The organism is Pantoea sp. IMH, from assembly GCF_000599885.1.
Lineage (GTDB): Bacteria > Pseudomonadota > Gammaproteobacteria > Enterobacterales > Enterobacteriaceae > Erwinia.
The window spans coordinates 691426-806768 of record NZ_JFGT01000002.1 but is presented as its reverse complement, the minus strand read 5'-3'; the positions used below and the strand labels follow the sequence as shown (position 1 = coordinate 806768).

102 protein-coding genes, 7 tRNA genes, 3 rRNA genes and 1 other annotated feature (2 of these 113 only partly in view) are annotated in these 115343 nt (G+C 55.2%); of the genes, 76 read left to right on the top strand and 36 right to left on the bottom strand.

Annotated elements, in window-relative coordinates; genetic code table 11:
- The 3 genes from cysJ to EA20_RS0103705 form a co-directional block, all read left to right on the top strand.
- Positions 1-1509, top strand: the 3' portion of a protein-coding gene (gene cysJ, locus EA20_RS0103715) for an NADPH-dependent assimilatory sulfite reductase flavoprotein subunit (protein WP_024965553.1). Its footprint begins 297 nt before the window's first position; the window shows 1509 of its 1806 coding nt (coding positions 298-1806); its start codon lies off the left edge, out of view; it ends in the stop codon at positions 1507-1509.
- An 84-nt stretch (positions 1510-1593) separates the two neighbouring features.
- Complete coding sequence (gene cysI, locus EA20_RS0103710) at positions 1594-3309, top strand: assimilatory sulfite reductase (NADPH) hemoprotein subunit (protein ID WP_024965552.1); 1716 nt, start codon at positions 1594-1596, stop codon at positions 3307-3309.
- 12 nt (positions 3310-3321) lie between these two features.
- Positions 3322-4053 (top strand): phosphoadenylyl-sulfate reductase, encoded by a 732-nt coding sequence (locus EA20_RS0103705; RefSeq protein WP_024965551.1) that lies wholly within the window; start codon positions 3322-3324, stop codon positions 4051-4053.
- Positions 4054-4192: 139 nt separating this feature from the next.
- On the opposite strand, the gene EA20_RS0103700 is transcribed toward EA20_RS0103705, so the two are convergent.
- Entirely contained in the window at positions 4193-4477 is a 285-nt protein-coding gene (locus EA20_RS0103700) for a YciI family protein (RefSeq protein ID WP_024965550.1), read from the bottom strand.
- A 288-nt stretch (positions 4478-4765) separates the two neighbouring features.
- Here EA20_RS0103700 and cysG point away from each other — a divergent pair, with 288 nt between their 5' ends.
- From cysG to rpoS, 13 genes are all read left to right on the top strand, one after another.
- Positions 4766-6181, top strand: a complete 1416-nt coding sequence (gene cysG / locus EA20_RS0103695; RefSeq protein WP_024965549.1) for a siroheme synthase CysG — start codon at positions 4766-4768, stop codon at positions 6179-6181.
- A gap of 9 nt (positions 6182-6190) precedes the next feature.
- Complete coding sequence (gene cysD / locus EA20_RS0103690; RefSeq protein ID WP_024965548.1) at positions 6191-7099, top strand: sulfate adenylyltransferase subunit CysD; 909 nt, start codon at positions 6191-6193, stop codon at positions 7097-7099.
- A gap of 9 nt (positions 7100-7108) precedes the next feature.
- Positions 7109-8548: a sulfate adenylyltransferase subunit CysN gene (cysN, locus tag EA20_RS0103685; RefSeq protein ID WP_024965547.1), complete on the top strand. Its 1440-nt coding sequence runs from the start codon at positions 7109-7111 to the stop codon at positions 8546-8548.
- Entirely contained in the window at positions 8538-9146 is a 609-nt protein-coding gene (gene cysC / locus EA20_RS0103680; RefSeq protein WP_024965546.1) for an adenylyl-sulfate kinase, read from the top strand. Before cysN ends, cysC begins: the two co-directional genes overlap by 11 nt.
- 573 nt (positions 9147-9719) lie before the next feature.
- On the top strand, positions 9720-10040 hold the full coding sequence (locus EA20_RS0103675) for a DUF3561 family protein (RefSeq protein WP_024965545.1): 321 nt from the start codon (positions 9720-9722) through the stop codon (positions 10038-10040).
- 127 nt (positions 10041-10167) lie between these two features.
- On the top strand, positions 10168-10488 hold the full coding sequence (ftsB, locus tag EA20_RS0103670) for a cell division protein FtsB (protein ID WP_024965544.1): 321 nt from the start codon (positions 10168-10170) through the stop codon (positions 10486-10488).
- Positions 10489-10491: 3 nt separating this feature from the next.
- Entirely contained in the window at positions 10492-11208 is a 717-nt protein-coding gene (gene ispD / locus EA20_RS0103665) for a 2-C-methyl-D-erythritol 4-phosphate cytidylyltransferase (protein WP_200868304.1), read from the top strand.
- Positions 11208-11687, top strand: coding sequence for a 2-C-methyl-D-erythritol 2,4-cyclodiphosphate synthase (ispF, locus tag EA20_RS0103660; RefSeq protein WP_024965542.1), 480 nt, complete (start codon positions 11208-11210; stop codon positions 11685-11687). The genes ispD and ispF overlap by 1 nt, the downstream gene beginning before the upstream one ends.
- Positions 11687-12736, top strand: a complete 1050-nt coding sequence (gene truD / locus EA20_RS0103655; protein WP_024965541.1) for a tRNA pseudouridine(13) synthase TruD — start codon at positions 11687-11689, stop codon at positions 12734-12736. Before ispF ends, truD begins: the two co-directional genes overlap by 1 nt.
- The gene (surE, locus tag EA20_RS0103650) at positions 12717-13475 is read left to right on the top strand and encodes a 5'/3'-nucleotidase SurE (protein ID WP_024965540.1); all 759 of its coding nucleotides are present in this window, start codon (positions 12717-12719) and stop codon (positions 13473-13475) included. Before truD ends, surE begins: the two co-directional genes overlap by 20 nt.
- Positions 13472-14098, top strand: coding sequence for a protein-L-isoaspartate(D-aspartate) O-methyltransferase (locus tag EA20_RS0103645; protein WP_024965539.1), 627 nt, complete (start codon positions 13472-13474; stop codon positions 14096-14098). The genes surE and EA20_RS0103645 overlap by 4 nt, the downstream gene beginning before the upstream one ends.
- Positions 14099-14259: 161 nt before the next feature.
- The gene (gene nlpD, locus EA20_RS0103640) at positions 14260-15321 is read left to right on the top strand and encodes a murein hydrolase activator NlpD (RefSeq protein WP_024965538.1); all 1062 of its coding nucleotides are present in this window, start codon (positions 14260-14262) and stop codon (positions 15319-15321) included.
- A gap of 50 nt (positions 15322-15371) precedes the next feature.
- A complete protein-coding gene (gene rpoS / locus EA20_RS0103635) occupies positions 15372-16364 on the top strand; it encodes an RNA polymerase sigma factor RpoS (protein WP_024965537.1) in 993 nt (330 codons plus the stop codon).
- A gap of 185 nt (positions 16365-16549) precedes the next feature.
- Here the strand turns inward: rpoS and mutS are convergent, their stop codons facing one another.
- Positions 16550-19105, bottom strand: coding sequence for a DNA mismatch repair protein MutS (mutS, locus tag EA20_RS0103630; protein ID WP_024965536.1), 2556 nt, complete (start codon positions 19103-19105; stop codon positions 16550-16552).
- A 296-nt stretch (positions 19106-19401) separates the two neighbouring features.
- Positions 19402-20064, bottom strand: coding sequence for a two-component system response regulator NarL (gene narL / locus EA20_RS0103625; RefSeq protein WP_038381478.1), 663 nt, complete (start codon positions 20062-20064; stop codon positions 19402-19404).
- A 315-nt stretch (positions 20065-20379) separates the two neighbouring features.
- Here narL and EA20_RS0103620 point away from each other — a divergent pair, with 315 nt between their 5' ends.
- The 5 genes from EA20_RS0103620 to narI all read left to right on the top strand — a co-directional run bounded on the left by EA20_RS0103620 (position 20380) and on the right by narI (position 28786).
- Positions 20380-21774: a NarK family nitrate/nitrite MFS transporter gene (locus tag EA20_RS0103620; protein ID WP_024965534.1), complete on the top strand. Its 1395-nt coding sequence runs from the start codon at positions 20380-20382 to the stop codon at positions 21772-21774.
- Between the two features lie 310 nt (positions 21775-22084).
- The gene (locus EA20_RS0103615) at positions 22085-25846 is read left to right on the top strand and encodes a nitrate reductase subunit alpha (protein WP_024965533.1); all 3762 of its coding nucleotides are present in this window, start codon (positions 22085-22087) and stop codon (positions 25844-25846) included.
- On the top strand, positions 25843-27387 hold the full coding sequence (gene narH / locus EA20_RS0103610) for a nitrate reductase subunit beta (protein ID WP_024965532.1): 1545 nt from the start codon (positions 25843-25845) through the stop codon (positions 27385-27387). The genes EA20_RS0103615 and narH overlap by 4 nt, the downstream gene beginning before the upstream one ends.
- Positions 27384-28106 carry a nitrate reductase molybdenum cofactor assembly chaperone gene (gene narJ, locus EA20_RS0103605; protein ID WP_024965531.1) on the top strand — a complete coding sequence of 241 codons (723 nt, stop codon included), beginning with the start codon at positions 27384-27386 and terminating at the stop codon, positions 28104-28106. The genes narH and narJ overlap by 4 nt, the downstream gene beginning before the upstream one ends.
- A 2-nt stretch (positions 28107-28108) precedes the next feature.
- Entirely contained in the window at positions 28109-28786 is a 678-nt protein-coding gene (narI, locus tag EA20_RS0103600) for a respiratory nitrate reductase subunit gamma (RefSeq protein ID WP_024965530.1), read from the top strand.
- Between the two features lie 288 nt (positions 28787-29074).
- Here the strand turns inward: narI and EA20_RS0103595 are convergent, their stop codons facing one another.
- Positions 29075-29830 carry a FadR/GntR family transcriptional regulator gene (locus tag EA20_RS0103595; RefSeq protein WP_024965529.1) on the bottom strand — a complete coding sequence of 252 codons (756 nt, stop codon included), beginning with the start codon at positions 29828-29830 and terminating at the stop codon, positions 29075-29077.
- 211 nt (positions 29831-30041) lie between these two features.
- On the opposite strand from EA20_RS0103595, the gene EA20_RS0103590 reads away from it, so the two are divergent.
- The 8 genes from EA20_RS0103590 to lldD all read left to right on the top strand — a co-directional run bounded on the left by EA20_RS0103590 (position 30042) and on the right by lldD (position 37421).
- Positions 30042-30782 carry an SDR family oxidoreductase gene (locus EA20_RS0103590; protein WP_024965528.1) on the top strand — a complete coding sequence of 247 codons (741 nt, stop codon included), beginning with the start codon at positions 30042-30044 and terminating at the stop codon, positions 30780-30782.
- 37 nt (positions 30783-30819) lie between these two features.
- Positions 30820-31662, top strand: a complete 843-nt coding sequence (locus EA20_RS0103585; RefSeq protein ID WP_024965527.1) for an ureidoglycolate lyase — start codon at positions 30820-30822, stop codon at positions 31660-31662.
- A 25-nt stretch (positions 31663-31687) separates the two neighbouring features.
- Positions 31688-32977 (top strand): L-fuconate dehydratase, encoded by a 1290-nt coding sequence (locus EA20_RS0103580; protein ID WP_024965526.1) that lies wholly within the window; start codon positions 31688-31690, stop codon positions 32975-32977.
- Complete coding sequence (locus EA20_RS0103575) at positions 32977-33825, top strand: amidohydrolase (RefSeq protein WP_024965525.1); 849 nt, start codon at positions 32977-32979, stop codon at positions 33823-33825. Before EA20_RS0103580 ends, EA20_RS0103575 begins: the two co-directional genes overlap by 1 nt.
- On the top strand, positions 33822-34598 hold the full coding sequence (locus EA20_RS0103570) for an SDR family oxidoreductase (protein WP_024965524.1): 777 nt from the start codon (positions 33822-33824) through the stop codon (positions 34596-34598). Before EA20_RS0103575 ends, EA20_RS0103570 begins: the two co-directional genes overlap by 4 nt.
- Positions 34595-34954 carry an L-rhamnose mutarotase gene (locus EA20_RS0103565; protein WP_024965523.1) on the top strand — a complete coding sequence of 120 codons (360 nt, stop codon included), beginning with the start codon at positions 34595-34597 and terminating at the stop codon, positions 34952-34954. Before EA20_RS0103570 ends, EA20_RS0103565 begins: the two co-directional genes overlap by 4 nt.
- 82 nt (positions 34955-35036) lie before the next feature.
- Positions 35037-36269 (top strand): L-fucose:H+ symporter permease, encoded by a 1233-nt coding sequence (gene fucP / locus EA20_RS0103560; protein ID WP_024965522.1) that lies wholly within the window; start codon positions 35037-35039, stop codon positions 36267-36269.
- 15 nt (positions 36270-36284) lie between these two features.
- On the top strand, positions 36285-37421 hold the full coding sequence (gene lldD / locus EA20_RS0103555) for an FMN-dependent L-lactate dehydrogenase LldD (RefSeq protein ID WP_024965521.1): 1137 nt from the start codon (positions 36285-36287) through the stop codon (positions 37419-37421).
- A gap of 38 nt (positions 37422-37459) precedes the next feature.
- Here the strand turns inward: lldD and EA20_RS0103550 are convergent, their stop codons facing one another.
- Positions 37460-38047 (bottom strand): DJ-1/PfpI family protein, encoded by a 588-nt coding sequence (locus EA20_RS0103550; RefSeq protein ID WP_024965520.1) that lies wholly within the window; start codon positions 38045-38047, stop codon positions 37460-37462.
- Positions 38048-38245: 198 nt separating this feature from the next.
- On the opposite strand from EA20_RS0103550, the gene mltB reads away from it, so the two are divergent.
- A complete protein-coding gene (gene mltB / locus EA20_RS0103545; protein WP_024965519.1) occupies positions 38246-39322 on the top strand; it encodes a lytic murein transglycosylase B in 1077 nt (358 codons plus the stop codon).
- 116 nt (positions 39323-39438) lie between these two features.
- Here mltB and EA20_RS0103540 read toward each other — a convergent pair whose 3' ends face one another.
- Complete coding sequence (locus EA20_RS0103540) at positions 39439-40611, bottom strand: carboxylesterase (protein WP_024965518.1); 1173 nt, start codon at positions 40609-40611, stop codon at positions 39439-39441.
- Between the two features lie 178 nt (positions 40612-40789).
- Between EA20_RS0103540 and tam the strand changes: the two genes are divergently transcribed.
- The 16 genes from tam (at position 40790) to luxS (ending at position 52112) form a co-directional block, all read left to right on the top strand.
- A complete protein-coding gene (tam, locus tag EA20_RS0103535) occupies positions 40790-41563 on the top strand; it encodes a trans-aconitate 2-methyltransferase (protein ID WP_024965517.1) in 774 nt (257 codons plus the stop codon).
- Positions 41564-41692: 129 nt separating this feature from the next.
- Positions 41693-42187 (top strand): nicotinamide-nucleotide amidase, encoded by a 495-nt coding sequence (pncC, locus tag EA20_RS0103530; protein WP_038381520.1) that lies wholly within the window; start codon positions 41693-41695, stop codon positions 42185-42187.
- 96 nt (positions 42188-42283) lie between these two features.
- Complete coding sequence (recA, locus tag EA20_RS0103525) at positions 42284-43351, top strand: recombinase RecA (RefSeq protein WP_024965515.1); 1068 nt, start codon at positions 42284-42286, stop codon at positions 43349-43351.
- Between the two features lie 173 nt (positions 43352-43524).
- The gene (locus EA20_RS0103520; protein WP_024965514.1) at positions 43525-44040 is read left to right on the top strand and encodes a regulatory protein RecX; all 516 of its coding nucleotides are present in this window, start codon (positions 43525-43527) and stop codon (positions 44038-44040) included.
- A gap of 137 nt (positions 44041-44177) precedes the next feature.
- On the top strand, positions 44178-46805 hold the full coding sequence (gene alaS, locus EA20_RS0103515) for an alanine--tRNA ligase (RefSeq protein ID WP_024965513.1): 2628 nt from the start codon (positions 44178-44180) through the stop codon (positions 46803-46805).
- Positions 46806-47044: 239 nt separating this feature from the next.
- Complete coding sequence (csrA, locus tag EA20_RS0103510) at positions 47045-47230, top strand: carbon storage regulator CsrA (RefSeq protein ID WP_004155916.1); 186 nt, start codon at positions 47045-47047, stop codon at positions 47228-47230.
- A gap of 320 nt (positions 47231-47550) precedes the next feature.
- Positions 47551-47643, top strand: a tRNA-Ser gene (locus EA20_RS0103505).
- Between the two features lie 3 nt (positions 47644-47646).
- Positions 47647-47723: transfer RNA gene (locus EA20_RS0103500), tRNA-Arg, on the top strand.
- 177 nt (positions 47724-47900) lie between these two features.
- Positions 47901-47977, top strand: a tRNA-Arg gene (locus EA20_RS0103495).
- A 103-nt stretch (positions 47978-48080) separates the two neighbouring features.
- Positions 48081-48157, top strand: a tRNA-Arg gene (locus EA20_RS0103490).
- 59 nt (positions 48158-48216) lie between these two features.
- Positions 48217-48293, top strand: a tRNA-Arg gene (locus EA20_RS0103485).
- A gap of 65 nt (positions 48294-48358) precedes the next feature.
- A tRNA-Arg gene (locus EA20_RS0103480) sits at positions 48359-48435 on the top strand.
- Positions 48436-48818: 383 nt separating this feature from the next.
- A complete protein-coding gene (gene yqaB, locus EA20_RS0103475; RefSeq protein WP_024965512.1) occupies positions 48819-49385 on the top strand; it encodes a fructose-1-phosphate/6-phosphogluconate phosphatase in 567 nt (188 codons plus the stop codon).
- A complete protein-coding gene (locus tag EA20_RS0103470) occupies positions 49382-49810 on the top strand; it encodes a YqaA family protein (RefSeq protein WP_024965511.1) in 429 nt (142 codons plus the stop codon). The genes yqaB and EA20_RS0103470 overlap by 4 nt, the downstream gene beginning before the upstream one ends.
- A 72-nt stretch (positions 49811-49882) precedes the next feature.
- Complete coding sequence (gshA, locus tag EA20_RS0103465) at positions 49883-51442, top strand: glutamate--cysteine ligase (protein ID WP_024965510.1); 1560 nt, start codon at positions 49883-49885, stop codon at positions 51440-51442.
- A gap of 154 nt (positions 51443-51596) precedes the next feature.
- Positions 51597-52112: an S-ribosylhomocysteine lyase gene (luxS, locus tag EA20_RS0103460; protein WP_024965509.1), complete on the top strand. Its 516-nt coding sequence runs from the start codon at positions 51597-51599 to the stop codon at positions 52110-52112.
- A 71-nt stretch (positions 52113-52183) separates the two neighbouring features.
- On the opposite strand, the gene EA20_RS0103455 is transcribed toward luxS, so the two are convergent.
- Complete coding sequence (locus EA20_RS0103455) at positions 52184-53470, bottom strand: HlyC/CorC family transporter (RefSeq protein WP_024965508.1); 1287 nt, start codon at positions 53468-53470, stop codon at positions 52184-52186.
- A gap of 25 nt (positions 53471-53495) precedes the next feature.
- Positions 53496-54287: an inner membrane protein YpjD gene (locus EA20_RS0103450; RefSeq protein WP_024965507.1), complete on the bottom strand. Its 792-nt coding sequence runs from the start codon at positions 54285-54287 to the stop codon at positions 53496-53498.
- Between the two features lie 163 nt (positions 54288-54450).
- Here EA20_RS0103450 and ffh point away from each other — a divergent pair, with 163 nt between their 5' ends.
- The 5 genes from ffh to rplS all read left to right on the top strand — a co-directional run bounded on the left by ffh (position 54451) and on the right by rplS (position 57977).
- Positions 54451-55812: a signal recognition particle protein gene (gene ffh / locus EA20_RS0103445; protein WP_024965506.1), complete on the top strand. Its 1362-nt coding sequence runs from the start codon at positions 54451-54453 to the stop codon at positions 55810-55812.
- A 136-nt stretch (positions 55813-55948) separates the two neighbouring features.
- The gene (gene rpsP / locus EA20_RS0103440; RefSeq protein WP_024965505.1) at positions 55949-56197 is read left to right on the top strand and encodes a 30S ribosomal protein S16; all 249 of its coding nucleotides are present in this window, start codon (positions 55949-55951) and stop codon (positions 56195-56197) included.
- Between the two features lie 18 nt (positions 56198-56215).
- The gene (gene rimM / locus EA20_RS0103435; RefSeq protein WP_024965504.1) at positions 56216-56764 is read left to right on the top strand and encodes a ribosome maturation factor RimM; all 549 of its coding nucleotides are present in this window, start codon (positions 56216-56218) and stop codon (positions 56762-56764) included.
- 35 nt (positions 56765-56799) lie between these two features.
- Entirely contained in the window at positions 56800-57582 is a 783-nt protein-coding gene (gene trmD / locus EA20_RS0103430; RefSeq protein ID WP_024965503.1) for a tRNA (guanosine(37)-N1)-methyltransferase TrmD, read from the top strand.
- Between the two features lie 32 nt (positions 57583-57614).
- The gene (gene rplS / locus EA20_RS0103425) at positions 57615-57977 is read left to right on the top strand and encodes a 50S ribosomal protein L19 (protein WP_024965502.1); all 363 of its coding nucleotides are present in this window, start codon (positions 57615-57617) and stop codon (positions 57975-57977) included.
- Positions 57978-58032: 55 nt separating this feature from the next.
- Here rplS and EA20_RS0103420 read toward each other — a convergent pair whose 3' ends face one another.
- Entirely contained in the window at positions 58033-58725 is a 693-nt protein-coding gene (locus EA20_RS0103420; protein WP_024965501.1) for a CTP synthase, read from the bottom strand.
- A 295-nt stretch (positions 58726-59020) separates the two neighbouring features.
- Complete coding sequence (locus EA20_RS0103415; RefSeq protein WP_024965500.1) at positions 59021-59533, bottom strand: GNAT family N-acetyltransferase; 513 nt, start codon at positions 59531-59533, stop codon at positions 59021-59023.
- A 485-nt stretch (positions 59534-60018) separates the two neighbouring features.
- On the opposite strand from EA20_RS0103415, the gene EA20_RS0103410 reads away from it, so the two are divergent.
- Positions 60019-61098, top strand: a complete 1080-nt coding sequence (locus EA20_RS0103410; RefSeq protein WP_024965499.1) for a 3-deoxy-7-phosphoheptulonate synthase — start codon at positions 60019-60021, stop codon at positions 61096-61098.
- Positions 61099-61100: 2 nt separating this feature from the next.
- Complete coding sequence (gene tyrA / locus EA20_RS0103405; RefSeq protein WP_024965498.1) at positions 61101-62222, top strand: bifunctional chorismate mutase/prephenate dehydrogenase; 1122 nt, start codon at positions 61101-61103, stop codon at positions 62220-62222.
- Here the strand turns inward: tyrA and EA20_RS0103400 are convergent.
- The 6 genes from EA20_RS0103400 to bamD all read right to left on the bottom strand — a co-directional run bounded on the left by EA20_RS0103400 (position 62217) and on the right by bamD (position 66889).
- Positions 62217-62975 (bottom strand): substrate-binding domain-containing protein, encoded by a 759-nt coding sequence (locus EA20_RS0103400; protein WP_038381519.1) that lies wholly within the window; start codon positions 62973-62975, stop codon positions 62217-62219. The two genes, tyrA and EA20_RS0103400, sit on opposite strands and share 6 nt — an antisense overlap.
- A gap of 16 nt (positions 62976-62991) precedes the next feature.
- Positions 62992-64047, bottom strand: a complete 1056-nt coding sequence (locus EA20_RS0103395; protein ID WP_024965496.1) for an ABC transporter substrate-binding protein — start codon at positions 64045-64047, stop codon at positions 62992-62994.
- Between the two features lie 119 nt (positions 64048-64166).
- On the bottom strand, positions 64167-65327 hold the full coding sequence (gene pheA, locus EA20_RS0103390) for a bifunctional chorismate mutase/prephenate dehydratase (RefSeq protein ID WP_024965495.1): 1161 nt from the start codon (positions 65325-65327) through the stop codon (positions 64167-64169).
- 22 nt (positions 65328-65349) lie between these two features.
- Positions 65350-65474, bottom strand: a sequence feature (Phe leader region).
- On the bottom strand, positions 65426-65473 hold the full coding sequence (locus tag EA20_RS20960; protein WP_200868308.1) for a hypothetical protein: 48 nt from the start codon (positions 65471-65473) through the stop codon (positions 65426-65428). Its footprint overlaps the feature before it by 48 nt.
- Before the next feature lie 87 nt (positions 65475-65561).
- A complete protein-coding gene (gene raiA, locus EA20_RS0103385; RefSeq protein ID WP_024965494.1) occupies positions 65562-65897 on the bottom strand; it encodes a ribosome-associated translation inhibitor RaiA in 336 nt (111 codons plus the stop codon).
- Positions 65898-66157: 260 nt separating this feature from the next.
- Entirely contained in the window at positions 66158-66889 is a 732-nt protein-coding gene (gene bamD, locus EA20_RS0103380; protein WP_024965493.1) for an outer membrane protein assembly factor BamD, read from the bottom strand.
- A 130-nt stretch (positions 66890-67019) separates the two neighbouring features.
- On the opposite strand from bamD, the gene rluD reads away from it, so the two are divergent.
- The 8 genes from rluD to EA20_RS0103340 all read left to right on the top strand — a co-directional run bounded on the left by rluD (position 67020) and on the right by EA20_RS0103340 (position 79087).
- Positions 67020-67997, top strand: a complete 978-nt coding sequence (gene rluD / locus EA20_RS0103375; RefSeq protein ID WP_024965492.1) for a 23S rRNA pseudouridine(1911/1915/1917) synthase RluD — start codon at positions 67020-67022, stop codon at positions 67995-67997.
- Positions 67997-68725 (top strand): purine nucleoside phosphorylase YfiH, encoded by a 729-nt coding sequence (gene yfiH / locus EA20_RS0103370; RefSeq protein WP_024965491.1) that lies wholly within the window; start codon positions 67997-67999, stop codon positions 68723-68725. The genes rluD and yfiH overlap by 1 nt, the downstream gene beginning before the upstream one ends.
- A 125-nt stretch (positions 68726-68850) precedes the next feature.
- Positions 68851-71424 (top strand): ATP-dependent chaperone ClpB, encoded by a 2574-nt coding sequence (clpB, locus tag EA20_RS0103365; RefSeq protein ID WP_024965490.1) that lies wholly within the window; start codon positions 68851-68853, stop codon positions 71422-71424.
- A gap of 477 nt (positions 71425-71901) precedes the next feature.
- A 16S ribosomal RNA gene (locus EA20_RS0103360) occupies positions 71902-73443 on the top strand.
- Positions 73444-73532: 89 nt separating this feature from the next.
- Positions 73533-73607 (top strand) — tRNA-Glu (locus EA20_RS0103355).
- 218 nt (positions 73608-73825) lie between these two features.
- Positions 73826-76728 (top strand): 23S ribosomal RNA (locus EA20_RS0103350).
- Between the two features lie 166 nt (positions 76729-76894).
- Positions 76895-77010, top strand: a 5S ribosomal RNA gene (rrf, locus tag EA20_RS0103345).
- The 16S, 23S and 5S rRNA genes sit together here with 1 tRNA gene alongside, the layout of an rRNA operon.
- 772 nt (positions 77011-77782) lie before the next feature.
- Entirely contained in the window at positions 77783-79087 is a 1305-nt protein-coding gene (locus tag EA20_RS0103340; protein ID WP_024965489.1) for an MFS transporter, read from the top strand.
- Here the strand turns inward: EA20_RS0103340 and EA20_RS0103335 are convergent, their stop codons facing one another.
- From EA20_RS0103335 to trxC, 5 genes are all read right to left on the bottom strand, one after another.
- Positions 79088-79408, bottom strand: a complete 321-nt coding sequence (locus tag EA20_RS0103335; RefSeq protein WP_024965488.1) for a YfiM family lipoprotein — start codon at positions 79406-79408, stop codon at positions 79088-79090.
- Positions 79409-79467: 59 nt separating this feature from the next.
- Positions 79468-80823, bottom strand: coding sequence for a CDP-diacylglycerol--serine O-phosphatidyltransferase (gene pssA, locus EA20_RS0103330; RefSeq protein WP_024965487.1), 1356 nt, complete (start codon positions 80821-80823; stop codon positions 79468-79470).
- 114 nt (positions 80824-80937) lie between these two features.
- Positions 80938-83595 carry a protein lysine acetyltransferase gene (pat, locus tag EA20_RS0103325; protein WP_024965486.1) on the bottom strand — a complete coding sequence of 886 codons (2658 nt, stop codon included), beginning with the start codon at positions 83593-83595 and terminating at the stop codon, positions 80938-80940.
- 186 nt (positions 83596-83781) lie between these two features.
- Positions 83782-84480 carry a tRNA-uridine aminocarboxypropyltransferase gene (locus EA20_RS0103320; protein ID WP_024965485.1) on the bottom strand — a complete coding sequence of 233 codons (699 nt, stop codon included), beginning with the start codon at positions 84478-84480 and terminating at the stop codon, positions 83782-83784.
- Between the two features lie 81 nt (positions 84481-84561).
- Positions 84562-84981, bottom strand: coding sequence for a thioredoxin TrxC (gene trxC, locus EA20_RS0103315; protein WP_024965484.1), 420 nt, complete (start codon positions 84979-84981; stop codon positions 84562-84564).
- A gap of 250 nt (positions 84982-85231) precedes the next feature.
- On the opposite strand from trxC, the gene EA20_RS0103310 reads away from it, so the two are divergent.
- Positions 85232-86263 carry a tRNA/rRNA methyltransferase gene (locus EA20_RS0103310; protein WP_024965483.1) on the top strand — a complete coding sequence of 344 codons (1032 nt, stop codon included), beginning with the start codon at positions 85232-85234 and terminating at the stop codon, positions 86261-86263.
- 63 nt (positions 86264-86326) lie between these two features.
- Here EA20_RS0103310 and emrB read toward each other — a convergent pair whose 3' ends face one another.
- From emrB to EA20_RS0103250, 12 genes are all read right to left on the bottom strand, one after another.
- Positions 86327-87862 carry a multidrug efflux MFS transporter permease subunit EmrB gene (emrB, locus tag EA20_RS0103305; RefSeq protein ID WP_024965482.1) on the bottom strand — a complete coding sequence of 512 codons (1536 nt, stop codon included), beginning with the start codon at positions 87860-87862 and terminating at the stop codon, positions 86327-86329.
- 17 nt (positions 87863-87879) lie between these two features.
- Entirely contained in the window at positions 87880-89052 is a 1173-nt protein-coding gene (gene emrA / locus EA20_RS0103300; RefSeq protein WP_024965481.1) for a multidrug efflux MFS transporter periplasmic adaptor subunit EmrA, read from the bottom strand.
- A gap of 151 nt (positions 89053-89203) precedes the next feature.
- Positions 89204-89749 carry a transcriptional repressor MprA gene (gene mprA, locus EA20_RS0103295; protein ID WP_024965480.1) on the bottom strand — a complete coding sequence of 182 codons (546 nt, stop codon included), beginning with the start codon at positions 89747-89749 and terminating at the stop codon, positions 89204-89206.
- A 571-nt stretch (positions 89750-90320) separates the two neighbouring features.
- Positions 90321-91505: an MFS transporter gene (locus EA20_RS0103290; RefSeq protein ID WP_024965479.1), complete on the bottom strand. Its 1185-nt coding sequence runs from the start codon at positions 91503-91505 to the stop codon at positions 90321-90323.
- 282 nt (positions 91506-91787) lie between these two features.
- Positions 91788-92783, bottom strand: a complete 996-nt coding sequence (gene proX, locus EA20_RS0103285; RefSeq protein ID WP_024965478.1) for a glycine betaine/L-proline ABC transporter substrate-binding protein ProX — start codon at positions 92781-92783, stop codon at positions 91788-91790.
- A 72-nt stretch (positions 92784-92855) separates the two neighbouring features.
- Positions 92856-94040 (bottom strand): glycine betaine/L-proline ABC transporter permease ProW, encoded by a 1185-nt coding sequence (gene proW / locus EA20_RS0103280; protein WP_024965477.1) that lies wholly within the window; start codon positions 94038-94040, stop codon positions 92856-92858.
- The gene (proV, locus tag EA20_RS0103275; RefSeq protein ID WP_024965476.1) at positions 94033-95232 is read right to left on the bottom strand and encodes a glycine betaine/L-proline ABC transporter ATP-binding protein ProV; all 1200 of its coding nucleotides are present in this window, start codon (positions 95230-95232) and stop codon (positions 94033-94035) included. The genes proW and proV overlap by 8 nt, the downstream gene beginning before the upstream one ends.
- 390 nt (positions 95233-95622) lie before the next feature.
- Positions 95623-96582: a class 1b ribonucleoside-diphosphate reductase subunit beta gene (gene nrdF / locus EA20_RS0103270; RefSeq protein ID WP_024965475.1), complete on the bottom strand. Its 960-nt coding sequence runs from the start codon at positions 96580-96582 to the stop codon at positions 95623-95625.
- 45 nt (positions 96583-96627) lie between these two features.
- Positions 96628-98733: a class 1b ribonucleoside-diphosphate reductase subunit alpha gene (gene nrdE / locus EA20_RS0103265; protein WP_024965474.1), complete on the bottom strand. Its 2106-nt coding sequence runs from the start codon at positions 98731-98733 to the stop codon at positions 96628-96630.
- Between the two features lie 17 nt (positions 98734-98750).
- On the bottom strand, positions 98751-99158 hold the full coding sequence (gene nrdI, locus EA20_RS0103260; RefSeq protein WP_024965473.1) for a class Ib ribonucleoside-diphosphate reductase assembly flavoprotein NrdI: 408 nt from the start codon (positions 99156-99158) through the stop codon (positions 98751-98753).
- A gap of 4 nt (positions 99159-99162) precedes the next feature.
- Complete coding sequence (nrdH, locus tag EA20_RS0103255; protein ID WP_024965472.1) at positions 99163-99405, bottom strand: glutaredoxin-like protein NrdH; 243 nt, start codon at positions 99403-99405, stop codon at positions 99163-99165.
- Between the two features lie 266 nt (positions 99406-99671).
- Complete coding sequence (locus EA20_RS0103250; protein WP_024965471.1) at positions 99672-99998, bottom strand: DUF883 family protein; 327 nt, start codon at positions 99996-99998, stop codon at positions 99672-99674.
- Positions 99999-100159: 161 nt separating this feature from the next.
- Between EA20_RS0103250 and EA20_RS0103245 the strand changes: the two genes are divergently transcribed.
- The 4 genes from EA20_RS0103245 to EA20_RS0103230 all read left to right on the top strand — a co-directional run bounded on the left by EA20_RS0103245 (position 100160) and on the right by EA20_RS0103230 (position 103534).
- Positions 100160-100495 carry a DUF2002 family protein gene (locus EA20_RS0103245; RefSeq protein WP_024965470.1) on the top strand — a complete coding sequence of 112 codons (336 nt, stop codon included), beginning with the start codon at positions 100160-100162 and terminating at the stop codon, positions 100493-100495.
- 167 nt (positions 100496-100662) lie between these two features.
- Complete coding sequence (gene mmuP, locus EA20_RS0103240) at positions 100663-102081, top strand: S-methylmethionine permease (protein ID WP_024965469.1); 1419 nt, start codon at positions 100663-100665, stop codon at positions 102079-102081.
- Positions 102068-103003 (top strand): homocysteine S-methyltransferase, encoded by a 936-nt coding sequence (gene mmuM, locus EA20_RS0103235; protein ID WP_024965468.1) that lies wholly within the window; start codon positions 102068-102070, stop codon positions 103001-103003. Before mmuP ends, mmuM begins: the two co-directional genes overlap by 14 nt.
- Positions 103004-103111: 108 nt before the next feature.
- Positions 103112-103534: a hypothetical protein gene (locus EA20_RS0103230; RefSeq protein WP_024965467.1), complete on the top strand. Its 423-nt coding sequence runs from the start codon at positions 103112-103114 to the stop codon at positions 103532-103534.
- Positions 103535-103576: 42 nt separating this feature from the next.
- On the opposite strand, the gene speG is transcribed toward EA20_RS0103230, so the two are convergent.
- From speG to EA20_RS0103215, 3 genes are all read right to left on the bottom strand, one after another.
- Positions 103577-104134, bottom strand: coding sequence for a spermidine N1-acetyltransferase (gene speG, locus EA20_RS0103225; RefSeq protein WP_152540209.1), 558 nt, complete (start codon positions 104132-104134; stop codon positions 103577-103579).
- A 141-nt stretch (positions 104135-104275) separates the two neighbouring features.
- Complete coding sequence (locus EA20_RS0103220; RefSeq protein WP_024965465.1) at positions 104276-105142, bottom strand: nucleoside-specific channel-forming protein Tsx; 867 nt, start codon at positions 105140-105142, stop codon at positions 104276-104278.
- A gap of 468 nt (positions 105143-105610) precedes the next feature.
- On the bottom strand, positions 105611-107605 hold the full coding sequence (locus tag EA20_RS0103215) for a choline BCCT transporter BetT (RefSeq protein WP_024965464.1): 1995 nt from the start codon (positions 107603-107605) through the stop codon (positions 105611-105613).
- A 708-nt stretch (positions 107606-108313) separates the two neighbouring features.
- Here EA20_RS0103215 and phnF point away from each other — a divergent pair.
- The 10 genes in view from phnF to phnP are tightly spaced (at most 14 nt apart) and all read left to right on the top strand, a layout consistent with a single transcriptional unit that may run on beyond the window.
- The gene (gene phnF, locus EA20_RS0103210; RefSeq protein ID WP_024965463.1) at positions 108314-109027 is read left to right on the top strand and encodes a phosphonate metabolism transcriptional regulator PhnF; all 714 of its coding nucleotides are present in this window, start codon (positions 108314-108316) and stop codon (positions 109025-109027) included.
- Positions 109027-109476: a phosphonate C-P lyase system protein PhnG gene (gene phnG, locus EA20_RS0103205; RefSeq protein ID WP_024965462.1), complete on the top strand. Its 450-nt coding sequence runs from the start codon at positions 109027-109029 to the stop codon at positions 109474-109476. The genes phnF and phnG overlap by 1 nt, the downstream gene beginning before the upstream one ends.
- The gene (gene phnH / locus EA20_RS0103200) at positions 109473-110048 is read left to right on the top strand and encodes a phosphonate C-P lyase system protein PhnH (protein WP_024965461.1); all 576 of its coding nucleotides are present in this window, start codon (positions 109473-109475) and stop codon (positions 110046-110048) included. Before phnG ends, phnH begins: the two co-directional genes overlap by 4 nt.
- Positions 110048-111124 carry a carbon-phosphorus lyase complex subunit PhnI gene (locus EA20_RS0103195; RefSeq protein ID WP_024965460.1) on the top strand — a complete coding sequence of 359 codons (1077 nt, stop codon included), beginning with the start codon at positions 110048-110050 and terminating at the stop codon, positions 111122-111124. Before phnH ends, EA20_RS0103195 begins: the two co-directional genes overlap by 1 nt.
- Positions 111117-111965 (top strand): alpha-D-ribose 1-methylphosphonate 5-phosphate C-P-lyase PhnJ, encoded by an 849-nt coding sequence (locus EA20_RS0103190; protein ID WP_024965459.1) that lies wholly within the window; start codon positions 111117-111119, stop codon positions 111963-111965. The genes EA20_RS0103195 and EA20_RS0103190 overlap by 8 nt, the downstream gene beginning before the upstream one ends.
- Complete coding sequence (gene phnK, locus EA20_RS0103185) at positions 111955-112716, top strand: phosphonate C-P lyase system protein PhnK (RefSeq protein WP_024965458.1); 762 nt, start codon at positions 111955-111957, stop codon at positions 112714-112716. Before EA20_RS0103190 ends, phnK begins: the two co-directional genes overlap by 11 nt.
- A 14-nt stretch (positions 112717-112730) precedes the next feature.
- A complete protein-coding gene (phnL, locus tag EA20_RS0103180; protein WP_235192624.1) occupies positions 112731-113435 on the top strand; it encodes a phosphonate C-P lyase system protein PhnL in 705 nt (234 codons plus the stop codon).
- Positions 113432-114568 carry an alpha-D-ribose 1-methylphosphonate 5-triphosphate diphosphatase gene (phnM, locus tag EA20_RS0103175; protein ID WP_024965456.1) on the top strand — a complete coding sequence of 379 codons (1137 nt, stop codon included), beginning with the start codon at positions 113432-113434 and terminating at the stop codon, positions 114566-114568. Before phnL ends, phnM begins: the two co-directional genes overlap by 4 nt.
- On the top strand, positions 114568-115104 hold the full coding sequence (phnN, locus tag EA20_RS0103170; protein ID WP_024965455.1) for a ribose 1,5-bisphosphokinase: 537 nt from the start codon (positions 114568-114570) through the stop codon (positions 115102-115104). Before phnM ends, phnN begins: the two co-directional genes overlap by 1 nt.
- Positions 115101-115343: the 5' end (the start) of a phosphonate metabolism protein PhnP gene (phnP, locus tag EA20_RS0103165; RefSeq protein WP_024965454.1), read on the top strand. The gene runs 528 nt beyond the window's last position; only the first 243 of its 771 coding nucleotides appear in the window; its start codon is at positions 115101-115103; the stop codon falls past the right edge of the window. The genes phnN and phnP overlap by 4 nt, the downstream gene beginning before the upstream one ends.

Genomic DNA, 115343 nt, shown 5'->3' with positions numbered 1-115343 from the left:
GATTATAAATTTAAGCAGATCGCACAGGAAAAACTGCTGATCGTTGTCACTTCCACACAGGGAGAAGGCGATCCGCCGGAAGAAGCGGTGGCGCTGCATAAGTTTCTGATGTCGAAGAAGGCGCCTAAACTCGACGCTACTGCTTTTGCGGTCTTTGGCCTTGGCGATACCTCTTACGAATTTTTCAGCCAGGCGGGCAAAGACTTTGATAACAAGCTGGGCGAGCTGGGCGGTGAACGTCTGCTGGCCCGCGTGGATGCCGACGTCGAATATGCAGCAGAAGCGGAAGCGTGGCGCAAACAGATTGTTGAAATCCTGAAAGCTCGCGTGCCCGATGCGGCACCGGCGCAGACGCTGAGTAACGCGGCGGGCAGCGTCAACGAAGTGTTCAGCACGCCCTACACCAAAGAAGCGCCGCTGACCGCCAGCCTGGCGGTGAACCAGAAAATCACCGGACGCGGTTCCGACAAGGACGTGCGCCATATCGAAATTGATCTTGGCGATGCCGTTCTGCGCTATCGTCCCGGTGACGCACTGGGCGTCTGGTATGAAAACGATCCGGCGCTGGTGGAGGAACTGGTCGGGCTGGTCTGGCTGAAAGGCGATGAAAGCGTACAGGTGAACGAGCTGACGCTGCCGCTCGCCGAAGCGCTGCAAAAGCATTTTGAACTGACGGTCAACACGCCGCAGATCGTTGAGCAATATGGCCGGCTTTGCCGCGATGAAAGGCTGCTGGCGCTGCTGAGTGAAAAAACGAAACTCCAGTACTATGCGCAAAATACGCCCATCGTCGATATGATTCGCCAGGCACCGGTCGAACTGAGTGCGGAGCAGCTGATCGCGCTGCTGCGTCCACTGACGCCGCGTCTCTACTCCATCGCCTCTTCGCAGGCGGAAAGTGAAACCGAGGTACATATCACGGTAGGCGCAGTACGCTATGAAATTGATGGCCGCGCCCGTGCGGGCGGTGCCTCCAGCTATCTGGCCGATCGTCTGGAAGAAGATGGCGAGATCCGTGTGTTTATCGAGCATAACGACAACTTCCGTCTGCCCGCGAATCCGGACACGCCGGTGATTATGATTGGTCCCGGCACCGGCATCGCGCCTTTCCGCGCCTTTATGCAGCAGCGTGATAACGACGGCGCCACCGGCAAAAACTGGCTATTTTTCGGCAACCCGCACTTCACGGAAGATTTCCTCTACCAGGTGGAATGGCAGCGCTATGTGAAAGATGGCTTGCTGACCAACATCGATCTGGCCTGGTCGCGCGATCAGCTTCACAAAGTTTATGTGCAGGACAAAATCCGCGCACGGGGTGCAGAAGTATGGCGCTGGATTGAAGAGGGCGCGCATATCTACGTTTGCGGCGACGCCAACAGAATGGCGAAAGATGTTGAGCAGGCGCTGCTGGACGTGGTGGCGGAATATGGTGGCATGGATGCGGAAACCGCCGACGAATTCCTGAGCGAGCTGCGCATTGAGCGCCGTTATCAGCGGGACGTGTACTAGGTTTATCGCCGAACGGCATAACCGGCCCGGCTGGCGCGGACTTTCCGCCAGCGGCACAGACGAACAATTGAGAGACATTGCCTCATGACGAACGAAAAACATCCCGGCCCGCTGGTGGTTGAAGGCAAACTGAGCGATGCCGAACGCCTGAAAAAGCAGAGCAACTATCTGCGCGGCACCATTACTGAAGATCTGGACGACGGCCTGACCGGCGGCTTTAACGGCGACAACTTTCTGCTGATCCGCTTTCACGGCATGTATCAGCAGGATGACCGTGACATCCGTGCCGAGCGCGCGGAACAGAAGCTGGAGCCACGCCATGCCATGATGCTGCGCTGCCGTCTGCCGGGCGGCATTATGACGCCTGAGCAGTGGCTGAGCGTGGATAAGTTTGCGCAGGAGCATACGATTTACGGCAGCATCCGCCTGACCAACCGCCAGACATTTCAGTATCACGGCCTGCTGAAGGGTGACGTTAAGCCCGCGCACCAGATGCTGCATGCGGTGGGACTGGACGCGCTGGCGACCGCGAACGACGTAAACCGTAACGTGCTGTGCAGCTCCAATCCGGTGGAATCTGAACTGCATCAGGAAGCCTACGATTGGGCGAAAAAGCTCTCCGAGCATTTGCTGCCGAAAACCCGCGCCTACGCGGAAATCTGGCTGGATCAGGAGAAGGTCGCCACCACTGACGAAGAGCCGATTCTGGGCGAAACCTATCTGCCGCGCAAATTCAAAACTACCGTTGTCGTACCGCCGCATAATGACGTTGATTTACATGCGAACGACATGAATTTCATCGCCATTGCCGAGAACGGCAAGCTGATCGGCTTTAACCTGCTGGTGGGCGGTGGGCTCTCCATTGAGCATGGCAATAAAGCGACCTACGCCCGTACCGCCAGCGAGTTCGGTTATCTGTCGCTGGACAAAACCCTGGCAGTGGCCGAAGCGGTGGTGACCACCCAGCGGGACTGGGGTAACCGTACCGATCGTAAAAATGCCAAAACCAAATACACGCTGGAGCGCGTGGGCGTTGAAACGTTCAAAGAAGAGGTTGAACGCCGTGCGGGCATCAAGTTTGAACCCATCCGCCCTTATGAATTTACCACCCGAGGCGATCGCTTCGGCTGGGTAAAAGGCATCGATGAGAAATGGCATCTGACGCTGTTTATTGAGAACGGACGTCTGCTCGATTATCCGGGACGACCGCTGAAAACCGGCCTGGCGGAAATCGCCAAAATCCACCAGGGCGACTTCCGTCTGACCGCCAATCAGAACCTGATCGTGGCGGGCGTGCCGGAGGCGGAGAAACCGCGTATTGAAGCGCTGGCCCGTGAGCATGGACTGATGGAAAGTGTGACCGCCCAGCGTGAAAACTCTATGGCCTGTGTCGCCTTCCCAACCTGTCCACTGGCGATGGCGGAAGCAGAACGTTTCCTGCCGGCTTTCGTGACCCGCGTGGAAGAAACTATGCACCGTCACGGCGTGGGCGATGAACACATTGTACTGCGCGTGACCGGATGCCCCAACGGTTGTGGCCGTGCGCTGCTGGCGGAAGTTGGCCTGGTCGGTAAAGCGCCGGGACGTTACAACCTCTATCTCGGCGGTAACCGCATCGGCACACGTATTCCACGCATGTACCGTGAAAATATCACCGAAGACGAAATACTTTCTCACCTTGATGAACTGCTGGGGCGCTGGGCGTTGGAGCGCGAGGCGGATGAAGGGTTTGGTGACTTTACTGTCCGGGCAGGCGTAGTTGAGCCGGTGCGCGATCCGGCCCGCGATTTTTGGCAATAACGGAGGCTTAACATGGCGCTACCCGATCTCGCCGTACTCAATGCGTTACCGAAAGTCGAGCGCATCATGGCGCTGGCCGAAGTGAACAATCAGCTGGATAAACTTTCAGCCCAGGATCGCGTGATCTGGGCGCTCGAGAACCTGCCGGGCGAGGCGGTGCTCTCTTCCAGTTTCGGCATTCAGGCCGCCGTCAGCCTGCATCTGGTGAATAAGGCCAGGCCGGGAATTCCGGTCATTCTGACCGATACCGGCTACCTGTTTCCGGAAACCTACCAGTTTATTGATGCGCTGACGGAAAAGCTGGATTTGAATCTGAACGTTTTCCGGGCAACGGAGAGCGCGGCCTGGCAGGAAGCGCGTTACGGTAAGCTTTGGGAGCAGGGCGTGGAAGGGATTGAGCGCTACAACCAGATCAATAAAGTGGAGCCGATGAACCGTGCATTGCAAACGCTGAACGGCCAGACCTGGTTTGCCGGTTTACGGCGCGATCAGTCCAGCAGTCGGGCGCATTTGCCGGTGCTGGCCGTGCAGCGCGGCGTCTTCAAGGTGTTACCGATTATCGACTGGGATAACCGGCAGGTGCATCAGTACCTCAAGGATAACGGTCTGGATTACCATCCGCTGTGGGAGAAAGGCTATCTTTCGGTAGGTGACACGCACACCACGCGGAAATGGGAACCGGGCATGGCGGAGGAAGAGACCCGCTTCTTCGGTCTGAAGCGTGAATGCGGGCTGCACGAATAAGCGTGGTTATCTGCGGACAGCAAATCCCGGCAACGCCTTGTCGGTAATCAAACGGGAAAACAGACACACTGTTTTCCCTTTTCATCATTCCGAAGGTCTGATAGCCGCTTTTATCCGCAGGGTTAGCGCCACAGGCCTGTTAAATTCCCATCAGCGAAGTGAACCCATCAGCGGTGCGGGTTATGTTCACTTTTGTCACTTCATAGTCCGCCACGGCCTGGAATGGATCTTCGTCCAGAATAGCGTTGAGACGATCGCGATCGATATCTTTCACCATGATCGCGCCCCCGGTGCGGGGATCTTTTCGTCCGGCGCTGATAAAAACACCACTATCGAAGTATTTATTCAACCAGGCAATATGCGCATCCAGCACGGCTTCCACTTCCTCAAGCGGGCGGGTGTAGTTCAGGAAAACAATGTACATAAGCACTCCTGTCAGGGGAGTGGCCTGCCGGTTTGATAAAATGTCTGGCTGTTAACACCGGCGGACCAGCGGGTTTATTTGCCTCATCATTATGCGATCCCGCCAGGCCTGGCACAATCACGGCCGGAGTGAAATGCCCGCAATATCATCCGTTAAGCGTGACTTGTGTCGTCTTTTGCAGTCACGTTATTCCATTCGGTAACTACTCATTCCAATTAGTAATTTCATAAGCCTCCGGCGCGGGCCGTATAGTCGCGTTAACTATTTGTTATTAACGACAAGGCTGACGTGGACTATCTCCCAATATTTGCTGATATCCGTAACAAACCGGTGCTGGTTGTCGGCGGCGGCGACGTGGCCGCGCGTAAGATTGAGCTGCTGCGGCGCGCAGGCGCGCGGGTGCAGATTGCCTCAAAGGCACTGTGTGAGGAACTGGCTGCGCTGCATCATGAAGGGCTGGTCGAGTGGCGGGCTAAAGCCTATCAACGCGAGCTGCTGACGGGCGTTTTTCTGGTGATTGCCGCCACGGACGATGCGGAACTGAATGCCCGCGTTTTTGATGACGCCAGCGCCCGTCACCTGCTGGCGAACGTGGTGGACGATCAGCCGAAATGCTCCTTTATTTTCCCCTCTATTGTGGATCGCTCCCCGCTGGTGGTGGCGATCTCTTCCAGCGGTACCGCGCCGGTACTTGCCCGCCTGCTACGCGAGAAGTTAGAGGCGCTGCTGCCCGCGAATCTGGGGCAGATGGCGGCCATTGCCGGTCAGTGGCGCGGCAAGGTGAAAGAACGCTTCAGCAAGATGTCCGATCGCCGCCGCTTCTGGGAAGCTGCCTTTAACGGCCTTTTTGCCAGCCAGGTCGCCTCCGGCAATGTGGAAGGCGCAAAACGCACGCTGGATGAACAGCTGGACGCGCCGCAGGAGAACCAGGGTGAAATTATTCTGGTGGGCGCCGGGCCTGGCGATCCCGGACTGCTGACCCTGCGCGGGTTGCAGGTAATGCAGCAGGCGGATGTGGTGCTGTATGACCATCTGGTCAGCGATGAAATTCTCGATTTAGTCCGGCGCGATGCCGATCGCATCTGCGTCGGTAAACGCGCTCATGCGCATACCGTCCCGCAGGAAGAGACGAACCAGCTGCTGGTGGCGCTGGCGAAGAAAGGGAAATGCGTCGTGCGCCTGAAGGGCGGCGATCCCTTTATTTTTGGCCGCGGTGGCGAAGAGCTTCAGGCGGCTGTCGAGGCGGGCATTCCCTTTCAGGTCGTGCCGGGCGTTACGGCTGCCGCTGGCGCAACGGCTTACGCCGGTATTCCGCTGACTCACCGCGACTACGCGCAGAGCGTGTTGTTTATTACCGGCCACTGCCGCGCCGACGGCGACGGGCTTGACTGGCCCTCACTGGCCCGCGCCCGTCAGACGCTGGCGATCTACATGGGCACGGTCAAGGCGGCGGATATCTCCGCGCAGCTTATTGCCCACGGACGTGATGCACAGACGCCGGTCGCGGTCATCGGTCGCGGTACGCGTCAGGATCAGCAGGTTCTGACCGGTACGCTCGACCAGCTCGACGCTCTGGCGCAACACGCACCCAGCCCCGCTCTGCTGGTGATTGGCGAAGTGGTCAATCTGCATCAGCAGCTGGCGTGGTTTCAACATTCAGCGCAGCAGGCCGGACGTGAGTCCGCCGTTGTGAATTTGGCTTGAGGAAAAGTTATGGATCAGAAAAGACTCACTCACCTGCGTCAACTGGAAGCGGAAAGTATCCATATCATCCGCGAAGTGGCGGCAGAATTTGGTAATCCGGTCATGATGTATTCGATCGGTAAAGACTCTTCCGTGATGCTGCATCTGGCGCGCAAGGCATTTTATCCCGGCACCCTGCCTTTTCCCCTGCTGCATGTGGATACAGGCTGGAAGTTCCGTGAAATGTATGAATTTCGCGACCGTACCGTGAAGGCGATTGGTGCCGAACTGCTGGTGCACCGCAATCCGGAAGGCGTGGCGATGGGCATCAACCCCTTTGTGCACGGTAGCGCCAAACATACGGATATTATGAAGACCGAAGGGTTGAAGCAGGCGCTGAACAAGTATGGTTTTGATGCGGCATTTGGCGGTGCCCGCCGCGACGAGGAGAAATCCCGCGCGAAAGAGCGCATCTACTCCTTCCGCGATCGTTTTCACCGCTGGGATCCGAAAAACCAGCGTCCTGAGCTGTGGCATAACTACAACGGCCAGATTAACAAAGGCGAAAGCATCCGCGTTTTCCCGCTCTCCAACTGGACCGAACTTGATATCTGGCAGTACATCTTCCTGGAAAATATCGAGATTGTGCCGCTCTACCTGGCGGCGCCGCGACCGGTACTGGAGCGCGACGGCATGATGATGATGGTGGATGACGACCGTATCGACCTCCAGCCTGGCGAAATGATTCAGCAGCGCATGGTGCGCTTCCGCACGCTGGGCTGCTGGCCGCTGACCGGCGCGGTAGAATCTGAAGCGAAGACGCTGCCTGAAATCATTGAAGAGATGCTGGTTTCCACTACCAGCGAACGTCAGGGGCGCGTCATTGACCGCGATCAGTCCGGCTCGATGGAGCTGAAGAAACGCCAGGGTTATTTCTGAGGAGCCGAGATGAATACCGTCATTGCACAACAAATTGCCGACCAGGGCGGCGTGGAAGCCTGGTTACACGCGCAGCAACATAAAAGCCTGCTGCGTTTCCTGACCTGTGGCAGCGTCGACGATGGCAAGAGCACGCTGATTGGCCGCCTGCTGCACGATACCCGTCAGATTTATGAAGATCAGCTCTCGTCACTCCATAACGACAGCAAGCGTCACGGCACTCAGGGCGAGAAGCTCGATCTGGCGCTGCTGGTCGATGGTCTTCAGGCCGAGCGTGAGCAGGGCATCACTATCGATGTGGCCTATCGTTACTTCTCCACCGAGAAGCGTAAGTTTATTATCGCGGACACGCCGGGCCACGAGCAGTACACGCGTAATATGGCCACCGGCGCTTCCACCTGCGACCTGGCGATCCTGCTGATTGATGCCCGTAAAGGGGTGCTGGATCAGACACGCCGCCATAGCTTTATTTCCACCTTACTGGGCATCAAGCATCTGGTTGTGGCGATCAACAAAATGGATCTGGTGGAGTACAGCGAAGCGACTTTTGAGCAGATCAAACAGGATTACCTGGATTTCGCCGGACAGTTACCAACCGATCTGGATATTCGTTTTGTTCCGCTTTCTGCGCTGGAAGGCGAGAATGTCGCCTCACCCAGTGAAGCGATGAGCTGGTACAGCGGCCCGACGCTGCTGGATGTGCTGGAAACCGTCGAGATTAAGCGCATCGTGGAACAGCAGCCAATGCGCTTCCCGGTGCAGTACGTGAACCGCCCTAATCTGGATTTCCGCGGCTATGCCGGCACGCTCGCCTCCGGAACGGTGCAGGTGGGACAGCGCGTCAGGGTTCTGCCTTCTGGCGTGGAATCCAGTATTGCGCGTATCGTGACATTTGACGGCGATCTGCAGGAAGCCCAGGCGGGTGAAGCGATTACGCTGGTGCTGAAGGATGAAATTGATATCAGCCGTGGCGATCTGCTGGTGGACGCCAGCGCGACGCTGAAACCGGTGCAGGCCGCCAGCGTCGATGTGGTATGGATGGCTGAGCAGCCGCTCTCACCCGGCCAGAGCTTCGACGTCAAAATCGCCGGTAAGAAAACCCGTGCGCGTGTTGAGCGCATCGAGCATCAGGTGGAGATCAACAACCTGACCCGCCACAGCGTGGAAAATCTGCCGCTGAACGGGATCGGCCTGGTCGAACTGACGTTTGATGAGCCGATGGTACTGGATAGCTACCAACAGAATCCGGTGACCGGCGGCATGATATTTGTCGATCGCTTAAGTAATGTCACCGTTGGTGCGGGCATGATCCGTGAGCCGCTGGCGCAGCAAGCGCAGTTACAAGGTGATTTCAGCCAGTTTGAACTGGAGCTGAATGCGCTGGTTCGTCGCCACTTCCCGCACTGGGGCGCACGCGATCTGCTGGGCGGGGAGTCAAATGGGCGCTGAACATGATGAAAATGTCATCTGGCACTCGCATGCGGTAACCCGTGACGAACGCGAGGCGCAGCATGGTCATCGGGGCGTCCTTCTGTGGTTTACCGGACTTTCCGGTTCGGGAAAATCGACGGTTGCGGGCGCGCTGGAGCAGGGGCTGCATAAGGCGGGCATCAGTACCTATCTGCTGGATGGTGATAACGTACGCCATGGCCTCTGTCGCGACCTCGGTTTCAGCGATGAGGATCGTAAGGAGAATATCCGTCGCGTGGGTGAAACGGCTAAGCTGATGGTGGATGCGGGACTGGTGGTACTGAGCGCCTTTATCTCGCCTCATCGCGCTGAGCGGCAGATGGTCCGCGATTTGCTGGGAGAAGGGCGCTTTATCGAAATTTTCGTCGACACGCCGTTGGCGATTTGCGAAGCGCGCGATCCGAAAGGGCTTTATAAAAAAGCCCGTGCGGGCGAACTGCGCAACTTCACCGGCATTGATGCGGTTTATGAAGCACCAGAGCGGGCGGAGATGGTGCTCAACGGCGAAGAGAAAGTTGAGGTGCTGTGTGAGCAAATTGCGGCTCTACTGCGCAGCCGGCAGATTATCCCTTGCTAAGAAAACGTCAAGCCTGCAGGGAAGCGGGCGCTCAGCGGCGGCTGTCATCATTTCAGTGAAGGTTATTATCCCACTCGCAAATTGCGGCTGGCACCATTATCGATATGAGAAAAGAAGACAGTGCGCCGCTTTGCCATACTTATCCTCATAACATACCGGTTTGCGTTTCTGCGAAGGCGCGCCGTTATTGCTCAATCCTTACCGCCTTTATGGCTTTCTTTCAACGCATGTCAGATCGCTTCCAGCAGTTTCTGATAATAGTAATATGAGCGACACCGTCGGTTTTTTGCGGATGCGGAAAGCGCCGCGAGCCCATTGCACGCGAGCCCGACGGTCATCGACGTAACCGGGAGATGTAACGATTTTTGCTTAAAGAAACGTCTGGCAAATGATGCTTATCTGAGCGAGACGAGGCTTTTTCCGTCGTCACTGCGCAGATCGGTGACCAACAATTGGTAACAAAATCACCCCGGCAAAGCATCGATCTGCCGCCTGAGCGCGATATTATCTTTTATTGAGAAGTCACGGCGAAATGCCTCAGAGCAGGTCGTGTCACGCATCAACAGGATACTTATGCATAACGTTACGCCGTTGCTGGCCCGCAAAGAAGATCGAGAACGGGAAGAGAGCGCCGGGCCCTTTCCCGGAGGCATGGTGGGCTTCGCCTCCTGGTGGATTGCCCTGGCGATCCCTTTTATGCTTTACGGTTCGAATACCCTGTTCTTCTTTCTCTATACCTGGCCTTTCTTCCTGGCCCTCCTGCCGGTTTCAGTTCTGATTGGTATCGCCACCAGCGTGCTGCTGCGCGGTCATCTGCTGCTGACCCTGTTACTGACCGCCATCAGCGTTATCTGTCTGTTCTGGCTGATTTTCAGCCTGCTTACCGGCTGGTAAGCAGCCGTTGCCCTCCTGTTTTGCCCCCTTGTGTATAACCTGAACGGCAATCCATGGCTATTTCACCGCCAGGGTGGAGTCAGAGGGAAAGTTGTGGGATGATTGAGCCGTTTTTCAGGGGGCGGGGATGGGTAAACTGACGCTGCTGTTACTTGCTTTACTGGCCTGGCTGCAATATTCGCTCTGGCTGGGCAAGAACGGCATACATGACTATACGCGCGTTAATGACGATGTTGCGGTGCAACAGGCCAGTAACGGCAAGCTTAAAGCACGAAACGATCGGCTGTTTGCGGAAATCGATGACCTTAATGGCGGTTCTGAAGCGATCGAGGAGCGCGCACGCAATGAACTCGGGATGATTAAGCCCGGTGAGACCTTCTATCGCCTTGTGCCGGATCAGAATAAACGAAACGCACAGCAGGGCGCTGCCAACAGCCAGCTACGATAAGCCATGAACATCGCAACATCCTTTCCGGACGTGATTGCTGTCGTACCCGCAGCGGGTATCGGCAGCCGGATGCAGTCTGAATGTCCGAAGCAGTATCTCACTATCGGCGACAAAACTATTCTGGAGCATACGCTCGCCAGGCTGCTGGCACATCCGGTGATTGGCCGGGTGATCGTGGCCATCAGTCCTGACGATGCGCTGTTTGCGCGCCTGCCTGTTGCGCGCGATCCGCGTATTACGGTGATCAAGGGCGGGAAAGAACGGGCGGACTCGGTACTTGCCGGGCTGCAGGCGGCCCCCTCCGCAAGCTGGGCGCTGGTCCACGATGCGGCGCGTCCCTGCCTCCATCCCGACGATCTGACGCGCCTGCTGGCGATCACCGCGACCAGCAGCGTTGGTGGCATCCTTGCCGCGCCGGTACGGGATACGATGAAGCGGGGCGGAGCGGGCAGCGATGCCATTGTGCATACCGTCGATCGTGAAGATCTCTGGCATGCGCTGACGCCTCAGCTGTTTCCGCTTGATCTGCTGCGCAACTGCCTGCAGCGGGCGCTGGAAGAAGGCGCCACCATTACCGATGAAGCTTCAGCGCTGGAGTACTGTGGCTATCATCCTGAACTGATCGTCGGACGCAGCGATAATATCAAGGTTACGCGGCCGGAAGATCTGGCGCTGGCCGCTTTCTACCTCACTCAATTAAAAAATAAGGAGAGCGCATAATGCGTATCGGCCACGGTTTTGACGTACACGCGTTTGGCGGCGAAGGCCCGTTGATTATTGGCGGCGTGCGTATTCCTTATGAAAAAGGACTGCTGGCGCACTCCGATGGTGACGTGGCGTTGCATGCGCTGACCGATGCGCTGCTGGGCGCGGCCGCGCTGGGTGATATCGGCAAGCTGTTTCCGGACACCGACGCGGCGTATAAAGGGGCGGACAGCCGTGAACTGCTGCGTGAAGCCTGGCGGCAGATTGCCAGCAAGGGCTACGCGATTGGCAACGTTGATGTCACCATCATCGCCCAGGCGCCTAAAATGCTGCCGCATGTGCCGCAAATGCGCATCAATATCGCCGAAGATCTCGGCATCCATATGGATGATGTTAACGTGAAAGCCACCACGACGGAGAAGCTCGGCTTTACCGGACGTGGCGAGGGGATCGCCTGTGAAGCCGTGGCGCTGCTTATCCGGGCGAACGCCTGATGGAACTGCAGGCACTGAGCTGGCTGCACGGTAAACCTGTCGTTACTGGCGTCCTTAAGGCCAGCCCGGAAGACTTTGTCGTTATCGAAGATCTGGGCTACCGGCCAGACGGTGACGGCGAGCAGGTGCTGGTTCGCGTACGAAAAAAGGGCTGTAACACCCGCTTTGTGGCCGAAGCGCTGGCGAAATTTGCCGGCGTTCCTGCACGAGACGTCAGTTTTGCCGGCATGAAGGATCGTCATGCGGTGACCGAGCAGTGGTTTTGTCTGCGGGTGCCAGGGAAATCGACGCCAGACTTTTCTGCATTTTCGCTGGAAGGCTGCGAGGTGCTGGAAAGTGCCCGCCATCGTCGTAAACTGCGTACTGGCGCGCTGCAGGGCAACGCCTTTACGCTGATCCTGCGGCAGATTACCGATCGTGCGGCGGCGGAAGCGCGACTGCAGCAGATCGTCGTTGCTGGCGTACCCAATTATTTTGGCGAGCAGCGCTTTGGCCATCAGGGCAATAACCTGACGCTGGCCCGGCGCTGGGCGGCAGGAACACTCCGCGTAAAAGAGCGTAACAAGCGCAGCTTTCTGCTTTCCGCTGCCCGCAGCGCGCTGTTTAACCAGGTCGTGAGCGATCGCCTGGCGGCGCAGGGCGGCCTGCACAGGGTAATGTCAGGCGATGCGTTACAGCTGACCGGACGAGGGAGCTGGTTTGTGGCCGACGCCACGGAAATCGAAATCCTGCAAAGCCGCGTTAATAATAATGAACTGCGGATAACGGCGCCGCTACCCGGAAGCGGCGAGTGGGGCACCAAAGAGGCCGCACTGGATTTTGAACAACATAGCCTGGCGGCGGAAGCAGAGTTAATTGCCCTGCTGGAACGCGAGCGGGTGGAAGCGGCGCGCCGCGCGATGCTGGTGATCCCCCGCGATTTGCGCTGGGATTGGTCAGACGATCGTACTCTCAGGCTGAACTTCTGGCTTCCGGCGGGCAGTTTTGCCACCAGCGTGGTGCGTGAAATTCTTGAACAAGAAGGTGAAGATGCGGATATTGCTGAGTAACGATGACGGTATTCATGCGCCGGGCATTCAGACGCTGGCGGCGGCGCTGCGGGAGTTTGCCGAGGTGCAGGTTGTTGCGCCCGATCGCAACCGCAGCGGCGCATCAAATTCCCTGACGCTTGAGACGCCTCTGCGTACCTTTTGTTATCCTGGCGGCGATATCGCCGTTCAGATGGGAACGCCGACCGACTGCGTCTATCTGGGTGTGAATTCGCTGATGCGGCCCGGACCGGATATCGTGGTCTCCGGCATCAACGCCGGCCCTAATCTCGGCGATGATGTCATCTACTCCGGCACGGTTGCCGCCGCGATGGAAGGGCGTCATCTTGGCCTGCCCGCGCTCGCCGTCTCGCTTGACGGCCACAAGCATTACGATACCGCTGCGGCGGTAACCTGTTCTATCCTGCGTGGCCTGCAGCGCGAGCCGTTACGCACGGGGCGCATCCTGAATATCAATGTGCCCGATCTGCCGCTCTCAGAGATTAAAGGGATTCGTGTCACCCGCTGTGGCAGCCGCCATCCCAGCGATCAGGTGATCCCTCAGCAGGATCCGCGTGGCAATATGATGTACTGGATTGGCCCACCGGGAGAGAAGCTCGATGCCGGCCCGGATACCGACTTTGCTGCCGTTGATGAAGGCTATGTCTCGGTAACGGCGCTGCATGTGGATCTGACGGCCCACGCGGCGCAACAGGTGGTCGCAGACTGGCTCACCAGCGCCGGAGTCCTCTGCGAATGATAGCTCGACGTATTGATACGCTTCTGGCGCAGCTTCGCCAGCAGGGCATTAATGACGAAAGGTTGCTGCAAGCCATGGAAGAGGTGCCGCGCGAGCGTTTCGTTGATGAAGCGTTCGAGCATAAAGCCTGGGAAAATATGGCGCTGCCGATCGGCTCGGGGCAGACCATTTCCCAGCCTTATATGGTGGCAAAAATGACGGCGCTGCTGGAGCTGACGCCCACCTCTCGCGTGCTGGAAATTGGCACCGGTTCCGGCTATCAAACCGCGATACTGGCGCACCTGGTAGAGCACGTCTATTCTGTTGAGCGCATAAAGGGATTGCAGTGGCAGGCAAAACGCCGCCTGAAGCAGTTGGATCTGCATAATGTCTCTACGCGTCACGGCGACGGCTGGCAGGGCTGGCCGTCACGCGGTCCTTTTGATGCGATTATCGTCACCGCCGCGCCGCCAGAGATCCCGGTTGAGCTGATGTCGCAACTGGACGAAGGAGGCATTCTGGTGCTGCCGGTGGGCGAAGAGCAGCAGCAGCTTAAACGGATACACCGTCGGGCCGGGGAATTTTCCGTTGAAACGGTGGAGCCGGTGCGCTTTGTCCCTCTGGTCAAAGGCGACCTGGCCTGATTTACCGCCCCCGACACCATACGCATTTACATACATCTGTTAATGGCACCGGGTCGGCGATATTGTTACCATCGCATTCATTTTTTACGAGTTATCATCGGTGACCGATCGAAAGCACATCGCGGTTAGCCACCAACGTTTTGCCGTAGCGGGGGATATAAATGAGCACGGGAAGCCCAGTATTCACATTGAGCCGTATTGCGGCCGTTTCACTTGTTAGTTTTTGGCTGGCTGGCTGTTCCAGCTCAGACAATACGCAGGCACCCATCAGCGCCGTGGGCAGTCGCAGCGACGCCGCTTCGGCAAACAGCGGCCTGGTTACCCGCCCTTCCATTTCCAGTAACGCTTCCTCCGGCAACACTGCAGGTAATAATAGTAATGTTGTTACGCAAAATGGGCGTATCGTTTACAACCGCTCTTATGGGAATATTCCTAAAGGTAGCTACAGCGGTCAATCTTATACCGTCAAACGCGGCGATACTTTGTTCTATATCGCCTGGATTACCGGCAACGATTTCCGCGATTTAGCCCAACGAAATAACATTCCCGCGCCCTATGAACTGAATGTGGGCCAGCAGTTGCAGGTTAGTAACAGCTCAGGTGGCACGCTTACCGGCGGCAATGCTATTACCGCGGCGGATGACTCCGCAGGCGGCGTTCCGGCGACCCCGGGCAGTGCACAAATTAAAGGCGGAACGGTTGCACCGCCGCCGGTTATTACGTATTCTGGGAATTCAGGTAAATCAAATGAAGGCAAGATGTTGCCATCATCCGGTACAAATACTGTTGCAACGACAACAGCGCCGGTTACCGCTCCGACCGTTAGCAGCACAACGAGCAGTTCAACCCCAGTGGGGAGCTGGCTCTGGCCGACAAACGGTAAGATTATCGATAACTTTTCTGCTTCTGAAGGAGGCAATAAAGGGGTTGATATCGCGGGGTCGCGGGGTCAGGCCGTCATTTCAACCGCTTCCGGGCGGGTGGTTTATGCCGGTAATGCGCTTCGCGGTTACGGTAATTTGATTATCATCAAACATAATGATGACTACCTGAGTGCCTATGCTCACAACGATACGATGCTGGTCCGCGAACAGCAGGAAGTCAAAGCGGGTCAGAAAATCGCCACGATGGGGAGCACAGGGACAAGTTCTGTTAGATTGCACTTTGAAATTCGTTACAAGGGGAAATCCGTAAACCCGTTGCGTTATTTACCGCAGCGATAAACCGGCAGAACCCTGGTGTTCTGCCCTGGGATCACGGGTAGGAGCCGCTTATGAGCCAGAATACGCTGAAAGTGAACGAGTTACATGAAGACGCGGAATTCGACGAAAACGGAGCTGAGATTTTTGATGAGAAGGCTCTTGTCGGAAATGAACCTGCTGATAATGAATTAGCTGAAGAAGAGCTGCTGTCACAAGGCGCAACGCAACGCGTGCTGGATGCGACACAGCTCTACCTGGGAGAGATTGGTTATTCTCCCCTGTTAACGGCAGAGGAAGAAGTGTTCTTCGCTCGTCGTGCACTCCGTGGTGATGTGCCATCACGCCGCCGCATGATTGAAAGTAACTTGCGTTTGGTAGTGAAGATTGCCCGTCGTTACAGCAATCGTGGTCTGGCTTTGCTGGATCTGATTGAAGAAGGTAACCTGGGGTTAATCCGTGCGGTAGAAAAGTTTGACCCGGAAAGAGGGTTCCGCTTCTCCACCTACGCTACCTGGTGGATTCGCCAGACGATTGAACGGGCTATTATGAACCAAACCCGTACCATTCGCCTGCCGATTCACATTGTGAAAGAACTGAACGTTTATCTGCGCACCGCGCGTGAACTGGCGCACAAGCTGGATCACGAACCCAGCGCGGAAGAAATTGCAGAGCAGCTGGATAAACCTGTTGATGACGTCAGCCGTATGCTGCGCCTCAACGAACGCATCACCTCAGTCGATACGCCACTGGGCGGAGACTCTGAGAAAGCGCTGCTGGATATTCTGGCCGATGAGAAAGACAACGGTCCGGAAGATACCACGCAGGACGATGACATGAAGCAGAGCATCGTCAAATGGCTGTTCGAACTGAACGCCAAGCAGCGTGAAGTGCTGGCTCGTCGCTTTGGCCTGTTGGGCTACGAAGCGGCAACGCTGGAAGATGTGGGTCGCGAAATTGGTCTGACGCGCGAGCGCGTTCGTCAGATTCAGGTTGAAGGTCTGCGTCGCCTGCGTGAAATTCTTCAGGCGCAGGGTCTGAATATTGAAGCTTTGTTCCGTGAATAAGCGTCAGTGACTTCAGTTGTGAATGCGAAAAGCGGTGGCGCAAACCACCGCTTTTTTATTGCCTCTATTCTGTCAGTGCTCTTCCTTTCTGTGGTTGCGGCCTGCCCATTCCTTTGATTATCCGCTGGTATCCGCAATGCTATCCGGAAAAGCCATGCCCGCGCCTGGACGCGGGAAGGCATAATTTACACCAGTGACTTGAGCCGGTAGATCCATTCCAGTGCCTGACGCGGTGAAAGGGCGTCGGGATCCAGCGCTTCCAGCGCCTCCACGGCTGGCGAGGTCTCTTCTACCAGCAGCGGAAGCTGCGGGCCATCGGCCTGCGTGGCTGCCGCACTGCCCGACATCGCTTCCAGTTCTTTCAGTTTTTGACGGGCCCGCTTAATCACCTCTTTCGGAACGCCCGCCAGCGCGGCGACGGCCAGGCCGTAACTTTTGCTTGCCGCGCCGTCCTGCACGCTGTGCATAAACGCGATGGTATCACCATGCTCTATCGCGTCCAGATGCACGTTCGCCACGCCCTCCATTTTCTCCGGCAGGGTGGTCAGTTCGAAATAGTGAGTGGCAAAAAGCGTCATCGCTTTGATGCGGTTTGCCAGGTTTTCGGCACAGGCCCAGGCGAGCGAGAGGCCGTCATAGGTAGAGGTGCCGCGTCCGATCTCATCCATCAGCACCAGACTGTACTCGGTGGCATTGTGCAAAATGTTGGCGGTTTCGGTCATCTCAACCATAAAGGTTGAACGCCCGGATGCGAGATCGTCTGCGGCACCAACGCGGGTAAAGATGCGATCGATCGGCCCGATAACAGCCTGTTCAGCGGGGACATAGCTACCGGTATAGGCCATCAGCGCAATCAGCGCCGCCTGGCGCATATAGGTGCTTTTCCCACCCATGTTTGGCCCGGTAATCACCAGCATACGCCGCTGAGGTGAGAGCGAGAGCGGATTGGCGATAAAGGGCTCTTTCAGCACCTGCTCGACCACCGGATGGCGCCCCCCGGTAAGCTTAATGCCCGGCTTGTCGGTCAGCGTCGGACAGGTGTAGTTCAGTGTCCAGGCGCGCTCGGCCAGGTTTGCCAGCACGTCCAGTTCGGCCAGCGCGGCAGCACTGAGCTGCAGCGCCTCCAGATGCGGCAGCAGAAGATCAAAGAGCTCTTCATACAGCGCTTTCTCCAGCGACAGCGCCTTGCCTTTGGAAGTCAGCACTTTATCTTCATATTCTTTCAGTTCAGGGATGATGTAACGCTCGGCGTTTTTCAGCGTCTGACGCCGTACGTAGTTAATGGGCACCAGATGACTCTGCCCGCGGCTGACCTGAATGTAATAGCCGTGAACGCCATTGAAGCCTACCTTCAGCGTATCCAGTCCCAGCTTTTCACGTTCGCGTATCTCAAGTTTATCGAGATAATCCGTTGCGCCATCGGCCAGCGCGCGCCACTCATCCAGCTCCGCATTGTAGCCAGGCGCGATCACGCCGCCGTCACGCACCAACACCGGTGGTGCTTCAATAATGGCCCTTTCCAGCAGATCCCGCAGTTCATCAAATTGCCCCATCTGCCTGCGCAGCGTTTGCAGATGCGGCGTTTCGGCATCGGCCAGCAGGCTGTCGATCTGTGGCAGCTGCTGAAAAGCATGGCGCATGCGGGCCAGATCCCGTGGCCTGGCAGTCCGCAGCGCCAGTCTGGCGAGGATACGTTCAAGATCGCCAACCTGACGCAGCAGAGGCGCAAGCTCGGCAGAAAAATCCTGCAGCGCGCCGATACTTTGCTGACGATTGATCAGCGTCTCCTGATGGCGAACCGGCATATGCAGCCAGCGCTTCAGCATCCGGCTGCCCATTGGCGTCACGGTTTTATCCAGCACCGATGCCAGCGTATTCTCAATGCCGCCCGCCAGATTCTGGGTGATTTCGAGGTTACGCCGGGTGGCGGCATCCATAATGATGCTGTCCTGCTGGCGCTCCATCATCAGTGAACGGATATGGGGCAGTGAGGTGCGCTGCGTATCCTTGGCATATTGCAGCAGGCAACCAGCGGCCCGCAGCGCCAGCTCCGCTTTCTCAACGCCGAAACCGCGTAAATCACGGGTGCCGAACTGCAGATTGAGCTGCTGACGGGCGGTATCGATTTCAAACTCCCAGAGCGGACGCCGGCGCAGGCCGCGACGATGCTCAATCAGGGAGAAAGCGGGGAAATCTTCTGCATAAAGTAGCTCAGCCGGATTGGTACGCTGTAGCTCGGCGGCCATGGTTTCGGCGTCTGCGGGCTCGGCCAGACGAAAGCGGCCAGAGCTGATATCCAGCGTCGCGTAGCCGAAGCCGCGTGAGTCCTGCCAGATCGCCGCAAGAAGGTTGTCCTGACGCTCCTGTAACAGTGCTTCGTCACTGATGGTTCCCGGTGTGACAATACGGACTACCTTACGTTCTACGGGACCTTTGCTCAGCGCGGGGTCGCCGATCTGCTCACAGATCGCGACGGACTCGCCCATGTTAACCAGTCTGGCAAGGTAATTTTCCACGGCGTGATAGGGCACGCCCGCCATCGGAATAGGCTCGCCCGCGGACGCGCCGCGTTTGGTCAGTGAAATCTCCAGCAGCTGAGAAGCCCGTTTAGCATCATCATAAAACAGCTCATAGAAATCCCCCATCCGATAGAACAGCAGAATTTCCGGATGCTCGGCCTTGAGACGCAGGTACTGCTGCATCATTGGCGTGTGGGCGGGGGTTTTAGTGATATCGTTCATACGATTACTTTGCCTAATCCATTGAATGTAAAGTGAAATCCCTGCTGGTTTTTTGCGTTTTATTCGTCACAGGATCTGGCCTTAGAGGGTGATGCTAGTTTAACGCAGCCCAGGCGCGAACGACACCCGTAAAACGGGAAGGTGGTTCGCAATCCTAAGAAATTATCGACCAATGAGCGTGCAGAATGTCAGGTGAAGAATGGCAGACAGAGTGGTGAAAAAGGCGTGGCGGTAAGTTAATGACCGCCAGGTGAAAGGGAAAACGACAAGCGTGAAGACGCATCCTTTTAATGTGCCTAGGCCTGACCACTCTGCAGTGCCCAGACGGCAGCCTCAACGCGTGACTTCAGCTTCATCTTCTTCAGCAAATGTTTGACGTGAACCTTCACGGTGCTTTCCGTAATCGACAGCTTGCGGGCGATCGCCTTATTGGTCATTCCCTGGGTGATAAGCTTGAGTATGTCGCGCTCGCGGCGGGTCAGCTGCTCAATATCCCGCTCTTCGGCAGGGCGGTTTTCCCGGAGGCTGGCCACCAGCACGTTCGTCAGCGTCTCGCTCAGCACCATCTGGCCGGCAGCGGCTTGGTGCAGCGATTTAAGCAGCTCTTCCGGTTCCATATCCTTCAGAAGGTAACCATCCGCGCCGCGTTTAAGGGCATTCACTACATCATCTTCATGATTGGAAACGCTGAATACCACAATGCGGCCGGAAAGGTCGATAGTGCGCAGTTGTACCAGCGTATCCAGACCATTCATGCCCGGCATATTCAAATCAAGCAGGATCAGATCGGGGTCGTGCAGTCCGGCCAGCTCAACGCCCTGGACGCCGTTACTGGCCTCAGCCACGACTTGCAGCCGATCGTCCAGCGCGATGAGCTGCTTTACGCCGTTGCGCAGCATCGGATGGTCGTCAATCAGTAATATGGAGGCGGCTTCTTCTCTCACGCAGGTCTTTCCCATGGTCGGTGCCGCGGTTTACCGGGCAGGAATTACTCAGATTGTCGCTATTTTACCTGTTGCACTCACTAACCCCATACCACTAAAGAGGTAATCATTAATTTCCGGTAGGGTGATTATATTCAACGGGCATATCTGAATCTGTATTCAATTGCCTGATTCTTAATGCCTTAATATTGGTGTGGTCACTACTCATTAAGGATGGTGCATGGTTTTTCGACGGGAATTTACCCGCTCTCTCATTGATGTACATCAACCTGCAGGAGGGGCGTGGTGCGCAGGATGTGACGCGATATTACTCTTTTTGTGAGAAAAACTATGTCGCAAATTTCATCATCCTCTCCAAAGCCCAGCGGTTCGGTGATCGAGGACTGGCAACCTGATAACCCGGAATTCTGGCAACAGAGCGGTAAACGCATTGCCAACCGTAACCTCTGGATTTCCGTTTACTGCCTGCTGCTTTCCTTCTGTGTCTGGATGTTGTTCAGCGCGGTGGCAGTGAACCTTAATAAGGTCGGTTTTAATTTTACGACAGACCAGCTCTTTTTGCTGACCGCGCTGCCTGCGGTTTCCGGTGCGCTGCTGCGTGTGCCTTACTCCTTTGTGATCCCGCTGTTTGGCGGCCGCCGCTGGACGGCGTTCAGTACCGGCATTCTGCTGCTCCCCTGCCTGTGGCTCGGTTTTGCCGTCCAGAATCCTGATACCTCCTATTTTACCTTCATCCTGATTGCACTGCTCTGCGGCTTCGCCGGGGCGAACTTCGCCTCGAGTATGGGTAACATCAGTTTCTTCTTTCCGAAAGAACGTCAGGGCGGCGCGCTTGGTATTAATGGCGGCCTGGGGAATCTCGGCGTCAGCGTAATGCAGTTCTTCGCGCCGCTGGCGATTTCATTTGGCATTTTCAGCTTCTTTGGCGGCGGCGTGCAGCATGCGGATAGCGGCGAGATGATCTGGCTGGAAAATGCCGCCTGGATGTGGGTGCCTTTCCTGACGGTAGCTACCCTGGCAGCCTGGTTCGGTATGAACGATCTGACGGCGGCGAAATCCTCGCTGAAAGAGCAGCTACCGGTCCTGAAACGTCCCCATCTCTGGGTGATGGCGTTGCTCTATCTGGCGACGTTCGGCTCCTTTATCGGTTTTTCTGCCGGTTTTGCCATGCTCTCGAAAACCCAGTTTCCTGACATTGTTATTCTGCGCTATGCCTTCTTCGGGCCGCTGCTGGGCGCACTGGCCCGTTCGGCAGGAGGGATGCTTTCTGACCGGTTCGGCGGTATTCGCGTCACGCTGCTTAATTTTATCGTGATGGCCATTTTTACCGCGCTGCTCTTCTTAACCTTGCCTGGTGAAGGTCAGCCTGGCTCTTTTATCGCGTTCTATGCCGTCTTTATGGTGCTGTTTATTAATGCCGGTCTGGGTAGCGGCTCGACCTTCCAGATGATTGCGGTGATCTTTCGTAAGCAAACGCTCGCCCGCGTGAAAGCCGAAGGCGGCAGCGATGAGAAAGCACAGCATGAAGCGGTCACGGAAACCTCCGCGGCGCTGGGATTCATCTCTGCCATTGGCGCACTGGGTGGATTCTTTATTCCACAGACCTTTGGCATGTCACTGGCGATGACCGGCTCTCCGGCCAATGCCATGAAGGTGTTCCTGGTTTTCTACGTCGTCTGCGTGGCCATTACCTGGCTGGTTTACGGGCGTAAAAAAAGCGCCTGAGTGTGATAACCGGCGTGCTGCTTTCAGATTAAGCCGCACGCCGGATGCCTGCTACCCCTAAATAGCCGCAGGAAGTAAACAGGCAGTGAACAGGCGTGGCGGCGTCATTTTTGCATTGATATATCAACAAGTTATACATGAAAGTTACGTTACCACTTTAGTGGTATCCTGACTAAAACCCCTGGTTTCTCCCCGGATTTCTGTTGATCCCTGTCAATCTGCAGCTACTACCCGACCAGTACGCTTGCCCACAGATTAAGCAATGTCATTAAGTACCCCTATAACTACAGAGCCTTCAGGAGAATTCCGGATGAGCAAGTTTCTCGATCGGTTTCGCTATTTCAAACAGTTAGCGGAACCCTTTTCTGGCAATCATGGCCAGACCCTCAATGCTAATCGTGACTGGGAAGATGGCTACCGCAGCCGCTGGCAGCACGATAAGATTGTCCGCTCGACGCATGGCGTTAACTGCACAGGGTCGTGCAGCTGGAAGATTTATGTGAAAAACGGCCTGGTCACCTGGGAAACCCAGCAGACCGACTATCCGCGCACCCGTCCCGATCTGCCTAACCACGAACCACGCGGCTGTCCACGTGGCGCCAGCTACTCTTGGTATCTTTACAGCGCTAACCGCCTGAAATATCCCCTGATGCGTAAACGCCTGATTAAACTCTGGCGTGAAGCAAAGGCGCAGCATAGCGATCCTGTAGATGCGTGGGGTTCTATCGTCAGCGATCCTGAAAAAGCCAAAAGCTATAAAATCGCACGCGGTCGCGGCGGCTTCGTGCGCTCAAGCTGGCAGGAAGTGAATGAACTGATTGCTGCTTCCAACGTCTATACGGCAAAAACCTTCGGCCCGGACCGCATTATGGGCTTCTCTCCCATCCCGGCGATGTCGATGGTTTCCTACGCGGCTGGTGCGCGCTACCTGTCGCTGATTGGCGGAACCTGCCTCAGCTTTTATGACTGGTACTGTGACCTGCCGCCTGCTTCACCAATGACCTGGGGCGAGCAGACTGACGTACCGGAATCGGCCGACTGGTATAACTCCTCTTATATTATGGCCTGGGGCTCTAACGTGCCGCAGACCCGTACGCCAGATGCCCACTTCTTTACGGAAGTGCGTTACAAAGGCACCAAAACCGTGGCGGTTACGCCAGACTATGCGGAAGTGGCCAAGCTGTGTGACCAGTGGCTGAACCCTAAACAGGGGACGGACAGCGCAATGGCGCTGGCGATGGGCCACGTCATGCTGAAAGAGTTCCACCTCGATCGTGAAGTGAGCTATTTCCGTGACTACGTCCGCCGCTATACCGATATGCCAATGCTGGTGCTGCTGGAACCGCGTGAAGGCGGTCACTACGCCGCAGGCCGTATGCTGCGCGCCAGCGATCTGGTCGATAACCTCGGCCAGGACAATAACCCGGAATGGAAAACCATCGCCATTAATCAGGCTGATGGTGAACTGGTTGCGCCGCAGGGCTCTATCGGCTATCGCTGGGGCGAAAAAGGGAAATGGAACCTGGAGCAGCGTGATGGTAAGTCACAGCAGGAAGTGGAGCTTCAGCTCAGCCTGCTTGGCAGCCATGACGAGGTGGCCGAGGTGGGCTTCCCTTACTTTGGCGGCACGGAAAGTGAAAACTTCAACAGCGTGGCCTTAGACGAGATCCTGCTGCATAAGCTGCCGGTAAAACGTCTCCAGCTTGCTGACGGTAGCGACGCGCTGGTGGCCAGCATCTACGATCTGACGCTGGCAAACTATGGTCTCGATCGCGGTCTGGATGATGCGAATTGCGCCGCCAGCTATGACGACGTGAAGGCATACAGCCCAGCCTGGGCAGAGCAGATCACGGGCGTATCGCGCCAGAATATTATCCGCATCGCCCGCGAATTTGCGGAAAATGCGGAGAAGACCCGCGGCCGTTCAATGATCATCGTCGGTGCCGGGATGAACCACTGGTATCACATGGATATGAACTACCGTGGTCTGATCAATATGCTGATCTTCTGCGGCTGCGTCGGCCAGAGCGGCGGTGGCTGGGCGCACTATGTGGGCCAGGAAAAACTGCGTCCGCAGACCGGCTGGACACCGCTGGCGTTTGCGCTTGACTGGCAGCGTCCGCCGCGTCATATGAACAGCACCTCGTTCTTCTATAACCACTCCAGCCAGTGGCGTTATGAAACCGTCGCCACCCGCGATCTGCTTTCGCCGCTGGCGGATAAAACCCGCTTTACCGGTAGCCTGATCGATTTCAACGTGCGTTCTGAACGCATGGGCTGGCTGCCATCAGCGCCTCAGCTCAACACCAATCCGCTGCATCTGGCCGCGCAGGCGAAAGCGGCAGGTCAGTCGCCGGTGGACTTTACCGTTGAAAGCCTGAAGCAGGGCACGCTGCGTTTTGCGGCTGAACAGCCCGATAACCCGCAGAACTTCCCGCGTAACCTCTTTGTCTGGCGCTCAAACCTGCTGGGCTCATCCGGTAAAGGGCATGAGTACATGCTGAAATATTTACTGGGCACCGAGCATGGTATTCAGGGGAAAGACCTGGGCGTGCAGGGCGGCGTGATGCCGGAAGAAGTGGAGTGGCTGGATAACGGCGGCGAAGGCAAGCTGGATCTGGTGGTGACGCTCGATTTCCGCATGTCCAGCACCTGCCTCTACTCCGATATCGTGCTGCCAACGGCGACCTGGTACGAGAAAGACGATATGAATACCTCGGATATGCATCCGTTTATTCATCCGCTTTCCGCAGCCGTTGATCCGGCCTGGGAATCTAAAAGCGACTGGGAAATCTATAAAGGCATTGCCAAAGCGTTCTCTGAGGTTTGCATCGGCCACCTTGGTCAGGAGACGGATATTGTTACGCTACCGGTGCAGCATGACTCCCCGGCAGAGCTGGCGCAGCCGTTCGACGTAAAAGACTGGAAAAAAGGCGAATGCGACCTGATTCCGGGCAAAACCGCGCCGCATATCATTGCGGTCGAGCGTGATTACCCGGCGACCTGGGAGCGGTTTACCTCTGTCGGCCCGCTGCTGGACAAGCTCGGTAACGGCGGTAAAGGCATCAGCTGGAACACTCAGACCGAAGTCGATTTCCTTAAGAAACTGAATTACGTCAAGGCTGATGGCCCGGCGGCGGGTCGTCCGAACATTGATACCGCCATTGATGCGGCAGAAATGATTCTCGCGCTGGCGCCTGAAACTAACGGCCAGGTGGCGGTGAAAGCCTGGCAGGCGCTGAGCGATATTACCGGCCGCGATCACTCTCATCTGGCGCTGAATAAAGAAGACGAGAAGATCCGCTTCCGCGACATCCAGGCGCAGCCGCGTAAGATCATCTCCAGCCCGACATGGTCCGGTCTGGAAGATGAACACGTCTCCTACAACGCCTGCTACACCAACGTGCATGAGCTGATCCCGTGGCGCACCCTCAGCGGCCGCCAACAGATCTATCAGGATCACGAATGGATGCGCGCTTTTGGGGAGAGCCTGCTGGTTTACCGTCCGCCTATTGATACCCGCGCGGCCAAACCGCTGCTGAACAAAAAGCCGAACGGCAATCCGGAGAAGGCGCTCAACTTCCTGACGCCGCACCAGAAATGGGGCATCCACTCCACCTACAGCGACAACCTGCTGATGCTGACGCTGTCACGCGGCGGCCCGATCGTCTGGATGAGTGAAGATGACGCGAAGGAGCTGGGCATCGTGGATAACGACTGGATCGAGGTGTTTAACGCCAACGGCGCGCTGACCGCCCGTGCGGTCGTCAGCCAGCGTATTCCCGCCGGTATGACCATGATGTATCACGCCCAGGAGCGCATTGTGAATATCCCGGGTTCGGAGATCACCAGCCAGCGTGGCGGCATACACAACTCGGTGACGAGAGCCTGTCCGAAACCGACCCATATGATCGGCGGTTACGCGCAGCTTTCCTACGGCTTTAACTATTACGGCACCGTCGGCTCCAACCGTGATGAGTTCGTGGTAGTCAGAAAGATGAACAACATTAACTGGTTAGACGGCGAAGGTAACGATGATTACCAGGGCAGCCAGCAGGAGAAAACGCTATGAAAATTCGTTCGCAAGTCGGCATGGTGCTGAACCTGGACAAATGCATCGGATGCCATACCTGTTCGGTTACCTGTAAAAACGTCTGGACCAGCCGCGAAGGGATGGAGTACGCCTGGTTTAACAATGTGGAAAGCAAACCGGGCGTGGGCTATCCCCATGCCTGGGAAGATCAGGAAAAGTGGAAGGGCGGCTGGATCCGTAAAATCAGCGGCAAGCTGGAGCCGCGCATGGGAAGCCGCGTGGGTCTGCTGTCGAAAATTTTTGCCAACCCGGACGTACCGGCGCTGGATGATTATTACGAACCGTTTGATTTTGATTATCAGCATCTGCACAACGCACCCGCCGGTAAGCATCAGCCTATCGCCCGTCCACGCTCGCTGATCACCGGTCAGCGGATGAAGAAGATCGAAAATGGCCCGAACTGGGAAGAGATCTTGGGCGGCGAGTTTGAAAAGCGCAGCAAGGATAAAAACTTCGATCACATCCAGAAAGAGATGTACGGCCAGTTTGAAAATACTTTCATGATGTATCTGCCGCGCCTGTGCGAGCACTGCCTGAACCCGGCCTGTGTGGCTACCTGTCCGAGCGGTGCCATCTATAAGCGTGGCGAGGACGGCATCGTCCTGATCGACCAGGACAAATGTCGCGGCTGGCGCATGTGTCTGACCGGCTGCCCCTACAAAAAAATCTATTTCAACTGGAAGAGCGGCAAGTCAGAGAAGTGCATTTTCTGCTATCCGCGCATCGAAGCGGGTCAGCCAACCGTCTGCTCTGAAACCTGCGTGGGCCGCATCCGCTATCTGGGCGTGATGCTTTACGACGCCGATCGCATTGAAGAAGCGGCATCAACGGAACATGAAAAAGATCTCTATCAGCGTCAGATGGACATCTTCCTCGATCCGAACGATCCGGTGGTGATCGAAGAGGCGCTGAAAGCGGGTATCCCACATAGCGTGATCGACGCCGCGCAGCGTTCGCCGGTCTACAAAATGGCGATGGAATGGAAGCTGGCGCTGCCGCTGCATCCGGAATACCGCACCCTGCCAATGGTGTGGTATGTGCCGCCGTTGTCGCCAATCCAGTCCGCCGCTGATGCGGGTGCGCTGGCGCACACCGGCGTACTGCCAGATGTTGAAAGTCTGCGTATTCCTGTGCAGTACCTGGCGAACCTGCTGACCGCAGGCGATACCGCTCCGGTCCTGCTGGCGCTGAAGCGTATGCTGGCCATGCGCCACTACAAACGCGCCGAAACGGTGGAAGGGGAAGTGGATACCCGTGCGCTGGAGCAGGTAGGGCTGACCGAAGCGCAGGCGCAGGAGATGTATCGCTATCTGGCTATCGCAAACTACGAAGATCGTTTTGTGGTGCCATCAAGCCATCGCGAACTGGCTCGGGAAGCGTTCCCGGAAAGTAAGGGCTGCGGCTTCAGCTTCGGGGATGGCTGCCACGGCAGTAACGGCAAATTCAACCTGTTTAACAGCCGCCGTATCGATGCGATCGATGTATCGCCGAAAACGGTTCGCCAGGAGGATGCCTCATGATTGCCCTTCGAGTTATCGCGCGTCTGCTGGACTACCCGGATGAAGCGCTGTTTCACCATCAGGCTGAGCTGATCGAAGCGCTGGAGTCCGCCAGCGAAGTAAACCTTCGTCACAGCGCCCGGCTGGTGAATTTTATTCAGACACTCTTTGCACGTCCGCTGCTGGATGTGCAGGCAGAGTACTGTGAGCTGTTTGACCGGGGCAGAGCTACCTCTCTGCTGCTGTTTGAACACGTGCACGGCGAATCACGCGATCGCGGCCAGGCGATGGTCGATCTTCTGGAGCAGTACCGGGCCGATGGCCTGGAGCTGGACTCCAGAGAATTGCCGGACTTCCTGCCGCTCTACCTGGAATATCTGGCGAACGGCAGCGCTGAGCGTGCCCGGGAAGGATTAGGGGATATCGTGCCGATTCTGGCGCTGCTGGCGGCCAGACTGCAACAGCGTGAAAGCCCTTACGCCGTGCTGTTTGATGCGTTGCTCTCAGTATCAGGCACCGATGTGGCGGCGGAGAGCCTGCAAACGCAGGTAGAGAAAGAGGCCCGCGATGATACTCCGGCGGCGCTTGATGCCGTCTGGGAAGAGGAGCAGATTAAGTTCCTCGGAGAACAGGGCTGCGCGTCGGCGCAGCAGGCCGCGCACCAGCGTCGCTTTGCCGGAGCGGTTGCGCCTCAGTATCTGGACGTGGCCCAGGCCACAACGCGATCCACAGGAAGCTAATCATGCAATTCTTAACTCGGTTCTTTTTTGATATTTATCCCTATATCGCCGGTACAGTATTCCTGGTGGGCAGCTGGCTGCGCTATGACTACGGGCAGTACAGCTGGCGTGCAGGATCGAGCCAGATGCTTGATAAAAAGGGCATGCGTCTGGCCTCTAACCTGTTCCATATCGGTATTATCGGCATCTTTTTCGGGCATATCGTCGGTATGCTGACGCCGCACTGGATGTACGAATCCTTTCTGCCCATCGATGTTAAGCAGAAACTGGCGATGATTGCCGGTGGGATTTTCGGCCTGATGACGCTGGTAGGCGGCGGATTGCTGCTTAAGCGGCGTCTGACCAATCCCCGCGTGCGGGCGACCAGCAGCTTTGGTGACATCATGATCATTACGCTGCTGGTGGTACAGGTATGTCTGGGTCTGCTGACGATACCGTTCTCCGCCCAGCATATGGACGGCAGCGAGATGATGAAGCTGGTAGGCTGGGCGCAGGCCGTGGTCACTTTCCAGGGGAATGCTTCACAGCATCTTGAGGGCGTGGCGCTGATTTTCCGCCTGCATATGGTGCTGGGTATGACGCTGTTCCTGCTCTTTCCGTTCTGTCGCCTGGTGCATATCTGGAGTGCGCCAGTGGAGTATCTGACCCGCCGCTATCAGTTAGTGCGCAACCGCCACTAACCGTTCAGCCACCACGGGACGATGCTGTCTGCAACAGCGATGCCATGACTGTAGAAGGCCGGAAACTCCGGCCTTTTTTTGGTCAAAAAAGCATTTGACGTCTTTTTTAAGTAAACGGGGCTGGCGAAAAAGCAGAGGCGACTCACTGTTACTTATGCTGTCAGTTTGCTGCTTAACTGCTTCCAGGAACGACCTGGTTCAGCCCGCTTAACGGGCTAATCTGGACATCCCACGCTTTGCGCACACTTAACCTGTCTCGTACAGATATCGCAAACCGCACACACCGCCTCAGCCTCTGCCAAATATGGCGATCACCGAATCCAGGTGCGTCTTCATCGCTTTTTTCGCCGCGCGCGGATCGCGGGCTTTCAGCGCTGTGAGAATGGCAAGGTGTTCCGTTTCTGAACGGTGAGGCATATCCTGCGGCGTGTAATGCTGTTGCAGGCTGCGAAACATGGTGCCGTAACGATGGCCCAGCAAGTGCGCGATGATAAAGGCATAAGCAGGGTTGCCGCTCGCCTGCGCGATGCGGATATGAAACAGGCGATCGCCGGGGTGGGTGGCGGAACCTTGCCGGTTATCGCGGCAGTTCTGCTCAAATGCCTGCGTAATCAGCGTAAGTTCATCATCAGAGGCATGTCTTGCCGCCAGCGCTGCGGTTTCAGGCTCGATCAGTCGCCGCGTTTGCAGCAGGGAGAAAGGCGGCAGTTCAGCGCTGAAGTCAAGCTGGATATCGAGTTCATCATCCACATCCGCCCACTGATTTCGCCCGGCCTGCGCCATTACCGGCTCTTCGGTAGCCGGTCTGACGGAGGGCGATCTGACGATCACCCCGTTGCCTACCCGTACATCAACCAGCCCGATAACTTCCAGCGCGATCAGCGCTTCCCGTACCGAGGCGCGACTCACCTGTAGCTGGCTGGCCAGATCGCGCTCGGCGGGAAGCCGGCTGCCCGGCGGAAATTCGCCGCTGTCGATAAGCCGCTTAAGCTGATCGGCAATCTGACGGTAGATCCTTGGATTCTCTAATTTTTTTATTGGCATAGTCCACCAGGGAAAAGTGACGTTAAGCGATTCAGCCTGCATTTATCGGAAATTGTGCTTGCCGCTTTGTTTTTAAAATGTGAAAAATTGGTTAACAAAAGCGCGTTTTAAGGCTGAATATGCCCCCGATAGTAGCAAAAGGGCAATGCTTAAAACGCTTTTTTTCACCCTTAATGGCCTGACCATTAGTCCTTTATCTTAAGGAAACGCGATGGATCTTCACGGCAAGAAAGTGCTAATTACCGCCGCCGGGCAGGGAATCGGCTTAAACACGGCGATTTTATTCGCCCGCTGCGGTGCCGAGGTCGTGGCAACAGACATTAACATTTCCCGTCTTACCGATATTCAGGGCGTCACCGGCAAAGTCCTCGATGTCACCGATCCTCTGGCTATCCGTGCGCTGGCTGAAGAGGTCGGTAGTGTGGATGTCCTGTTTAACTGTGCCGGCGTGGTACACAGCGGCGACATTCTCAGCTGCAAAGAAGAAGAGTGGCAGTTTGCGCTCGATCTTAACGTAACGGCGATGTTTCACACTATACGCGCGTTTCTTCCCGGCATGCTGGCTCAGCAGAGCGGCTCCATCATCAATATGTCTTCGGTTGCCTCCAGCGTAAAAGGCGTGCCTAACCGCTTCGCTTACAGCACCTCGAAAGCCGCCGTGATTGGCCTGACGCGCTCGGTTGCCGCTGACTATGTTTCCAGAGGCATCCGCTGTAACGCCATCTGTCCCGGTACGGTGGAGTCGCCCTCGCTTCAGCAGCGCATTGCCGCCCAGGCGGCGGCAGAAGGGCGCAGCGAAGAGGAGGTTTATCAGGCCTTCGTGGCAAGACAGCCCATTGGCCGCATCGGCAGAACCGAAGAGATTGCCGAGCTTGCCCGTTATCTTGCTTCGGATGCCAGTGCTTATACCACAGGTGCGGTACATATTATTGATGGCGGCTGGAGCAACTAATCCGCCTGTTAACCTTTTAGCGATCTGAGGAAACGTTATGAAATTAGTACGCTACGGCCAGCCTGGCCAGGAACGTCCGGCCATGCTCGATCAGCAGGGCAAATTGCGGGATTTATCACAAACGATCGACGATCTGGCCGGAAGCGCACTGCTGCCCGCCTCACTGGCTAAGCTTCGCCAGATTTCGCCCGATACGCTGCCGCTGGTGGAAGGCTCGCCGCGTATCGGCCCCTGCGTGGGGCAGGTCGGGAAATTTATCTGTATCGGCCTGAACTACGCCGATCACGCTGCGGAAACCGGGGCGGAAATCCCGAAAGAGCCGGTCGTTTTCAGCAAGTGGACCAGCGCCATCGTTGGGCCGAATGATGCGGTTGAGATCCCGCGAGACTCGGTGAAAACCGACTGGGAAGTGGAGCTTGGCGTGGTGATCGGCACCGGCGGACGCTATATCAGCGAGGCGGATGCGCTTTCACACGTTGCCGGCTACTGCGTCATCAACGATGTTTCGGAGCGCGAATTTCAGATTGAGCGCGGCGGCACCTGGGACAAGGGCAAAGGCTGCGATACCTTCGGCCCGCTCGGCCCCTGGCTGGTTACTACCGATGAAATCCCCGATCCGCACAATCTGAGCCTGTGGCTGGAAGTGGATGGCAAACGCTATCAGAACGGCAACACCAGCACCATGGTCTTTAAGGTGCCGGAGGTTATCAGCTATCTCAGCCGCTTTATGAGCCTTCAGCCGGGCGATGTGATCTCAACCGGTACGCCGCCAGGCGTCGGTATGGGGCAAAAGCCACCGGTCTATCTGCGTGCCGGACAGGAGATGCGCCTCGGTATCGAAGGGCTGGGCGAACAGCTCCAGTTAACAAAACAGGCCTGAAATCCGTTCAGTTAAGGAAGCATTCATGACAACGATCACGGCATTACGCGTCGAAGACGTGCGTTTTCCTACCTCTCTTTCGCTGGATGGTTCCGACGCCATGAACCCCGATCCCGACTATTCAGCGGCCTACGTGATACTGGAAACCGATAATCCGGCGCTGAGCGGTCATGGCCTGACCTTTACCATCGGACGCGGCAATGATATCTGCTGTGCGGCGATCCGGGCGCTGACGCACCAGATTGTCGGTCGCAACCTGGCAGATATCGCAGCGGATATGGGCGCGTTCTGGCGTGATTTTACCAGCGACAGCCAGCTGCGCTGGATTGGCCCGGACAAAGGCGCGATTCATCTTGCGACGGGCGCGGTGATCAATGCCGTCTGGGATTTATGGAGTAAGGCGGAAGGCAAACCGCTGTGGCGACTGGTGGCGGAGATGTCTCCCGAAGAGCTGGTGCGCTGCATCGATTTCCGCTACATCACCGACTGCATCACGCCGGAAGAAGCGCTGACGATGCTGCAACAGCGGGCGGATAATAAAGCCCGGCGCCTCACCTCTCTGCTGGAGGAGGGCTATCCCTGTTACACCACCTCGGCAGGCTGGCTCGGCTATCCGGACGATAAACTCCGTCGCCTTTGTCAGCAGGCGGTGGATGCCGGTTTCGATTATCTGAAGCTGAAAGTTGGCCGGGATCTGGAAGATGATATCCGCCGGGTCACGATTGCCCGCGACGTAATCGGGCCGGATCGTAAACTGATGATCGACGCCAATCAGGTCTGGGAAACCGGTGAGGCAATAGAGTGGGTGAATAAGCTGGCTTTTGCCAGACCCTGGTTTATCGAAGAGCCCACCAGCCCGGACGACATCGAAGGTCACCGGCGCATACGCGAAAGCATCGCGCCGGTAAAAGTTGCCACGGGGGAAATGTGCCAGAACCGCATCATGTTCAAACAGTTCATTATGCGGGAAGCGATTGACGTGGTGCAGATCGACGCCTGCCGCATGGGAGGAGTCAATGAGATCCTGGCGGTGATGCTGATGGCGGCAAAATATGATTTGCCGGTCTGCCCGCATGCTGGCGGAGTGGGACTGTGCGAATACGTTCAGCATCTGTCGATGATTGACTATCTCTGCATCGCCGGGACACATGAAGGCCGGGTGATTGAATATGTTGACCATCTGCATGAGCACTTTGTCCATCCCTGCGTGATTAAAGGCGCGGCTTATATGCCGCCTGAGCATCCTGGTTTCTCCATCGAAATGTTTCCGGCGTCGATTGAAGCCTACCGTTTTGTTGCTCAGGCGCCGAACTGATGACGCTGAGAATCGACGCGCACCAGCACTTCTGGCGCTACAGCCCGACAGAATATGGCTGGATAAACGGCGAGATGAAGGTGCTCAGGCAGGACTTTGTACCTCAGCAGCTGGCCGGAGGGCTGGCGGCGCAGCGGGTTGACGGAACGGTGCTGGTGCAGGCGAGGCAAACGGCTGAGGAAACGGCATGGCTGCTCAGTCAGGCAAAAGGCAGCGATCGGGTGCGTGCCGTTGTGGGCTGGGTGGCGCTGACGGCGCGTGACCTGCCGCAGCAGCTTGAGCAGTATCGGCGTGAGCCGCTGCTGCGCGGCTTTCGCCATCTGATTCAGGATGAGGCCGATCCCGACGGCTGGATGAAGCTGGATGCCGTCAATGCCGGGCTGCGCCAGGTGCAGCAGCAGGGTTACGTTTACGATCTGCTGGTCACACACCGCAATCTGGAGGAAGCCACGCGTTTCGCCGCGCGCCACGACAGAGGGCCGGTGGTACTCGATCATCTGGGTAAACCCGATATTGCCGCAGGCGCAAAGGCCTGGGCTGCGCAAATTGCGCCGCTGGCCGCGCTGCCCCACGTCAGCTGTAAAATATCGGGCCTGCTGACCGAACCCCGACCACCCGGCTGTGCGCCTGGCGATCTGTTGCCTTTTATCGACGCGGCGTTGGCGCTTTTTGGCAGCGATCGTCTGCTGATGGGCTCAGACTGGCCGGTTTGTCTGCTGGCGGCCAGCTATGAGGAGGCCTGGCAGTTTGGTGAACGGGCCATTTCGCCGCTGTCGGCCAGCGAACAGGCCGATATTCTGGGCGGCAACGCCTGCCGTATTTACCGGATCGACGGAGTAGCAGCATGAACCTGCACCTAGAAAATAAAGTCTTTATCGTGACCGGCGGCGGTTCCGGCATCGGTGCCGCTATTTCACTGACGCTGGCGGAAGAGGGGGCGATTCCGGTCATCGTCAGCAACAGCGAACCCGCGGCGGATCTGATGGCGCAACTGCGTGAAATGCAGCCTGCCACGCTGTTCCAGCTTGCGGAATTACAGGATGAAAGCAGCTGTATCAATGCGGTGAATGCCGTAATAACAGCCTTTGGCCGCATCGACGGCCTGGTCAATAACGCCGGCGTCAATGATGGCGTCGGGCTTGAGGCCGGACGCGAGGCTTTCGTGCGATCGCTCGAGAAAAATCTGGTTCATTACTATCTGATGGCGCATCTCTGTCTTGATGCCCTGCGCGCCAGCAAAGGGGCCATCGTGAATATCAGTTCCAAAACGGCGCTGACCGGACAGGGTAATACCAGCGGCTACGCCTCTGCTAAAGGAGGCGTACTGGCGCTAACCCGGGAATGGGCCGCCTCGCTGCTTCAGGACGGGATACGCGTGAACGCGGTGATCCCGGCAGAGGTGATGACGCCGCTTTATGATCGCTGGATTAAAAGCTTCGACCAGCCAGAGGAGAAGTTGCAGCAGATCACGCGCCACATTCCGCTGGGCAAAAGAATGACCACGGCGCGGGAAATTGCCGATACAGCCGTCTTTCTGCTTTCAGCCCGCGCGTCACATACGACAGGTCAATGGCTGATGGTTGATGGCGGCTATACCCATCTCGACAGGGCGTTAACGTGAAGGGGGCTCGGCGCTACTGCCAGGCGCTGGATCTGGCCGATGATGCGCAGCTGATTGAAGAATACCGTCAGCATCATCATCGTATCTGGCCCGAAATTACCCGCCATCTGCGGCGCTATGGCATCGTCAATATGGAGATTTATCTGCTGGGTAACCGGCTGGTGATGATGATGGAAACCGCTGCGGATTTTGACAGCGAACGCTTTGCTCTTGAAAGCGGACGCGATGCGAAAGTTTGCGAGTGGGAAGCGCTGATGTGGAAGTATCAGCGGCCCACCCCCTGGACGCCGCCGGGGGAAAAATGGGTGGCGATGGAGAAGATATTCAGCCTCAGGGAGCAGGACACGTCCGACTAACGAATCGCTGCGTTATGCAGGAAACCTAATCTCTCTGCCGGTGTTTTTCGCTGTACTGGCAACAGCTACCGAGGAACGAAATATGCTCGTCAATAAAACGACTGCACCGGCCTGGCGCGGGCAGAACGCCGTATCAAACTACCGGCTCGCTTTTACGCTGGTTACCGTCCTGTTTTTTCTGTGGGGCCTCTCCTACGGGCTGCTGGATGTGCTGAATAAACACTTTCAGGATGTGCTTCACGTTACCAAAGCGCAGTCAGGACTGCTGCAGGCGGCTTACTTTGGTGCCTATTTTGTTATCGCGCTGCCGGCGGGCTTCTTTATGGATCGCTACGGCTATAAAGCCGGTGTACTGGTAGGACTCTGCCTCTATGCGCTGGGCGCGCTGCTCTTTGTGCCCGCGGCGGCGGCGGCGAGTTTTAACCTGTTTTTACTGGCGCTGTTTGTCATCGCGCTGGGGCTGGGATGTCTTGAAACGGCGGCAAATCCTTACGCCACCGTGCTGGGCGATCCTTCCGGTGCCGAACGACGCTTGAATCTGTCGCAATCCTTTAACGGATTAGGCCAGTTTATCGGCCCGGTTATTGGCGGCTCGCTCTTCTTCTCAGCCACCCAGGGAACGACCACGGAAGGGCTGGCCTCGGTGAAAACTACTTACGTGGTTATCGCGGTGCTGGTGCTGGCGATCGCTTTTGTTTTTGGCCGCACGCGTCTGCCGGATATCCGTGCGCAGGAGGCCGAAGAGAGCAGCGGCGACAGAAAAAGTCTCTGGCAGCATGGGCATTTTACCGGTGGCGTGATTGCACAATTTTTTTATGTTGCGGCCCAGGTCGGCGTAGGCGCCTTTTTTATCAACTACACTACCGAGCACTGGCAAAACCTCTCAAACCAGAATGCCTCCTATCTGCTTTCGGTAGGGATGATTAGCTTTATGGTTGGACGCTTTTTCAGTACCTGGCTGATGGGACGTGTGCGTCCGGCTACGCTGCTGGTGGTATACGCCGCGATCAATATCCTGCTCTGCGCCGTGGTGGTTTCGGGCGTGGAGACTCTGTCGGTCATTGCCCTGGTAGCAATATTTTTCTTTATGTCGATTATGTTCCCCACGCTGTTTGCTATGGGCGTCAAAAACATGGGCAAACAGACTAAACGCGCCAGTTCGCTGATGATCATGGCGATTGTGGGGGGCGCGATCATGCCTTACCTGATGGGCGCTGTCGCGGACCGCTACAGTACCGCAGTCGCCTATGCTTTACCTTTACTTTGTTTCGCTGTGGTACTGGCTTACGGACTCCGCCAGCGAGCGCATCACTAACAGGCAGGAGAGTAGATGATCATATCTGCATCAACGGACTATCGGGCGGCAGCGCAGCGCAGGCTGCCCCCTTTCTTGTTTCACTATATTGATGGTGGAGCTTATGGAGAGCATACCCTGCGGCGCAACACAGAGGATCTGGCTGATATTGCGCTTCGTCAGCGCATACTGAAAAATATGTCTGAACTCAGTCTGAACACCACGCTGTTTGGTGAAGACCTGGCGATGCCGGTGATCCTGGCGCCGGTGGGCCTGACCGGGATGTACGCCCGGCGCGGTGAAGTCCAGGCGGCCCGCGCCGCCGCCAGTAAAGGCATTCCCTTTACGCTCTCGACCGTCTCTGTGTGTCCTATTGAAGAAGTTGCGCCCGCTATCGACCGGCCGATGTGGTTTCAGCTCTATGTGCTGAAAGATCGTGGTTTTATGCGAAATGCGCTGGAGAGAGCGCAGGCCGCCGGGGTGAAAACCCTGATCTTTACGGTCGATATGCCGGTTCCCGGCGCCCGCTACCGTGATGCGCACTCCGGTATGAGCGGCGCTAACGCGGCTTCACGGCGTATTGTGCAGGCGATGATGCATCCGCAGTGGGCCTGGGACGTTGGGCTGAACGGCAAACCTCACGATTTGGGCAACGTTTCCGCCTATCGCGGGAAGCCGACTACGCTGGAAGATTATATCGGCTGGCTGGGCGCCAACTTCGACCCTTCGATCTCCTGGAAGGATCTTGAGTGGATCCGGGAGTTCTGGAAAGGGCCGATGATCATCAAAGGTATTCTCGATCCGCAGGATGCGAAGGATGCCGTCAGCTTTGGCGCAGACGGTATTGTGGTCTCTAACCATGGCGGACGCCAGCTGGACGGCGTGCTTTCCACTGCCCGGGCGTTACCGGCCATTGCGGATGCGGTGAAAGGAGAGATCAAGATTCTGGCCGACTCCGGCATTCGCACCGGACTGGATGTGGTCAGAATGATCGCGCTGGGGGCAGATAGCGTGCTGCTGGGCAGGGCATTTGTTTACGCGCTGGCCGCGGCGGGCGAAGCGGGCGTGGTGAATTTACTGACGCTGATGGAGAAAGAGATGCGCGTGGCCATGACCCTGACCGGTGCGAAATCGGTGGCCGATATCAGCCGGGATTCGCTGGTGGCGCTGTAATAAAACCGTCGGCGGAGCAGGTCTGCCGACGGCACAGATTACCGGGCGTTGACACCACGGTCGGAACGCCAGTTATCGTAATAAATGTGATCGGCCTGAAAATCGGCGGTGGCCGTATCGCCAGTCAGTCGCCAGGCGAGCTGGAAAGCAAAGTCAAAGGTCACGCCCAGGCCTTTTCCGCTGATCAGATTGCCATCCTCGGTCACGTTTTCGCCGGTATAGACGCCATCGCTGATGCCTTTATAGAGATCCCCGGAACAGGTATAGCGGCGTCCCTTCAGCAGATGATGGCCACCGAGCACGCGTGCTGCCGCCGAACAGATGGGGGCAATCCATTTTCCCGCCTCGTCGTGACGACGTATAAAGTCCGTAACCAGCGGGTTTGCCGCCAGATTAACCGTTCCCTCCGGGCCACCGGGGATGACCACAGCATCAAACTCCTGATCCAGCTGCGTTAGCAGCACATCAGCGATCACAGGCACTGCATGATAGCTGATGACTTCACGGGAATCGTGGCAGGCCACGGTCGTTACCTTCACGTGCAGACGATTTAACACATCGATCAGAATAAAGGCTTCCGCCTCTTCAAATCCCGGGGCCAGCAGTACCGCAGCCTGTTTGCTCATCACGCCTCCTGATTAAACACAAATTCCTGATAAATGAAATAGCGTTTTATTTTCACAGTGTCAACGGCTTTCTGGTCAGGGAAACGAGCCGGAAAAAAATCAAAAATTGCGGGGGAATTTACCGGCCATCTATTTTCATGTTCAGGAGCGATGCTCTACCATAAGGGCTACTGTTCCGCTTTTCACTCTGGATATTGAATGCGTTATCTGGTCACCGTTTTACCTGCGTTGCTCCTGTTGTCCGCCTGCAGCAGTAAAGCCCCGCCGCCTGAACCGCACGGCAACCCTTTTAAGGGAGGCGATCGTTTCCTGTTACAGCCTTCGCACAACGTGGCCCCGCTGGGCGGCGATTTTGCCACCAATCCGGCAGCGGAAGCATTTATCGATAAAATGGTGCGTGAACATAACTTTGACCGCCAGCAGTTGCATAACATTCTGGCGCAGACAAAAAACCTGGACTGGGTGATCCGGCTGATGGATCGCCAGGCGCCGACAACTCAGGGGCCAACCGGGCCTAACGGTGCCTGGCTCCGCTACCGCGCCAAGTTTATTACCCCCTCAAACGTGCAGAACGGCGTGGCATTCTGGAATCAGTATCAGGACGCCTTGCAGCGTGCTTATCAGACTTACGGCGTGCCGCCGGAAATCATCGTGGGCATTATCGGTGTGGAAACCCGCTGGGGACGCGTGATGGGCAAAACGCGAATCATTGATGCGCTTGCCACTCTGGCGTTCAACTATCCGCGACGGGCAAAATTTTTCAGCGGCGAGCTGGAAACCTTCCTGCTGATGGCACGTGATGAAGGGGATGACCCGCTGGATCTGCGGGGCTCTTATGCCGGTGCCATGGGTTACGGCCAGTTTATGCCTTCCTCATTCAAAAGCTACGCGGTGGATTTTAACGGCGATGGTCATATTAATCTCTGGGATCCGGTCGATGCCATCGGCAGCGTTGCGCACTACTTCAGCGCCCACGGCTGGCTGAAAGATGGCACGGTAGCGCTACAGGTCAGCGGCGGCGAGAGCGGATTAAAGACCGGCTTCAGTACCCGCTATTCTGTCTCATCGCTGGCGGCGGCGGGCTACCGGGCGGATGTCAGGCTGGATGAGAATCAGCAGGTCAGCCTGCTGCGGTTTGATATGGGGAAAAGCTATCAATACTGGTTCGGCCTGCCGAACTTCTACACCATCACCCGCTACAATCACAGCAACCACTACGCCATGGCCGTATGGCAACTGGGCCTGGCAGTACGGGATGCCAGAGGGGGGCAGTAACCGCTTCGCTGGCATGATCACCAAACCGGCCTCACGGGCCGGTTTTTTTACCCGCAGGGAATGCTCAGTCAGGCAGCGGCGGCGTAAAATTTCAGCCCTAAGTCAGGTCTTTTGACTTATCCGCGATCGGGGCTGCTATTTTCTTCAGTCACAACCTGCGTCATTATTTCGTTTTGCCAACTGAACCACGGATTCCAGGTCAGCCGGGCGTGGATTTTCCCAACTTCGCGATAACCCCAGGCTGAGAACCAGACCTCTGCGCCCTGCCGGCAGGCGCGATAATTCTCTTCACGCTGACCATTCTCACACATCCGGTCGCTTCCCCTGACGCCGTAAACCGGGTTTTGCGGCGAAAACAGCACTGACATATGCGAAAACTGGCTGATACGTTGCCGGGGAAGGGCGTCAGGGCGTACGAGTACCCTACGGGACAGCACCCGTTCTCGCTGAGGAGCGCCATACCAGATCAGACGACTTCGCGGCGAGGTAAACTGCTGATCAAACGCTTTCAGCATTGCTGGTGTATCGAGCACCGAATCATGTTCAGTCAGGACCATCAGTACCGGTTTATCGTAAGGATGGCGGTGCAAAGCGGCTTGCGCCGCGCTGCTGGAGTACCAGAACTGGGCAAATCCGTTGGTGGGGACAATCATATAGCGCGTCGGGCGCTGTAGGGGATAACCCGTGCGGGGAGCTTTTAACCACTGCCGGAAAGGGGCGATGAAAGGCGTCAATGCGACCAGCGGTTCATTGGATTTTATGGCAGGGGAAAATAGCAGCATCCCTGCCACTTCAGGATGCTTAACGGCATATTCAATCGCCAGATTCGCGCCGGTAGAAAACCCACCCAGCCAGACTTCATCCACCTCTTTTTGCAGGAGCGTCGCCTGTTCACTGACCACGCGGCGCCAGTCATTAACCGAGACGGCGTTTAAGTCTTCCGGTCGTGTACCGTGCCCTGGTAGCAGCACGCTGCGCACCAGAAAGCCCTGCCTGGCCAGTTCGGGCGCAATATCCGTAAAGGAGCCAGGAGCGTCGCCCAGACCGTGGATTAACAGGATGCCTTTTTGCGCGCGACCTTCCGGACGCCACTCCTGTGGCGTATTCCAGCGTAGCTCCATCTTTCTGTCGGGGCTCTGAAAATCACGGTGCTGCTGCACCCAATGCGTGGTTTCCCGCTGATACTGCGCAAAAGTAGATTGCCCGGAAGGCGGATGCTGCTGTGACGAATGCCCGCAGCCAGCCAGCAGCATGATAACTACACCAGCAAAGAGTGAGGCTATGCGCATTCTTCTGCGTATCCCTGTTAAAAATGAGTGCAACCGGATTTCGTTGTTGAAGTCTGAACATCCATCCCGGATCTGCATAAGAGCACAGGAAAATGTTCTGCGGCAATTGAATCTTTGCCCTGCCGCCAGGAGCTTCTAAAGTTAATCAGGTGAAGCCGATCTTACATAAGAGAAAAAGATGACAGACTGGAACCCCGATCTTTACCGGCAGTTTGAAGCTGAGCGGACCCGACCGGCAAAAGAGTTACTTTCCCGGATCCCGCTTCGTCAGGTTCAGCATATCACCGATCTGGGCTGTGGCCCCGGTAACAGCACCGCACTGCTCTGTCAGGCGTGGCCGGAGGCCTACATCACCGGTGTCGACAGCTCGCAGGCGATGCTGGAACAGGCGCTTCAGCGTCTTCCCGGCTGTCGGTTCGAACAGGCGGACATTCAGGGCTGGCGCGCCAGTTCACCTCAGGATCTCCTTTATGCCAATGCTTCGCTACAATGGCTGAGCGATCACGCCACGCTGCTGCCAACGCTGGTTGCTCAACTAGCCAAAGGAGGCGTGCTGGCGGTGCAGATGCCGGATAATCTTGATCAGCCGACTCATCGTCTGATGCGGAAAGTGGCTGAAAGCGGCGTGTGGCGGGCTAAGATTCATCACGACCCCTCGCACCGGCAATCCCTGCTTACCACGGAAGCTTACTATGACCTGCTAAGTGCCGTAGGGTGTTCGGTGGACATCTGGCGAACCACTTACTATCACGTCATGCCTTCCCATTCGGCAATGATTGACTGGCTGAGATCGACCGGACTGCGGCCGTTTTTGGCATCGCTGGATCAGGCTGAACAAGCGGCTTATCTCACACGCTATCTCGCTGAGTTGGTTTCCGCTTATCAGCCAAGGCAGGATGGCAGTGTGCTGATGCCCTATCCACGCCTGTTTATCGTCGCCAGGAGAGGTTGAGTGCGGTGGCAAATCTCACCGCAATACCATGGCTGGAAAGGCGGCCGCATAGCGGGGCATTTCTCAGCGTGAGACGCATAAACAGTGGTAATCTGACGTTTATTTTGCTGAGGGAGCTTTTGAATGATGATGACGGATAAGGAACTGGCGCAGCTAAGCGCAGATGTGGGGGAGCGCCTGCTTAAGCTCGGCGCGACGATGACTACCGCAGAATCCTGTACTGGCGGCTGGATAGCGAAAGTGTTGACGGATATCCCGGGCAGCTCGCAGTGGTTTGAGCGTGGTTTTGTCACCTATAGTAATGAGGCTAAACAGGAGCTGGTGGGCGTGACGGCGGCGTCGCTTGAGCAGGCTGGTGCCGTCAGTGAGCCGGTCGTCAAAGAGATGGCGGAGGGCGCGAGAGCCAAAGCAAAAGCGCAATTCGCCGTTTCCGTCAGTGGGATTGCCGGACCAGATGGTGGTTCGGCAGAAAAACCGGTTGGCACCGTCTGGTTTGCCTTCGCGGCTCAGGGGCAGCCGACGCTCGCCCTGCGTGAAATTTTTAGCGGCGACCGGGAGGCCGTTCGCCGCCAGGCCACGGCCTGCGCGCTGCTGAAGCTGCGTGACTATTTTCTCAAAAAATAAACTTGATACTGTATGACTATACAGTATAATTGTCCCCGTATTGACTATGAGCAAAGCCGCCGAGCGCGTCTTTACCCCGCATGATGAGGAGTTGAAATGGCTATTGACGAAAACAAGCAAAAAGCACTGGCAGCAGCGCTGGGCCAGATTGAAAAGCAATTTGGTAAAGGCTCCATCATGCGCCTGGGTGAAGACCGTACCATGGACGTGGAAACCATCTCTACCGGTTCCCTGTCGCTGGATATCGCGCTGGGCGCGGGCGGTCTGCCAATGGGCCGTATTGTTGAAATCTACGGGCCGGAATCCTCAGGTAAAACCACGCTGACGCTGCAGGTTATCGCCGCCGCGCAGCGCAAAGGCAAAACCTGCGCATTTATCGATGCCGAACACGCCCTTGACCCGGTTTATGCGAAGAAGCTGGGCGTGGATATCGATAACCTGCTCTGCTCGCAGCCGGATACCGGTGAGCAGGCGCTGGAAATCTGTGATGCGCTGGCACGTTCCGGTGCGGTTGACGTGATCATCGTTGACTCCGTGGCGGCCCTGACGCCGAAAGCGGAAATTGAAGGTGAAATCGGCGACTCTCACATGGGCCTGGCGGCGCGTATGATGAGTCAGGCGATGCGTAAGCTGGCGGGTAACCTGAAGAACTCCAGTACGCTGCTGATCTTTATCAACCAGATCCGTATGAAAATCGGTGTGATGTTCGGTAACCCGGAAACCACGACCGGGGGTAACGCGCTGAAGTTTTATGCCTCCGTTCGCCTCGATATCCGCCGTATCGGCGCCATCAAAGAGGGCGACGAAGTGGTGGGAAGCGAAACCCGCGTGAAGGTGGTGAAGAACAAGATTGCCGCCCCGTTCAAGCAGGCTGAATTCCAGATTATGTATGGTGAAGGCATTAACATTTATGGCGAGCTGGTCGATCTGGGCGTGAAGCATAAGCTGATTGAAAAAGCGGGCGCCTGGTACAGCTACAACGGCGATAAAATTGGCCAGGGCAAGGCCAATGCGGGTAACTTCCTTAAGGAAAACCCGGCCGTAGCCAACGAGATTGAAGCGAAGCTGCGCGAGATGCTGCTGAGCAACCCGGATAGCAAGCCTGATTTTACGCCAACGGCAGCGGAAGCTGACGAAACGGGCGAAGCAAACGAGAACTTCTGATCCAGCGGTGTTCTCTCCGCTGAGGTCAGTTCAGAGATGAAAGAGCGGCGTAACAGCCGCTCTTTTTTTATGTCTGCCTTTTTTCGACGCCCCCGCCAAACACCTTTTGTTTCTTATAGCGTTCCCCGCTAACCTTAGATTCTGTTTATCACCTGATAATCCCGTGGAGTAAGATGTCTGACGCCACTGAACGTAGCCAGTTTACGCGCCTGCTTGATCGGGCGATGCGCATTCTGGCGATGCGCGACCACAGCGAGGCGGAATTCCGCCGTAAGCTGTCGCTGTCGGCCGAGCGCGCTGCCATGTTTGCGAAAAATAAGTTACAGGAGCCGGAGATGGTTACGCCTGAGCAGATCGACCGCGTGGTGGCCTGGTGTTATGAAAACCGCTATCTGGATGATGCCCATTTCGCCGGACGTTTTGTGGCGAGCCGCAGCAGAAAAGGCTACGGTCCCCAGCGTATCCGGATGGAGCTGGGACAGAAGGGCGTGGATAAATTGCTGACGGATGAGGCGCTGGCTGAGGCCGATATTGACTGGCAGAAGCAGGCTTATGAAGTGGCCGTACGCAAGTTCGGCCTGCCGCTGCCGACAGACTGGAAGGAAAAAGCCAAAGTACAACGCTATCTGATGACTAAAGGCTTCTTTTCAGAAGATATTCGCGGGGTTTTCTCCCATTTTGACGAATGAGCTGCGATGGGATTTTACTTCCCCCCGAAGAAAATTTATCTTATTCACCACTTTTTGATCGTGCGTTGCCGGGAAAAGGGCCATCCTGCCGGTAAAACAACCCACGAAATGTTCGCTAGCGTGATTCCAGGATAATTATGAGCAAGAGCACTGCGGAGATTCGCCAGGCGTTTCTCGACTTTTTTCAGAGCAAGGGACATCAGGTTGTAGCCAGCAGCTCCCTTGTTCCGACCAACGACCCGACGCTGCTTTTTACCAACGCCGGAATGAACCAGTTCAAAGACGTTTTCCTCGGCGGGGATAAGCGAAACTATTCACGCGCCACAACCTCCCAGCGCTGCGTCCGCGCGGGCGGCAAACATAACGATCTGGAGAACGTCGGCTACACGGCGCGTCACCACACCTTTTTTGAAATGCTTGGCAACTTCAGCTTTGGCGATTACTTCAAACGGGAAGCGATCGGCTTTGCCTGGGAACTGTTGACCGCCGAGCAGTGGTTTAACCTGCCGAAAGAGAAGCTGTGGGTCACCGTTTATGAAACCGACGACGAAGCTTTTGATATCTGGGAGAAGGAAGTGGGTGTACCGCGTGAGCGCATCATCCGCATCGGCGATAACAAAGGCAGCGCTTATGCCTCTGATAACTTCTGGCAGATGGGCGATACCGGCCCGTGCGGTCCTTGCTCTGAGATCTTCTTTGACCATGGTGACCATATCTGGGGCGGCCCACCGGGTAGCGCAGAAGAAGATGGCGACCGTTTTATCGAGATCTGGAACATCGTCTTTATGCAGTTCAACCGCCAGTCTGACGGTACCATGCTGCCGCTGCCGAAACCTTCTGTCGATACCGGTATGGGGCTGGAGCGTATCGCGGCCGTCCTGCAACATGTGAATTCCAACTACGAAATCGATCTGTTCCAGAAGCTGATTAAATCCGTTGCCGAAGTGACCGGTGCAACCGACCTTTCCAGTAAGTCGCTGCGTGTGATTGCTGACCATATCCGTTCATGCGCTTTCCTCGTTTCTGATGGCGTAACGCCATCTAATGAAAACCGGGGATATGTGCTGCGCCGCATTATCCGTCGCGCTGTCCGTCATGGCAATATGCTGGGCGCGCAGGGCACGTTCTTCTGGAAGCTGGTAGGTCCGCTGATTGAAGTGATGGGCGCGGCAGGTGAAGCACTGGCGGCGCAGCAGGCGCAGGTCGAACAGATACTGCGAACCGAAGAAGAGCAGTTTGCCAAAACGCTGGAGCGCGGACTGGCTCTGCTTGATGAAGAGCTGGAAAAAGTGCAGGGCGATACGCTGGATGGCGAAACGGTTTTCCGCCTTTACGACACCTTCGGCTTCCCGGTCGATCTGACCGCAGACGTCTGCCGTGAGCGTAATCTGAAAATTGATGAAGCGGGTTTCGAGCGGGCGATGGAGCAGCAGCGCCAGCGCGCACGTGAAGCCAGTGGTTTCGGCACAGATTACAATAATGTGATCCGCATTGATGAAGCCTCAAGCTTCAAAGGGTATGAGCAGCTGGCACTGAGCGCAGCCGTTAAGGCCATTTTCGTTGAAGGTGAGCCCGCCACTGAAATCACTGCCGGGCAGGAAGGCGTTATCGTTCTGGACGAGACGCCGTTCTACGGTGAGTCTGGCGGCCAGGTGGGCGATACCGGCGAGCTGAAAAGCGATAGCGCGCTGTTTGCCGTGACCGATACGCAAAAATATGGTCAGGCCATCGGCCATATTGGCAAGCTGGCATCAGGTCATGTGCGTCTGGGCGATCGTCTGGCTGCTCATGTGGATGAAGCGCGTCGTGCCCGCATTCGTCTGAATCACTCAGCAACGCACCTGCTTCATGCTGCACTGCGCCAGGTTCTGGGGCATCATGTGGCGCAGAAAGGCTCGCTGGTTAATGATAAATACCTGCGCTTCGACTTCTCGCATTTTGAAGCGATGAAGCCGCAGGAAGTCCGTCAGGTTGAAGAGATCGTCAATGCCCAGATTCGCCGCAATCTTGCCATTGAGACGAACATCATGGATCTGGAGGATGCCAAAGCGCATGGCGCAATGGCGCTGTTCGGCGAGAAATATGACGATCGCGTGCGCGTCCTGTCGATGGGCGACTTCTCTACCGAACTCTGTGGTGGGACACATGCCAGCCGTACGGGCGACATCGGGTTGTTCCGCATCATTGCTGAATCGGGAACAGCTGCCGGTATCCGTCGTATTGAGGCCGTTACCGGCGAGCGTGCGTTGATGCAGGTCTATGCGCAGAGCGAACAGTTACAGGATATCGCGCAGCTGCTGAAGGCAAATAACAGCAATCTGGGTGAGAAAGTGCGAGCGATGATCGATCATGCGCGCGGGCTTGAACGGGAATTACAGCAGCTTAAAGATCAGCAGGCGGCTCAGGAGAGCGCCTCACTGAGCAGTAAGGCTGTTGAAATTAAAGGGGCGAAGCTGCTGGTTAGCGAACTGGCTAACGTGGAACCCAAAATGCTGCGTACGATGGTGGACGAGCTGAAAAACCAGCTTAAATCCGCAGTCATCGTGCTGGCAACGGTTTCTGACGGCAAAGTCTCTCTGATTGCCGGGGTGACAAAAGATCTGACTGACCGCGTTAAAGCCGGCGAGCTGGTGGGTGCACTGGCCCAGCAGGTTGGCGGTAAAGGTGGTGGACGACCGGATATGGCTCAGGCGGGAGGCACAGATGCTGCCGCACTACCCGCTGCGCTGGCTGGTGTCGAATCATGGGTGACAGAAAAACTGTAACCAAAAATGCATCTCAGAAAACGCTGTGGCAGGTTGTGGCAGCGTTTTTTGTCCGGTGCGCCCATAAAATCATAAAGTCGGGTTGATAGTGTGTATTTCGGCTAAACTTAGTATCAGCAGAATGTAATGGTATGACGATGTGCTTGTGATGTATTTGTCATGGTCTACATTTAGCGTAATACGATGGATATGCCGGGAGACAGTTGACCCGACTCTTTTAATCTTTCAAGGAGCAAAGAATGCTTATTCTAACTCGACGAGTTGGTGAAACCCTCATGATTGGCGATGAGGTGACTGTAACGGTGCTGGGTGTGAAAGGTAACCAGGTTCGCATCGGTGTGAACGCCCCGAAAGAAGTATCGGTCCATCGTGAAGAGATCTATCAGCGTATCCAGGCCGAAAAAACTCAGCAAACGAGTTACTAACGGATCCTGCGCCTCGCTGTCTGAAGCGAGGCGCTACCGGTTTTTTCACGCATTCTTCCCTTCGTTTCTTCTTTTTCTGATTATCTCTTCTTCCATTTATCTCTTCTGAGCCCTCATGATTTTTACGCGCGCAGGCGTCCTTTCATTGTTGATAATTCACTCTTTTTGCCGCCAAAACGCCCGGATTGCGTGGGAAGTGTGCAATTAAACACGGAAGGGGAAAAATTGTTTGACTTATAAGTCCGCCAAAGTAATATGTGCGCCACGCAGTGCCGATGAGCAGAAACAAGTTCTGAAGCACAACTCGCAAGAGTGCGTATGGTGAGGTGGCCGAGAGGCTGAAGGCGCTCCCCTGCTAAGGGAGTATGCGGTCAAAAGCTGCATCCGGGGTTCGAATCCCCGCCTCACCGCCATTTGCATCCGTAGCTCAGCTGGATAGAGTACTCGGCTACGAACCGAGCGGTCGGAGGTTCGAATCCTCCCGGATGCACCATTTTCAAGAGCATGCTGTTCCCTGAGTGTCTGGTGTCTTACCGGTCATGAAGGAAGTGAAAGCGGAGAAGCTAAGCCGTATTCACCACGAACAACCTGTTTTAGTTTCAGGATACGGTGTTAGCAGCCTGTATCACGGTGAGTCGTCAGCACCCTGCGTTATACCAGAATTTGCAATGCATCCGTAGCTCAGCTGGATAGAGTACTCGGCTACGAACCGAGCGGTCGGAGGTTCGAATCCTCCCGGATGCACCATTTTAAACCGAAAGGGCGTAATCCCGGCAGGAACAAAATGGCATGTCAGTTTCTTCAGTATCTCCTCAGGTTTGTCACGTAATCTCCCTCAGTATTATCCGATGCATCCGTAGCTCAGCTGGATAGAGTACTCGGCTACGAACCGAGCGGTCGGAGGTTCGAATCCTCCCGGATGCACCAAGAACGCAGTGAGTCTGTTGTTAACGTCTCGATGCGGTAGTTCCCCGGTATTACCCAATGCATCCGTAGCTCAGCTGGATAGAGTACTCGGCTACGAACCGAGCGGTCGGAGGTTCGAATCCTCCCGGATGCACCATTATTCAGAACGCAGTGAGTCTGTTGTTAACGTCTCGATGCGGTAGTTCCCCGGTATTACCCAATGCATCCGTAGCTCAGCTGGATAGAGTACTCGGCTACGAACCGAGCGGTCGGAGGTTCGAATCCTCCCGGATGCACCATCTCTACGTTCCATCCCGATCGCTTCTGGCATCCTTCAGCGCTACGCGTAATCTTCGCCGTTATTCATCCTGTTAGTTCTTCTTGTTATCCACTCCGTTAAATATCCTGTTACCCATTTATCCTGAACCATGTTTATCATCCGACGTTTCATATGTTCCGGTAACTTGCTGTCGGAAAACCCGCTGACTTAACTCAATTTTTACTTATCTCGCTGATTACCGGGTTTTTTACACCCTGCCCGCGACGATCCGTACCCCCACAGGAAAATCTGATAATAAAATTCCTCAATTATTTCAAGGCATTTGCGGATCCATGCCAACAGCGACAAGAAGAGCGCTTTGCGCTAAAGTAACCGTTCGCTTAATCAGGATTAGGGGTGAGTATGTACGGCCATTATGACGGTTTGATATTTGATATGGATGGCACCATTCTCGATACCGAACCGACGCACCGTAAAGCCTGGCAAACCGTTCTGGCCCGCTATGGACTCACTTTTGATGAGCGTACAGTGATTGGCCTCAACGGTTCCCCCAGTTGGCGAATAGCGGAAGTCATTATCGCCAGCCACCAGAGCGATCTCGATCCTGTCGCGCTGGCCCAGGAAAAAACCACAGCGCTTAAGGCGATGCTGTTTGATACCGTCCGGCCACTGCCGCTGATTGAGGTAGTCAAAGCCTGGAAAGGGAAGCGTCCTATGGCCGTGGGAACGGGCAGTGAGCACGCCATGGCGGAAGCACTTCTCCAGCACCTGGGGTTACGCGACTGCTTCGATGCCATTGTCGGCGCCGATGATGTGACCCGCCACAAGCCGGAGCCGGAAACCTTCCTGCGCTGTGCCGAGCTTCTGAAAGTGGAACCTGCCCGCTGCGTGGTGTTTGAAGACGCTGATTTTGGCATTCAGGCGGCGAAGGCGGCGGGAATGGATTTTGTTGACGTCCGTCTGCTGTGAGTGAGTGGCTCACCTACGGTTCCCTGTTCGCCAGCAGTTTCCTGAGCGCCACGCTGTTGCCTGGTAGTTCGGAAGTGCTGCTGGCTGGCCTGCTGATAAAAGGCAAAGCCTCAGTCAGCGGCTTAATCTTTATTGCCGCATTCGGTAACACGTTAGGCGGCCTGACAAATATTATACTGGGTCGCTGTCTGCCGGTGAAACGGCAGGGGCGATGGCATGACACAGCAACAGCATGGCTGCACCGGTGGGGGCCTGCTGCATTACTACTCAGCTGGTTACCCGTGATGGGCGACTTGCTGTGCGTTCTCGCCGGCTGGCTTCGTTTCGCCTGGCTGCCGACGGTGATTTTTCTCGCTGTCGGTAAGACCTTACGCTACGTTGCGCTGGCTTTTGCAACATTACAGGGCATGGAATGGTGGCACTGATTCGCGAAGAATCAGGGCTGCGTTTAACATTATGCTTAACAATAAAAATCTTTCTCCGAGCGGGAGGTCAATTTGATCCCGGATGTATCACAGGCGCTTTCCTGGCTGGAAGCTCATCCTGACGCACTGAAAGGCATTGGTCGCGGTATTGAACGCGAGACGCTGCGCGTCAGACCCAATGGGCATCTGGCCACTACCGGGCACCCTCAATCTCTTGGCTCCGCTTTAACGCATAAGTGGATTACCACCGACTTTGCGGAAACGCTGCTGGAATTTATCACCCCGGTGGATGACGATATCGATCATCTGCTGACTTTTCTGCGTGACATACATCGCCACGTCGCCCGTGACTTAGGCGAAGAGCGGATGTGGCCGATGAGTATGCCGTGCCTGATTGAAGACAGTAATGAGATTGAGCTGGCTCAGTACGGCACGTCAAATATCGGACGCATGAAAACGCTCTACCGCCAGGGCTTGAAGAATCGTTATGGCGCGTTAATGCAGGTGATTTCAGGCGTTCACTATAACTTTTCCCTGCCGCTGAGTTTCTGGCAGGCCAGAGCCGGCATTGTGGACGAGCAGAGCGGTCATGATGCAATCTCTGACGGCTACCTGCGCCTGATCCGTAACTATTACCGGTTTGGCTGGATTATTCCGTTCCTGTTTGGTGCCTCGCCAGCGATTTGTTCTTCCTTTCTGCAAGGTAAAGAAACCAGGCTGCCTTTTGAGCGCACCGACAAAGGCATGCTCTATCTGCCTTACGCAACCTCATTAAGGCTGAGCGATCTGGGATATACCAATAAGTCTCAGAGCGGACTGGGCATTACGTTCAATAATCTGCCGGAGTATGTGAAAGCGCTGAAGGCGGCGATCAAAACCCCGTCAGAAGAGTATGCGCGGATGGGAACGAAGGATGAGCAGGGCAACTGGCTCCAGCTCAATACCAACGTGCTGCAAATTGAAAATGAGCTTTATGCACCTATTCGTCCTAAACGCGTCACGCGTTCCGGCGAAAATCCGTCTGACGCCCTGCTGCGCGGCGGTATTGAATATATTGAAGTGCGTTCACTGGATATTAATCCATTCTCGCCAACCGGCGTGGATGCAAACCAGGTGCGCTTCCTCGATCTCTTCCTTATCTGGTGTACGCTCGCAGAAGCGCCGGAAATGAGCAGTGACGAGCTTCAGTGCACACGGGCGAACTGGAACCGCGTTATTCTGGAAGGGCGCAAGCCGGGCCTGATGCTGGACATCGGCTGCGGCGAAGCGCAAAGCCCGCTGGCGGAAGTTGGCAAAACGCTGTTCAGCGATCTCCGTCGCGTGGCGCAAACGCTGGACAGTCAGCACGGTAATCATCAGTATCAGGAAGTGTGCGATCGCCTGGTCGCCTGTTTCGACGATCCGGATCTGACGTACTCAGCCCGGATTCTGATGATGATGAAAGAGAACGGTATCAGTGGAACAGGGCTGGCGCTGGCGGAGCAGTATCGTCATCAGCTGACTGAGGAGCCGCTGGAGATTCTGAGTGAAGATCGGTTCGCAGAAGAAGCCGCACGTTCTCAGGTTAGCCAGCAGGAAATCGAAGAAAGTGATACGCTTAGCTTTGAAGACTTTCTGAAGAGCCGTGGCTAGCACCAAAGAAAAAGGCCACATCACTGTGGCCAAAATAACATCTCTGTTGTCAGGGATGATGATAACAAAATGCGCGTCTTTCATAAGTTAAGACCGGGCTGGACAGAGAAAGTTTCATCGTTTTATAAATAATTTCATCAGTTGAGGTAACCATATGCCATTGTTGGATAGCTTTACCGTCGATCATACGATTATGGCGGCACCTGCGGTACGCGTGGCCAAAACCATGACCACGCCTCATGGCGATACGCTGACCGTTTTCGACCTGCGCTTCTGCAAGCCGAATAAAGAGGTGATGCCTGAGCGCGGAATCCACACGCTGGAGCACCTCTTCGCCGGGTTTATGCGTAATCACCTGAACGGTGATGGCGTGGAAATCATTGATATTTCGCCTATGGGCTGCCGCACCGGTTTTTATATGAGCCTGATCGGCGCGCCGGATGAGCAGCGCGTAGCCAGCGCATGGAAAGCCGCCATGCAGGACGTGCTGAAAGTGACTCACCAGCGCACCATACCGGAGCTGAACGAATATCAGTGCGGTACCTATGAGATGCATTCGCTGGATGAAGCGCAGGATATCGCACGTCATATCATTGAGAATGATATTCGCGTTAACCATAACGACGAGCTGGCACTGCCGAAAGAAAAACTGAAAGAACTGCATATCTAGTCCGGGGCGGGGCGCTGTAGCTGCTCCAGAACAGAGTGACCAGGGGCGGTATTTTCCGCCCCTACTTATTTCTACGATCCCACCGATTCCTTCAAGGATTGCTGTGGACGGATCCTGACCTGCTTAATCATGTTTTCCTGCACGTCGAGAATATCGATCGCATAGTCGCCGATTTGCACTGTGGTATCCGGCAGAGGGATATCTTCCAGCGCTTCCAGAACCATACCGTTGACCGTACGTGCCTCTTCTTCCGGCAGCATCCAGTTGAACGCTTTATTCAGCTCACGCACGTTAGCGCTGCCTTCAATTAACACTGAGCCATCATTCTGCGGCATCACTTCTTCTGCCAGAGAAGGGGACATAGAGGTGGTAAAGTCACCGACGATCTCTTCGAGAATGTCCTCAATGGTAATCAGGCCCTTAATATCACCATATTCATCAACTACCAGACCCACTTTCTTTTTATTACGCTGGAATTTTACCAACTGCACGTTGAGCGGCGTGCCTTCTGGCACGTAGTAAATCTCATCAGCCGCACGCAGCATCACCTCTTTGGTGAACTCTTTTTTCTCGGTCATCAACCGATAGGCTTCACGCAGGCGCAGCATGCTGATGGTATCGTCCAGCGAGTCGCGGTAGAGCACGATGCGACCATGAGGAGAGTGGGTCAGCTGACGGACGATCGATTTCCAGTCATCATTGATATTGATGCCGACGATTTCATTACGCGGCACCATAATATCGTCGACGTTGACCTTCTCAAGATCGAGCACCGACAGCAGCATATCCTGATTGCGGCGTGACATCAGCGAGCGTGACTCATAAACGATAGTGCGCAGCTCCTCCTTGCTGAGTGCTGCGCTCATCGCGCCGTCAGCCTTGATGCCAACCATACGCATCAGAAGCCGGGTAATAGTGTTCAGCAGCCAGACCAACGGCATCATCACAATCTGCAGCGGCGCCAGTAATACGCTGCTGGGGAAAGCCACTTTCTCCGGATAAAGCGCGGCAACGGTTTTCGGCAGAACCTCGGCAAAAATCAGCACGACAAAGGTCAGAATACCGGTCGCGATAGCCACACCAGCATCACCGTAGAGACGCATACCCACGATAGTGGCCAGCGCTGAGGCCAGAATATTGACCAGATTATTGCCGATCAGTACCAGACTTATCAGCCGGTCAGGGCGACGCAACAGTTTCTCGACGCGACGGGCGCCACGATGGCCGTTTTTAGCAAGGTGCCGCAGCTTGTAGCGGTTGAGGGTCATCATGCCGGTTTCCGACCCTGAGAAATAGGCGGAAACCACAAGCATGATGACCAGCGTAATGATTAGGGCGGTGGTCGAAACATTTTCCAACGAGGAAATTCCTTAAAGTTGAGGGTCAGGAGGTTAAAAAGTGCTGAAGCATGCGGCTACCGAAGTAAGCCATGGTCAGCAGAAAAGCCCCACCGCAGTTGAACCATGCGACGCGGCGTCCACGCCAGCCCTCATGATAGTGACCCCAGAGCAAAACGATATAGACAAACCAGGCGAGGATAGAGAGCACGGCTTTATCAATATTCTCGCGGCTGAATAAGTTATCCATATAAAACAAACCGGTACAGAGTACCAGCGTCAGCAACACGACGCCAACCTGCGTGATGTGGAACATTTTACGTTCAATCGTCATCAGCGGCGGAATATCGTGACTGAATGCCAGCTTCTTGTTCTTAAGAAGATAGTCTATCCACGCCAGTTGTAGCGCATACAGCGCGGCAATAATCAGCGTAGCATAGGCAAACAGCGCCAGACCAATATGCACCATCATCCCTGGCGTCGTTTCCAGATGCGTGATGAAGGCGTTAGGCACGAAGGTCGCAAAGGCAAGATTGATCAATGCGAAGCTGTACACAATGGGCAGCAGGATCCAGCCCCGGTTGCGTGACGCAACGATGGTCATAATGGCGCATATCAGCAGGCTGACCAGCGAGCCAATATTCAACAGGCTGAGATTCTGGCCGTTGTCGAAGGCAAAAATGCGCTGCTGCAGGGCGACGGCGTGGCACACCAGCGCCACAATGGCTGACATGACCGCCAGGCGACGCCAGCCGCTCTGCTTGCGAAGCAGGCTCGGGACGATCAGTGCAAGGCTGCAAGAGTAGGCGAGAAGCGCCAGAATCGAAAAAACGGACATAAGAAGTGTCAGGTACCGGCCAGATAAGAAAAAAACCAGTATAGCGCCAGCCGCTTCTGGCTCCAAACGATCTCAACGCTGATGGCTGAGATCGCTACAGCTTCATGTTATAATCCGCCCCATTGTGTCGCCTGGCGACCTCTCATTACGCGAGCGAGAGACGATGTTTGATAATTTAACCGACAGATTGTCGCAAACCCTGCGCAATATCAGCGGCCGTGGACGGCTGACCGAAGACAATATTAAAGATACCCTGCGCGAAGTGCGCATGGCGCTGCTCGAAGCGGACGTTGCGCTGCCGGTCGTGCGTGACTTCATTAGCCGCGTCAAAGAGCGTGCGGTGGGGCATGATGTTAATAAGAGCCTGACGCCGGGGCAGGAATTCGTCAAAATAGTGCAGGGCGAACTGGTTGCCGCAATGGGGGCCGAAAATAATACCCTCAACCTGGCAGCCCAGCCGCCAGCCGTGGTGCTGATGGCTGGCCTGCAAGGTGCGGGTAAAACCACCAGCGTCGGTAAGCTGGGTAAATTTCTGCGTGAAAAGCACAAGAAAAAGGTGCTGGTCGTCTCTGCTGACGTCTATCGCCCTGCGGCGATAAAACAGCTTGAAACGCTGGCCGAACAGGTTGGGGTTGATTTCTGTCCTTCCGATCTCAGCCAGAAACCGGTCGATATCGTGAAAAACGCGCTGCAGCAGGCAAAGCTGAAATTTTACGATGTGCTGCTGGTAGATACCGCGGGTCGTTTACATGTCGACGAAGCGATGATGGACGAGATCAAACAGGTTCACGCCGCGATTAATCCGGTAGAAACCCTGTTTGTGGTCGATGCGATGACCGGCCAGGATGCCGCCAACACCGCGAAGGCGTTTAATGAAGCGCTGCCGCTGACCGGCGTCGTACTGACCAAGGTTGATGGGGATGCGCGTGGCGGTGCTGCGTTGTCGATTCGTCATATTACCGGTAAGCCGATCAAATTCATGGGTGTCGGTGAAAAGACCGATGCGCTGGAGCCGTTTTACCCGGAGCGCATTGCCTCGCGCATTCTGGGCATGGGCGACGTACTGTCGCTGATTGAAGATATTGAAAGTAAAGTCGACCGTGCCCAGGCTGAGAAGCTCGCCACCAAGATGAAGAAGGGCGACGGTTTTGATCTGAATGACTTTCTGGATCAGCTTAAGCAGATGCGCAACATGGGCGGCATGGCCAGCCTGATGGGCAAATTGCCTGGCATGGGGCAGCTGCCAGATAATGTGAAGTCGCAGATGGATGACAAAGTGCTGGTGCGGATGGAGGCGATGATTAACTCCATGACGCGTAAAGAGCGTGAAAAACCGGAAATCATTAAAGGTTCCCGTAAACGCCGCATCGCAACAGGTTCAGGTATGCAGGTGCAGGACGTTAACCGCTTGCTGAAGCAGTTTGACGACATGCAGCGCATGATGAAGAAGATGAAAAAGGGCGGAATGGCGAAGATGATGCGCGGCATGAAAGGTATGATGCCGCCGGGCTTCCCGGGACGTTAAATCAGCCGAAAAGCGACTCGGGCGAATTAGATTGCTTTTTACGCCAAAATGAGTAAAATTTTCGGGCTTTTTATATTGCACCCGGGCCCCGTTCCCTCAATGGGGCCCGGTTGTTTTATTCACTAAAGAGGATGTTATGGTAACAATTCGTTTGGCACGTCACGGCGCTAAAAAGCGTCCGTTCTATCAGGTCGTCGTTACTGACAGCCGTAATGCTCGCAACGGTCGTTTCATCGAGCGCGTTGGTTTCTTCAACCCGATCGCATCTGGTCAGGCTGAAGCACTGCGTCTGGATCTGGACCGCATTGAGCACTGGGTTGGCCAGGGCGCTACTGTTTCCGATCGCGTTGGTGCGCTGATCAAAGAAGCTAAGAAAGCAGCTTAATCTGTCACGGTGGTCAACATGAGCAAGCAACTCGCCGCGCAGTCTCCCGCTAACCCATTAGTACTGGGGAAGATGGGGTCGGCCTACGGTATCCGTGGTTGGCTCAAAGTGTTTTCCTCCACCGAAGATGCCGAAAGCATTTTTGACTATCAGCCGTGGTTTATCCAGCGGGCGGGTCAATGGCAGCTTATCGAGCTGGAAGGCTGGAAGCGCCACAATCAGGACATGATCATCAAAGTCAAAGGCATTGACGATCGTGATGCTGCAGGTCTGCTGACCAATTGCGAAATTGTCGTGGATTCTGTTCAGCTGCCGGCCCTTGAAAACGGCGACTACTACTGGAAAGACCTTATCGGTTGCCAGGTAGTTACCACTCAGGGTTACGAACTGGGAAAAGTCACTGAGCTGATGGAAACTGGTTCGAACGACGTTCTCGTCGTTAAGGCAAACCTGAAGGATGCATTTGGTGCGAAGGAGCGGCTGATTCCGTTCCTTGATGGACAGGTTATCAAGAATGTCGATCTCACTACCGGCACGATTGAAGTCGATTGGGATCCTGGTTTTTGAGCTCCGTACGAGACGGTAAAACGCCCGCGCAGTCGATGTGGATTGGCATAATCAGCCTGTTCCCGGAGATGTTCAGCGCGATTACCGATTACGGAGTAACCGGCCGGGCAGTAAAAAACGGCCTGCTCAGCATTCAGAGCTGGAGTCCTCGTGACTTTACTCATGACCGGCACCGTACCGTGGACGATCGTCCTTACGGCGGCGGACCGGGAATGCTGATGATGGTTCAACCCTTACGGGATGCCATCCACGCAGCGAAAGCAGCGGCGGGAGAAGGGGCAAAGGTGATTTATCTTTCACCTCAGGGGCGCAAACTCGATCAAAATGGGGTTTGCGAGCTGGCGACAAGCGAGAAGTTAATTCTGGTTTGTGGCCGCTATGAAGGGATAGATGAGCGCGTAATCAAAACCGAAATCGACGAAGAATGGTCGATTGGCGATTATGTACTCAGCGGTGGGGAGCTGCCAGCAATGACGCTGATTGACTCAGTCGCCCGGTTTATACCTGGTGTTCTGGGGAAACAGGCGTCGGCCGATGAGGATTCGTTCTCCGATGGCCTGCTGGATTGCCCGCACTACACCCGACCTGAAGTGTTAGAAGGAATGGAAGTTCCGCCAGTTTTACTGTCGGGTAACCATGCCGAAATTCGCCGGTGGCGCCTGAAACAGTCGTTGGGCCGTACCTGGCTAAGAAGACCTGAACTTCTGGAAAACCTGGCTCTGACTGAAGAGCAAGCAAAGTTGCTGAAGGAGTTCCAACAGGACTTTAACCAGCAACATAACGATGATGGGCATGCTGGCGGAAGCCGCAGCGCCTGAATATCAGTTTACCCAGGATAAGAGATTTAATTATGAGCAACATTATCAAGCAAATCGAACAAGAGCAGATGAAACAGGACGTACCTTCATTCCGTCCGGGTGATTCCGTGGAAGTGAAAGTATGGGTCGTTGAAGGTTCAAAGAAACGTCTGCAGGCATTCGAGGGCGTGGTTATCGCTATTCGTAACCGCGGTCTGCACTCTGCATTCACTGTTCGTAAAATTTCTAACGGCGAAGGTGTTGAGCGTGTATTCCAGACTCACTCACCTGTCATCGACAGCATCGCTGTTAAACGCCGTGGCGCCGTACGTAAGGCCAAACTGTACTACCTGCGTGAGCGTACCGGTAAGTCTGCACGTATCAAAGAACGTCTGGGCGCTAAAGCAGCATCCTAAGTTAATAGTGAACAAGGGGCTGACCGCAAGGTCGGCCCTTTTTTTTGCCTGTCATTTAGCGACGGGCAGCCTGGAGCAGCGATACGACCAGCGGCGAAAGGGCGTTGCGCAGCGCGGCGCGTTCCGACTGGAACAGCGTGGCGATAAAAAACTTATGATCGGGCAGTTCAATGCCCCGTACATCTCCCTCACTGTCCCATGCCGTAATGCGTAACGGAAAATCTCCAAGCGCCTGCACGAAGTCCGGATTGACGCCGAAGTTACAGTGGTAGCCCTCGTTCGTTTCCAGTTTGCCATAGGCACGGGCAATAAGAGATCCCGGTTTCAGCACAACATCGCCCGTTTTTTCCACCAGCGAGCAGCTGAGCGGTGAAATAACCACGCGCCCCTCAGTCTCTGTTTCCGCATGGGCGGCGTCATGCCAGCCCATCACATTGCGGGCATATTCGATAACGGCATACTGAAAGCCGCCACAGGAGCCCAGGAATGGCACGTTATTCTCCCGCGCACAGGTAATCGCCAGATAGGCACCTTCATCGTTTTGATAAGGGCTACCGGGAACAACCCAGATGGCGTCGAAATGTTGAAACAGGGCAGAGCTGGTTATCGTTTCTGTCGGCACCCATTCGGCTATTGCTGAGAGGTTCAGCGAAGCAGCGGCAAGGGCGACGGCGGAGGGAATTGCCTGGTGAGCAACAGCGGAAGAACGATAATCACCAACAAGGGCCAGTCGAAGTGGAGATTTCATGAGAGCATCCTTTACAGGAAAAAAAGAGGTTATAGCAAAAGGAGTAAATAATACAGCTGATAACAGGCGTACCGCGGCGAGGCCACTCACACTGGCTGATGGGGTCGTTCCCGCCAGAATAAGCCGTTTTATTGGCAGAGGGGAACGTTAAGGCCCGCGTATGTCTTTTCCAGGATGTGGGGGCCGTTTATGGCAGGGAACAGCGTTTCATCGATACAAGGAAGCTTCACGCCAGAGTAAGTCGTTTCTTTGGCTGCAGAGATCCCTGGCAAAGTAAGCTGCTTTAATAAGGTCGTTAAGGCCGGTAAAAATGATAAACCGCCGTGTTCACTGGCCCGCTATCCAGAATCGCCAGACCATACTGAATCCCTTTAAACTCCGCGCCACAACGCACCGCCACACCCCGGCTGGCGATGTTCTCCTCGGCGGCAAGAATTTCCACCGTATCCCTTTCCGGGCTTTGCCAGGCTTGCGCCAGCAAATAACGTACAGCCTGACTGGCAACTCCCTGACGTTGTTCACAAGTAGGAACCCAGTAGCCAATAGAGCAGAGATTGCGTTGCTCAACAGAGTAACGTAGACCGGCACCACCAAGCAGGCGGCCATCCTCAGCAAACATTCCCAGTTCGTTAGCGCTGCCTTTCTCCCGCATCAGCCGGGTCACTGCAAACCAGCAGCGGGCTTCTTCTTTGGTAAAGCCAGCATGAGGCCATGTTAGCCAGGGGAGAAGGGTATCGAGGGAACTATTAACGGCGGCCGCAAACGCTGGGGCATCTTCATTTCTGAACGGGCGAAACGCTATCTTCAACGTTATTCTCCTTTTCATCCTGTTTGGTCGGTCGGGACTTAATGGTCTCTGTATAACGTAACCTTAGGTTGTGATGAAACCCTTTTTTCAAACTGAATAAACGTGCCTTCGATGTTTGGCCTGCCAGCTACCCCTCAGTAAGCGCGACACATGCCGTTAATCAGGGCAGGCATCAGGTCGCCTGAGTTAAGCGAAGCGGCTCAGCAAGTTATGGAGGTTTAAAAGTAAAGAATTCACTCCACTTAGCTTTCAGGCGAGAGTAATGTTGTGGTGTAACGATTTTATTACACATTCTGATGGTCTGCGGGTTTTTGTTTTTTAATTATTCTTCATATAACAATAGCTTATAATTGATTTATTGAGCTGGCTTAATTTTAGTAATATAAACTGTACAACTCAGGATTGAGTTTTGTACGCGATCTGATACATTAACCCTCACAGCTTAAACAGTGACCGACGCATAACGAATTAACAGGATAATGGCCATGCACAAAGACGCGCTTAACAACGTTCATATCACCAACGAACAGATCTTAATTACGCCGGAGGAACTGAAAAAACAGTTTCCGTTGACGGAGGCGCTTGAAAACCAGATTGCCGCTTCCCGTCAGACGATATCCGATATCATCAGCGGCAAAGATCACCGTCTGCTGGTCGTCTGCGGTCCCTGTTCAATTCATGATACCGAAGCTGCGCTTGAGTATGCCCGTCACCTGAAAATCCTGTCTGAACAGCTGAAGGATCAGCTGTATATCGTTATGCGCGTCTATTTTGAAAAACCCCGTACTACCGTTGGCTGGAAGGGATTAATTAATGATCCTTTCATGGATAACTCTTTCGATATGGAAGCCGGGCTGCATATTGCGCGTCGCCTGCTGCTCGATCTGGCCGAAATGGGCTTGCCACTGGCAACGGAAGCGTTGGATCCTAACAGCCCGCAATACCTTGGCGACCTGTTCAGCTGGTCAGCCATTGGCGCCCGTACGACTGAATCACAGACTCACCGTGAAATGGCGTCCGGCCTCTCAATGCCGGTCGGTTTTAAAAACGGCACGGACGGCAGTCTGGGAACGGCCATCAACGCCATGCGCGCGGCCGCTATGCCGCACCGTTTCGTCGGAATCAACCAGAGCGGCCAGGTCTGCCTGCTCCAAACTCAGGGTAACCCGGATGGTCACGTTATTTTGCGCGGCGGTAAGCAGCCTAACTACGGCCCTGAAGATGTGGCGCAGTGTGAAAAAGAGATGCAACAGGCAGGACTGCGTCCTTCCCTGATGATAGATTGCAGTCACGGTAATTCGAATAAAGATTTCCGGCGTCAGACTGGCGTGGCAGAATCCGCCGTGGCGCAGATCAAAGATGGCAACCGCTCGATCATGGGGCTGATGCTGGAAAGCCATCTGCATGAAGGCAATCAGACTTCCGAACAGCCGCGCAGTGAGATGCGCTACGGCGTCTCCGTGACCGATGCCTGCATTAACTGGGAAACAACGGAAGAACTGCTGCGTGAAATACATCGGGATTTAGACGGCGTGCTGACGGCGCGTGTGTCACAAGAGGGGTAATAATGGTCGCTGAACTGACCGCGCTACGCGATAAAATTGATGATGTGGATAAAGCGCTGCTCGACCTGCTGGCCAAAAGGCTGGAGCTGGTCGCTGAAGTCGGAGAAGTTAAGAGCCGGTACGGGCTGCCCATCTATGTGCCGGAGCGTGAAGCCTCTATGCTGGCTTCACGACGTAAAGAGGCCGAACGGCTGGGCGTCCCACCGGATCTGATTGAGGACGTATTACGCAGGGTCATGCGTGAGTCCTATTCGAGTGAGAATGATAAAGGTTTCAAAACGCTCTGTCCGACGCTTCGTCCCGTGGTGATCGTGGGCGGCAGAGGTCAGATGGGGCGTCTGTTTGAAAAAATGCTGACGCTCTCCGGCTATCAGGTAAAAATCCTCGATAAAGAGGACTGGGCGCAGGCAGAAAGCCTGCTGTCCGGTGCCGGTATGGTTATTATCAGCGTTCCGATTCATCTTACTGAAGAGGTGATCGCGACGCTGCCAGCGCTGCCGGAAGACTGCATTCTGGTAGATCTGGCGTCGGTGAAAAACAGTCCGCTTCAGGCGATGCTGGCCGCGCACAACGGACCGGTGCTGGGGCTGCATCCTATGTTTGGTCCGGACAGCGGTAGTCTGGCGAAACAAGTTGTCGTCTGGTGTGACGGACGTCAGCCTGAAGCCTATCAGTGGTTTCTGGAGCAGATCCAGGTATGGGGAGCGCGTCTTCATCGCACCAGTGCGGTTGAACATGACCAGAATATGGCCTTTATCCAGGCGCTGCGTCACTTTGCCACGTTCGCCTACGGGTTACATCTGGCAGAAGAGAATGTGCAGCTGGATCAGCTGCTGGCGCTCTCATCACCGATTTACCGGCTGGAGCTGGCGATGGTTGGACGCCTGTTTGCCCAGGATCCTCAGCTCTATGCGGACATTATCATGTCTTCGGACAGTAATGTGGCGCTGATTAAGCGCTATTATCAGCGCTTCGGTGAAGCAATCAAGCTGCTTGAACAGGGCGATAAACAGGCCTTTATTGACAGCTTCCGCAAAGTGGAGCACTGGTTCGGTGACTACGCCCAGCGTTTTATGCTGGAAAGCCGTACGCTGCTGCGTCAGGCTAACGACAACCGGCTATAACTCATCATCTCTAAGGCCGGAAACGGCCTTATCATGACTGAACCCCGCTTCCAGAAATATCTCCCGCGCCTCTGCCGAACATAAAAAATCGCCCAGCGGTTGTGCTGCGTGGTGACATAACGCAAACGCATAGTCGGCACGAACCTGATAAGGCGATGGCACCGGCAGCGTGACAAAATCCGCTCTGGCCGCCATCAGTGAAGCATAACTCTGATAGCCAATAAAAATATCTGCCTGTCCGGTTTTCAACAGCCAGGTAGCAGCAAGTTCCCCCGGCGGAACGGGAAGACTGTCAGCGCCGCCCACCAGTTTCAGAGCCCGACGCTTCAGATCCTCTCCCAGACCTTGATGCTGTTTTTCGATACGATCAAAAAGCTGCCAGGTGTAATCCCCAGAGGGATCGGACAGGGGCGTTGACGTGCCGATCCGCAGAGCGGGATCGGCCAGTAGCGACAGCCAGTCGCGTTGTGCAAGCGCCGCCGGAAGCGTCAGGCAGAGTTTATTATGCGTAAAAATAGTCACGCCCAGCGCTTTCCCCAACAGTAAGAGCTTTTGCGGATGCGCCCGATTAGCAGAAGCGAAAAGATCGCATTTTTCACCCTGTTCAATTCGTTCCCGGAGAAGCCCTGCCGGACCAAATGCCGTTATGATCTTTGTAGCAGGTGACTGAGTTTTAAAAGCGGCCATCAGCGATGGCCAAACCGGTCTGAGGCTGCCGGCGGCAAGCACATAGATATATTTATCTTCGGCCATCTGCAGTTTTCTCACTTTAGTCATTACTGCCGGTGTATGAAGCGCGGTAGAAACGCTGATACCACGTATTGGTGCGCTGCTGCATATCAATATCACTAAATGTTGCCGGGTAGAGCTTTTTCGCCATCCACAACTCGCCCAGAGCCATCGCTTCCGGCATAGGATAACCCCATGCCTTTGCATATTCCGGCATCAGCCAGACGCGATGGTTTTTTACCGCATCAACGGCCTGCCATGCCGGTTGCTGCTTTATTTCGTCAAGTACGCGGGGATAACGGTGCTGGATGAAAATCACCTGAGGGTTCCAGGCGATGATTTGTTCCATCGAGACTTGCTTATAGCCTTTGATCGTTGGTGCTGCGACGTTGCGTGCGCCTGCGTGGATCATCATCAGGCCAGTGTATTTACCGGATCCGTAAGTTGTCAGCTCCGGGTTCGCCATATAAACACGCAGGCGCTCGGCCTCCGGGACAGATTTTAACCGGTCATGAGTTAACTGACGCGAGCTGAAAGTAGCGGCAATCAGCGCCTCAGCCTGCTCCGGCTTATTGACGATCTGGCCGATCAGGCGGATCCCTTCCTGCAGCCCTTCGTTATAAGCCTGCTCATCATCAGCGAGCACCGGATTAAGTTTGCTCTGCTGCGTTGCGTCGCCGGCACGAAGGGAGATAGCAATAGTGGCGATGCCCAACTGCTGGATCTGATCGATCATTTCCTGCGGTGCATAGTTGGTGACAAAGACTACCTGAGGACGTAGCGCCACCAGTTTTTCCAGATCAACATGGGTAAGATCGCCCAGCGTCGGCAGTTTGTTCAGTGCTGGTACCAGCCGGGCATAATCATCGCCCAGCTGCTGTTTCCAGTTGCCAAGAATTCCCACCATTTTATCCGTAGCATCAAGCTGCACCAGCAGGTTTAGCGTCTGATGTTGTAGCACCACAACCCGATCGACGTTATCCGGAATAGTGACCTGCCGGCCAAGCTGATCGGTCACCTGACGCGTAGCCTGGCAGGAGAAAGAAAATAGGCTGATAAACACCAGGCCGAGTGCGGCCCTGAAAAAGAGTGGCATAAAAGATCCTGTTATTTCGCTGTATAAGTAATTATATAGCGATAAGCAAAACAGGGGAAGAGAACTACGGAAAGAGGAGGAAAGCAGCCATCCGTTAAGATGGCTGACGTGGCGGTAACTTATTCAGGCATAACGGGGACAATATTTTCGCCTGGATAACAGCCCAGCACTTTCAGAGAACGGGTGATAGGCGTCAGTTCACGCAGCGCCTGCTGAACCTCTTCTGAGCGAAGGTTGCCCTGGAAATCGATATAAAACATCTCTTCCCACGGATTACCGTTAATAGGGCGTGACTCCAGTTTACTCATCACCAGATTGTGCTGGCGAAGCACCAACAATGCTTCGACCAGCGCGCCAGCCTGTTGACCGGTTGCCAGGATCAGGGTCGTCTTGGCCGGAACCTGAAGCGATACCTCAACCGGTTTACGGGCCAGAATGATAAAGCGGGTAATATTCTGTTGCTGATTTGCGAGATTACGCTCCAGCACCTGTAATCCGTAGAGTTCACCGCCCGCTTCGCTGCCCAGCGCCGCGACCTTAGGTGAATTAAGCGCTGCAACCCTTTCCATCGCGGCGGCGGTGCTTTCGGTGTATTCAATTTTCCAGTGTGGGAAACGGTTAATAAACTGGCTGCACTGCTGGAAGGGTTGAGGATGGCTATAGACTGTTTCGATCTGCTGTAAATCGGTGCTTCCCGTCACCAACACGCAGTGATCGATAGGAATCGTCATCTCACCCACTATTGACAGACTGGTTTGCTGCAAAAGGTCGTAAACCTCATTGATAGAGCCTGAGCTGGTATTTTCAACAGGCAGCACGGCGTAATCAGCCTGGCCCGTTTCCACCTGATTGAAAATATCCTGAAATTTCAGGCAACCGCTCTCGATAAAATTATCGAAGTGACGCGCGGCGTAATGGCGGGCAGCGAGATGAGAGTATGAACCTTTCGGCCCAAGAAAGGCCACGCGGGCAGATTGTGCACTGGTTTTATTAAGATGCTTTTGCAGCAGCGCCTGCTGGGTCAGTACGGAGTCTTCAATAATCAGCTGAAAAAGGCGTGTGATGTAATGCGCATCCAGATTGTGGCTTTTACCGAGCGTAATAAGATGTTCAAGCAGATCGCGCTCGCGATCAATGTCGCGCACCGGCCTGTGAGAGGCCATTTTTGCTGCGGCAACCTCAATCGCCAGCGCCCTGCGCTGAGCCAGCAGGCCCAGCAATTCTTCGTCCAGAGCACTGATTTTGTGGCGCAGGCTCAGCAGTGGATTTTCAGCGGTCATAGTCCTACCTGTCAGATGTCCATAAAAAAAAGCCTCCCGGAGGGGAGGCTTTATTGTTCGTCTTCGTATTCATTTTCACACGACGAATGGCCTCCCGTTCAGGGGAAGGTAAAAAAGAATGCGAAGAAGAACAGCCGTTTTTTCATGATGATGTCCACAAGGGGGAAGAGAGTAAAGTAACCGCTAATTTCTTTCTGTCAATAAAAAACGCGCCCTGAGGCGCGTTCGTATTCATCATAATTCTTCATCGACAATACTGAAGTCTTTAACGCTGGCGTTGGCGCGGCGGGCTTCGCCTTTATGCTGAACCTTGTTCAGCTGACGCTCCAGCTTGTTAATCAGTTCGTTGATAGCGGCGTACATATCATCATGTTTCGCGCTGGCAATCAGCGGGCCATTAGGCGTGTTGATAGTCGCATCGGCAACGAATTCCTTCGGCTCTTTGGAAAGAACGATGTGAGGATTAATCAGGTGGGTTTGCCACTTTTCGAGCTTGGCGAGACGGTCTTCGACATGCTGGCGGATAGCTGGAGTGATTTCCATGTGCTTGCTGGTAATGTTGAGAACCATAGTGCTTACCTCTACTCATTTCCGTCGAATGTAGGTTCAGCATACCCTGAAAAGCGGGCAAAAGGGTGCTTCAGATCATGTTTTTTTGTCACTTTTTGTCAGGTTTGCAAATTCTGTGAGGTGGTCTGGTAAACAGCGCTTCGGGGGTTGAGAAGTATCTCAAAGCCGGGCAGGATCGATGAGTTAACGCGATGACAAACAGCTGTAAAACTGGTTAAAAAAAGGGCAGCGCTCAGCGCTGCCCTTTTTTATGTCGGTGCTTAAGCCTTATTCGTGGCGATGATCTTCGCCACTTTATCCGCTTGTGCAGTAAGCTGCAGCTGGCGGTAGGCATTTTCCATCAGCGGCAGAGCCGTACGGGTCGCCTGCGTATCCGGGTAGTCTTTCATCATTTGCTCAACGCGATTAACTACTGCAACATAAGCTTCGCGCTTAGTGTAGAATTGAGCGACAGCAAGTTCATATTTTGCCAGACGATCTTTCAGGTACACCAGACGCTTTCTCGCATCGGTGGCGTACTGGCTGTTCGGATAACCGCGCAGCAGCTGAGAGAAGTCCTGGAAAGCAGCACGCGCATGGGTCGGATCGCGATCGGAACGATCGATACCGAAGAAGCCCTGTAACGCGCTGTCATCCAGCGCCATATCCGTCAGGCCCCGCATATAAATGACGTAATCAATATTCGGGTGAGTGGGATTCAGACGCATGAAGCGGTCGATGGCAGCCTGTGCCAGCGGCAAATCGGCATTTTTATAGTAAGCGTAGATCAGGTCCAGCTGAACTTGCTGGGAGTAAGGTCCGAACGGGTAGCGGTTATCAAGCGCTTCCAGTTGCGTTATTGCTCCTTTAAAGTTACCGTCCTGCAGTTTTTGCTGGGCTGTGGCATAGATCTCAGAAGGGGGGTTGTCAGGCACCGCTTCCTTCGAACCGGAACAACCAGCTAATGCCAGGCTCAACGTGGCTGCAGCCACCAGATATTTCATACGCGTCATGACGATTTGATTATCCTCAGAGTGTTATTCAGGAAGCTGTCCGTATAGCCCCCGATAGTGACCAGGTACAATAGCACATTATATTAAACGGCATCGCCGTGAAAACCCAACGTTAACGAAGAAGCTGTTTATGGCACAACAAGTAAAACTCAACGCAACGGTCTCCGAATCGCAACTCGGACAACGCTTAGATCAGGCTTTGGCCGAATTGTTCCCTGATTATTCCCGATCCCGTATAAAAGAGTGGATTCTCGACCGTCGCGCTAGCGTTAATGGCGTAATCATCGACAAACCCAAAGAAAAAGTCCTCGGTGGCGAACAAATCGCTATTGATGCAGAAATAGAAGAGGAAGCGCGCTGGGAAGCGCAGGATATTCCTCTGACGATTGTTTATGAAGATGACGATATTCTGGTCATCAACAAACCGCGAGATTTGGTCGTGCATCCTGGTGCCGGCAATCCTGATGGTACGGTGCTGAATGCGCTTTTGCATCATTTTCCTGCCATTGCCGATGTGCCCAGGGCCGGGATTGTACACCGCCTGGATAAAGACACCACGGGCCTGATGGTGGTCGCTAAAACCGTTCCCGCTCAGACTCACCTGGTGGAATCCCTGCAATTGCGGGAAATCACGCGTGAATATGAAGCTGTCGCCATTGGCCGGATGACGGCGGGTGGCACGGTAGATGAACCTATTAGCCGCCACTCCACTAAGCGTACGCATATGGCCGTTCACCCGATGGGAAAACCGGCGACCACGCACTACCGTATTATGGAGCATTTCCGCGCCCATACGCGTTTGCGCCTGCGCCTTGAAACCGGTCGCACCCATCAGATCCGTGTGCATATGTCTCATATTGCTCATCCGCTGGTGGGCGATCAGCTTTATGGTGGCCGTCCACGTCCGCCTAAGGGCGCTTCAGAGGCTTTCATTAATACCTTGCGTAAGTTTGATCGTCAGGCCCTGCATGCGACCATGCTGCGCCTTTACCACCCCATTACCGGTATTGAAATGGAATGGCATGCGCCGTTACCTCAGGATATGGTTGATTTGATCAATGCCCTGAAAGTGGATACGGAAGAGTTTAAAGAACAGATGGACTGGTAATGCACCTTATCACGCCGTCGTGGACGGTTCCGGTTGGCGTGGCGGCCTGTTCCACCACGCGCCGGGGTGGATTCAGCCATGCGCCATGGGATTCGCTGAATCTTGGGGCGCATGTCGGGGATGCGCCAGAAAGTGTACAGGCGAATCGCGAGCATCTGGCTGTGCGGGCTGGTATGCCTTCTCAGCCCGTCTGGCTGGATCAGGTTCATGGCACTGACGTGCTTCAGCTGACGGCCACAACGCCACACTCTCTGCGGGCCGATGCTGCTTATACCCGGCAACGGGGCGTGGTCTGTGCCGTTATGACGGCTGACTGTTTGCCAGTGCTGTTTGCTTCGCGTGATGGTAAGGAGGTGGCTGCGGCGCATGCCGGTTGGCGTGGATTATGCGCTGGCGTTCTTGAAGCCACGCTTGATGCCTTTATTTCTCCCCCGGAAGACGTTGTCGCCTGGCTGGGTCCTGCTATTGGACCCGCTGCTTTTGAAGTGGGGCCCGAAGTCAGAGAAGCGTTTCTGGCTGTAGATCCAGATGATTATGTCGCTTTCCGCCCCGTTGGCGATAAATATTTTGCCGATATCTGGCAGCTGGCGAAAGGGCGTCTGAGGCGGCAAGGCCTGCGCCATATCACGGGTGGCGGGCTATGCACCTATTCTGAACCAGAGCAATTTTTTTCTTATCGGCGCGAACCTGCAACAGGGCGTATGGCAAGTTTAATCTGGCTGAGATAACCTAGCGGCATAAGACGATCCAGGCTGATGTATATTTCGCCAACTATTTCGGGTCATTTAACTTGAAAATTTGAGGGATGACCTCATTTAATCTCCAGTAGCAATTTGACCTGAAAGGGGGAATTATGCGTCTGGATCGTCTTACTAACAAATTCCAGCTTGCTCTCGCCGATGCCCAGTCTTCCGCACTGGGACGCGACAATCAATTTATAGAACCTCTGCATCTGATGAGCGCACTGCTCAATCAGGAAGGCGGATCCGTGCGTCCTTTACTGACGACTGCTGGCGTCGATGTGGCCGCTCTTCGTACTGCCGTGGAGCAGGCTATCAGTCGTTTGCCTCAGGTGGAAGGCACCGACGGCGACGTCCAGCCTTCAGCCGATCTCGTGCGGGTACTTAATCTGTGCGACAAACTGGCGCAGAAGCGCGCCGACAATTTCATCTCATCTGAACTCTTTGTGCTCGCCGCGCTTGAATCTCGTGGCTCGCTAGCCGACTTACTGAAGTCTGCCGGGGCGACCAGTGAAAAGCTGACTAAGGCGATTGACCAGATGCGTGGAGGAGAAACCGTGAACGACCAGGGGGCGGAAGATCAACGCCAGGCTTTAAAGAAATACACCATTGATCTGACCGAACGCGCTGAGCAAGGGAAACTTGATCCGGTTATTGGCCGTGATGAAGAGATCCGCCGTACCATCCAGGTTTTGCAGCGCAGGACAAAAAACAATCCTGTGCTGATTGGTGAGCCAGGGGTAGGTAAAACGGCCATTGTCGAAGGGCTGGCGCAGCGAATCATTAATGGTGAGGTGCCGGAAGGGCTGAAAGGGCGTCGGGTACTGGCTCTGGATATGGGCTCGCTGGTGGCGGGCGCGAAATATCGCGGTGAGTTTGAAGAGCGGTTGAAAGGCGTACTCAACGATCTGTCGAAACAGGAAGGGAATGTCATTCTGTTTATTGACGAGCTGCACACCATGGTTGGGGCAGGTAAAGCCGATGGCGCCATGGATGCCGGCAATATGCTGAAACCAGCGCTGGCGCGGGGTGAGCTGCATTGCGTTGGTGCCACCACGCTTGATGAGTATCGGCAGTATATTGAAAAAGATGCTGCGCTTGAGCGCCGCTTCCAGAAAGTCTATGTGGCTGAACCGAGTGTGGAAGACACTATTGCGATCCTTCGCGGTCTGAAAGAGCGCTATGAACTGCACCACCATGTGCAGATTACCGATCCGGCTATCGTTGCGGCGGCGACCTTATCGCATCGCTATATTGCTGACCGTCAGCTGCCAGACAAAGCAATTGACCTGATTGACGAAGCGGCATCAAGCATTCGTATGCAGATAGACTCTAAACCCGAGTCACTCGATCGCCTTGAACGCCGTATCATTCAGCTGAAGCTGGAGCAGCAGGCGCTGAAAAAAGAAGCTGATGACGCCAGCATCAAACGTCTCGATATGCTGGAAGAAGAACTGGGTCAGAAAGAGCGTGAATATTCTGAGCTGGAAGAGGAGTGGAAAGCAGAAAAAGCCTCGCTCTCTGGAACGCAGACGATAAAAGCAGAGCTGGAGCAGGCGAAACTTGCAATGGAGCAGGCGCGTCGTTCAGGCGATCTGGCGCAGATGTCTGAACTTCAGTACGGACGCATTCCAGAGCTGGAAAAACAGCTCGCGCTGGCAACGCAGTCAGAAGGCAAAACCATGCGGCTGCTGCGTAACCGGGTAACTGATGTGGAAATTGCTGATGTGCTGGCCCGCTGGACGGGGATTCCTGTCGATCGCATGATGGAAGGTGAGCGGGATAAGCTGTTGCGAATGGAGCAGGAACTGCATCAGCGCGTTATCGGTCAGGATGAATCGGTAGAAGCCGTGTCAAACGCGATTCGCCGTAGCCGTGCAGGACTTGCGGATCCGAACCGGCCAATTGGGTCGTTTCTGTTTCTGGGGCCAACGGGGGTCGGTAAAACCGAGCTCTGTAAGGCGCTGGCGAACTTTATGTTCGACAGTGACGATGCCATGGTCCGGCTCGATATGTCCGAGTTTATGGAGAAACATTCGGTGTCGCGTCTTGTTGGTGCGCCTCCCGGCTATGTCGGTTATGAAGAAGGCGGCTATCTGACAGAGGCTGTTCGTCGCCGGCCATACTCAGTGATATTGCTGGATGAAGTCGAAAAGGCGCATCCCGATGTGTTCAATATCCTGCTGCAGGTGCTGGATGATGGACGACTGACTGATGGACAGGGCAGAACCGTTGATTTCCGTAATACGGTAGTAATCATGACATCTAACCTGGGGTCGGATCTGATTCAGGAACGTTTCGGCGCGCTCAGCTATGCGGAAATGAAAGAAGTTGTCATGACTGTGGTAGGGCAGCATTTCCGCCCTGAGTTTATTAACCGTATTGATGAGCTGGTGGTATTCCATCCATTGGGCGAACAGCATATTGCTTCGATCGCCAAAATCCAGCTGCAACGGTTGTACGATCGTCTGGAAGATCGCGGCTACCAGCTGCATATTTCGGACGCTGCGTTACAGCTGCTTGGTAAAAATGGTTACGACCCGGTCTATGGAGCAAGGCCGTTGAAACGGGCAATTCAGCAGCAGATTGAAAACCCGCTGGCGCAGCAAATCCTTTCTGGAGCGCTTGTGCCCGGTAAACCAATTGAAATGGATGTTGAGGATGGCAATATCACTGCGCATCAGTAAGCGCAGTTTTGTAAGAAAATGGGCCTTCGGGCCCATTTTTGTTTATTAACCAGGCGTAAAATGTCGTTTATACAGCCACTGGTTTAAAAATTAAGCGGTTGAAACTTTTTTGATGATTAAACCTTGTCAGCTGACGGAAACTCCCTATAATGCGCAACCACTGAGACGGCACAACGGCTTACAGGCCGGCGGCTCAGGAGGTTCAGGAAGCTGAGCCGCCGGAGAAAAACTTCTGAAAAAGAGGTTGACTCTGAAGGAGGAAAGCGTATTATACGCCACCTCGCAGTAAGTCGCCAAGGCGCTTACCGCAACGCTCTTTAACAATTTATCAGACAATCTGTGTGGGCACTCGCAGGATTGATATCAGCGTCTCCGGACGCAAAAAATATCAAGTCTTAAGAGTGAACACATAATGAAATTCATTATGAGTGTTTTACACTTGAGCATCGCTTAACGTGTTTAAGCAAATCAAGCTTTTAATTGAAGAGTTTGATCATGGCTCAGATTGAACGCTGGCGGCAGGCCTAACACATGCAAGTCGGACGGTAGCACAGAGGAGCTTGCTCCTTGGGTGACGAGTGGCGGACGGGTGAGTAATGTCTGGGAAACTGCCCGATAGAGGGGGATAACTACTGGAAACGGTAGCTAATACCGCATAACCTCGCAAGAGCAAAGTGGGGGACCTTCGGGCCTCACGCTATCGGATGTGCCCAGATGGGATTAGCTAGTAGGTGGGGTAATGGCTCACCTAGGCAACGATCCCTAGCTGGTCTGAGAGGATGACCAGCCACACTGGAACTGAGACACGGTCCAGACTCCTACGGGAGGCAGCAGTGGGGAATATTGCACAATGGGCGCAAGCCTGATGCAGCCATGCCGCGTGTATGAAGAAGGCCTTCGGGTTGTAAAGTACTTTCAGCGGGGAGGAAGGCGGTGAGGTTAATAACCTTACCGATTGACGTTACCCGCAGAAGAAGCACCGGCTAACTCCGTGCCAGCAGCCGCGGTAATACGGAGGGTGCAAGCGTTAATCGGAATTACTGGGCGTAAAGCGCACGCAGGCGGTCTGTCAAGTCAGATGTGAAATCCCCGGGCTTAACCTGGGAACTGCATTTGAAACTGGCAGGCTAGAGTCTTGTAGAGGGGGGTAGAATTCCAGGTGTAGCGGTGAAATGCGTAGAGATCTGGAGGAATACCGGTGGCGAAGGCGGCCCCCTGGACAAAGACTGACGCTCAGGTGCGAAAGCGTGGGGAGCAAACAGGATTAGATACCCTGGTAGTCCACGCCGTAAACGATGTCGACTTGGAGGCTGTTCCCCTGAGGAGTGGCTTCCGGAGCTAACGCGTTAAGTCGACCGCCTGGGGAGTACGGCCGCAAGGTTAAAACTCAAATGAATTGACGGGGGCCCGCACAAGCGGTGGAGCATGTGGTTTAATTCGATGCAACGCGAAGAACCTTACCTACTCTTGACATCCACGGAATTTAGCAGAGATGCTTTAGTGCCTTCGGGAACCGTGAGACAGGTGCTGCATGGCTGTCGTCAGCTCGTGTTGTGAAATGTTGGGTTAAGTCCCGCAACGAGCGCAACCCTTATCCTTTGTTGCCAGCGATTCGGTCGGGAACTCAAAGGAGACTGCCGGTGATAAACCGGAGGAAGGTGGGGATGACGTCAAGTCATCATGGCCCTTACGAGTAGGGCTACACACGTGCTACAATGGCGCATACAAAGAGAAGCGACCTCGCGAGAGCAAGCGGACCTCACAAAGTGCGTCGTAGTCCGGATCGGAGTCTGCAACTCGACTCCGTGAAGTCGGAATCGCTAGTAATCGTGGATCAGAATGCCACGGTGAATACGTTCCCGGGCCTTGTACACACCGCCCGTCACACCATGGGAGTGGGTTGCAAAAGAAGTAGGTAGCTTAACCTTCGGGAGGGCGCTTACCACTTTGTGATTCATGACTGGGGTGAAGTCGTAACAAGGTAACCGTAGGGGAACCTGCGGTTGGATCACCTCCTTACCTGAAGATACTTTCCCGCGTAGTGTCCACAACAGATTGTCTGATAGAAACGTTAGAGCAAGACGGCTGCGAAGTCGTGACACTTCTGTGTCCCCTTCGTCTAGCGGTTAGGACTCCGCCCTTTCACGGCGGCAACAGGGGTTCGAATCCCCTAGGGGACGCCACTTGCTTGGTGACAGGTGAAAGGTGTCTCCACGAAATATCTCAAAACTGGCTTACGAGCCATGTCTGAGATATTTGCTCTTTAACAATCCGGAACAAGCTGAAAATTGAAACGACACACTGCGTTTATCCTCCGTAATAAGGATAAACAGACCGGTGTGTTCGAGTCTCTCAAATGCTTACAGCACACAGTATCCTGCGGGACGCTTGTGGGTTGTGAGGTTAAGTGACTAAGCGTACACGGTGGATGCCCTGGCAGTCAGAGGCGATGAAGGGCGTGCTAATCTGCGATAAGCGTCGGTAAGGTGATATGAACCGCAACAACCGACGATACCCGAATGGGGAAACCCGGTGCATTTATGCATCATCGCAACATGAATACATAGTGTTGCGAGGCGAACCTGGGGAACTGAAACATCTAAGTACCCAGAGGAAAAGAAATCAACCGAGATTCCCCCAGTAGCGGCGAGCGAACGGGGAACAGCCCAGAACCTGAATCAGTTTGTGCATCAGTGGAAGCGTCTGGAAAGTCGCAGGGTACAGGGTGATACTCCCGTACACGAAGATGTGCTTACTGTGAGTTCGATGAGTAGGGCGGGACACGTGATATCCTGTCTGAATATGGGGGGACCATCCTCCAAGGCTAAATACTCCTGACTGACCGATAGTGAACCAGTACCGTGAGGGAAAGGCGAAAAGAACCCCGGCGAGGGGAGTGAAACAGAACCTGAAACCGTGTACGTACAAGCAGTGGGAGCCTCTTTTATGGGGTGACTGCGTACCTTTTGTATAATGGGTCAGCGACTTATATTCTGTAGCAAGGTTAACCGTATAGGGGAGCCGCAGGGAAACCGAGTCTTAACTGGGCGTTAAGTTGCAGGGTATAGACCCGAAACCCGGTGATCTAGCCATGGGCAGGTTGAAGGTTGGGTAACACTAACTGGAGGACCGAACCGACTAATGTTGAAAAATTAGCGGATGACTTGTGGCTGGGGGTGAAAGGCCAATCAAACCGGGAGATAGCTGGTTCTCCCCGAAAGCTATTTAGGTAGCGCCTCGTGAACTCATCTCCGGGGGTAGAGCACTGTTTCGGCTAGGGGGCCATCCCGGCTTACCAACCCGATGCAAACTGCGAATACCGGAGAATGTTATCACGGGAGACACACGGCGGGTGCTAACGTCCGTCGTGAAGAGGGAAACAACCCAGACCGCCAGCTAAGGTCCCAAAGTCATGGTTAAGTGGGAAACGATGTGGGAAGGCACAGACAGCCAGGATGTTGGCTTAGAAGCAGCCATCATTTAAAGAAAGCGTAATAGCTCACTGGTCGAGTCGGCCTGCGCGGAAGATGTAACGGGGCTAAACCATGCACCGAAGCTGCGGCAGCGACACTTATGTGTTGTTGGGTAGGGGAGCGTTCTGTAAGCCGTCGAAGGTGGACTGTGAGGTCTGCTGGAGGTATCAGAAGTGCGAATGCTGACATGAGTAACGATAAAGCGGGTGAAAAGCCCGCTCGCCGGAAGACCAAGGGTTCCTGTCCAACGTTAATCGGGGCAGGGTGAGTCGACCCCTAAGGCGAGGCCGAAAGGCGTAGTCGATGGGAAACAGGTTAATATTCCTGTACTTGGTGTTACTGCGAAGGGGGGACGGAGAAGGCTATGTTGGCCGGGCGACGGTTGTCCCGGTTTAAGCGTGTAGGCTTGTGTTCCAGGCAAATCCGGAACACTTAAGGCTGAGGCGTGATGACGAGTCACCACGGTGATGAAGCAACAAATGCCCTGCTTCCAGGAAAAGCCTCTAAGCATCAGGTAACACGAAATCGTACCCCAAACCGACACAGGTGGTCAGGTAGAGAATACCAAGGCGCTTGAGAGAACTCGGGTGAAGGAACTAGGCAAAATGGTGCCGTAACTTCGGGAGAAGGCACGCTGGCGCGTAGGTGAAGGGACTTGCTCCCGGAGCTGAAGCCAGTCGAAGATACCAGCTGGCTGCAACTGTTTATTAAAAACACAGCACTGTGCAAACACGAAAGTGGACGTATACGGTGTGACGCCTGCCCGGTGCCGGAAGGTTAATTGATGGGGTTATCGCAAGAGAAGCTCCTGATCGAAGCCCCGGTAAACGGCGGCCGTAACTATAACGGTCCTAAGGTAGCGAAATTCCTTGTCGGGTAAGTTCCGACCTGCACGAATGGCGTAATGATGGCCAGGCTGTCTCCACCCGAGACTCAGTGAAATTGAACTCGCTGTGAAGATGCAGTGTACCCGCGGCAAGACGGAAAGACCCCGTGAACCTTTACTACAGCTTGACACTGAACATTGAGCCTTGATGTGTAGGATAGGTGGGAGGCTTTGAAGCGTGGACGCCAGTCTGCGTGGAGCCAACCTTGAAATACCACCCTTTAACGTTTGATGTTCTAACCTGGCGCCGTAATCCGGCGTGGGGACAGTGTCTGGTGGGTAGTTTGACTGGGGCGGTCTCCTCCTAAAGAGTAACGGAGGAGCACGAAGGTCAGCTAATCACGGTCGGACATCGTGAGGTTAGTGCAATGGCATAAGCTGGCTTGACTGCGAGAGTGACGGCTCGAGCAGGTGCGAAAGCAGGTCATAGTGATCCGGTGGTTCTGAATGGAAGGGCCATCGCTCAACGGATAAAAGGTACTCCGGGGATAACAGGCTGATACCGCCCAAGAGTTCATATCGACGGCGGTGTTTGGCACCTCGATGTCGGCTCATCACATCCTGGGGCTGAAGTAGGTCCCAAGGGTACGGCTGTTCGCCGTTTAAAGTGGTACGCGAGCTGGGTTTAGAACGTCGTGAGACAGTTCGGTCCCTATCTGCCGTGGGCGCTGGAAGATTGAGAGGGGTTGCTCCTAGTACGAGAGGACCGGAGTGAACGCACCACTGGTGTTCGGGTTGTCATGCCAATGGCATTGCCCGGTAGCTAAGTGCGGAAGAGATAAGCGCTGAAAGCATCTAAGCGCGAAACTTGCCTCGAGATGAATCTTCCCTGAGACTATAAGTCTCCTGAAGGGACGTTGAAGACGACGACGTTGATAGGCCGGGTGTGTAAGCGCAGCGATGCGTTGAGCTAACCGGTACTAATGACCCGTGAGGCTTAACCTTACAACACCAGAAGCGTTCTGGTGAGCGTTATGAGAGACGCAGACAATTTTCAGCCTGTACCGGATAAAGAATAAAGTGACGTTCTGCGGACTGAGGTCCGTGGGATTTTGTTTTGTGGCAACGCGGCCAGAAAGCAAAAGACACAGGACGGCACGAAAAGAATTTGCCTGGCGGCTGTAGCGCGGTGGTCCCACCTGACCCCATGCCGAACTCAGAAGTGAAACGCCGTAGCGCCGATGGTAGTGTGGGGTCTCCCCATGCGAGAGTAGGGAACTGCCAGGCATCAAATCGCGATAACCCTGACCTGACGGTCAGGGTTTTTTGCGTTTCAGGGCCGGGAAAAAGCGGCTGCGCCAGGTCTCCGGTCTGACGCCGCCCCTGCGTTATTCCAGATAACCCCGCGATATGCCACCCACTCCCGGGCCTTGCTGTGCCTGTCAGACACAGGCCCTGTTTCTCCCGTACCTTCCGGTCAGGAACAGTGACCGGATTTGAACGACTCTGACCAGTGTTGAGCTTTACGGTGCTTTTCATGTTCTCTCATCTGTCAGCCTCAGCACCCGCCGGAAATGCCCCTTGCGTCACGGTTATCTTCATGTGTCCTGCCGGATGAGCGTGATCCTGACCGGTTGTCACCGGCCGTTACCTTAACCTTCCGGCACGGCCTGAAAAGACCTTTATACGCTTATGTTATCAACACCTCAGTCTGCCAGGTGCTGCTCTTACCCGGGCTGTCCGTAAAAGCAGCTGATATGTCCGCACGGCACTGACTGCTATTGCACATTATCCTGAGCTGTCGCTTCAGTTCCTTTTACTCTGCCACTTTTCAGCAGCAGAAAACACTACGATTCAGTCCCTTAGAGTTCGTTCGAAATGCCTTGTTTGACCGGGCACAGAGCAATAATCCCTTTTATCTTTCCAGCATGCTTATAAAACTGTTGTGGCAATAAAGCATTAGATTTTCTTATCACTTTCTTTCTGGACGGCAATATGCTGTGTTACTCTCAGCTAACCGGCTGATTACGATAATTTATAAAAAAATCGAGAGGGAGATATGGCAAATACAGATTCTCTACAACACTCAGAAGATACGCTCACTGAGCTCACCACGGGACAAAGAGTCAGGGCTATCATAGGGGCCTCCTCAGGTAACCTGGTGGAATGGTTCGACTTCTACGTTTATTCATTCTGTTCACTCTATTTTGCCCACGTCTTTTTTCCTTCGGATAATCCAAACACTCAACTGCTCCAAACCGCCGGCATTTTTGCAGCCGGTTTTCTGATGCGCCCAATCGGTGGCTGGCTGTTCGGTTATATTGGAGATAAGCATGGCCGTAAAACGTCTATGTTGATTTCCGTCTGCAAGATGTGCTTTGGATCGCTGGTTATCGCCTGTCTGCCGGGCTATAACGCCATAGGCATGTGGGCACCGGTATTGCTGCTATTGGCCCGTTTGTTTCAGGGCCTGTCAGTGGGAGGAGAATATGGCACCAGCGCCACCTATATGAGCGAAGTGGCAGCAGAAGGGAGAAAAGGCTTCTATGCCTCTTTTCAATATGTCACGCTGATTGGAGGACAACTGATGGCGTTACTAACCGTTGTCGTGCTTCAGCATATCCTCCCAGAGAGTGAGCTCAGGGCCTGGGGATGGCGGATCCCTTTTGCCCTCGGTGCAGTACTGGCCGTAGTGGCACTGTTTCTTCGCCGTTCTCTGAACGAAACCTCTGACAGGGCAACGCGTGCGCATAAAGATGCCGGTTCGCTGAAGGGGCTGTGGAAGCATCGCCGTGCCTTCATCATGGTGCTGGGATTTACCGCAGGTGGCTCGCTGAGCTTTTATACTTTTACCACTTATATGCAGAAGTATCTGGTTAATACTGCCGGAATGGAGACGAAAACCGCCAGTGGCCTGATGACCGCCGCACTTTTCGTCTTTATGCTCATCCAGCCCATTATCGGCGGGCTTTCAGATAAAATCGGCCGGCGCAGTGCCATGCTGATTTTTGGCGGATTAGCAGCGGTTTGTACAGTACCGGTTCTGACAATACTACAAGGCGTAACCAACCCAGTCACAGCCTTTGCGCTGGTGATGCTCTCACTGATTATCACCAGCTTCTACACCTCTATCAGCGGTATATTAAAAGCAGAGATGTTTCCGCCCGAAGTGCGAGCGATGGGAGTGGGACTTTCTTATGCGGTAGCGAATGCGCTTTTTGGCGGCTCGGCGGAGTATGTTGCGCTTCTGCTCAAAGGAATGGGTAATGAAACCAGCTTCTTCTGGTATGTTTCTGCCATGGGAGCGATCGCTTTTCTGGTCTCACTGATGCTGCACCCTAAAGGGAAAGGAATTCGGCTCTGATTACTGACCGTAATTCCATAATGCATAGCCGGTGGCAGCACCGGCCACATCCCAGCTGAGGTCTTTCCAGCTCCAGCCCGATCCAGCTTCACGGCTATCGTAAAGCTCTTTCGCTGCGCCGATGCCGATGGCAAACATCAGGCCAAAACTGCCGCTGTGCCGGTCGCGCCAGCCTTGCTGTTCTCCCCATGCATTACCCGACGCCGCCATAAAAGCCGATGCGATAAAATGCTGGGCTTTATCCTGTCCGGTCCATTTATCCTCCGCCATGTGACTACAGCCCGTGCAGCAAAGCGTGGCGAGAAGCAGAAATTTGCGCATCGATCTTTCCTGTAAAAAGGCCTGTGAGCATCACAGGCCTGAAATAACAAAAAAGCGAACTAAAGAATACGGCTGATAAGCCTGTCGATACGGATACGGCGCAGGCGGCGGATAAGTTTACGCACCTTCAGCGGATAATCCGCGATGCTTTCTAGCTCACGGAAATGGCTGACCACCGTTGTATGTTCGCGGATCAACGCCAGCTCTTTCTCACTTTGATCGGCAAGCTCCTGCAACGGATCGTGGATCAGGATCGCATTCTCAAGATCGAGTCGCCAGGCTCGTGGGTTCAGGTTATTGCCGGTGATCAACATCCACTCATTATCGACCCACATCCCTTTCAGATGGTAGCTGTTCTCACCATCCTTCCAGAGACGCACGGTAAGCTGTCCATTAGTGACGTAATACTGCAGCCTGCTCAGGAAACGGCGGAGGTTGATTTCATACAGATAGGGAAGGGCACCGATAATCTTGAAAGGTTGATCTTCCGGAATATAGAAGTCATTAGCGGTTTTATCGCCGACGATAATCTCCACGGCTTTTCCACGCCGAAGCAGCCAGATAATGTTGCGGGCCAGAATGGCGGGCATATTAAAATAGGGCGTACAAAGCGTCAGCTTCTCCTCGGCACAGGGCATCAGGTGGAAGATGGTTTTATTCAGAAGGCTTCGTTTGCCAAGACCGACCAGAGGCGTGACGGCGAGCTGTTCATTGCCTGCATTGCCCGTAAATTCATAATCGAAACCGCGAAGATCCTGCCGGAACTGCCGGGTTTCATTTTTAATCTCCGGACTTTTCGGCCTTTCATGTTTATCCAGACGATGGACAGCTTCCGCCTCGATAAGGTTTTTATCGATCCAGCGAAGTAAGGTATCGGCCAGGGTGGGATTGGTGATCAGCTGATAGCGATCGTAGCGATATTTATCACGCTGATGAAGATAGACATCATTGAGGCTGGCCCCGGTATAAAGCAGGGTATCATCAACGATAGAGCCTTTGAGATGCAGAACGCCTAATGCTTCCCGCGTATTAACGGGCACGCCATAAACCGGAATGGCTAATTCTGGATCCCGATCTGCCATCTCACAATACCAGTCTGCATTGGTGGCGCCGCGCGCCGCGCCGATACGCCCGCGCTGTGCGCGATGCCAGTCGACGAGAATAGTGATATCCAGCGCCGGACGCCGGCGTTTTGCTTCGTAAAGCGCAGAGAGAACAGCGCGGCCACCCTCATCATTCTCAAGGTAAAGGGCGACAATACAGATACGCCGTTCTGCTCCCGCGATTTTTTCCAGCAGCGTTTCACGGAACTCAGCGGGAGAATAGAGCGTGGTGAAGTCAGCAACCGACTGAGACAGTTTCGGCAGTTGAGCAAGGTGCTGTTGGTGTTTATTGCGTTTAAATTTGGACAACATCACAATGCGTATCTTCTCTGTTCATGGAATGGCCTTTTGCCCTGAAATCATCACCCTAACCGCTAATATTACCATTAGTTCATGCCGATGGGACCAGTTTTACGTTTCCAGACATTATCGAACCGGCGCAGAGAGCGGAAGCGACAGGCTGACGATGCCATCTTCAAGCTGGATATCGACAGCAAATCCGAGCTTGCGGGCCAGTGCGATCATTCCCCGGTTACCCGGCATCGTAATACCGTTCAGGCGGTCAAGGCCGTGCTGGCGGGTATAAATAATCATCTTTTCCAGCAGTCGGCGGCCCAGGCCTAAGCCTTTAAGATCGGATCGCACCAGCACGGAAAACTCCGCATCGATATTATCCGCATCAGAGATTGCCCTCGTCACGCCGATAATCTCTTCTTTGCCAGCCTGCTGGCGAACGGCGACAAAAGCCATTTCCCGATCGTAGTCGATTTGCGTCATGTTAGCCAAATCGTCATGGGAGAACTCGTTGATCTCACTGAAGTAACGGTAGTAGAGATCTTCTTTGGTAACCTGGGCGATAAACTCTCTCAGCTGCGGTTCATCTTCCGGCAGAATGGGGCGGAACAGGCAGCGCTGGCCATTTTTTAGCTGAACGGCTTCTTCAAGCGCGTGCGGATAAGGGCGGATCGCCAGACGGGCTTCAGGATCGCCCTGAAAGTCAGCCAGCTGCAAAGTGACGTCCAGCAGGGAAAATTCACTGCCCGAGGCGAGCAGCGGATGAATATCCAGCCGCACAATTTCAGGGCAGTCGACAATGAGGTTAGAAACCTGCACCAGTACCTGGCTGATGCCAGCAATATCCAGCGGCCGGAGCGCGCTACGGCCACGGATTTTGCCGCTTTTAATTGCCTGTATGACCAGATAGCGTGCCAGAGTCATATTCAACGGCGGGAGCGCGACAACAGCCTGTTTATCTGCCTGCCACTCAATGCCGCCTTCGCCAAGCATAATCAGCGGCCCAAAAACCGGATCCTGCTCGACAACAATTCTCAGCTCCTGAGCACCGGCGCGGTTTGCCATGCTTTGCACCAGCAAGCCGTGAATATTCGCCTGAGGCCAGGCAAATTTGACGCGATCAAAAATCGCTTCTGCCGCCTGCTGGACTTCCGCTGCGGTACGCAGGTAAAGCATGACCCCCTGAACTTCAGACTTATGGGGAATATCAGGCGATCGCAGTTTCAGGGCGACCGGATAGCCAATCTGTCCGGCAATATGGACCGCTTCCGCGCTGTCGCTGGCGATCCATGTTGGTAAAGTGCTCAATCCGTAGGCCTGCAGGATCTCCCGCACCTCGTGCGTATCCAGCGTGGTGGCGCCCTCATCAAGCGCCTGGCGGATAAGCCGGTGGGCAACGGCCGTGTTGGCCGTCAGATTCGCAGGCAGCGCGGGCGTTTCACGCAGCTGCTTCTGGTTACGGCGGTATTCCACCATATGCATAAAAGCGGTGATGGTGCCTTCGGGCGTACGGTAAGTGGGAATACCTGCATCGCTGAACAGTCTTCTGGCTTCCTGCGAAGAGAACTCACCACACCAGTTGCTGAGTAACGTCACCTGCTTAGCCCTGGGGTGCGCTTTAATTCCCTCTAGCAACTTTTGCGCGGTGGGCGTGGCAGGCGCAACGGCACTGGGAGAGTGAATGATCATCAGCGCATCCAGATCCTGACTGTCGAGCAGGCGAAGCACGGTTTGCAGGTAACGTTCTGCCGTTGCATCATCTCTGAGATCTAATGGATTACCAGCGGTAATGCCTTCGGGCAGTGCTGCGCTGAGATCGATAAGCACTTCCTCACTTAACGTGGCGAGCTTGCCGTTGCGGGCCTCAAGCGCATCAAGAGCCAGCGCTGCTGGCGCGCCGCCATTGCTGACTATCATCAGGCGCTCTCCCCGTAAAGGGCGCATATGACTGAGCGTTTCAACAGCGGAAAAAAGCTCATGGGTATCCTGAACGCGCAGTAGTCCGGCGCGCTGTATCGCGGCGTCCCAGGCCGCATCCAGGCCGGCATGCGTTTTCAGAAGTTTCTGCGCCTGCTGGCTTCGTCCACTCTTGATTACCAGTATCGGTTTATTACGGGCGGCGCTACGGGCTGCGGAGACAAACCGGCGCGCGTCGCTGAGATGTTCCAGATAAAGCAGAATCGCACTGGTTTTGCCATCGCGCGCCAGAAAATCCAGCAGGTCATCTGCATCAATATCCAGGCTGTCACCCAGGGCGATAAACCATGAGAAACCCAGCTGCCGCTGCTGCGCCCAGTCAAGGATGGTATTGGAGACGGCGGCGGACTGAGAGATAAAGGCCAGCTTACCCGGTACGATCGGGACAGGTGAAAAGCTGGCGTTCAGTCCCTGCCAGGGCGCGAGCAGGCCAAGGCTGTTCGGGCCGAGCAGGCGGATCTGCCACTGGCTGGCGCACTCTCTGAGGGCGGCAAGCTGGCTTTCTGGCGCAGACAGGATAATACAGGCCTTACAGCCGCGCTCGCCCAGCGCCTGCAGGAGAGCCAGATTGCGGCTGGCATGGGTACAGATAACGGCGAGATCGGGTGAAACGGGCAGGCTGGCGACATCGGGCCAGGCCAGCACGCCGCACACCGCTTTATATTTCGGCGTGACGGGCAGTACCGCGCCGCTGAAGCTCCCGGCGAGAAGGTTGCGCATCATCAGATAACCCGCCCGTCCGGGGCGCACTGAGGCGCCAATAACCGCTATCGATCCCGGTTTTAACAGCGCTTCTAATCCACGTTGGCTCATGACCTGCTCCTGAAGGAATCTGCTACTGATTCTAAACGCTTTCAGCGAGATAAACCTGACCTGGCAAGCGGAGTTACTTAATTTCCTGTAAAAAACCGCCGGACAGGCTGCCGCAATGCCATGAACGGAACACGCCCTTTTCCTGCAATGAAGCTTAAAACCCACAGAGAATGAGCAGAGATGATGTCAGTCCCGGTTCTCTTCAGTGGCCAGTTGAACGGATGAGTGCGGTTTGCCCGCGAGATAACGCTGACGGAAAAGGTCAAAATGTTGCGTAAGCCTGGCGCCTGCCGCGGTATCGCCCGCCTGCATCAGCAGTTCGGCCGCCACTTCTGCCGTACAGTGTTGCCCTTCGGCATGGATCTCGCGAAGCTGATAGTTGGATGGTCTGGTCAGCGTCAGAGACATTACCGGCAGAGCGTCAAGCCAGGGGCTCTTACGAAACATCTTGCGCGCTTCGGTCCAGGTGCCATCAAGCATAATAAAAAGCGGCGGTTTGCCGTGGCGCGGCGGTGAGGTTAGCACGGGGCGGCCCGCATCGGCATAAGAGTGCGGAAACACTACCATAGGCTGTAGCGCGGGATTTTTTACGGCGTCGAGCAGTAAAGGATCGGGCTGGGTGCGTGACCAGCCAAACGCCTGCGTCTCCGGTAAAATATCAGCGATCAGTCTGCCGGTATTACTCGGTTTCATCGGTTCGGTATCGAACATTACCAGACAAAAACGGCTGCGGGCCGTTTCGGTTTTTAGCGTGGCGCAGAGACAGTTTTTTGTGGGAAGCAGGCAGCGCTGACAGCGCAAAATGCGGTTGCCACGGGCAAGAAAAGGGCGCGTGGCGCGGGCCAGACGTTCGGCTCGCAGGCGAAGAACGGCGTTTTCAGTCATAGCAGATTATCGGTTGAAAACGCCATTCTAGCGGAAAGCGGGGCAGTGCAATAGAGGCCGGCAGCGACCGGCCCGGTAAGCTTACAGGTTTTCGTCAAGCCACTCGTTAAAGGGCGCTTTGGGCATAGCGCCGCTGAGCATATCCACCATCTGACCCTGTTTGAAAATCATAATGGTCGGGATACTACGGATACGGAAACGGGTGCTTAACGCCGGTTCCGCTTCGGTATTCACTTTCAGAAAACGAATTTTGCCGCCTCGTTCCGCCGCCACTTCTTTATAAACGGGCGCAAAGTTAACGCACGGGCCACACCAGGGGGCCCAGAAATCAATCACCACCGGCAGATCGTCCTGCAAATATTTATCAAGGGTGGCGGAGGTAGCATTAATCACCTCGCCTTCAAAGAGGACGCTGCCGCAGCGGCCACATTTTGCGGTATCGCTTACGCGCTCATCCGGGACGCGATTCGTCGCCTGGCAGGATGCACAAACCGTATTCATTTAAACACCTCGGAGAAGAATAAAGGTAAGCATTTACTTACCGCAAGCCTGAGTAATTAAGCGATAATTATGATAGTCATTACGCAGGACAACAAAGAGATTTGTTCAATGGGTATAATAGGTGCAGGCTCTGCCGCCGCGCCTGACTGGCGGCGAGGGCAGACAATCTTTGCTTTTAGAGGAAGTTAATAGCTAAGCGCTGCCACATCAGGTAATCTGCGCGCTTCGCGCTCAGCCAGGTGGAGGTAAAATGAACGACGAATTTAAAGGTAAAAGCGGTAAAGTCAAAGTGATGTATGTCCGCGGTGATGACGAGAGTAAGAAAGGCGGGCACAACCCCCGTACGGGTAAAGGTGGCGCTCGTCAGGATGACAGTCGTCGTCCTTCACGTCACGCTGAAAGCAAGCCGCGTGGCGGGCGCGATCGCGACGCACTTCCGAGTGACTCGCCGTGGCGTACGGTTTCCCGTGCGCCTTCCGCGACTGCTGACAACAAGCCCGATCACGGCGGCATCAGCGGAAAAAGTTATATCGATCCGGAACAGATTCGCCGTCAGCGGATGGAAGAGACGCGGGTATATGGTGAGAACGCCTGCCAGGCGCTGTTCCAGAGTCGTCCTGACTGCATCGTGCGCGCCTGGTTTATCCAGGAAGTCACGCCGCGTTTCCGTGATGCGCTGAAATGGATGGCGGCTAACCGCAAGGCTTATCACGTTGTGGATGAAGCTGAACTGATCAAAGCCTCCGGCACCGAGCACCACGGTGGCGTCTGCTTCCTGATCAAGAAGCGTTCCGGTATGCCGGTCAGCGAATGGCTGGCAAAAGCGGACACAAAAGATTGCGTACTGGCGCTGGAAGAGATCGGCAATCCCCATAACCTGGGCGGCATGATGCGTAGCTGCGCACACTTCGGTGTGAAAGGTCTGCTGGTGGATGATGCTTCTCTGCTTGAGTCCGGCGCTGCCGTGCGTACGGCAGAAGGCGGAGCTGAACATGTTCAGGCGATCAGCGGCGAAAGCTTTGCTGCCGGACTGGACGCGTTCCGTAAAGCGGGGTACACCATCGTGACGACCTCCAGCCATCAGGGAACGCCGCTGGCTCAGGCAGAACTGCCGGCAAAAATGGTGCTGGTATTAGGCCAGGAGCGTGACGGCCTCTCCGATGCCACGATGGGACAGGGCGATATGAGTGTTTCCATCGGCGGCACAGGCAATGTTGAGAGCCTTAACGTGTCGGTGGCCACGGGAATTCTGCTGGCAGAGTGGTGGCGGCAGAACGCCTGAGTAGTGATGAGATAAAAACGGCCCTTTTCAGGGCCGTTTTTTTATGGGGCTGGCACACCGGATTTAATGCGCGCCGCCGCCACCGCTACCTGCGCCAAATGGCGGACGGGCAAACCAGATCAGTACCAGCAGAAGCAAAAACACTCCAGCGGAAGCCCAGAAGATTTCATTGGCTGAAATGATCAGGCCCTGATTAGTGATCTGCTGAGCAATCCAGGCGGAAGCCTGCTCGCGCGTCATGCCCAGGCTCTCCAGCTTACTGTACATCTCCTGCGAATTGATGTTGTAAGCATTCACTGACTCTGTGAGCTGGCTGTGATGCAACGACTCCCTGTTTGCCCACATCGTGGTGGTAATCGAGGTGCCGATGGATCCTGCCAGCGTACGCGTAAAGTTGGATAAGCTGGACGCCGCCGCCAGCCGTTCAGGCGGTAGTCCCGACAGCGTGATGGTGGTCAGCGGCATAAAGAAGCAGGCCACCGCAAACCCCTGGATAAACTGCGGCCAGGCCGCTGCGGCGAAGTCCATGCCTGGCTCAAACGTGTAGGCACGCCAGTAGAAGCAGACGGCATACATGATAAAGCTGAAGGTGACCAGCTTGCGCATATCCAGCCGGTGGGCGAAGCGACCAATTATCGGCGAGAGGATCACCGGCAGGATGCCCACCGGCGCTGATGCCAGTCCGGCCCAGGTGGCGGTATAGCCGTATACCTCCTGTAAAAGCTGCGGCAACAGCACAATAGAGCCGAAGTAGAGCATGTACGCCAGGCTTATCGACAGACAGCCGATGGTGAAATTCCGCGATTTAAAGAGCGATAAATCCACGATCGGGTGATCGTCCGTAAGCTCCCAGACCAACAGCAACACGAGCGCAACCACGGCGACCACCGTCAGAATAATGATCTCCTGTGAGCTGAACCAGTCCAGCTCTTTACCGCGATCGAGCATCACTTGCAGACAGCCTATGCCCACCACCAGCAGCACCAGCCCAACGGTGTCGATAGGGCGGATAACGGTAGCCGTCTCACGGTTACGCAGCGTTTGCAGGGTCAGCATCACCACCACGGCGCCAATCGGCACGTTGATGAAAAAGATCCATCCCCAGTGATAGTTATCGCTGATCCAGCCGCCCAGAATCGGGCCACAAATCGGCGCGACGATCACCGTCATTGCCCACAGCGAAAGCGCGATACTGCGTTTTGCCGGAGGGAAGTTACTGAGCAGCAAACTCTGCGAAAGAGGGATCAGCGGACCCGCCACCACGCCCTGAATCACGCGGAAGAAAATGAGCATCGCGAGGCTGTCTGACATGCCACAGAGCCAGGAGGCTACCGCAAACGCCACCGTTGACCAGAGGAACAGCTTCACTTCACCGACGCGTTTTGCCAGCCAGCCGGTAATCGGGATCGAAATGGCGTTAGCCACGCCGAACGAGGTAATAACCCAGGTTCCCTGGGAATTAGACGCTCCCAGGTTACCGGCAATGGTCGGAATGGCCACGTTAGCGATTGTGGAATCCAGCACCTGCATAAACGTGGCCAGCGACAGCGCGATGGTCATCAGAACCAGCTGCGCGCCTTCAAGCGGTTTTTGTGCCACAACAGTCTCCCGCTTTCTCAGCCCGCATTGGCGCGAATAATGTCGGCGATAAGCTGGTTAGCCGGAGCCAGATCCAGCATCAGCGCATTACTTTCATAGGCTGGCGTCTTGCGCGCCTGCGTTGCCAGTACCGGACCTTCAACATTACTGGTATCAATTTTCACCAGCGTTGACAGACCGATACGCAACGGATGCTTCTCAACTTCTTTCGGATCAAGTTCGATACGGACCGGCAGACGCTGGACAACCTTAATCCAGTTACCGGTTGCGTTCTGCGCTGGCAGCAGCGAGAAAGCGCTGCCTGTGCCCATATCAAGCCCGACCACTTTCCCCTGATAGACTATATCGTCGCCGTAAATATCGCTGACCACGGTGGCGGGCTGTCCGATACGAACATCGGCCAGCTGGGTCTCTTTGAAGTTAGCGTCCACCCACAGATGAGTGGCAGGCACAATCGCCATCAGCGGCGTTGAGGTTGAGATCTGAGCACCAACCTGCACGCTGCGCCGTGACACAAAGCCATCAATCGGGCTGACAATATCCGTGCGTTTCAGCGCCAGCCAGGCATCACGCAATTCGGCGGCGCTCTGTTTCACCGCAGGCTGATTCTCAAGAGAAGTATTCAGGATCATCGCCTGATTGGCGTTCAGCTGCTGCTCAGCCACATCAAGCTGCGCTTTGGCGGAGGCAACCGCATCGCGGGCATGCTGGAGATCTTCACGACCAATCAGGTTGGCAGCGCCCAGCGGCTCACGCCGTTTCAGATCGGCCTGCGCCTGCGCCAGCGCCGTCTTGCGCAGTTCAATAGTGGCCTGATACTGCCTGTTGTTAATAATTAACTGGTGCGTCTGACGTACGCTGGTGGCCAGCGCATTCTGCGCTTTCTCAAAGGCCTGCTCCGCATCGGTTTTATCCAGCGTTACGAGCACGTCGCCTTTTTTGACATAATCCGTGTCTTCAAACCATACCTTATTAACGCTACCCGGCACCTGGGCCATAATCTGCACCTGGTTTCCCGCCACGTAGGCGTCGTCCGTTTCCTGAAAGTGGCGTAAGACCATAAACCAGTAAACGAGCCAGGCCACCCCGATCAGAATGAACAACGCAGCAAGGAGAAGTAATGCGCCTTTGCGTTTTTTCTTTTTATTCGCTGACTGCGGCGAGCTTTGCGTTTCCGCATTTGCACTCATGGTGTTCTCCACGTTTTCCATACCAAGCAGGCATGACGCCCAATGGCCGCCATGCCTGAAGTCTAAAATGCCAGCGGATCAGCGCTGGCATGAGTTTTTATTAAGCGAACTAAAATAGCGATTCCTGAGGAGACGGTTGTCGCACATTATGCTATTGGCGAACGGCCTGTCGCGAAAGGGAAGCGTTAGCCTGTTCTTCTTCCATATGATCCAGACGCATCAGCAGCTTACGCGTAATCGCTTCCAGCTGACTTTTTTCAGCACCGCTGAGCGCCGACCACAGCTGCTGCAGGCTCTGATGCTGAGGCGGCAGCAGCTGCCGTAAAAATTCGTGGCCCTTTGGCGTCAGATGCAGATGCAGACAGCGACGATCGTTATCGCTTTCACGACGTTCAATCCAGCCGCGCTTTTCCAGCTCATCGGCGATACGCGTCGCGTTCGTGCGGGACGAACCCAGCGCTGCGCTGAGCTCAGAGGGCTGGATACTGTGGTTCTCCTGCGCATCCAGCGTAATTAATGCCATAAACAGCGTCTCGTTAATCCCCTGAGCTTTCAGCATTTTATTGCGGTTTTCCAGCAGCTTGCTCTGCATGTGCATACAGAGCCTGGTCAGCATGATCTCCTGCAGAGGAAAATCTTTCTGACGGTTAGCGCGGAAATTCAGCATCTGTTCAATGGGAGTAAACGAACTTTCCATCTGGGACCTCATAGGTTGCAACGGGTATTGTAACGATGGTGATAAAAATTAACTTCCCGTTCAGGGCTGCTATTGAGCGCAGCGCCATCGGGCACCACCCATAATTTTCAGGTCACTCCATAACCCGGATACAAAGCAGCATGAGTAACAGCATGCCGCAGGACAACGAAACAGGTCCAACTGGCAGGCCACTGCCTGCCAGCGCTAAAACAAAATGTCAGGTCGTGAGAAATAAACGGCATAACCCTCTGACGCCAATGCCGAAAGACGGGAACGAAGCGCGGATGCAGGAAGAGAAAACCGGATTAATACGGTCAGGACCAGACGCAACGCGTAACAAGCCGTGCGTGGTGGGCAGACGGGGGGGCGGGCAACGATGACCGCAACCTGCTGCTGATTTCCGCTCAGGGCGGATAAAGGTCTGGTCTTGCTCAGTCTGATTTCCACTTCGTCTTAATAGTTTCATGCGAAAAAATAAACAACCTGAATAAGTGCAGGCTAACCTTATCAGAGTGCGTTAATGCTTAACAGCATGCAGCCTCTGAAAATTTTTCAACTTCATGCAGAGTGGCTAAGGTGTGTGCAACTCATATTTTGCACCGCGCCACCAGCACAACAGATTAAGTAAAGTTAAGATAGCGCCCGCCATACAGACGCCTGGCCAGCCTGCATGCTGGTAGGCGCTGGCCGATATCAGCGAACCCAGCGCTCCGCCAATAAAATAGCTGGTCATATAGCCGGAGGTCAGCCTGTTACGGGCTTCCGGCATCTGCCGGTAAATTACACTTTGATTGGTGATATGCACGCCCTGCACCGCCAGATCGAGCAGAACAATGCCGATAAGTAAGGCCGGTAGCGAATAACCGCCCATCGCGGTCACCGGCCAGGAAACCAGCATAATAATCAGGCCGAACGTCGTGGTCTGCCTGGCTTTGCCTTTATCGGCCAGCGAGCCTGCCTGACGCGCAGCCAGCGCGCCCGCTGCACCAACCAGGCCCAGCATACCGATCTGCGATTCAGAATAGCTGTAGGGGGGAGAGGCGAGCAGAAAGGCCATTGACGTCCAGAGAATACTGAAATTGGCAAACGCAAGGCAGCCGATCACCGCGCGCATTCTGAGCAGCGGCGTGGTGACAAATAGCGTAAAAATAGACCCCAGTAACTGACCATAATTAAGCGGAACGGATTGTTGATAGCGGGGAAGATAGCGCCAGAGCGCCAGCGCCATCAGCACCATCAATACGCTGGCTACCCAGTAAACGGTACGCCAGCCACCAAATTCGGCCAGAAATCCTGATACGGTGCGCGCGAGCAGGATCCCGAGCAGCAGTCCACTCATCACCGTGCCCAACACTTTTCCGCGCTTTGCCGGCTCGGCCAGCGTCGCCGCTAAGGGAACCAGCAGCTGTGCGACGACCGAGAAGAGACCGGTCAGTACCGTTCCCAACAGCATCACGGGCAGCGAGGAGGAGAGCGCGGTTATGACCATCCCGCCAGCAGCAAGCAGGCTCATCGTCACGATAAGGCCCCGTCGTTCGAGCATATCGCCGAGCGGCACCAGCAACAGTAAACCCGCCGCATAGCCCAGCTGCGCCGTGGTCACGATAAAACCGGCCTGATTGAACGAAAGCCCGAACGTGCGGGCAACGGTTTCGAGCAAAGGCTGAACGTAATAGTTACAGGCGACGGAAAGACCGGTTGCCAGAGACATTAAAACCACGAGGGCAGGGCTAAGGCTGTGCTGGGGGGATTTCATTGCGCTCAGTAAGTTAGTAAGGATATGTAAAGAGAAGAGTAACTGAAAAAACGATTTTGCTCTCAGTATAATTTCCTGGCCTGCACAAAAAAAGCGCCCGTCGGGCGCTTCAGAATGCGGAGAAAGGAAGAGGCAGAGAAACAGGCGCGAGCGTAGCGCATTCCGTGCCAGCATGGGCGCGAGCCAGCTCTCAGGGGCGCGGCTTTTGCATCTTACGCGCACTTCTGGTTATCGCAATCACCGGGGAAACATCGCTGCTGTCCCCGGCGATTCAACGGCTGTTTACTTAGCCGCCGCTGCTGCTTCTTTCACCCAGCCATCAAACTGCGCCTGGTGTGCTTTGATCCAGCCATCAACGTGAGCCTTGATCTCGGCCTCAGAAGACTGACCTTCATGCATACGTGAGTTCTGTGCATTGATATCCGCCAGCGGCAGTTTCATCTCTGCAAACAGTTTTGCCGCCGCCGGGTTTTTCTCCGCCCAGGCTTTATTGGCGACGATATGCATGGTGTTTACCGGGAAGCCATAATTAGCGCCGTTAGGCAGCTTGGTATCCACCTCTTTCTGTTCGCCCGGCATTGAAGAGAACGGTACCTGCAGCCAGACGGTATCACGGCCCGGAACAAGCACATCACTCACCCAGTACGGCGTCCAGGTGTAATAGAAAATGGGCTTACCGGCTTTGAAGCGGGAAATGGTATCGGCGATCATGGCCGAGTAGTTCCCCTGGTTATGCTCCACGCTGTCGCCCAGATCAAAGGCTTTGATCTGATGATTAATCACCGCCTCACAGCCCCAGCCTGGTGTACAGCCCGTCAGGTCGGCTTTCCCGTCACCGTTGGTATCAAACAGCTTCGCCAGTTTCGGATCTTTCAGCTGATCGATACTTTTGATGTGATACTTTTCCGCCGTTTTTTTATCAATCAGGTAACCCTGAGCGGCGCCTGTCACGTAGGTACCTTCGCGGTAAAATTTATCATCGCCGCCGGCCGCTTTATACATATCGTCGTGGAGAGGCCGCCAGTTTGTGGCGATGAACGTGGCATCGCCCGCAGCGATGGTGGTATAGGCCACGTTATAATCCACTTCGCCTGGCTCCTGAACGGTATAGCCCAGTTTTTCCAGCGCACGGCTGACCAGCAGCGTCTGGAAGGTCTCTTCAGAAATGGTGCTCTGCACCGGCTTAACGGTAATCCCTTTACCTGGTAGATCGGCTGCGGAAACCTGAGTGGCGACCAGCGTGGTGAACGCGGCGGCTAAAAGTGCTGTCTTGCGCATAGTGAATCCTTATTGTGATTTATCTTGCGTGCGAAGCGGGCAGCGCGCGCAGGGCACGCACCGCCAGAAGGGTTACTTGATAAACGGACGGGTGACCAGGCCCAGCGGGCCGCTGGCGTACCAGCGACGGCTGCCGCGGCTGCGGCTGTCACGACCGAGCGACTGCGTCAGGCGATCCAGAATGATTGCCAGAATCACGATGCCCACGCCGCCCACGGTCGCCAGTCCCATATCCAGACGGCCGATGCCACGCAGAACCATCTGCCCCAGCCCGCCGACGGCGATCATGGAAGCGATCACGACCATGGAAAGCGCCAGCATCAGGGTCTGGTTCACGCCAGCCATGATGGTCGGCATCGCCAGCGGGAGCTGAACTTTGAACAGCATCTGACGCGGATTCGCGCCAAAAGATTCCGCTGCCTCAATCAGATCGGCAGGCACCTGCTTAATTCCGAGGATGGTCAGGCGCACAATCGGCGGCAGGGCAAAAATGATGGTAACCACCACGCCCGGCACGTTGCCGATACCGAACAGCATCACAATCGGCACCAGATAGACGAAGGCGGGCGTGGTCTGCATGGCATCCAGCAGCGGACGAATAAATTTGGCCGCTCTTTCGCTGCGCGCCAGCCAGATGCCAAGCGGCAGCCCGATAATAATGCAGAAGAGCAGCGCGGTTAGCACTAACGCCAGCGTCACCATTGCCTGTGACCAGGCGCCGATCGCGCCGATAATAACCAGCGAAACCAGCGTGGCGATGCCCATGCTCAGGCTGGAAAGCTGCCAGGCGATCAGCGCAAAAAGGATTATCGCCACCGGAGCGGGCATCCCCAACAGCATCTGCTGAAATGCGCTGAGAATATAATCGACCGGTACGCGGATCCCCTGAAACACCGGACGGAAATGGGTAACAATCCAGTCAATACCGGTGGTCACCCAGCTATCCAGTGGAATCAGCGTCTTATGGAAAGGGTCGAGGAGATTAAAATGCTCAACCTGCGGCGCTGGTGCGCTGTTTAGCCAGTCGCTACCGCTGGCTGCCGCATCATGCCCTCCTGACGGGGTGCCCCAGGCGTTGGCAGCATCGCCACCGGCAGGCGCCGTATCGGCGGGTGTTGCCGAGCCCGTTGACCAGGGATCGCTGCTGGCTGCTGACTGGACACCGTCGGCAGCGGGATGCACCACTTCAGCGGCGGGAGTGCTATCGGCAGGCTGTGCAGAGGCCGCCGCCCATGGATCGATTGTCTGTTTACTCATTGGTTGCTCCCTCACGATCTAATGCCTGAAGTAACGTGCCTTTTGAAATAATGCCGATGTACTGGTTATTCTCGCCAACGACCGGCACTGCGCAGGGAGCCTGAGCGACATGCGATAACAAATCGTTAAGCGAGATATCACCGTCCACGGCGGCAGGCGTCGGGAGCATCGCCTGGTCAAGGCTTTCACCGGCCGCCAGCGCGGCTTTCAGCGAATCGGTAGAGACCACACCAATAAATTGCTGTTTATCCAGCACGTAGCCAAATTCGCGGTCCTGGTCCTGCAAAAGTTTGATTGCCGTGCGTGGGCCGAAGCCGGGAGAGCGGTGCATCAGCGCACCGGCGCCGCGTCGGGCAATATCCTTCGCGCTAAAGACATGACTGATATCCACGCCGCGGAAGAAGGTTCGCACGTAATCATTGGCAGGATTATTCAGAATTTCATCCGGCGTGCCGACCTGAATAACTTCACCGCCCTGCATAATGGCAATGCGATCGCCAATGCGCATCGCTTCATCGAGATCGTGAGAAATAAAGACAATGGTGCGCTGGTGGCGGGACTGGAGCTTGACCAGTTCATCCTGCATTTCGGTGCGGATCAAAGGATCAAGTGCTGAGAAGGCTTCATCCATCAATAATATATCTGGATTAATCGCCAGAGCACGGGCTAATCCAACGCGCTGACGCATGCCGCCGGATAATTCATCCGGGTAGGCGTGGGCATAATTATCCAGGCCAACCTGACGTAACGCTTCCAGCGCTTTTTCCTGCCGTTCCTGCTGAGGAATGCCGGCTAATTCCATCCCAAATGCGGCATTATTCAGGACCGTCATGTGTGGCATTAATGCGAAGGATTGAAATACCATACTGATTTTATTTCGCCGCACCTCGCGCAGTTCACTGTCCGATATTTTGGCAATATCGACGCCATCAATGATGACCTGACCGCGGGTGGGTTCTATCAGACGATTGAGAAGGCGAACCATGGTGGACTTACCGGAGCCGGAAAGGCCCATGATCACAAATATCTCGCCTTCTTCAATGGCCAGACTGGCATCTTTCACCCCGAGAGAAAGACCAGTTTTCTCCAGAAGCGCTTCCTTCGTTATTCCTTTTTCAATGTGCTTAAAGGCACGGTCGGGATTTTCCCCAAATAATTTATATAAATTCTTTACTTCTAATTTAATGGCCATGCATTAATTACTTTCCTGGTTAGTTAATTATCTTATATTTCTGGCTTGCCCTAGTTTAATATTAACGGTCAATACACTAGCACACTCAGAATCTGAGACAACCCTTTAAGAAGATTCTTGAAAAACTGGCTGAGACGGACGTCCCGGAAATTCCAGGCGGGATAAGGGATTCTGGCGAATTTTTATGATGAAAAAAAATCTGCTATTTCGCGGTAATTTTGGGATGAAACGAACGGAAATGGAATTTTGTGCGGACAGATTGCCGTCCTGTTAGCCTGATATAAATCTCGCCTGTTAACCGGATATTTTTTTGCAGAAACGGTGGCTCAAGCTGGAATAATCCTTAAGCAAAAATGAAAGGGCTGAAACGATCAGCCCCCGAAATAAACTTCAGAAATTCCAGTCTTCGTCTTCAGTCACCACCGCTTTCCCCATCACGTAGGAGGAGCCGGAACCGGAGAAGAAATCGTGATTTTCGTCGGCATTGGGCGACAGGGCTGCCAGAATAGCGGGATTCACATTGGTCAACTCTGCCGGGAACAGCGCCTCATAGCCGAGATTCATCAGCGCCTTGTTGGCATTATAATGCAGGAACTTTGTCACCTCTTCCGTCCAGCCAACACCATCATAAAGTGCCGCAGTATAGGCCAGCTCATTCTCATACAGTTCCAGCAAAAGCCCGATGGCAAACTGTTGCAGCTCCTCTTTCCGCGCCTGAGACGCCTGCTCCAGGCTCCGTTGATACTTATAGCCGATGTAGTAACCGTGTACGGCCTCATCTTTGATGATAAGCCGGATAAGATCGGCGGTATTGGTCAGTTTGCCCCGGCTGGACCAGTACATCGGCAGGTAAAAGCCGGAATAAAAAAGGAAAGACTCCAGGAAGACGCTGGCAATTTTCTTCTTCAGCGGATCGTCATGATGATAATGCGCCAGCACAATCCCGGCTTTACGCTGAAGCGGCGCGTTCTCCTCGCTCCAGGCATAGGCCGCATCCACGTCAGTGGTGTGACACAGCGTGGAGAAAATTGAGCTGTAGGAGCGGGCATGAACGGCTTCCATAAAGCTGATATTGGACATCACCGCCTCTTCATGCGGCGTCACGGCATCAGCCATCAGCGCCGGTGCGCCCACGGTATTCTGAATGGTGTCCAGCAGCGTCAGGCCGGTGAATACGCGGATAGTGAGACGCTGCTCTTCTTCACTCAGGCTGTGCCAGGCGGGAAGGTCGTTAGAGAGCGGCACCTTTTCCGGCAGCCAGAAATTTGCGGTAAGACGGTTCCAGACCTCAAGATCTTTCTCATCTTCAATCTGGTTCCAGTTAATCGCTTGTATACGCTGTAATTTCATAATGATCTTCTTTACCGGGGCTTTTTTGCCCTTCAGGATAATGCGTCAGAGCGAGCAGGAGACGCAGCCTTCAACTTCCGTCCCTGTCAGAGCCATCTGGCGCAGGCGGATGTAATAGAGCGTTTTGATGCCTTTCTTCCAGGCGTAAATCTGTGCCTTATTAATGTCACGCGTGGTGGCGGTATCCCGGAAGAACAGCGTCAGCGACAGCCCCTGATCCACATGGCGGGTCGCTTCGGCGTAAGTGTCGATAATGGCCTCCGGCCCGATGTCATACGCATCGCGGTAAAAAGCCCGATTTTCATTATTCATAAAGGGAGCCGGATAGTAGACGCGCCCTGTTTTGCCCTCTTTACGGATCTCAATGGGCGAAACGATGGGATGAATACTGGACGTCGCATGATTGATATACGAGATCGAGCCCGTTGGCGGAATCGCCTGCAAATTCTGGTTGTAGATACCGTATGCCATCACATCCTCCCGCAGCTGACGCCACTGCGCCTGGCTGGGCAACGTGATGCCCGACCGCGCAAAGAGCGCGGCCGCTTCTGCCGTACGGGGCGCCCAGCGTTGTTCCACATACTGCGTAAAATAGTCACCGCTGGCATAGCGCGATTTTTCAAAACCGGCGAAGCGGGACTTGCGTTCGCGCGCAATCAGGTTAGAGGTGCGCAGCGCATGATAAGTGATGGTGTAGAAATAAAGATTGGTGAAGTCGAGGGCCGCTTCCGATCCGTATTGAATGCCTTCGCGCGCCAGATAGCCGTGCAGGTTCATCTGCCCGAGGCCGATGGCGTGTGACTGCGCATTACCTTCAGCTACCGAAGGTACCGCATCAATCTGGCTTTGATCCGACACGGCGGTCAGGCCACGCACGGCAATCTCCACGGTGCGGGCAACATCGGGTGAATCCATGGTGTGGGCGATATTCAGCGATCCAAGATTGCAGGAGATATCTTTGCCAACGCGGCGATAGCTGAGATCCTCGTGATACTCAGAGGGCGTGTTGACCTGCAAAATTTCGGAGCACAGGTTGCTCATATTGATACGCCCATCGATCGGGTTGGCGCGGTTAACCGTATCCTCAAACATGATGTAGGGATAGCCGGACTCAAACTGAATTTCGGCCAGCGTCTGGAAAAACTCGCGCGGATTAATAAAGGTCCGGCGAACACGCTCATCGGCCAGTAGCTCATCATACTTTTCGCTGATGCTGATATCCGCAAAGGGCAGGCCGTACAGGCGCTCAACGTCATAAGGGGAAAAGAGCGCCATCGGCTGGTTCATTTTTGCCAGCTGGAAAGTGACATCCGGGATCACCACGCCCAGCGACAGCGTCTTGATGCGGATTTTCTCGTCGGCATTTTCACGTTTGGTATCCAGAAAACGCAGGATATCGGGATGGTGGGCATGCAGATAAACAGCGCCAGCGCCCTGACGTGCACCGAGCTGATTGGCATAAGAGAACGCATCCTCCAGCATCTTCATCACCGGGATAACGCCGGAGGACTGGTTCTCAATACGTTTGATCGGCGCCCCGGCTTCCCGCAGGTTCGAGAGCAGTAGCGCCACGCCGCCGCCGCGACGGGAAAGCTGGAGCGCTGAATTTACCACCCGGCCAATCGACTCCATATTATCTTCAATGCGCAACAGGAAGCAGGAAACCAGCTCACCGCGCTGCTGCTTGCCGCAGTTAAGAAACGTCGGTGTGGCGGGCTGAAAGCGGCCGGAAAGCATCTCATCCATCAGCGCCGTGGCCAGCAGTTGGTCACCTTTCGCCAGCGTCAGCGCCGTCATACAGACGCGCTCGGTAAAGCCTTCAAGGTAGCGTTTGCCATCAAAGGTTTTCAGCGTGTAGCTGGTGTAAAACTTCCAGGCGCCGAGAAAGGTCTGAAAGCGGAAACGGCGGGCATAAGCCTGCTCAAACAGCGCGGTGACAAAGTCAAACGGATAGGCGTTCAGCACCGCCGCTTCGTAATACCCCTCTGAGACAAGAAACTGCAAACGTTCCGCGACAGAGCTGAATGCAACGCTGTTGGGGATGACATGCTGAAGGAAGTATTGCCGCGTCGCTTCCCGATCCCGATCGAACTGTATCCGGCCTTCACTATCGTAAAGGTTCAGCATCGCATTCAGCGAATGATAGTCCAGCCCGGCGGGACTGGCGGTTATGCTTGTACTTTCTGTCGCTGCCAAAATTCAGTTACTCCCTGAGTTACATTTTTAACGTCTTCAGCCGTGCCCAGCAGTTCAAACCGGTAGAGGCAGGGCACGGCGCATTTTTGCGCGATAATGCTGCCCGCCAGGCAATACGCTTCACCGAAATTACGGTTACCTGCGGCGATCACGCCGCGGATAAGCTGGCGGTTCCCTGCATCATTCAGAAACTGGATCACCTGACGGGGAACCGCGCCGCGATGGGTACCGCCGCCGTAGCTGGGAACGACCAGGATATAAGGCTCGCTTACCCGTAACTGTGCCTCTGGCGCCAGCGGGATCCGCCAGGCGGGCAGGCCGGTACGCAGCACAAAGCGATGCGTGTTCTCTGACTGGCTTGAGAAATAGACCAGCGTCATAACGTCAGGCCTGCATTGCCGCCGCCCGGCTCAGGGCGGCTATTTTGTCCGGGCGAAAGCCGCTCCAGTGCTCGCGATCGGCCATGACGACCGGCACCTGCCGGTAGCCCAGAGACTTCAGCGCTTCGACCGCTTCCGGTTGCTGATCCAGGTTGATTAACTGATAGGCGATGCCCTGTTTATCCATGGCGTTCTTTGTTGCATTGCACTGGACACAGTGGTTCTTAGTGTAAATAATAATGCGCATGATTCGTATTTACCTTTATGATCGGTTTTTGTCGCAGTCAGGCCGATGCCGCGAACCTGTGAGGTGTCTTTGTATCGCGTCTGATTCAGGATGAAGCTGATTTGCTAATACTAGATGTGGTGGTTATTTAATTCAACCATACAATATGTAGATATTCTGCGGGCGATGGGATGTCTGGCGCGGAGGCCTTGTTACGCAGGGGATGAGGCGAAAGATAAAAAAATCCCCACAGGATTTCTGCGGGGATTACGAGGAATGCGTCAGAATTAGTAGCGGCTTTTCGTCCCGGTCGCAATCAGGGCGCCGATAAAGACACCGATTGCCGCACCGATACCTACGCCATGCCAGGGATTGTGACGGACGTAGCTGTCAACCTGATCGCCGGCATCTTTTGCGGCCTGGGAAACCCGGTTACGGCCATGCATTTTGGCGCGGGTTTCTTTCAGCATCGCCTCTGCGCGTGAGCGGGCATTCTCTAAATCATCTTTTGATTTACTGCCGTAGGACTTCAGCAGATCGTCAAGGGTATCGGCCAGCTGGCTGACGTCCTGATGGATGTCAACGTCATCGTTTTTCGTCGTCCGGTTAAACATTGTGCTCTCCCTTGTGAATAAAACCTGTTATTAACTGTAGACCATTCAGCGGCTTTAAGCCTGCGGATGCGCCAGGCGCCGCCTTTCTGGATTATTCCGAAAGCGCTGCGGCGGCCCGCTGTTGTAAGGTTGCGGGGTTTGTCAGTTTCAGAGGATTATGCATGTATTTACGCCCTGATGAGGTTGCCCGCGTTCTGGAAAAAGCGGGATTTGAAATGGATGCGGTCACGCCAAAATCCTACGGCTACCGGCGTGGTGGAGACTATGTCTATGTCAATCGTGAGGCGCGACTGGGGCGCACTGCGCTGGTCATTCATCCGATGTTAAAAGAGAAAAGCCACCCGCTGGCCAATGCGGCCGCTGAGATCAAAATGTGCGAGCACTATGTGCATTTTCCGGTTCGCCTGAATGGCGATGCGCCGGATCACTATGGTATACCGCACGGATTCAGCTCCCGGGCAGCCCTGGAACGCTACATTGACCAGCTGTTTGGCTGATTTTCCTGGCGTATTTCAGCGTGTGCCCGCCGGGTGCCGCTGAACGCGCTGGCAGTACCACGCTTTCCCACGCCTTGTCCCCTAAAAAGTCTCGTTGCAATCATCCGTCAGAGCCAGTATAACGCTGTCCATGTGGAAGTTTAGACGTCTATACGGATGGATTGATAATGCAACAACCCGAACAGGACAACCCCCAGCAATTTAAGCGCAGCATGAAACCCCGCCATCTGATTATGCTTTCGCTTGGCGGCGTGATAGGCACCGGCCTGTTTTTTAATACGGGATATATTATTTCTACGACCGGCGCGGCAGGCACCTTACTGGCCTACATTATCGGTGCGCTGGTGGTCTATCTGGTAATGCTCAGCCTGGGCGAACTCTCGGTGGCGATGCCGGAAACGGGCGCTTTCCATATTTACGCTGCCCGCTACCTCAGTCCGGCGACCGGCTATACCGTCGCCTGGCTTTACTGGCTGACCTGGACCGTGGCGCTCGGCTCCAGTCTGACCGCCGCCGGATTTTGTATGCAGTACTGGTTTCCGGCATCGCCGGTCTGGCTCTGGTGCCTGCTGTTTTGCCTGCTGATCTTTTTTCTCAACGTGGTGTCGTCGCGCTTTTTTGCCGAAGGAGAATTCTGGTTCTCGGTGATTAAAGTGGTCACGATCCTTGCCTTTATCATTCTCGGGGCGGGAGCGATGTTCGGCTTTATTCCGCTGAAGGATGGCAGCAGCGCACCCTTTTTCCAGAACCTGACCGCCTCTGGCTGGCTGCCGCACGGCGGATTACCCATTCTGATGACGATGGTGGCGGTGAACTTCGCCTTCTCCGGTACGGAGCTTATTGGCATCGCCGCCGGAGAAACGGAAAACCCGCATAAAGTGTTGCCGCTGGCGATCCGCACAACCGTCGCCCGTCTGATCGTTTTCTTTATCGGCACCGTATTGATCCTGGCCGCGCTGATCCCGATGGATCAGGCCGGTATCGTAAAAAGCCCCTTTGTGCTGGTATTCGAGAAGATAGGGATCCCTTACGCGGCAGATATCTTTAACTTTGTGATCCTGACCGCGATACTTTCTGCCGCCAATTCCGGGCTTTACGCCTCGGGGCGCATGCTCTGGTCGCTCTCCAATCAGCAAACCCTGCCGCGTTGCTTTGCACGTCTCACGCGCCGTGGCATCCCGCTGATCGCGATTTCCGCCAGTATGCTGGGCGGCCTGCTGGCGCTCTTTTCCAGCGTGATCGCTCCCGACACCGTCTTCGTGGCGCTCTCGGCGATTTCAGGCTTTGCGGTGGTGGCGGTCTGGCTGAGCATCTGCGCCTCGCACTATTTCTTCCGCCGCGCCCACTTACGTGAGGGAAAACCCCTTTCTGCGCTAAGCTACCGTGCGCCGCTCTATCCGCTGACGCCCATTCTCGGGTTTGTGCTCTGCCTGCTGGCCTGCGTAGGCCTGGCGTTCGATCCGGCGCAGCGCATTGCGCTATACTGCGGCCTGCCTTTTGTGGCGCTCTGCTACGGGGCTTACTATTTCACCCAGCTGCTGAAAAAACGCGAGCAGGCAAAGGAGACGCTGCATGTCACTGAATAAACTACCCGTTGAGCGCCTGGTCGCGGCTGGTCTGGTCCTGGATGGTGCGATGGCGACCGAACTGGAAGCCCGCGGCTGCGATCTGACCGATGCGCTCTGGTCCGCGAAAGTGCTGATCGAAAACCCGGAGCTGATTTATCAGGTTCATTACGATTATTTCAGCGCAGGGGCACAGGTTGCTATCACGGCCAGCTATCAGGCAACGCCTCAGGGTTTTGCGAAACGCGGACTGACGGAGCCGGAAGCCCTGGCGCTGATTGCCAGAAGCGTCACGCTGGCGGCGCGGGCGAGGAGTGATTATCTTGCGCGCCATCCGCAAAGCGGCCCGCTGCTGATTGCGGGGTCGGTCGGCCCTTATGGCGCTTTTCTGGCTGACGGTTCAGAATACCGCGGCGATTATGCGCTGCCGGAGCAGGAGATGATGGCGTTTCACCGTCCAAGGATACGCGCTTTGGTGGAAGCCGGAGCAGATATTCTTGCCTGTGAAACCCTGCCTTCCTTCGCCGAGACTCAGGCGCTGGTGGCGCTGCTACAGGAATTTCCCCAGATGCCTGCCTGGTTCTCCTTTACGCTGCGCGATCAGCAACATCTTAGCGATGGCACGCCGCTTTCTGAAGTGGTAGCCCTGCTGGACAGCGTTCCACAAGCCGTAGCGCTGGGAATCAACTGCATTGCGCTTGACCAGGTTACTGCGGCGCTGAAAACGCTCTGCGCACTGACCGCCAAACCGCTGGTGGTCTATCCTAACTCTGGCGAGCAGTATGACGCTGAAAGCAAAACCTGGCACAGCAAAGGCGCCCACTGTACGTTAAGCGACAACCTGGCTGAGTGGCAGGCCAGCGGGGCGAGGCTGATAGGCGGCTGCTGCCGTACCACACCCGCGGATATCAACGCCATCGCCCGGCGCATCCAGAGCCAATAACATGCTGATAATTTGCGTTATAACGCCCGAACTTATCGGGCGAAGATAATGAAAAGCGGCCGCTCTGCGCTTAGACTATTCTGAAGAATCGTTAATGCAGGATTAATTATGAAAAGGCTGTTACTGGCGCTGGCTTCAGCGTGGTTTCTGAGCGGTTGCGCCACTATTGTGGGCGAAAAAACGCAGGAAGTGCCGATACAGACCTGGCCTCAGGGCGTACGGTTTGTGGTGCAGGATGAAACGGGCAGGGCGGTCGCGGAAGGCGTGACGCCGCAGACCGTATCATTGCTGAAATCTGACGGCTCCTACTTCGGTAAGAAGAAATATACGTTACAGCTTGAGCGTGCCGGTTACGTGCCGCAAACCATCCCGCTCGAGCTCAGCCCCAATCTCTGGTATATCCTGGGGAATATTCCCCTCGGCGGGATCCCAGGCTGGCTGATTGTCGATCCCTTTAACGGCGGCATGTATAAAATCAAACCGGCCAGAATCTATACCCAGATGAATCTGGTTGGCGCCCGCGGCGGCTAGGCTGCGTGAGGCGAAGGGGCTTCCCTTAGCGGAAGCCTTTTTTTACTGTGCGGTAGGCTGCACCATATTGTGTGCCGGCTTGTTTTTCTCCAGATACTGATGCTGGAAGATGCACATGCGGATGGTATTGCGGTACTCGCCATTAATAAAGAATTCGTGGATCAGTTCGCCCTCAATCTCAAATCCGAGCTTGGTATAGATATGGATCGCTTTCTCATTTTCTTTATCGACGATCAAATAGAGCTTATAGAGATTCAGCACTGAGAAGCCATACTCCATCGCCAGCCTGGCGGCTTTACTGGCCAGTCCTTTCCCCTGATGGGTGGGGTCGATAATGATCTGGAATTCGGCACGGCGGTGAATGTGGTTAATCTCAACCAGCTCTACCAGCCCTGCTTTATCGCCTTCATGCTCGACAACGAAACGGCGTTCGCTCTGGTCATGGATATGCTTGTCGTAGAGATCGGAAAGCTCAACAAAAGCCTCATAGGGTTCTTCGAACCAGTAGCGCATTACGCTGGCGTTGTTATCGAGCTGGTGGACGAAATGGAGATCTTCCCGCTCCAGAGGACGGAGCTTCACGCCATTCGCGGCGGGCATGGCAGACATATAAAATCCTTTTGCAGAGGCAATATTGCCTGAGGAAGTATACGTCTGACGGGATCAAATGGCACGGCATAAGGCCGGAAACAGCAACGCCAGCGTTGAGGAATGCGCTGGCGTTGAGAGCGATTTAACGCATCAGAAGTTGTAGCCAGCCACCAGGTAATAGCCCCAGCCGGTGGATTTCACTTCAAACGGACCACTGCCGAAGTTCAGCTCCCTGCCATCAGCCCACTGACCGCCGTTATGGAAGTAACGGGCGACAATCGAGTAGTGCCAGTGATCGTATCCCAGCGAGAGGATATGGCTGGAGGCGATGGAATTGCTGCTGCGTGATGAGCCGCCTTTGTCGCGCAGATCGGAGCCCCAGTCAAAGTTGGTAAAACCAACATAACCGAGATTTCCGCCCCAGAGCGTCGTGATAGGCACAAAGTATTTCACCTTAAAGCGATAGCCATCCCAGCTGTTTTCGTTCGCTGCGCCGTAGTTTTCCCACTGATATTTGGCATAGACGTTCAGCGACAGGCCGATGTCAGAATGGGTATCGATATCCGTTCCCAGACCCATATACCAGGTATTCTGGCGGTTGTCGCTGTTGCGGCCCATATCGTAGATATAGTTATTGGCGAAATACCACTCTTTGAACGGGCCAAAGCTCAGGTCGGTATTGGTGAGCTTATCGATGGAGAAACGCGGCTCAATCTCCAGAAACAATGGCGTACCGTGATCGAAAATGCCGTTGGCATTGGAGTTACCCACGCCAAAGAAATTAGGCAGATCCAGATAGCCGTAGAAGTCGAACCAATCTTTTTTCGCGAAGGCTTCATATTCGAGATAGACGTCGTTATTGAACTGCGGTCCAAAGCGCGTGTGGTAGCTGCCCACGACGTTGACGCTCTGATGCCACCAGTCGGAGGCATATTCCGGGCCTTCGCTGGCCGCTGTTGATGAAGCACTATAAGAGAGCGCCGCAAGTGCGCCAGCCATCAGAATTTTATATTTCATTCTATTACCACATGCTTAAGGACCATTTTCAGCAGCCACTGCGATGGTCTGGTTAAGTCGTCAACAGGAAAGGAATGGGGGGGCCGCTCGCACAGCCGAAAACACCCGCCTTGAATGCTGCAGCAGTGTGCCGCGATCCGGGCTTAAGGAAATAGAGATTGCTCACACTTGTCAAACTCTGTTTCATTTCAGTTTAAATGAATTGTGATCTGCTTCACATATATGCCATCGGGAACGGAACTTTAGGGTAAAAGGTGAAATATGGCCGTTTTATCGTGAGGTAATCGTTTGCTCCGGTAGCGTTATACAAAGCGGCTGAAAAAATCGACATTATGAATGACGCAGGCCAGAACCTGAGTCTTTGCACTAATAAGGTTAACTTATGGATGGAAGGGGAGGTCTGAAGGAGATCGGGGAAAAGGCGTGCGATAAAAAAACCCGCCTGCTGAGCAGACGGGCTTGTCGTTTTTAACGAACCACGTGCAGGAAGTGCATGTGTTTTTCATACTGATCGAGAATGTCGTGCAGGATCTGTTCCTGGTTCCAGCCCATCACGTCATAGTCCTGGCCACCTTCTTTCAGATAGACCTCAGCACGATAGTACGTTTGTTCCTCGTCTTTATCATTGCCGCCCATACCCGCCAGGGCAAATGTCGGCTGAAGATAAGGACGCAGGCGCACCTCATAAACGAAGTTCAGTTCATTACCCAGATCCACTTCGAAATGGATGCGGTCATCGTTGCTCTCGTCGGTAAATGAAGTGGTATTCTGTTTAGCCAGTTCAGCTTCAACCATTTTCATTGCCGGCGAGATCACTTCATTAATGAAACGCTTAACCTGAGAACGTTTCGGGAAGTAGGCGATATTCCGTAATCTGCGCTGCCACGTAATAGGATTTCTGGCGGCCGTTGGCGCAATGGTAGCGACTTGCTTACTGTCCCGTTTCCAGGCATCAACCCGCAGCGCTTTAAGCAGCCCATACATGGATAACAGCAGAATGACGGCAAAAGGCAGCGCACTGGCAATGGTCGCCGTTTGCAGCGCCTTCATGCCGCCCGCCAGCAGCAGCGTGATGGCGACAACGCCCATCATGCCGGCCCAGAAGATCCGCTGCCAGATCGGCGTTTTGTCGCTGCCGCCGGAAGCCAGGGTATCCACCACCAGTGCGCCGGAGTCGGCTGAGGTCACAAAAAAGACCACGACCATCGCCATCGCAATAAAGGAGAGCACCGAGCTGAACGGGAAATGCTCAAGGAAGTTGAACAGGGCAAGCGTCTGATCGGACTGGACTGTGTTTGCGAGATCGCGGGCACCCTCCATCATGATCATCCAGATGGCGCTGTTACCAAAGAAGGTCATCCAGAGCAGCGTAAAGCCGGTAGGGACGAACAGCACGCCGGTAACAAATTCACGGATGGTGCGGCCACGTGATACACGAGCGATAAACATGCCGACAAACGGAGACCAGGCCAGCCACCAGCCCCAGTAGAACAGCGTCCAGCCGCCGAGCCAGCTGCTGGACTTGGGTTCATAGGCGTAGAGGTTGAACGTCTTGGTCACAATCTCAGAGAGGTAACCGCCTGTATTTTCCACAAAGGATTTGAGCAGCAGCACCGTTGGACCCAGCACACCGACCAGCACCAGCAGCAATACGGCAAGTCCCAGATTGAGCTCCGATAACAAGCGAATGCCCTTATCCAGACCCGATACGACCGACAGCGTGGCAAGCCCGGTAATGATGACAATCAGCATGACCTGCATGGTCTCGTTAACCGGCAGCCCAAACAGGTGGTTCAGGCCAGCGTTGACCTGCAGCACACCATAACCGAGCGAGGTTGCCACACCCAAAACGGTACCAATGATGGCAAAAATATCGACCGCATGACCCATCGGACCATAGATGCGGTTACCGATGATCGGATAGAGCGCCGAACGAAGCGTCAGCGGCAGACCATGGCGATAGCTAAAGAAGGCCAGAATCAGGGCAACGATGGCGTAAATCGCCCAGGCGTGCAGTCCCCAGTGGAAAAAGGTTATGCGAAGCGCTTCTTTGGCTGCCTGCACGGTTTCCGGTGTACCGGTTGGCGGCGACATATAGTGCATGACCGGTTCGGCCACGCCAAAGAACATCAGACCGATCCCCATACCGGCAGAAAAAAGCATGGCGAACCAGGAGATATAACTGAAATCCGGCTCGGCATGATCCGGCCCCAGCTTGATATCGCCAAAGCGCGACAGGCCAAGATAAGCCACCATCAAAAGTATCAGCGCGACAGTGAGAATATAAAACCAGCTGGCGTTGGTGAAAATCGTGGCTTGTAATGCGGTGAGCCTGCGGTCAGCCTGCTCCGGAAAGAGTGCCGCAAAGGCAACCAGCAGGAAAATGAGAACGGCAGAAGTGTAAAATACCGGCGGATTAATATGGCTGCGTTTAGCCTTAGGTGTCGTTTCGCTTTGATTCATAATTTACCTGATGAATATAAAACAGCCGTGAAGGTAACAAATCGTAAGGAGGAATGAAACCCAAACGGTTCCGCAACGTTAGCAGTTTGTTCGGGTGACGGCGTAAACCAGTGCATGTATGGAGATATTCTAGTCTTTATCAGCAAATATGCTGGGTTGTTCATAATGATGCGGTGATTTTTCTAAGAAAATCCCGGAAGAAGACGCATTGCGGCTGTCTGGAGAAACCAAAGTAGTGAGGGAGCAGTAACCTGTAAAAGAATATACGTCTTAATTCTGCTATCTCCCTCAGGCGGAGCATCTCCTTTATATCTGCTTATGCCAGCGAGCCTTATGGCGCTGAGCCTCTTTGTCTTATGACGCTTTCCCTGACAGGACCGAAACCGGCAATGGGAAACCGGGATTGTACTTTACGCGGGTCGTTTTCCTTCAGCACAGATTGAGTTTGGCCATCTGGTTTTACCCCTCTCGCGCCGGCAAGGCCATATGTAACTTGCTCTTCATCCGTCTGTTTTTCAGCAGAGAGTGGGAACGTGCGACGCGCGGCGCGTTAACTCTTCACTTCGTAAGAAAAGCCTGTCCCGTTACAGCTTCACAGTCACGTCATTGTTCGTTCACCTCTCTGTCATCTGCTCAGTTCAAGGTATCGCCATCCCGCAGCAAGTTTCGATGCTGTGTTTACACGCTGAAACCGAGATCGAGATCATGATGGAGTTATCCAGACATCCGACCACTGTATACCAGGCAATCGCCGCTCAGCTGGAACAGTCGCTGCATGAACGCTATCGCGGTGGCGATTATCTGCCGTCGGAGCAGCAACTGGCCGATCACTACGGCGTGAATCGCCACACGCTGCGCCGTGCGGTGGATGAACTGGTGAATAAAGGCCTGCTGCAACGGCGTCACGGCGTTGGCATCCTGGTACTGATGCGGCCTTATGCTTATCCGCTGCATTCGCAGGCGCGCTTCAGTCAGAACCTGCTGGAACAGGGGAGTGAGCCGACCTGCGAGCGACTGCTGGCGGTGCTGTGCCCGGCCAGCCACGACGTGGCCAACTCGCTGGGCGTCGGTGAAGGAGAGAATGTTATTCATCTGCGCACGCTACGGCGGGTTAACGGCGTGGCGGTTTGTGTGATCAATCATTTTCTCGCCGATCTCACCTTATGGCCCGGCCTACAGAGTTTCAGCAGCGGGTCGCTGCATGACTTCCTTTATCAGCATACCGGCAAACAGTTGGTTCGCAGCCAGACCCGTATCAGTACTCGCCATGGCCAGCCCAAAGAGTGCAGGCAGCTTGAGATCCCCCTGCAGTCGCCGCTGTTGTGCGTGCGTACGCTGAACAAAACGACCGACGGCGCAGCGGCAGAATATTCCGTCAGCCTGACGCGCGGCGACATGATTGAACTTACCCTGGAGCACTAATGAAACAGCAAAACGCCCGTCAGCGCTGGCTGTCGGTACTGGCGCACAGCAGCGCGGCGCAGCTGGAGGCGCACTGGCAGGCGCTCAATCTGCATCCCTCTTTTACGCTGATTCGCCCGGCAGAAACCGGCCTTACCCGGCTACAGGCGCGCATGGGTGCCACCGGTAATCGCTTCATTATGGGCGATGCCACCGTCACGCGTGCCGTGGTGCAACTTGACGACGGCAGCCTTGGCTACAGCTATCTGCTGGGGCGCGATAAAGCGCAGGCGGAACGATGCGCATTAATTGATGCGCTACTGCAACAGACAGAATTCAACGCATTGTTACAGGAAAAGGTCATTGTTCCCCTGGCGGCCCTGCGTGATGAGCAACGTCAGCTGCGCGCACGTGAAATCGCCAGCAGCAAAGTGGATTTTTTTACTCTGGTACGGGGAGATAACCAATGACGTTGCTGGCCAGCTTTACTCATCCTGTGGCGGATGCTCAGTATGCCTTCAGGCGCATTTTAAAAGCCATGAGCGAGCCGGGGTGTATGGTGTCATTGCCGCTTCATCACGGCTGGGGAACGCTATCACCTGCGGCTACTGCGGTACTGCTGACGCTGGTGGATCAGGAGAGTCCACTCTGGATTGATGCGGGGCTGGACAGCGAGTCGCTGCGCAATAACCTGCGCTTTCATACCGGTGCGCCGCTTGTGGAAAGCCGCGACGCGCCATTTGCCCTGAGTCACACGGCCTCCCAACCTGACCCGACAGATTTTGCCGCAGGCGATAACTTCTCACCCGAAAAGAGCACCACGTTGATTATTGAAGTGGCGTCGCTGAGTGGAGGGCTGACGCTGCGTTTGTCCGGTCCTGGCCTGCGTGAGCCTCGTGCCATTGCGCCAAAGCTGCCGGCAAGCGTTATCAATTACTTACGGGCGCGGCCCCATACGTTTCCGCAGGGCGTCGACCTGATTTTTACCTGCGGCGAAGCGATGATGGCGCTGCCGCGCACGACAACTGTGGAGGTGTACTGATGTATGTTGCGGTGAAAGGGGGAGAGAAGGCGATCGCCAACGCCCACGAATTGCAGGCCGATCTGCGCCGTGGCGATCGACAGGTTGCTGAACTGGGATGCGATCAGGTGGCACAACAGCTGGGGCTGGCAGTGGATCGGGTAATGACGGAGGGCGGCATTTACGATCCGGCGCTGGCCGCGCTGGCGATCAAACAGGCAAGCGGCGATCTGGTAGAAGCCATTTTCCTGCTGCGCGCCTACCGTACCACGCTACCGCGCCTGGCGGAAAGCAGGCCGCTTGCCACCAGCGAAATGCGCATTGAACGGCGGATTTCGGCAGTCTACAAAGACTTACCTGGCGGACAGGTGCTGGGGCCGACCAGTGACTACAGCCACCGCCTGCTTGATTTTACCCTGATGGCCAACGGCGAAACGCCACAGGCACCGCGTGATAATGAGGCGCTGCCCACCCATTGCCCACATATGTTCAGCATGATGAGTGCTGAAGGGCTGGCGCAGGAGGAGCAGGATGACGGCGAAGAGCCCAGCGATATCACACGGGAACCGATGGGCTTCCCCGCCTCGCGAGCGGCGCGCCTGCAACAGCTGGCACGCGGTGACGAAGGATTTCTGCTGGCGTTGGGTTACTCCACGCAACGTGGCTATGGCCGCACTCACCCTTTTGCCGGAGAGATCCGCAGCGGCTATCTCAGCGTTACCCTCTGTCCCGAAGAGCTGGGCTTTGACATCGAGATAGGCGAAATTCTGTTGACCGAATGCGAAATGGTTAACGGGTTCAGCCATAACGGTGATGAAGCACCGCAGTTTACGCGCGGTTACGGGCTGGTATTTGGCCGCAGCGAACGTAAAGCAATGGCGATGGCGCTGGTTGACCGCGCCCTGCAGACGCGCGAGCACAATGAACGTATTACCAGCCCCGCACAGGATGAAGAGTTCGTTCTTGCGCACGCCGATAACGTCGAAGCCGCAGGATTTGTCTCCCACTTAAAATTACCGCACTACGTCGATTTTCAGGCGGAACTGGAACTGCTGAAGCGGCTGCGTCAGGAACATCAGGAGCGCAACAATGGCTGAACTGAACGGCTATAACAACGGCTATCTGGATGAGCAGACCAAACGCACAATTCGCCGGGCGCTGTTAAAAGCGGTGGCCATTCCTGGCTATCAGGTGCCTTTCGCCGGACGTGAAATGCCCATGCCCTATGGCTGGGGAACCGGTGGGATCCAGATTACCGCCAGCGTGATTGGCGATACCGACGTGCTGAAGGTGATCGATCAGGGTGCCGATGACACGACCAATGCCGTATCAATCCGGCGTTTTTTTCAGCGCGTCAGCGGCGCTGCCACCACGGAGCGCACCGTGGATGCCACGCTGATCCAGACACGGCATCGCATACCGGAAACGCCGCTCGAAGAGGATCAGATCCTGATCTATCAGGTGCCAATCCCGGAGCCGCTGCGCTTTATCGAGCCGCGGGAAACTGAAACCCGCACGATGCACGCGCTGGAGGAGTACGGCATCATGCAGGTCAAACTGTATGAAGATATTGCCCGCTATGGCCATATCGCCACAACCTATGCCTACCCGGTCAGGGTCAACCACCGTTACGTGATGGATCCCTCTCCAATCCCTAAATTCGACAATCCAAAAATGCACATGATGCCGGCGTTGCAGCTTTTTGGCGCAGGACGCGAAAAGCGTATTTATGCGCTGCCGCCTTACACCGTCGTGGAGAGCCTGGATTTTGAGGATCATCCTTTCAGCATCCAGCAGTGGGATGAACCTTGTGCGCTGTGCGGATCGCGGCACAGCTATCTTGACGAAGTAGTCATGGACGATCGGGGCACGCGCCTGTTCGTCTGTTCCGATACCGATTTTTGTCACCAGCAGCAGGAACAGAAAAATGCACAGTGAGCGGCCGCTGCTTGCGGTAAATAATCTGACGCATCTCTATGCGCCAGGCAAAGGATTCGAAGCGGTAAGTTTCGATCTCTATCCTGGCGAAGTGTTGGGGATCGTGGGCGAGTCGGGGTCCGGTAAAACCACCTTGCTGCGCAGTCTCTCGGCACGCCTGCCACCGCAGCAGGGCGACGTGGTTTATGACGATCGCAACCTTTATGCCATGAGCGAAAGCGAACGCCGCCGTTTGCTCCGTACCGAATGGGGCGTCGTGCATCAGCATCCGCTGGATGGGTTACGGTCACAGGTGACGGCGGGGGGGAATATAGGAGAACGGCTGATGGCGGTGGGCCACCGTCATTACGGTGACATTCGCGCTCAGGCCTGCCACTGGTTACAGGAAGTGGAGATCGACGCCAACCGCATTGACGATCTTCCCATCACTTTCTCGGGTGGCATGCAACAGCGTCTGCAGATTGCCCGCAATCTGGTCACGCAACCCAGACTGGTGTTTATGGATGAGCCTACCGGTGGTCTGGATGTTTCGGTACAGGCACGTCTGCTCGATTTGCTGCGTACTCTGGTACGCGAGCTTAATCTTGCGGTCATCATTGTCACCCACGATCTGGGCGTCGCCCGTCTGCTGGCGCACCGGCTACTGGTGATGAAGCAGGGACACGTAGTGGAGAGCGGATTAACTGACCGCGTGCTGGACGATCCGCAACATCCTTATACCCAACTGCTGGTTTCATCAGTGCTCAACTGATGCCGGAGGCCACGATGAAAACAATTTTGCGCGTCGAGAAACTGAGTAAAACCTTTGTGCTTCACAACCAGAGCGGCGTCAGCCTGCCGGTACTGGAGAATGTCTCTCTGGAGATCAACTCGGGAGAATGTGTGGTGCTACACGGTTATTCCGGTAGCGGAAAATCGACCTTGTTGCGTGCGCTTTACGGCAACTACCAGGCCAACAGCGGCCATATCTGGTTACAGCATCAGAATGAGTGGATCGATATGGCGCAGGCGCCGGCCCGGCAGATGCTGGCGATTCGACGCCACACTATCGGCTGGGTCAGTCAGTTCCTGCGGGTAATCCCGCGTATACCGACGCTGGAAATCGTCATGCAGCCGCTGCTGGAACGTGGCGTCGATCGGGCGTTCTGCGAACGGCGCGCTAAAGAACTGCTGACCCGCCTTAACGTGCCTGAGCGTCTGTGGGGACTGGCTCCCTCAACCTTTTCGGGTGGCGAGCAGCAGCGGGTCAATATTGCTCGCGGTTTTATCGCTGATTACCCGGTACTCCTGCTGGATGAACCCACTGCTTCGCTCGACAGCACTAACAGCGCGGCGGTAATTGCGCTGATTGAACAGGCGCGCGAACGTGGCGCAGCAATCGTCGGTATTTTTCATGATGAAGTCGTGCGCGAACGGGTCGCCGATCGTCTGCATGTTATGCAGCCCGCAAAAACAGGAGCCGAAGCATGATCGTTAACAATGTGGTGTTAGTGCTGGAGAATGAAGCGATCACCGGCTCGCTGGAGATGCGCGACGGACGTATTTCAAGCTTTAGCGAAACCTGCAGCCGCCAGCCGGGCGCCCTCGACGGTGAGGGCGGCTTCCTGCTGCCGGGGCTGGTTGAGTTGCATACCGATAACCTCGATAAATTTTTCACACCACGCCCGAAGGTTGACTGGCCCGCACATTCAGCCATGAGCAGTCACGATGCCCTGATGGTGGCGAACGGTATCACCACGGTGCTGGATGCGATCGGCGTCGGGGATGTTCGCGATGGTGGCCACCGGCTGGATAACCTGAGCAAAATGATCGACGCCATTCAGGAGAGCAACCGAAAGGGCCTGAACCGCGCTGAACATTTGCTGCATCTGCGATGTGAACTGCCGCACCACGCCACGTTACCGCTGTTTGAAGCGCTGATGGCAACGCCGGAGCTGGCGCTGGTATCGCTGATGGATCATTCACCAGGCCAGCGTCAATACGCCTCGCTGGAAAAATACCGTGAGTATTATCAGGGAAAATATCAGCTCAGCGACAGGGAGATGGATGCGTTTGAGCGCGAGCAGCTAATGCTGGCGGCGGAGTGGTCGCAGCCCAACCGGGAAGCCATTTCCGCGTTGTGCCGCAAACGGGGGATTGTACTGGCCAGCCATGATGACGCCACCGCCGCGCATGTGGCGGAGTCACAGGCCGCCGGTAGCGCTATTGCTGAGTTTCCCACGACGCTCGAAGCGGCGCGCGCCTCGCGTGCACTGGGAATGCAGGTGCTGATGGGCGCGCCAAATATTGTGCGTGGCGGTTCGCATTCCGGCAACGTGGCTGCCTGGGAGCTGGCTGCGCACAACATGCTGGATATCCTCTCATCCGATTACTATCCCGCCAGCCTGCTGGAAGCGGCGTTTCGTCTTGCCTCGGACGAGCGTAATACCCTGGCGTTGCCGCAGGCGGTGGCGCTGGTTAGCCGTAATCCGGCGAAGGCGCTGGGACTCAGTGACCGCGGAGCGATTGCAGAAGGCCTGCGTGCCGATTTGATCCTGGCGCACACGCAGCACGGCTATCCGCATATCAGCCATGTCTGGTCACAAGGCCGTCAGGTTTACTGATGGCGCGCCTGATCTGGCTGACTGGCGCATCGGGATCGGGCAAAGACAGCCTGCTCGGCGCGCTGAGGGAGTCGCTGCCCGCGAATCTGATTATCGCCCACCGCTATATCACCCGCGCCGCTGATGCAGGCGGCGAAAACCATGTAGCGCTCAGTGAGCCGGAATTTGCGCGTCGCGCCGCCGCCGGGCTATTTACTCTCAGCTGGCAGGCGCATGGCTATCACTACGGAATCGGTATCGAGGTCGAGGCGTGGCTTGCCCGCGGGCAGAACGTGCTGGTGAACGGTTCCCGCCTGCATCTGCCGCAGGCACAGCAGCGCTTTGGCGGCCAGCTGCTGCCGCTTTGTTTGCAGGTTTCACCTGAGGTTCTGGAGGCGCGACTGCGGCGTCGCGGCAGGGAGAGTGAGGCGGAGATCAGGCAGCGTCTGGCACGAGCGGCGCAGCCACAACCTGCCGGCGTTCTGTTGCTGAATAACGATGGTGCGCTGCAGCATACCGTGGCGCGGCTGAGTGAGTTGCTGGAGAACTACCGATGAAACTGACTTTTCTCGGCACGGGTGGCGTTACCGCAGCGCCGCTTTTTGGCTGCAGCTGCCAGGCCTGTGGTCGTGCCCGGCTGGAGACACGTTTTCGCCGCGCGCCCTGCAGTGCGCTGATTGAGGTGGGCGGGGAACGTATCTTACTGGATGCCGGATTACCGCTGCTGACTGAACGTTTTCAGCCAGGCGAGCTGACGCGCATTCTGCTGACGCATTATCACATGGATCACGTGCAG

What these genes read in the sequence shown, in the direction of transcription:
- cysI (WP_024965552.1), top strand. Translation starts at nt 1,594, where the DNA reads ATGACGAACGAAAAACATCCCGGCCCGCTGGTGGTTGAAGGCAAACTG.
- EA20_RS0103705 (WP_024965551.1), top strand. Translation starts at nt 3,322, where the DNA reads ATGGCGCTACCCGATCTCGCCGTACTCAATGCGTTACCGAAAGTCGAG.
- EA20_RS0103700 (WP_024965550.1), bottom strand. Translation starts at nt 4,477, where the DNA reads ATGTACATTGTTTTCCTGAACTACACCCGCCCGCTTGAGGAAGTGGAA.
- cysD (WP_024965548.1), top strand. Translation starts at nt 6,191, where the DNA reads ATGGATCAGAAAAGACTCACTCACCTGCGTCAACTGGAAGCGGAAAGT.
- cysN (WP_024965547.1), top strand. Translation starts at nt 7,109, where the DNA reads ATGAATACCGTCATTGCACAACAAATTGCCGACCAGGGCGGCGTGGAA.
- cysC (WP_024965546.1), top strand. Translation starts at nt 8,538, where the DNA reads ATGGGCGCTGAACATGATGAAAATGTCATCTGGCACTCGCATGCGGTA.
- EA20_RS0103675 (WP_024965545.1), top strand. Translation starts at nt 9,720, where the DNA reads ATGCATAACGTTACGCCGTTGCTGGCCCGCAAAGAAGATCGAGAACGG.
- ftsB (WP_024965544.1), top strand. Translation starts at nt 10,168, where the DNA reads ATGGGTAAACTGACGCTGCTGTTACTTGCTTTACTGGCCTGGCTGCAA.
- ispD (WP_200868304.1), top strand. Translation starts at nt 10,492, where the DNA reads ATGAACATCGCAACATCCTTTCCGGACGTGATTGCTGTCGTACCCGCA.
- ispF (WP_024965542.1), top strand. Translation starts at nt 11,208, where the DNA reads ATGCGTATCGGCCACGGTTTTGACGTACACGCGTTTGGCGGCGAAGGC.
- truD (WP_024965541.1), top strand. Translation starts at nt 11,687, where the DNA reads ATGGAACTGCAGGCACTGAGCTGGCTGCACGGTAAACCTGTCGTTACT.
- surE (WP_024965540.1), top strand. Translation starts at nt 12,717, where the DNA reads ATGCGGATATTGCTGAGTAACGATGACGGTATTCATGCGCCGGGCATT.
- EA20_RS0103645 (WP_024965539.1), top strand. Translation starts at nt 13,472, where the DNA reads ATGATAGCTCGACGTATTGATACGCTTCTGGCGCAGCTTCGCCAGCAG.
- nlpD (WP_024965538.1), top strand. Translation starts at nt 14,260, where the DNA reads ATGAGCACGGGAAGCCCAGTATTCACATTGAGCCGTATTGCGGCCGTT.
- rpoS (WP_024965537.1), top strand. Translation starts at nt 15,372, where the DNA reads ATGAGCCAGAATACGCTGAAAGTGAACGAGTTACATGAAGACGCGGAA.
- mutS (WP_024965536.1), bottom strand. Translation starts at nt 19,105, where the DNA reads ATGAACGATATCACTAAAACCCCCGCCCACACGCCAATGATGCAGCAG.
- narL (WP_038381478.1), bottom strand. Translation starts at nt 20,064, where the DNA reads ATGGGAAAGACCTGCGTGAGAGAAGAAGCCGCCTCCATATTACTGATT.
- EA20_RS0103620 (WP_024965534.1), top strand. Translation starts at nt 20,380, where the DNA reads ATGTCGCAAATTTCATCATCCTCTCCAAAGCCCAGCGGTTCGGTGATC.
- EA20_RS0103615 (WP_024965533.1), top strand. Translation starts at nt 22,085, where the DNA reads ATGAGCAAGTTTCTCGATCGGTTTCGCTATTTCAAACAGTTAGCGGAA.
- narH (WP_024965532.1), top strand. Translation starts at nt 25,843, where the DNA reads ATGAAAATTCGTTCGCAAGTCGGCATGGTGCTGAACCTGGACAAATGC.
- narJ (WP_024965531.1), top strand. Translation starts at nt 27,384, where the DNA reads ATGATTGCCCTTCGAGTTATCGCGCGTCTGCTGGACTACCCGGATGAA.
- narI (WP_024965530.1), top strand. Translation starts at nt 28,109, where the DNA reads ATGCAATTCTTAACTCGGTTCTTTTTTGATATTTATCCCTATATCGCC.
- EA20_RS0103595 (WP_024965529.1), bottom strand. Translation starts at nt 29,830, where the DNA reads ATGCCAATAAAAAAATTAGAGAATCCAAGGATCTACCGTCAGATTGCC.
- EA20_RS0103590 (WP_024965528.1), top strand. Translation starts at nt 30,042, where the DNA reads ATGGATCTTCACGGCAAGAAAGTGCTAATTACCGCCGCCGGGCAGGGA.
- EA20_RS0103585 (WP_024965527.1), top strand. Translation starts at nt 30,820, where the DNA reads ATGAAATTAGTACGCTACGGCCAGCCTGGCCAGGAACGTCCGGCCATG.
- EA20_RS0103580 (WP_024965526.1), top strand. Translation starts at nt 31,688, where the DNA reads ATGACAACGATCACGGCATTACGCGTCGAAGACGTGCGTTTTCCTACC.
- EA20_RS0103575 (WP_024965525.1), top strand. Translation starts at nt 32,977, where the DNA reads ATGACGCTGAGAATCGACGCGCACCAGCACTTCTGGCGCTACAGCCCG.
- EA20_RS0103570 (WP_024965524.1), top strand. Translation starts at nt 33,822, where the DNA reads ATGAACCTGCACCTAGAAAATAAAGTCTTTATCGTGACCGGCGGCGGT.
- fucP (WP_024965522.1), top strand. Translation starts at nt 35,037, where the DNA reads ATGCTCGTCAATAAAACGACTGCACCGGCCTGGCGCGGGCAGAACGCC.
- lldD (WP_024965521.1), top strand. Translation starts at nt 36,285, where the DNA reads ATGATCATATCTGCATCAACGGACTATCGGGCGGCAGCGCAGCGCAGG.
- EA20_RS0103550 (WP_024965520.1), bottom strand. Translation starts at nt 38,047, where the DNA reads ATGAGCAAACAGGCTGCGGTACTGCTGGCCCCGGGATTTGAAGAGGCG.
- mltB (WP_024965519.1), top strand. Translation starts at nt 38,246, where the DNA reads ATGCGTTATCTGGTCACCGTTTTACCTGCGTTGCTCCTGTTGTCCGCC.
- EA20_RS0103540 (WP_024965518.1), bottom strand. Translation starts at nt 40,611, where the DNA reads ATGCGCATAGCCTCACTCTTTGCTGGTGTAGTTATCATGCTGCTGGCT.
- tam (WP_024965517.1), top strand. Translation starts at nt 40,790, where the DNA reads ATGACAGACTGGAACCCCGATCTTTACCGGCAGTTTGAAGCTGAGCGG.
- pncC (WP_038381520.1), top strand. Translation starts at nt 41,693, where the DNA reads ATGACGGATAAGGAACTGGCGCAGCTAAGCGCAGATGTGGGGGAGCGC.
- recA (WP_024965515.1), top strand. Translation starts at nt 42,284, where the DNA reads ATGGCTATTGACGAAAACAAGCAAAAAGCACTGGCAGCAGCGCTGGGC.
- EA20_RS0103520 (WP_024965514.1), top strand. Translation starts at nt 43,525, where the DNA reads ATGTCTGACGCCACTGAACGTAGCCAGTTTACGCGCCTGCTTGATCGG.
- alaS (WP_024965513.1), top strand. Translation starts at nt 44,178, where the DNA reads ATGAGCAAGAGCACTGCGGAGATTCGCCAGGCGTTTCTCGACTTTTTT.
- csrA (WP_004155916.1), top strand. Translation starts at nt 47,045, where the DNA reads ATGCTTATTCTAACTCGACGAGTTGGTGAAACCCTCATGATTGGCGAT.
- yqaB (WP_024965512.1), top strand. Translation starts at nt 48,819, where the DNA reads ATGTACGGCCATTATGACGGTTTGATATTTGATATGGATGGCACCATT.
- luxS (WP_024965509.1), top strand. Translation starts at nt 51,597, where the DNA reads ATGCCATTGTTGGATAGCTTTACCGTCGATCATACGATTATGGCGGCA.
- EA20_RS0103450 (WP_024965507.1), bottom strand. Translation starts at nt 54,287, where the DNA reads ATGTCCGTTTTTTCGATTCTGGCGCTTCTCGCCTACTCTTGCAGCCTT.
- ffh (WP_024965506.1), top strand. Translation starts at nt 54,451, where the DNA reads ATGTTTGATAATTTAACCGACAGATTGTCGCAAACCCTGCGCAATATC.
- rpsP (WP_024965505.1), top strand. Translation starts at nt 55,949, where the DNA reads ATGGTAACAATTCGTTTGGCACGTCACGGCGCTAAAAAGCGTCCGTTC.
- rimM (WP_024965504.1), top strand. Translation starts at nt 56,216, where the DNA reads ATGAGCAAGCAACTCGCCGCGCAGTCTCCCGCTAACCCATTAGTACTG.
- trmD (WP_024965503.1), top strand. Translation starts at nt 56,800, where the DNA reads ATGTGGATTGGCATAATCAGCCTGTTCCCGGAGATGTTCAGCGCGATT.
- rplS (WP_024965502.1), top strand. Translation starts at nt 57,615, where the DNA reads ATGAGCAACATTATCAAGCAAATCGAACAAGAGCAGATGAAACAGGAC.
- EA20_RS0103420 (WP_024965501.1), bottom strand. Translation starts at nt 58,725, where the DNA reads ATGAAATCTCCACTTCGACTGGCCCTTGTTGGTGATTATCGTTCTTCC.
- EA20_RS0103410 (WP_024965499.1), top strand. Translation starts at nt 60,019, where the DNA reads ATGCACAAAGACGCGCTTAACAACGTTCATATCACCAACGAACAGATC.
- tyrA (WP_024965498.1), top strand. Translation starts at nt 61,101, where the DNA reads ATGGTCGCTGAACTGACCGCGCTACGCGATAAAATTGATGATGTGGAT.
- EA20_RS0103400 (WP_038381519.1), bottom strand. Translation starts at nt 62,975, where the DNA reads ATGGCCGAAGATAAATATATCTATGTGCTTGCCGCCGGCAGCCTCAGA.
- EA20_RS0103395 (WP_024965496.1), bottom strand. Translation starts at nt 64,047, where the DNA reads ATGCCACTCTTTTTCAGGGCCGCACTCGGCCTGGTGTTTATCAGCCTA.
- pheA (WP_024965495.1), bottom strand. Translation starts at nt 65,327, where the DNA reads ATGACCGCTGAAAATCCACTGCTGAGCCTGCGCCACAAAATCAGTGCT.
- raiA (WP_024965494.1), bottom strand. Translation starts at nt 65,897, where the DNA reads ATGGTTCTCAACATTACCAGCAAGCACATGGAAATCACTCCAGCTATC.
- bamD (WP_024965493.1), bottom strand. Translation starts at nt 66,889, where the DNA reads ATGACGCGTATGAAATATCTGGTGGCTGCAGCCACGTTGAGCCTGGCA.
- rluD (WP_024965492.1), top strand. Translation starts at nt 67,020, where the DNA reads ATGGCACAACAAGTAAAACTCAACGCAACGGTCTCCGAATCGCAACTC.
- yfiH (WP_024965491.1), top strand. Translation starts at nt 67,997, where the DNA reads ATGCACCTTATCACGCCGTCGTGGACGGTTCCGGTTGGCGTGGCGGCC.
- clpB (WP_024965490.1), top strand. Translation starts at nt 68,851, where the DNA reads ATGCGTCTGGATCGTCTTACTAACAAATTCCAGCTTGCTCTCGCCGAT.
- EA20_RS0103340 (WP_024965489.1), top strand. Translation starts at nt 77,783, where the DNA reads ATGGCAAATACAGATTCTCTACAACACTCAGAAGATACGCTCACTGAG.
- EA20_RS0103335 (WP_024965488.1), bottom strand. Translation starts at nt 79,408, where the DNA reads ATGCGCAAATTTCTGCTTCTCGCCACGCTTTGCTGCACGGGCTGTAGT.
- pssA (WP_024965487.1), bottom strand. Translation starts at nt 80,823, where the DNA reads ATGTTGTCCAAATTTAAACGCAATAAACACCAACAGCACCTTGCTCAA.
- pat (WP_024965486.1), bottom strand. Translation starts at nt 83,595, where the DNA reads ATGAGCCAACGTGGATTAGAAGCGCTGTTAAAACCGGGATCGATAGCG.
- EA20_RS0103320 (WP_024965485.1), bottom strand. Translation starts at nt 84,480, where the DNA reads ATGACTGAAAACGCCGTTCTTCGCCTGCGAGCCGAACGTCTGGCCCGC.
- trxC (WP_024965484.1), bottom strand. Translation starts at nt 84,981, where the DNA reads ATGAATACGGTTTGTGCATCCTGCCAGGCGACGAATCGCGTCCCGGAT.
- EA20_RS0103310 (WP_024965483.1), top strand. Translation starts at nt 85,232, where the DNA reads ATGAACGACGAATTTAAAGGTAAAAGCGGTAAAGTCAAAGTGATGTAT.
- emrA (WP_024965481.1), bottom strand. Translation starts at nt 89,052, where the DNA reads ATGAGTGCAAATGCGGAAACGCAAAGCTCGCCGCAGTCAGCGAATAAA.
- mprA (WP_024965480.1), bottom strand. Translation starts at nt 89,749, where the DNA reads ATGGAAAGTTCGTTTACTCCCATTGAACAGATGCTGAATTTCCGCGCT.
- EA20_RS0103290 (WP_024965479.1), bottom strand. Translation starts at nt 91,505, where the DNA reads ATGAAATCCCCCCAGCACAGCCTTAGCCCTGCCCTCGTGGTTTTAATG.
- proX (WP_024965478.1), bottom strand. Translation starts at nt 92,783, where the DNA reads ATGCGCAAGACAGCACTTTTAGCCGCCGCGTTCACCACGCTGGTCGCC.
- proW (WP_024965477.1), bottom strand. Translation starts at nt 94,040, where the DNA reads ATGAGTAAACAGACAATCGATCCATGGGCGGCGGCCTCTGCACAGCCT.
- proV (WP_024965476.1), bottom strand. Translation starts at nt 95,232, where the DNA reads ATGGCCATTAAATTAGAAGTAAAGAATTTATATAAATTATTTGGGGAA.
- nrdF (WP_024965475.1), bottom strand. Translation starts at nt 96,582, where the DNA reads ATGAAATTACAGCGTATACAAGCGATTAACTGGAACCAGATTGAAGAT.
- nrdI (WP_024965473.1), bottom strand. Translation starts at nt 99,158, where the DNA reads ATGACGCTGGTCTATTTCTCAAGCCAGTCAGAGAACACGCATCGCTTT.
- nrdH (WP_024965472.1), bottom strand. Translation starts at nt 99,405, where the DNA reads ATGCGCATTATTATTTACACTAAGAACCACTGTGTCCAGTGCAATGCA.
- EA20_RS0103250 (WP_024965471.1), bottom strand. Translation starts at nt 99,998, where the DNA reads ATGTTTAACCGGACGACGAAAAACGATGACGTTGACATCCATCAGGAC.
- EA20_RS0103245 (WP_024965470.1), top strand. Translation starts at nt 100,160, where the DNA reads ATGTATTTACGCCCTGATGAGGTTGCCCGCGTTCTGGAAAAAGCGGGA.
- mmuP (WP_024965469.1), top strand. Translation starts at nt 100,663, where the DNA reads ATGCAACAACCCGAACAGGACAACCCCCAGCAATTTAAGCGCAGCATG.
- mmuM (WP_024965468.1), top strand. Translation starts at nt 102,068, where the DNA reads ATGTCACTGAATAAACTACCCGTTGAGCGCCTGGTCGCGGCTGGTCTG.
- EA20_RS0103230 (WP_024965467.1), top strand. Translation starts at nt 103,112, where the DNA reads ATGAAAAGGCTGTTACTGGCGCTGGCTTCAGCGTGGTTTCTGAGCGGT.
- speG (WP_152540209.1), bottom strand. Translation starts at nt 104,134, where the DNA reads ATGCCCGCCGCGAATGGCGTGAAGCTCCGTCCTCTGGAGCGGGAAGAT.
- EA20_RS0103220 (WP_024965465.1), bottom strand. Translation starts at nt 105,142, where the DNA reads ATGAAATATAAAATTCTGATGGCTGGCGCACTTGCGGCGCTCTCTTAT.
- EA20_RS0103215 (WP_024965464.1), bottom strand. Translation starts at nt 107,605, where the DNA reads ATGAATCAAAGCGAAACGACACCTAAGGCTAAACGCAGCCATATTAAT.
- phnF (WP_024965463.1), top strand. Translation starts at nt 108,314, where the DNA reads ATGGAGTTATCCAGACATCCGACCACTGTATACCAGGCAATCGCCGCT.
- phnG (WP_024965462.1), top strand. Translation starts at nt 109,027, where the DNA reads ATGAAACAGCAAAACGCCCGTCAGCGCTGGCTGTCGGTACTGGCGCAC.
- phnH (WP_024965461.1), top strand. Translation starts at nt 109,473, where the DNA reads ATGACGTTGCTGGCCAGCTTTACTCATCCTGTGGCGGATGCTCAGTAT.
- EA20_RS0103195 (WP_024965460.1), top strand. Translation starts at nt 110,048, where the DNA reads ATGTATGTTGCGGTGAAAGGGGGAGAGAAGGCGATCGCCAACGCCCAC.
- EA20_RS0103190 (WP_024965459.1), top strand. Translation starts at nt 111,117, where the DNA reads ATGGCTGAACTGAACGGCTATAACAACGGCTATCTGGATGAGCAGACC.
- phnK (WP_024965458.1), top strand. Translation starts at nt 111,955, where the DNA reads ATGCACAGTGAGCGGCCGCTGCTTGCGGTAAATAATCTGACGCATCTC.
- phnL (WP_235192624.1), top strand. Translation starts at nt 112,731, where the DNA reads ATGAAAACAATTTTGCGCGTCGAGAAACTGAGTAAAACCTTTGTGCTT.
- phnM (WP_024965456.1), top strand. Translation starts at nt 113,432, where the DNA reads ATGATCGTTAACAATGTGGTGTTAGTGCTGGAGAATGAAGCGATCACC.
- phnN (WP_024965455.1), top strand. Translation starts at nt 114,568, where the DNA reads ATGGCGCGCCTGATCTGGCTGACTGGCGCATCGGGATCGGGCAAAGAC.